The sequence below is a fragment of the Shinella fusca genome (genome assembly GCF_014203155.1).
GTDB lineage: Bacteria > Pseudomonadota > Alphaproteobacteria > Rhizobiales > Rhizobiaceae > Shinella > Shinella fusca.
Map to the genome: position 1 here is coordinate 111,974 of NZ_JACHIK010000009.1, position 85,319 is coordinate 197,292.

Below are 85,319 nucleotides of genomic sequence, written 5' to 3' on the forward strand. Positions count from 1 at the left end.
GTCAACGGCCTCAATGCCAGCCTCGACACGATCAGGCGCCGCTACGGCGAGGAAGCCGGCGCCTTCGTCGGCGGCCTCGTGCAGGAGGGCGGCCGGATCATCCGCCGCCTCGTCTCGCAATACGGCATTAACTGCGACCTGAAGGACGGCAACATCTACGCCGCCTACACGCCCGCCCACATGAAGGAGCTGGAGCACAAGAAGGCGCTGTGGAAGCGCTACGGCATGGACGACCACCAGTTGCTCGACAAGGACGCCATCGGCAAGCTCGTCAACACCGATGCCTATGTCGGCGGCATGCTGGATACGACCGGCGGCCACCTGCATCCGCTCAACCTCACCCTCGGGGAAGCCGCCGCGCTGGAATCCCTCGGCGGCGTGATCTACGAGCAGTCCCCCGTCATCCGCGTCGAGCACGAGGCCGAAAAGCCGGTGATCCACACGGCAAGGGGCAGCGTGACGGCGAACACCGCCGTCATCTGCGGCAATGCCTATCTCGGCCATGTCGTGCCCAAGCTCGTCTCGCGCGTCATGCCGGTCTCCACGCAGATGATCGCCACCGAGCCGCTCGGCGCCGAGCGGGCCGATGCCCTCATCCCAAGCGACATGTGCGTGGAGGACGTGCGCTACATCCTCGACTATTTCCGCCTGTCGGCCGACAAGCGCATGATCTTCGGCGGCGGCACCGTCTACGGCGGCACCGACCCCGCCGACGTGCGCGCGAAAATCCGCCCGAACCTCGAAAAGGTCTTCCCCTCGCTCAAGGGCGTGAAGATCGACTATGCCTGGAGCGGAAATTTCGCCCTCTCCTTCTCGCGCGTGCCGCAGATGGGCAAGATCGGGAAAAATACGTATTTCGCCCACGGCTATTCCGGCCACGGCGTCACCGGCTCGCATCTCTTCGGCAAGATCCTGAGCGAGGCGATCCACGGCGATCTCTCGCGCTACAGCCAGTTCGAGAAGCTGCCCTGGATTCCCTTCCCGGGCGGGCGCATGTTCCGCGCGCAATATTCCACCATCGGCTCCTGGTGGTATCAGTTCAAGGACGCCTTCGGCCTCTGAGGCTGCGCTAAAGCAAAAGACCGGCGTTTCCGCCTATAAGCACCTCTCTTCCGTCATGGTCGGGCTTGACCCGAGGATGACGGAGTGCGCGGGGCGATGCTCGTTCGTCGCCAGGATCGACCTTTTCGATCCCGGCCCGCGCCGTCATTCGCTGATGATCTTGAACTTCTGGCCGGGCTGGACCGAGCTGGTGATCGTCATGGCGTTGATCAGCCGGAAGAGGTCGAGCTTGCGGTCGGTCCCCAGCATCCGGCCCGCCAATGTGGCGACCGTGTCGCCCGGGCGCGCGGTGACGACGCGCACGCGCAGGGGCTTCAGCGAGGCGACTTCCGCCGGCGTCAGCTTGCGGAACGAGCTGCGCAGGATGTTCGCGGTCGGCTCCAGGGCGGCCGAGCCGGTCGGCACCGCCGTCAGGAAGCGGTAGATCTGGCCGTCGATGCGCACCACCGTGACGTCGAATTCCCAGCGGTCGGCCGCAGCCTTCGCCGTCGCCGCCGGCAGGCCATTGATGGTGATCGGGCGGATCGTCTCGGGCCTGAGGCCCGTCACCCAGCCGCTGGAAATGTAGTTGACGAGGTCCTGGCCGCGGCTGTCGGCAACGCCGTCGAAGCGGATCGCCACGTCGCCCGGGCCGGTCGCCAGCACCGCCTCGGCCTTGTTGTCGATCTGGAAGCCGGCCGGCACGTCGAAACGGATGCCGAGCTTGCCGTGCAGGAAGGTCTGGCCGCGCACATAGCCTTCTTCCGGCGCATCGCCGTAGAGCAGGCCGTCGATGCCGGCGAGATAGTAGTCGCGCCCGCGGTCGCCGATCGTGCCTTCCGGGCCGAAGGCGCGGGCATGCATGCGGGCAAGCTCCACGCGCTGCGGCGCGCTCGGATGGCTCGACAGGAAGTCGAGGCTCTGGTCGGAATCCGGATCGACGGCGGTGAAGCGGGCATAGGCCGCCATGGAATCGAGGAAGCGCGCGGCGGCATAGGGGTCGTAGCCCGCCTCGCCCAGCATGCGCACGCCGATCACGTCGGCCTGAAGCTCCTGGTTGCGCGAGAAGGCGGCAAGGCGCAGCTTGCCGCGCGCCAGCGCCTGCTTGCCGGCGATGTTGCTGGACAGCACCTCGGCCACCACGCGGCTGGCGATGACCTCGGCCTCCTCCTTCTTCTGCCGCTCGATGCCGTGGTTGGCGGTGACGTGCGCCATCTCGTGCGAGAGGACGGCCGCGACCTCGGAGGCGTCGTTGGCAAGCGCCAGCAGGCCCCGCGTGACGTAGAGATAGCCGCCCGGCAGCGCGAAGGCGTTGATCGCCGGCGAATTGAGGATGGTGATGCGGTACGACTGGTTCGGGTTTTCCGAAACGGCCGTCAGCGCGCCGGCGATGCGCGCGACGAGCCGCTCGGTCTTGGCGTCCTTGTATTCGCCGCCGTAGCTCGCCACGATGCGCGGATGCTCGCGGGCGCCCATCTGCGCACGCGGATCGTTCTTCTGCACTTCCTCGACGATCTGCGGATTGGAGGACGGCGAGATCGCCGGCTCATAGGCCTGCTCGAAGAGCGTGGTGCAGCCGGCCAGGAGGAAGGCGGCCAGCAGCAAGGCCGCGGCAGGTCTTACGACCCCGCGCCCGGATACCGTTGCAGCTTCCTGCGTCGCTTTCGCCATGTCTCTTGCCCAAGCCCCTTGATGGGTTCGCGCCCTTGCCACAGCCCTCGGGTGCAGCGCGGACGCGCATCTTCGCGCCTTCGAATGGATGAGATAGACGCGCCATACCCGGCCGGCAACTCCCGATTCGACAAACGGTTTTCATGTGGCTCCGGTGACACAGGGGGGCGTCCAAATTGTGGCGCGGCGGAGCGACAGGACGACCCGCCCGATGCTAGATCGCCGAATGGCCGAGGAATTTTGCAACGCCTGGTGGTTCCCGGCGCGAAAGGAAGTCGCGCACCGGCTCGTCGAGCACGATCGCGCCCTCCTCGATGAACATCGCCCGGTCGGCAAGCCGGCGGATATCCTCCGGCTGGTGGGTGATGAAAAGCATGGTGCTCTTCGTCTCGGCGCGCAGTTCGGCGAGAAGGTCCGCCATCTCGCCCCGCATGGCCGGATCGAGCGCGGCGAAGGGCTCGTCGAGCAGGAGGATCGGCCGGCGCCGCACCAGAGCGCGGGCAAGCGCCACGCGCTGGCGCTCGCCGCCGGAAAGCGAGCCCGGCAGGCGCCGCTCGTAGCCGCCGAGCCCGACGCGCGACAGCGCCGAGAAGACGCTCTGGCGCGCCGCCGAATCGAGCTTCAGCCCCGGATCGATGCCGAGGCCGACATTGTCGGCGATGGAGAGGTGGGCGAAGAGATTGTTGTCCTGGAAGACCACGGAGACCGGCCGCTCCGCCGGCTCGCGCCCCGCCATGTCCTTCCCGAGCAGTTCGACGCGGCCCGTGCGCGGCGTCTCGAAGCCGGCGATGACGTTGAACAGCGTCGATTTCCCCGCCCCCGAAGGGCCGGCGACGGCCACCGCCGCACCGGCCGGGACGGCGCAGTCGAAGGCAAGCCGCTTTTCCGCAAAGCGCACGGTCACGTCGGAAAGGAGGATCGCGGTTTCAGGCATCGGACGATGGGCTTTCGCTGGAACGGTCCGCCGCCGTCGAGGGCAGCGTCAGGAGAAGGCATAGCACGCCGAGGACGAGCGCGATGCCCGCCGCATCCGCCGTGCGGTAGCTCGCCATGCGGGAAAAGAGCAGCCAGGGCAGCGTGACGAAGCCTTCCGCGCCGAAGATGGCGACCGCGCCGAGATCGCCGAGCGACAGCGCCATGGCGAAGGCGAAGGCCGTGAGGAAGGGTTTCTTCAGCGCCGGCCAGTCGATCCGGGCAAAGCGGTCGAACCCGGTGACGCCGAGGCTGAGGGCCAGCCGGGCGGTGCGCGCCAGATGCGTGCGATAGGCCGGCTCCAGCACGCGGATCACGAAGGGCAGCGCCATCAGTGCGTTGATGACCGTGACGATGGCTGGCGCGAAGCGGCCGGTCTCGCCGAAGGTGCGCAGCATCAGGAACCAGCCCGTCGCCATGACGACCGGCGGCACGAGAAGGATGAGCGAGCCGACCGCCGGCAGCGCCCGCGCCATCAGCCGCGTCCCCATGCCCGTATCACCCGCGCCGAGAAGCTGCGGCACCAGCACGACGGGCAGGGCGACCGCGAGGCTGAGGCTCGCCGAGGCGAAGGCGATGGCAAGGCTCGTGAGAAGCGCGCGATGCAGCAGCGGATCGAGCGCAAGCCGCATGAAATCCGCCGCAAGCCCCGAGACGAGGGTGGCGGCGAGCGGGGCGGCGGTGAACAGCGTGAAGACAAGGATGACGAGCCTGTCGGCAAGGCGCCGCTGGCGCCCGTCGAAGCGGCGGATGGCGCGGCCCGCCGTCGCGCCCTCCTCGGGCGGGCGGCCGAAGAGCGAGAGGAGCGCGAGGAGCGCGCCCGTCACGACGATCTGCAGGAAGGCGAGCAGCACGGCGCGCGCCGGATCGAAGTCAAAGCGCAGCGCCTGGTAGATTGCCACCTCGATGGTGGTGGCCGCCGGCCCGCCGCCGAGCGTCAGCACGATGGTGAAGCTCGCCGCGCAGAGCATGAGGACGAGGCCGGCAATGCCGGGCAGCACCCTTCGGATGACCGGCCATTCGATCAGCCGGAAGACCGCTCCGCCCCGCATGCCGAGATTGGCCGAGGTCAGCCAGTATTCCGGCGGGATGCGCTCCAGCGCGGCGACAAGGAAGCGCACGGCGAGCGGCAGGTTGAAGAAGACATGGGCGATGAGGATGCCGGCAAGCCCGTAGACGCTGACGGGATTCTTGAGGCCGGCGAGCCGCAGGAGATCGTTGACGACGCCCTGCCGCCCCCAGATCTCGACGATACCGAGCGCGGCGACCAGCGCCGGAAGGCCGAGCGGCACGACCGAAAGCCGGAGGATCCACATGCGCCCCGGAAAGGTCCGCTGGCGCGCCAGCGCCCGGGCGACGGGGATGGCGAGCAGCACGGAAAGCGCGGTGGAGAGCACGGCCTGCATCAGCGTGAACGTCGCCACCCGCCGGATATAGGCATCGAAGAGCGGCGCGCCGCCGCCCTCGCCCGCGTGGCCGAGCAGCACGGCCGTCGCCGCGCCGACGAAGGCGACGACGCCGCAAAGGGCGAAAGCCCCTGCGGCGCGCAGCGTCCGGCGTTCGGCGCGGGCGAACAGCATCTTATTTCGCGCTCATGGCGGAAAGCCACTCGTCGATCCAGGCCTTGCGGTTGGCCGCGACCTCCTCCGAGGACATCAGGAAGGTCTTTTCCGGCTTCACCAGCGCGTCGAAGGCGGCCGGCAGCGGCTCCTTCGTCTTGCCGACGGGCATCATCCAGTTGGTTTCCGGGATGACCGACTGGAACTCCGGTCCGACCATGAAGGTCAGGAACTTCCGGGCGAGATCCTTGTCGTCGGAGGTGCGCGTCATCCCCGCCACCTCGATCTGCACGTAATGCCCCTCGGAGAAGGCAGCCGCCTTGTAGCGCTCGGTATTCTCCGCGATTACATGATAGGCGGGGGACGTCGTGTAGGAGAGCACCATCGGCGCCTCGCCCTTGGTGAAGAGGCCGTAGGCCTCCGACCAGCCGGGCGTGACGGTCAGGACGCGGTCCTTCAGCTTGCCCCAGGCCTCGCCCGCCTTGTCGCCGTAGACGGACTTCACCCAGAGCAGGAGGCCGAGGCCCGGCGTCGAGGTGCGCGGATCCTCGATGACGATCTTCTGCGAGGCGTCGCCCTCGACGAGGTCCTTCAGGCTCGACGGCGGGTTCTTCAGCGTCTCGCTATCATAGACGACGGCGAAATGGCCGTAGTCGTAGGGCAGGAACGTATCGTCGGAAAAGCCGCCCGGCACGGTGAGGCCTTCCGGCGTCAGCCCGTGCTTTTCGAAGAGGCCCGTCGCCTTGGCTTCGGAGATGAGGTTGGTGTCGAGGCCGAGCACCACGTCGGCTTTCGTGCCTTCGCCTTCCAGCTTCAGGCGCGTGAGGAGCTCAACGCCGTCGGCGGCGCTCACCCATTCGACCTTGCAGCCGCAGGTCTTCTCGAAGGCTTCCTTGACCTTCGGCCCCGGTCCCCAGTCGGCGACGAAGCTTTCGTAGGTGTAGACGGTCAGCGTCTTTTCCTGCGCGAACGCGGGAAAGGCGAGGGATGCGGCAAGCGCCGCGATCGAAATGAGAACAGTCTTGCGCATCGGCGCCTCCTTGTCTGGTCACAAACGGGAATAGGGCGCTGGATGTGCCGTCTAATCCCTCCGCCGGTACGAGCCGGATCAGGTTCTTCGGGTTGGCGAAACCGCCTCTCAGCCGGCAGGCAAACCTGCGGGCACCCCGTTAGAGCAGGAGAAGGCATAATGCCGCGCGCGGCCGCGCGCAATAGCAAAGGCCCGGATGCGGGGTGCATCCGGGCCTCTTTTCGTGCGTGCTTCCGGCAAGGTTCAGTGCTTTGCCGGCAGGCGCGGCAGGAAGACCGTCAGGATGCCGAGCAGCGGCATGTAGGAGCAGGCCTTGAAGACGAAGCCGATGCCGCGGCTGTCGGCGACGCCGCCGAGCAGGGCCGCCGCAAGGCCGCCCGCGCCGAAGGCGAAGCCGAAGAAGATGCCGGCGATCATGCCGACGCGGCCCGGCACCAGTTCCTGCGCGAAGACGACGATGTTGGAGAAGGCCGAGGAGAAGATGAGGCCGATCATCACCGTCAGCACGCCCGTCCAGAAGAGGTTGGCATAGGGCAGCAGCAGCGCGAAGGGAATGACGCCGAGGATCGAGAACCAGATGACGAAACGCGTGCCGAAGCGGTCGCCGATCGGCCCGCCGAGGAAGACGCCGAGCGCCGAGGAGCCGAGGAAGAGGAACAGCATGAGCTGGGCCTGCTGCACGTCGAGGCCGAAGCGGTTGATCGTGTAGAAGGTGAAATAGCTCGAGATGCTGGAGAGATAGGCGTTCTTCGTCGTCGTCAGCAGGACGAGGACGGCGAGCGCCCAGGCAACCTTGCCGCGCGGCAGCGGCAGCTCGCGGCTCGCGGCCGGGCGGCTCGCGGCAAGCCGGCGCTCGCCGGCATACCAGTTGCCGACCCAGGTGAGGATGCCCATGCCGAGAAGGGCGACGACCGAGAGCCAGGCGACGCTCGTCTGGCCGAAGGGCAGCACGATGAAGGCGGCGAGCAGCGGCCCGAGCGCCGTGCCGGCATTGCCGCCGACCTGGAACATCGACTGGGCGAGCCCGTGCCGCCCGCCGGAGGCGAGGCGCGCGACGCGCGAGGATTCCGGATGGAAGACTGCCGAGCCGAGACCGATCAGGCAGGCGCCGAAGACGAGCACCGGGAAGGAATGCGCATAGGCGAGCATGATCAGCCCGACGAAGGTGCTGCCCATGCCGACCGGCAGGGAGAAGGGCATCGGCCAGCGGTCGGTGACGAGGCCGACGGCCGGCTGCAGCAGCGAGGCCGTGACCTGGAAGGCCATGGTCAAAAGGCCGATCTGCACGAAATCGAGCGCATAATTCTCTTTGAGCAGCGGATAGAGCGACGTCAGCAGTGACTGCATGATGTCGTTCAGCATGTGGCAGGCGCTGACCGCCAGGATGATGGAATAGGTGGTGGTGACGGCGCCGCGCGGGGCCGCAGGAACGATAGTGGACATGGTGGCCTCGAAATGGTCCCAGGGGAGGAGATCCGTTGCGCCTCCATTACAAGGATTGCGTGCGGCCTGCTTTTGTGGTGAGGTCCACTTCTTACGCGAATGGGCCAAAGATGGAAAAATTGACCGCCGCGCGCCTGCAGGCGCTCAACGACGAGCATGTGCGCAATCTCGCCCGCATGGAGCAGTCGAATGCGGACGTCCTCGTCCACAGCACCGATATTCCGGGCGGTTACGTTGTGCCGCTGCACCGCCACCGCCGCGCGCAGTTCCTCTGCGTCTTTTCCGGCGTGGTGCTGGTGGCGACGGACCGCGGGCGCTGGATGATCCCGCCCGGCCATGCCCTCGTCATTCCGCAGGGCCTCGAGCATTCCGTCGAGATGTGCAGCGACGTCAGCATGCGCTCGGTCTATATCCATGCGCCGACGGGCCAGGCGGCCTCGCCCGAGCCGGCGGTGCTGGAGGTGACGGAGCTTGCCCGCCAGCTCATCGCCACGGCCGTGCAGCAGGGCCGGGTGCCCGACGACCGGGGCCGGGCGGACCTCGTGATGGCGCTGCTCCTCGACGAGATCGGCCGCCTGCCGGAACGCCGCCTCGGCCTGCCCTTCCCGGCGAGCGGGCGGCTCGCCGGCCTCTGCCGCGATTTCGTCGACCATCCCTCGCCCACCGCCAAGATCGACGACTGGGCAAGGCAGCTCCATATGAGCCGGCGCACCTTCACGCGCTTCTTCCGGCAGGAGATGGGCGTCAGCTTCGTCACCTGGCGCCAGCAGGCCTGCCTCTTCGCCTGCCTGCCGCGCCTTGCCGCCGGCGAGCCGGTGACACGCGTCGCGCTCGACGCCGGCTACGAGAGCGTTCCGGCCTTCACCACCATGTTCCGCCGCATGCTCGGCACCTCGCCGCGCGCCTATCTTTCGAGCCGCGCGGCGGCATAAGCGTCTCAAAAAGACCGGCAAAGGGCGCGATCCGGGGGCTGTTTTCCGCGGCCGTTTGGGATTAGGAAGGACAGGCGGGACCCATTCCGGGCCGCAACCGGGAGCGCAGGCCGCACGGGAGACAGGGTTTGAGGAAGATACTGGTCATCGGCATCGGCGCGGGAAACCCCGAGCACATGACCGTGCAGGCGATCAAGGCGCTGAACCGCGCCGACGTCCTGCTCATCCCGACCAAGGGCGACGAGAAGGCGTTCCTCGCCGAGGCCCGCCGCGATATCTGCGACCGTTTCCTCGAAAATCCCGCCTGCCGCATCCTCGACTATGCCGTGCCGGTGCGCCGGGCCGACGGCTCCTACGAGGACGGCGTCAACGACTGGCACCACGCCATCGCCGCGATCTACGAGCGCACCCTCGCCGTCATGGGTGAGGACGAGACGCTCGGCCTCCTCGTCTGGGGCGATCCCATGCTCTACGACAGCACGCTGCGCATCGTCGGGCATGTGCGCGCCGCCGGGCGGGTTTCCTTCGAGACGGAGGTGATCCCCGGCATCACCAGCGTGCAGGCGCTCTGCGCCGGCCACGGCATCGCGCTCAACCGCATTGGCCTTCCCGTCGAGATCACCACCGGCCGCCGCCTTGCCGAAGGCTGGCCGGAAAGCGCACGCGACGCGCTCGTCATGCTCGACGGCGTGCAGGCCTTCCGCACGGTGGAGGACCCGGAGGCGGAGATCTGGTGGGGCGCCTATCTCGGCACACCGCACGAAATCCTCCTGTCCGGCCGGCTGGCCGACATGGCGGAAACCATCGCCGAAACCCGCCGCAGGGCGCGCGAGGACCACGGCTGGATCATGGACACCTACCTGATTCGCCGCCCCGCCGCGGACACCGGAGAGGATGCGCCATGAGCACGGCGACCACCCTTCGTAACGCACCGGATGCGCTCCGCCGCGGCGCCTGCCCGTCCATCGCCGCGCCGATGCGCACCGGCGACGGCCTGCTGGTGCGCCTGCGCCCCGTCGCGCCCGCGCTTTCGGCACGGGATCTTATCGCCCTTGCCGACCTCGCCCGCCGACACGGAAACGGCCTGATCGAGATCACCGCCCGCGGCAATCTCCAACTCCGCGGCCTTACCGAAGCCGGCGTGCCGCAGCTTGCCGAAGGCCTGCGCAAGGCCGGCATCGTCCCGCAGACGGGCGTTGCCGTCGAAATCCCACCGCTTTCCGGCATCGACCCGTCCGAGATCGCCGACGCCGTGCCGCTCGCTGAAGCCCTGCGCGCAACGCTTGCCGCAGCCGCCCTCCCGCTTGCGCCCAAGCTCGCCATCGTCGTCGACGGCGGCGGCGTGCTGGCGCTCGCCGACATGGTGGCCGACATCCGCCTCGACGCCGTTTCCACGGCGGGCCGGGTGCGCTGGCGTCTTTCCATCGGCGGAGATCGCCTTACGGCGAAGCCCGTCGCGCTGCTCCTGCCGGAAGAGGTGGTAAGCGGTGTCATGACGCTCGCCGCTGCGCTCGCGGCGCAGGGACCGACGGCGCGCGGCCGCGATCTCGACGCAGCCGCCCTCGCCGCCACATTCGCAGCCACACCGGCCCCGACCCTTGCCGGCCTCACACGCCGCCACCCGCTCGGCGCGCACCGCATCGGCGATCGAACAGTGCTCGGCATCGCCCCCGCCTATGGCCAGATGCGGGCCGAGCGGCTCGCCGCGCTCGCCGAGGGCCTGTCGGCCTGCGGCGCTACCGCCTTCCGCCTCGCCCCTCATCGCACGCTCCTCGTCTGCGGGCTTTCCGACGACACGCTTATAAGCGCGCAAGCCTGCGCCGACCGCGAAGGCTTCTGGCACCGGGAGGACGCGCCCGGTCGCACCGTCTCGATCTGCGCCGGCGCGGCCGGCTGCGCCTCGGGCGCCTTCGATACCCGCGCCGCCGCCGATACGCTGGCAAGCGAAGCCGGCGCGCTCCTGGACGGCTCCGTCGCCGTCCATATTTCCGGCTGCCCGAAGGGTTGCGCCCATCCGGCCGCCGCTGCGCTCACCCTCAGCGGCACCGCGGCCGGCGTCGGCCTCGTCCTGAATGGACGGGCGGGCGACACACCCGCCGCCACGTTGCCGGCCGCCGGCCTCACGCCCGCCATCGGCCGCCTCGCCGCCCTGCTGCGCGCCCGCCGCACCGAGGGCGAGACGGCAAAGAATCTTTTCGACCGCATCCCGCCCGCAGAGCTCGTCTCTGCCTATCAAGGCCGCTCATGACACAGTACAACTACATCAAGGATGGCACCGCCATCTACGAACGCTCCTTCGCGATCATCCGCGCCGAGGCCGACCTTTCGCGCTTTTCCGAGGCGGAGGCGGATGTCGCCGTGCGCATGATCCATGCCGCCGGGCTGGTGGAGGCCGCGCCGCACTTCGTCTTCTCGCCCGGCTTCGTCGCGGCGGCCCGCGGGGCGCTTGAGGCCGGGGCGGCGATCTTCTGCGACGCGGAGATGGTGGCGCGCGGCGTCACCGCCGCCCGCCTGCCGGCGAACAACGACGTGCTCTGCCTGCTGCGCGATCCGCGCACGCCGGAGATCGCGAAAGAAATCGGCAATACCCGCTCGGCCGCAGCCATCCGCCTGTGGCTCGAGCGCATGGCGGGCTCGGTCGTCGCCATCGGCAATGCGCCGACGGCGCTCTTCTACCTGCTCGAGCTCCTGCGCGACGGTGCGCCGAAGCCGGCGGCGATCCTCGGCATGCCGGTCGGCTTCGTCGGCGCGGCCGAATCCAAGGATGCGCTGGCGGAAAACTCCTACGGCGTGCCCTTCGCCATCGTGCGCGGCCGGCTCGGCGGCAGCGCCATGACGGCGGCGGCCCTCAATTCGCTGGCAAGGCCCGGAGTATGACGATGGCGGGAAAGCTCTATGGCGTCGGCACCGGCCCCGGCGATCCGGAACTCCTGACCCTGAAGGCGGTGCGCGCGCTCAGTGAGGCCGACGTGCTTGCCTTTTTCGCCAAGGCGGGCCGGTCCGGCAACGGCCGGGCCATCGTCGAGGGCCTGTTGAAGCCCGGCATGGCGGAACTGCCGCTCTACTATCCGGTGACGACCGAGATCGACAAGGACCACGGCGACTACAAGGGCCAGATCACCGCGTTCTACGACGCCTCCGCCGCGGCCGTCGCGGACCATCTTGCCGCCGGCCGCACGGTCGCGATCCTCTCGGAGGGCGACCCGATGTTCTACGGCTCCTACATGCACCTGCATGTACGGCTCGCCGACCGTTTCCCGACCGAGGTCATCCCCGGCATCACGGCGATGTCCGGCTGCTGGTCGCTGTCGGGCCTGCCCATCGTGCAGGGCGACGACGTGCTCTCCGTCCTGCCGGGCACGATGGTCGAGACCGAACTGTCGCGCCGCCTCGCCGACACGCAGGCCGCCGTCATCATGAAGGTCGGCCGCAACCTGCCGAAGATCCGCCGGGCGCTGTCGGACGCCGGGCGGCTCGGCGAGGCGATCTATGTCGAGCGCGGCACCATGGCGACGAGCAAGTCCATGCGCCTTTCCGAGAAGCTCGACGACACGGCGCCCTATTTCTCGCTGGTGCTCGTGCCGGGCTGGAGCGGACGCGCATGACCGGCCGGCTCTTCGTCATCGGCACCGGCCCCGGCAACCCGGACCAGATGACGCCGGAAGCCCGGCACGCCGTCGCGGCGTCGACCGAGTTCTTCGGCTATTTCCCCTATATCGACCGGCTGGACCTTCGCCCCGACCAGGTCAAGGTCGCCTCCGACAACCGCGAGGAGCTGAACCGCGCCGAGGTCGCGCTGACGCGCGCGGCGGCGGGGGTGGATGTCTGCGTCGTCTCGGGCGGCGATCCCGGCGTCTTCGCCATGGCGGCCGCCGTCTGCGAGGCGATCGATGCCGGGCCTGCCGAATGGAAGACGGTCGACCTTATCGTCGTGCCGGGCGTCACGGCGATGCTGGCGGTCGCCGCGCGCATCGGCGCGCCGCTCGGCCACGATTTCTGCGCCATCTCGCTTTCCGACAACCTGAAGCCCTGGGAGATCATCGAAAAGCGCCTGCGCATGGTGGCAGAAGCCGGCCTCGTCATCGCGCTCTACAACCCGATCAGCAAGGCGCGGCCCTGGCAGCTCGGCCGGGCCTTCGAGATCCTGCGCACGGTGCTGCCGGCCGAAACGCCGGTGATCTTCGGCCGCGCCGCCGGCCGGCCCGACGAGCGCATGCTGGTCATGCCGCTGGGAGAAGCGGAGGCCGAACGCGCCGACATGGCGACCTGCGTCGTCATCGGCTCGCCGGAGACGCGCGTCATCGCCCGCCCCGGCCTGCCGGACCTCGTCTATACGCCGCGCTTCCTCAAGGAGCCGGCAAGGTGATCGACAAGCCGCACCGCCTCCTCGACCGTCCCGGCGCGGTGGCCGTCCGCCGCCCGCTCCCGCTCGACCAGCACGACGGGAAGGCCGAGGCGGCGCGCGGCGGCGATCTTGCCGTAGGTGGCCTCGCCGCCGGAATCCTTGCTGACGACCACGTCGATGCGATGCTCGCGCAAAAGCGCCTCCTCCGCCTCCACGGCGAAGGGGCCGCGGGCGAGCAGGTAGTCGACATGGGGAGCGGTAAGCGGCGGATCGACGGGATCGACGCTGCGCACGAGATAATGGTGCTGCGGCGCCACATCGAAGGCCTTCGCCTCCTGCCGGCCGATGGCGAGGAACACGCAACGCGGCGCATCGCCCAACGCCGCCACGGCCCCGGCCATCGAGACAACGCGCGTCCAGCGGTCGCCCTCGACCTCCTCCCAGCCGCGCCGTTCGAGGCGGAGGAGCGGAACGCCCGCCGCCGCGCTCGCCGTGCGGGCATTGGCGGAAATCCGCCTTGCGAAGGGATGGGTCGCATCGACCAGCAGGTCGACGGCCTCCGCCGCAAGATAGGCCTGGAGCCCCGCCGCGCCGCCGAAGCCGCCGGTGCGCACCGGCACGGGCTGCGGCGCGGGATCGAGCGTGCGGCCGGCGAGCGACAGCGTGACGGAAAGATCGGCCCTGCCGGCAAGCCGGCCCGCGAGGCCGCGCGCCTCGGCCGTGCCGCCCAGTATGAGGATGCGTTTCTTGTCCACGCCTGACCCGACCCCTTCCGCCGCCCCGTGGCTCACCATCGTCGGGATCGGCGAGGATGGTCTAGCCGGTCTCGGCGATGAGGCCAAGGCCGCCATCGGCGCCGCCGAACTCGTCTTCGGCGGCGCGCGGCACCTGGAGCTTGCCGGCGCGGCGATCCGCGGCGAGGCCTGCGCCTGGCTCAGCCCCTTCGAGCGGTCCGTCGCGGCGGTGCTGGCGGCGCGCGGCCGGCCCGTCGTCGTGCTCGCCTCGGGCGATCCCTTCTTCTACGGCGTCGGCGTCACGCTGTCGCGCCGCATCGCGCGGGCCGAGATGCACGTCATTCCCGCCCCTTCCGCCTTCAGCCTCGCGGCATCGCGCATGGGCTGGGCCTTGCAGGAGACCACCTGCGTCTCGCTGCATGGCCGCCCGCTCGACCTCATCCGCCCGCACCTTCACCCCGGCAGCCGCATCCTCGCGCTGACCTCGGACAGCGACGGCCCGGCTGCATTGGCGGCGCTCCTTGCCGCAAGCGGCTTCGGCGCCTCGGCGCTCACCGTGCTGGAAGCGCTCGGCGGGCCGCGCGAGCGCGTCAGCCGTCACCGGGCGGAAGGTTTCGCGCTTGCATATGCGGACATGCTGAATGTCTGCGCGGTGGAGGTCGTTGCCGGCGAGACGGCGCGGGTGCTCGCCTATACGCCGGGCCTTGCCGACGATCTTTTCGAGCACGACGGCCAGATCACCAAGCGCGAGGTCCGCGCCCTGACGCTCTCGGCGCTCGCCCCCCGGCATGGCGAACTGCTGTGGGATATCGGCGCCGGTTCCGGCTCCATAAGCATCGAATGGATGCTGGCCGATCCGTCGCTGAAGGCCATCGCCGTCGAGGGCCATCCCGAGCGCGCCGCCCGCATCGCCCGCAACGCGAGGAATTTCGGCGTGCCGGGTCTTGCCGTCGTCGAGGGCACCGCACCGGTGGCCCTTGCCGGCCTTGCGGCGCCCGATGCCGTGTTCATCGGCGGCGGCGGCAGCGAGGCGGGGGTGATGGAGGCGGCGATCGCCGGGCTCAAGCCCGGCGGCCGGCTCGTCGCCAATGCGGTGACGACGGAAATGGAAGCGGTGCTGCTCGCCCATCATGCCCGGCTCGGCGGATCGCTGATCCGCATCGACATCGCAAGGGCCGCGCCCGTCGGGCAGATGACGGGCTGGCGGCCGGCCATGCCGGTCACGCAATGGCGCTGGGTGAAGCCGGCTAACGAAATCGAGGATTGAGACATGACCGTTCACTTCATCGGCGCCGGCCCCGGCGCCGCCGACCTCATCACCGTGCGCGGCCGTGATCTCATCAGCAAATGCCCCGTCTGCCTCTATGCCGGCTCCATCGTCTCGCCGGAGCTGCTGCAGTATTGCCCGCCGGGTGCGCGCATCGTCGATACGGCGCCTATGTCGCTCGACGAGATCGAGGCCGAGTATGTCCGTGCCGCCGCCGCGGGAGAGGATGTGGCACGGCTTCATTCCGGCGACCTTTCCGTCTGGAGCGCCGTCGCCGAGCAGATTCGCCGGCTGGAGCGGCACGGCATCGCCTATACGATGACGCCGGGCGTACCCTCCTTCGCCGCCGCCGCCGCCGCCCTCGGCCGTGAGCTCACGATCCCCGCCGTCGCGCAGAGCCTCGTGCTCACCCGCGTTTCCGGCCGCGCCTCGCCCATGCCGAACCGCGAGACGCTGGAAGGTTTCGGCGCGACCGGCGCGACGCTCGCCATCCACCTCGCCATCCACGCGCTCGACAAAGTGGTCGAGGACCTGACGCCGCTCTACGGCGCGGATTGCCCGGTCGCCATCGTCGTCAAGGCTTCCTGGCCCGACGAGCGCATCGTGCACGGCACCCTCTCCGACATCGCCGCCAAGGTGGCCGAAGAGCCGATCGAGCGCACCGCGCTGATCTTCGTCGGCCGCACCCTCGGCGCGGAGGATTTTCGCGAGAGCTCCCTCTACGATCCCGCCTACCAGCGCCGGTTCCGCGGCCGGGGCGATTAAAGCATTGCCTCGAAGGCGAGCCCTGCCTTCGAGCGGTGGCGCTCCTTGTGCCGCAAGAGGCGGAAGGCGCGCTCCGGCAGGTCGAAGGCAACGGGGGCAAGCCGGCCGGCCGCAAGATCGTCCGCGACGACATATTCCGACACCGCCGTCAGAACGTTGCCGGAGAGCACGGCGCTGCGCACCGCCTCGTTGGAGGGCAGCGACAGGGCAATGTCCAGCGCCGCCTCGTCGAGCACGGAGGTGAGCGCGTTGCGCGTGCCCGAGCCCGGCTCGCGCAGCACCCAGCGGGCAGTGGAAAGATCGTCCGGCGTCACCGGCCGGCCGGCGAGCGGATGGCCCCTGGACGCGACGACGACGACCCGGTCGCGAGCGACGACGCGCTGGGCGAGGGCGGGATGGTCCACCGCCCCCTCCACGAAGCCGAGCTCGGCGCGGCCGTCGAGGACGGCGTCCGCCGCCTGCTCCGTATTGCCGCCGGCCATGCGGATGGCGAGCGCCGGATAGGCTTCGTGGAAGCGCATGAGGCGCGGCGGCAGCCAGTAGCCGGCGACCGTCTGGCTGGCCGCGAGCGCCAGCGTGCCGCGCCTGAGGCCGCCGAATTCCGTGAGGAAGAGATCGGCGCTCTCGGCCCTTGCAAGCGTCGCCTTCGCCTCCGGCAGGAAGGCGAGGCCCGCATCGGTCAGTTCGATCCGCCGGCCGGTGCGATGAAACAGCGCAAGACCGTAGCGATCCTCCAGTACGCGGATCGCCGAGCTGACGGCGGACGGCGTGAGATGGAGCGCCTCGGCCGCCTGCGTCAGGTGCTCGCGGTCCGCCACGGCGACGAAGATGCGCAATTGCTCCAGCGTCATCATCTATTCGATCCAATCGAATGAAACGTCCAGTATTTACCGATGGATCGAACGATCTTTCAAGCGCATTCCTCAGCGCATGGAAAAAACGCCTAAAAACGAATCGATCCTTGGAATTTCCGGCATCCTGCCCGGCGTGCTGCTGTCGGCCTTCGTCTCGGGCCTTGCGGTGCTCGCCGAACAGGCGGAAGTGCGGCTCACGGGCAGCGCATGGGTCGAGGCGCTGGTGCTCGCCATCTTCATCGGCGCGCTCTGCCGGCTCGTCGTCCGCCGGCCGGCGACCTACGATCCGGGCATCGCCTTTTCGGCGAAATATTTCCTGGAGGTCGCCATCGTGCTGCTCGGGGCCGGCGTCAGCGCGGCGGCGATTGCCGGCATGGGCCTGCCGCTCATCGGCGCCATCGCCGCCGTCGTGGCGCTGGCGCTTCTGGCGAGCTACGGCATCGGCCGGGGGCTCGGCCTTTCCCGCCGCGTCGCGCTGCTTGTCGCCTGCGGCAACTCGATCTGCGGCAATTCCGCCATCGCCGCGACGGCGCCGGTCATCCATGCGGATGCGGAGGACGTCGCCTCCTCCATCGCCTTCACGGCCGTGCTCGGCATGGTGACGGTGCTCCTGCTGCCGGCGCTGGTGCCGCTCCTCGGCCTTTCGGCAACGGGCTATGGCGTGATGGCGGGCATGACGGTCTATGCCGTGCCGCAGGTGCTGGCCGCCACCGCCCCGGTCTCGGCCCTCAGCATCCAGATCGGCACCTTCGTCAAGCTGGTCCGCGTGCTGATGCTCGGGCCCGTCGTCTTCGTGCTCTCGCTCGCCGCGGGCAAGACGGGCGGTAGCCGGCCGGCGCTCCACCGGCTCGTGCCATGGTTCATCCTCGGCTTCCTCGCCATGCTGGCCGCCCGCAGCGTCGGCCTCATCGATGCGGAGCTGGCGGCGACCATGGGCAAGGCCGCAACGGTCCTGACGATCCTGTCCATGGCCGCCCTCGGCCTCGGCATCGACCTCACCCGCGTGATGCGCGCGGGGCCGAAGGTCACGGCGACGGTCGTGCTGTCGCTCGCCGTCCTCGCCGTCGCCAGCTATGCGATGGTGCTGCTCCTGAACCTTGCGACGGCCTGAGCTTTCTCAGGCCGCATCCTCCTGCGGCGCCGGCATGTAGTTGAGCACCGGGCCGAGCCAGCGTTCCACCTCCGGAACGCTCATGCCCTTGCGGCGGGCATAATCCTCCACCTGGTCGCGCTCCACCTTGGCGACGCCGAAATAGTAGCTCTCGGGCGAGGCGATGTAGAGGCCGGAGACGGAAGAGCCGGGCCACATGGAAAAGCCCTCCGTCAGCCGCACGTCGATGGCGCGCTCGGCATCGAGCAGGCGGAAGAGCGTTTCCTTCTCCGTATGGTCGGGCTGGGCGGGATAGCCGGGGGCGGGGCGGATGCCGGCATAGGGTTCGCCGATCAGGTCGGTCGGCGAGAAGGCCTCGTTTGCCGCATAGCCCCACAGTTCCTTGCGCACATATTCGTGCATGCGCTCGGCGAAGGCCTCGGCGAAGCGGTCGGCCAGCGCCTTGACGAGGATCGAGGAATAGTCGTCGTTCGACCGCTCGAAGCGCTCGGCGATGGCGATCTCGCCGAAGCCGGCCGTGACGACGAAGCCGCCGAGATAATCCGCCTTGCCGCTCTCCACCGGCGCGACGAAATCGGCCATGGCGAGGTTCGGCCGGCCGTCGCGCCGCGTGAGCTGCTGGCGCAGCGTGAAGAAGGTCGCAAGCTCCTCGTCCCGAGCCTCGTCGGTGAACAGGCGGATATCGTCGCCGACGGCGCCCGCCGGCCAGAAGCCGACCACCGCCTTGGGCGTGAACCACTTCTCGGCGATGATCTTCTCCAGCATGGCCTGCGCATCGCCGAAAAGCTGGCGGGCGACCGCGCCCTGCTTCTCGTCGTCGAGGATCTTCGGATAGACGCCGCGCAGCTCCCAGGTCTGGAAGAAGGGCGTCCAGTCGATATAGCGGGCGAGCTCGGCAAGGTCCCAGTCCTGGAAGGTGCGGGTACCGAGGAAGGTCGGGGTCCTTGGCTGGTAGGCCGCCCAGTCCGGCCGGAAGGCGTTCTCACGCGCCTTGGCGAGCGGCAGGCGCTGCTTTTCCGCCTCGCTGCGCGCATGGGCCTCGGCCACCTTGCGGTATTCGGCCTTCAGCCGCTCGATATAGGAGGATTTCGCCTCCGGCGACAGGAGCGCGCCGACGACGCCGACGGCGCGGCTTGCATCGTTGACATGCACGGCCTGGCCCTGGCTGTAGCGCGGATGGATTTTCACGGCGGTATGCACCCGGCTCGTCGTCGCCCCGCCGATAAGAAGGGGAATGTCGAAGCCCTCGCGCTCCATCTCGGCCGCCACATGCGCCATTTCGTCGAGCGAGGGCGTGATGAGGCCGGAAAGGCCGATGATATCGACCTTCTCCGCCTTCGCCGTTTCAAGGATCTTCGTTGCCGGCACCATGACGCCGAGATCGATGATCTCGTAGTTGTTGCAGGCGAGCACGACGCCGACGATGTTCTTGCCGATGTCGTGGACGTCGCCCTTGACGGTCGCCATCAGGATCTTGCCCGCGCTCTGCCGCTCGCCGCCCCCGCCATTGGCGAGCTTTTCCGCCTCCATATAGGGCAGCAGCACGGCGACGGCCTGCTTCATCACGCGGGCGGACTTCACCACCTGCGGCAGGAACATCTTGCCTGCGCCGAAAAGGTCGCCGACGACGTTCATGCCGGCCATCAGCGGCCCCTCGATGACATGCAGCGGGCGCTCGGCCTTCTGCCGCGCCTCTTCCGTGTCCGCCTCGACGAATTCGGTGATGCCGTTGACGAGGGCGTGCTCCAGCCGTTTCTCCACCGGCCAGTCGCGCCAGGCAAGGTCCCGCTCCTTGGCCTCCCGGGCGCCGGCGCCCTTGAAGCGCTCGGCGATCTCCAGCATGCGCTCGGTGGCGGTGCCGCCGGCCTTGGGCATGCGGTTCAGCACCACGTCCTCGCAGGCCTCGCGCAGCTCAGGCTCGATCGTGTCGTAAACGGCGAGCTGGCCGGCATTGACGATGCCCATGTCCATGCCCGCCTGGATGGCGTGGTAGAGGAAGACCGCGTGCATGGCCTCGCGCACCGGCTCGTTGCCGCGGAAGGAGAAGGAGAGGTTGGAGACCCCGCCGGAAACGTGGACATGCGGCAGGGCGGCGGTGATCTCGGCGGTCGCCTCGATGAAGTCGACGCCGTAATTGTCGTGCTCCTCGATGCCGGTGGCGATCGCGAAGATGTTCGGGTCGAAGACGATATCCTCCGGCGCAAGCCCGGCGACCTCGGTAAGCAGTTTGTAGGCGCGCGCGCAGATCTCCACCTTGCGGGCCTTCGTGTCCGCCTGGCCCTCTTCGTCGAAGGCCATGACGACGACGGCGGCGCCGTAGGCGCGCACCAGCTTCGCGTGGTGCAGGAAGGCTTCCTCGCCCTCCTTGAGCGAGATGGAATTGACCAGCGGCTTGCCCTGCACGCATTTCAGGCCGGCCTCGATCACCTCCCATTTGGAGCTGTCGATCATGACGGGCACGCGGGCGATGTCCGGCTCGGCGGCGACGAGGTTCAGGAACTCCGTCATTGCCCTGGCGGAATCGATCAGGCCCTCGTCCATGTTGATGTCGATGATCTGCGCGCCGTTCGCTACCTGGTCGCGCGCGACATCGAGCGCGGCCGCATAGTCGCCGGCGGTGATCAGCTTGCGGAATTTCGCCGAGCCCGTGACATTGGTGCGCTCGCCCACGTTCACGAAGGGAATGGCTTCGGTCAGCGTGAAGGGTTCGAGGCCGGAAAGGCGCATGCGGCGCGGGATATCGGGGATTTCGCGCGGCTTGTGGCGGGCGGCAGCCTCGGCGATGGCGCGGATATGGTCCGGCGTCGAGCCGCAGCAGCCGCCGACCACGTTGACGAGGCCGTCGCGCATGAAGCCTTCGATCTGCGCGGCCATCTCCTCCGGGCTCTCGTCGTACTGGCCGAAGGCGTTCGGCAGGCCGGCATTCGGATAGGCACAGACGAAGGTCTGCGCGACAGAAGAGATCTCGGCCAGATGCGCGCGCATCGCATTGGCGCCGAGCGCACAGTTGAGGCCGATGGAGAAGGGTTCGGCATGGCGCACCGAGTTCCAGAAGGCTTCCGGCGTCTGGCCGGAGAGCGTGCGGCCGGAAAGGTCGGTGATCGTGCCGGAGATCATGACGGGCAGGTGGATGCCCTTTTCCTCGAAGACCTCGCGCGTGGCGAAGATCGCCGCCTTGGCATTCAGCGTGTCGAAGATCGTCTCGATCAGGATGATGTCGGCGCCGCCGTCGATGAGGCCGCGCAACTGGTCGGCATAGGCGAGGCGCAGATCGTCGAAGGTGACGGCCCGGTAGCCGGGATTGTTGACGTCCGGCGAGATGGAGGCGGTGCGGTTGGTCGGGCCGAGCGCGCCGGCGACGAAGCGGCGCCGGCCGTCCTTCTGCTCGGCACGCAGGCCCGCGCGGCGGGCAAGGCGCGCGCCGTCGCGGTTGAGTTCATAGACCATCGCCTCCATGCCGTAATCGGCCTGCGCGATGGCGGTGGAGGAGAAGGTGTTGGTTTCGAGGATGTCCGCGCCCGCAAGGGCGTAGCGGTAGTGGATATCCTCGATGGCTACCGGCCGGGTCAGCGTCAGGAGGTCGTTGTTGCCCTGCTGGTGGCAGGCGCAATCGCCGAAACGCGTTCCCCGGAAATCCTCCTCGACGAGCTTCAGCGTCTGGATCTCCGTGCCCATCGCCCCGTCGAGCACCAGGATGCGCTCGCGGGCGGCGGCTTCGAGCGCGGCGCGGATCTCGCGTCCGTCGCGGCGCGGCTGTTCGGGACCGAACAGGCTGTCCAGATGGGATTCGGCCATGGGAAATCCTCCGGTGCAGGCGATACTGCACCGGAGTTCACATAAAGATATCTTTATGTCAATATGTCTTTATGCGCTTGACCTAGTGCGCCGGCCCGTCCGCTCCCGCCAGCGAGGCGAAGAGCGCCTTGAGCCGGGCGATGTCCGGATCGGCGTTCCTGCAGCGCGCGAGCTTCTGGACCTCCTTCAGCGCTTCGACGGCAAGATCGGCGCCGCGCGGCTGCCAGAGCAGCCATGAGATGAAGACGGATTCCGGCCTGCCGGTGCCGGAAGGACTGGTTTCGGTGAATGCAAACATTTCTTCCCCAATCGAAAATTGGGGGATGACCGGACGCACGCTGCTGGAATTCCGCCGAAGGCGAAGCAAGCGCACCCTTGGGACACCCCGCCCATGGACGTTACGAATGCGTCAGGGCAGGTCTCCTGGCTTGCGGGTCATCGCGTCCGTCTCGCCTTCCCGGTGTTTCCACCAGTGGCATCAAGCGACAGAAGCTCGCCGTTCACAGTTGCGGGGGCAGCGCCGGCCTTGCCGCTCCTTGCGGAGCATCGCACCGGCTTCCCTCTTAGCCTCCGAGCCGTTTCGACTCGGAAGACCCTGACGCCGGCAGACTGGCCCGGCCGCGAACGGGAGTCAACTGCCGCCTTTTTCTTTCCACGGCCGGAACTTTTCTCCCCGCGCGGGCGTTAAAAAGGGCCGTCGCCTCGCCTTGCGTCCTGTCAGGAATGGACGGCGATTCACCAAAACCGCAGATGAGGGCCCATGCTGCGCCGCCAGACCCCGCTGACATGTTGCAAGTCTCTGTCCTTGTGGCTAAAAAATGCCGTTTTCATGCACCACGCGGCCAGGATGCCAATGAGCGTGTCGCGTGAGCCATGTCCGTTCCACCCGCCTCTTCCAGGTGCTGCGTGGCGTCATGGCTGACCGCGGCACCAAGATGAACCCTGCCCGCGAAAAACCCACCGGCGCAAAGGCCGCCGCCGGATGGCTCGACATGGCCGGATCCAGAATCAGAAACATGCCCCTTCACAACACGCCGCAAGCTCCGCGCGATGCCGATGCCAAGCAGATCGACTACAACGATTCGATCCGCGCCACCTATCTGACGCTGGAGGAGCTGGCCGATTGCGGCGAAGCGCTTGCGCGCGAGAAGACGGCGAGCCTGCCGGGCTTTTATCCCTTCGAGTTCCGCCCGCGGCACAAGGAGAACGAGAAGGAGATCTTCCGCGTCTACCAGGCGACCGCCAAGGACGTGGAGGCGGGCGCCCAGATCACGCCGGCCGCCGAATGGCTGCTCGACAACTATTACGTCATCGAAGAGGCGATCCAGGAGGTCCGGCGCGACTTTCCCCGCCGCTTCTACCGCCAGCTTCCGACCATCGCGGTCGAGGGGCAGACGATCCCGCGCACGCTGGCGCTCGCCTGGCTCTATGTCGCCCACACCCACAGCAGCGTCTCGCAGGAGAGCCTGACGGCCTTCGTGCAGGGCTTCCAGCGGGTCGACGCGCTGAAGATCGGCGAATTGTGGGCCCTGCCCTCCTTCGTGCGCTTCGTGCTTCTGGAGAACCTCAGGCGCATTTCGAGCCGCGTCGAGCGCTCGCGCAAGATGCGCTTCAAGGCCAACGAGGTGGCCGACGAGCTGGTGCGCCTCAACGATCCCGACAAGGGCATCGCCTATCTGCGCTCGATGGAAGGCTTCGTTGCCGACAACACCTTCGTCATCCAGCTTCTCTACCGCCTGCGCGACGGCCTGCAGGCCTCCGGCCCGGTCATCCAGTGGCTGGAGCGCAAGATCGAGAGCCGCGGCAGCGACCTCGAGGAACTGATCGTCGCGGAGAACAATCGCCTGTCCTCCGGCAACGTGACGATGAGCTCGCTCATCAAGAGCCTGCGCACGGTGGACGATGCGGAATGGCCCGTCTGGTTCGAGAGCGTCAGCCGCCTCGACGAGGAGCTGCGCCGGCGTTCCGACTACAGCGATCTCGATTTCGGCTCGCGCAACAAGTACCGCAATTCCATCGAGCGCTTCGCCCGCCGCTCGGGCAAGAGCGAGCTGGAGGTCACCGAGACCGCGCTCGCCATGGTCGAGGAAGACGCCGCGGCGAACGCGGACGATCCCGACTACGCGGCCAATGTCGCCGCCTTTATCGTCGGCAAGAAGCGCAAGCTCCTCGAAAAGAGCATCGGCTACCGCCCCTCCATCGTCCAGCGCGTCGTGCGCCTCACGCGCAAGCTCGACTGGCTCGCCGTCGCCGGCCCGAACGTCGTGCTGACGCTGCTGGCGATGATCGCGGTCTACTATTTCCTCGACCAGCTCGACATTCCGAACGGCGCCTGGCTGATCATGCTGATCCTTTTCGCGCTGCCGGCCTCCGAGGGCGCGACGGGGCTCTTCAACACGCTCGTGACCTTCTTCGTCACGCCTTCGCGCCTCGTCGGCTACGAGTTCAAGGATGGCATTCCCGAGGATGCGCGCACGCTGCTCGTCGTGCCCTGTCTCATCTCCAAGCGCGACCATGTCGACGAGCTGGTGCGCAACCTGGAAGTCCACTACCTCGCCAATCCGCGCGGCGAGATCTATTTCGCGCTCGTCAGCGACTGGGCCGACAGCCAGAGCGAAGAGACGCCCGCCGACATCGACGTGCTGGAATATGCCAAGCGCGAGATCGCAACCCTTTCGGCCCGTTATGCCTATGACGGGCGCACCCGCTTCTACCTCCTGCACCGCCGGCGGCTCTACAACCCCTCCGAAGGCGCGTGGATGGGCTGGGAGCGCAAGCGCGGCAAGCTGCATGAATTGAACCTTCTGCTGCGCGGCGACGGCGACACCACCTTCCTGCCCGGCGCCAACATCGTGCCGGCCGACGTCAAATACGTCATGACGCTCGATTCCGACACGCGCCTGATGCGCGATGCCGTGACCAAGCTCGTCGGCAAGATGCACCATCCGATCAACCGCCCGGTGATCGACGAGGCGACCGGCGAGATCACCGCCGGCTATTCCATCCTCCAGCCGCGCGTCACCCCGTCGCTGACGACCGGCAAGGAAGCCTCGACCTTCCAGCGCATCTTCTCGGCCGACCGCGGCGTCGACCCCTACGTCTTCACCGTTTCCGACGTCTACCAGGACCTTGCCGGCGAAGGCACGTTCACCGGCAAGGGCCTCTACCACGTCGATGCCTTCGAGGCCGCGGTCAAGGGCCGCATCGGCGAGAACGCCGTCCTCAGCCACGACCTTCTCGAAGGCTCGCTCTCGCATTGCGCGCTCGTCACGGATGTCGAGCTCGTCGAAGATTTTCCGACCCGCTACGGCGTCGAGACCTCGCGCCAGCATCGCTGGGCGCGCGGCGACTGGCAGCTTCTGCCCTATCTCTTCGGCCCGTCGAGCGGCATTCCCATGCTCGGCCGCTGGAAGATGTACGACAACCTGCGCCGCAGCCTCATCCCCATCGGCTGGCTCGTCGCCTCCGTCATGGGCTGGTACTACATGGAGCCGCGCCAGGCGCTCATCTGGCAGCTCGTGCTGATCTTCCTGCTCTTCGTCGCCCCGACGCTCTCGCTGATCTCCGGCATCATGCCGCGCCGCGGCGACATCGTCGCGCGCGCCCATGTGCACCGGGTGCTTTCCGATATCCGCGCGGCCAATGCGCAGGTCGCGCTGCGCATCGTCTTCATCGCCCATTCGGCGGCCTTGATGGCCGACGCCATCGTGCGCTCGCTCTACCGCACCTTCGTCAGCCGCAAGCTGATGCTCGAATGGCGCACGGCCGCGCAGGCCGACAGCGCCGCCCGCGGCGGCATCCTCGCCCATTACAAGTCCATGTGGCAGGCCCCGGCGCTCGCCGTCTTCTCCGTGGCGCTCGCAACGATCTCCAAGACGGGCCTGCCCTTCATCGGCGTTCCCTTCGCACTCGTCTGGGTGCTCTCTCCGATGATCGCCTGGTATGTCAGCCAGACGGCCGAGACGGAGGACCAGCTCGTCGTCTCCGATTATGTCGCGACGGAACTTCGTAAATACGCCCGCCGCACCTGGCGCTATTTCGAGACCTTCGTCACCGCCGAGCAGCACTTCCTGCCGCCGGACAATTTCCAGGAAACGCCGCAGCCGGTGCTCGCCGAACGCACCTCGCCGACCAATATCGGCGTCTACCTGCTCTCGGTCATCTCGGCGCGCGATTTCGGCTGGATCAGCTTCGAGGAGACGGTCCGCCGCCTCGAGCAGACCGTCGCCACCATCGACGGCATGCCGAAATACCGCGGCCACCTCTTCAACTGGTATCGCACCAACACGCTGGAAACGCTCGGCCCCCGCTATGTCTCGGCGGTCGACAGCGGCAACCTCGCCGGCCACCTCATCGCCGTCTCCTCCATGTGCCGCGAATGGGCGGAAGCCCCCTCGGCACACCTGCAGGGCAGCCTCGACGGCATCGGCGACGTCGCCGCGATCCTTTCCGAGACGCTGGAGCAGCTTCCGGACGACCGCAAGACCGTGCGCCCGCTCCGCCGCCTCGTCGAGGAGCGCATCGCCGGCTTCAAGAACGCGCTCGCTGCCGTCAAGCGCGAGCACGAATTCGCCTCCATCCGCGTCATCAACCTCTCCGTGCTCGCGCGCGACATCAACAAGCTGATCGTCAACCTCGACCACGAGATCAAGTCGGCCGAGAGCGGCGAGCTTGCCAAGTGGGCGGGCGCACTGGTCGCCACCTGCGAGGCGCATATCGCCGACAGCGTCTTCGACCTCGGCAGCATCGAGCACCTGCGCGACCGGCTCGTCGTGCTGCGCGACCGGGCGCGCGACATCGCCTTCTCGATGGATTTCGGCTTCCTGTTCCGCCAGGAGCGGCGCCTGCTCTCCATCGGCTATCGCGTCGAGACCAACGAGCTCGACGAGGCCTGCTACGATCTCCTCGCCTCCGAAGCCCGCCTCACCAGCCTCTTCGCCATCGCCAAGGGGGACTTGCCCACCGAGCACTGGTACAAGCTCGGCCGCCCGGTCGTTCCGGTCGGCTCGCGCGGGGCGCTCGTCTCCTGGTCGGGCTCGATGTTCGAATACCTGATGCCGCCGCTCGTCATGCAGGAGCGGCAGGGCGGGATCCTCAACCAGACCAACAACCTTGTGGTCAAGGAACAGATGAACCACGGCCGGCGCCTCGGCACGCCCTGGGGCATCTCGGAAGCCGCCTTCAACGCCCGCGACCACGAGCTGACCTACCAGTACACCAATTTCGGCGTGCCGACGCTCGGCCTCAAGCGCGGCCTCGGCCAGAATGCCGTGATCGCGCCCTATGCCTCGCTGCTTGCCGCGCAATATGCGCCGAAGGAGGCGCTCGACAACCTGGAACACCTGCGCAAGCTCGGCGCGCTCGGTGTCTACGGTTTCCACGACGCCGTCGACTTCACCCCGACCCGCGTGCCGGAGGGCAAGACCTGCGCCGTGGTGCGCAACTACATGGCGCACCATCACGGCATGTCGATCGCCGCCGTCGCCAACGTCGTCTTCAACGGGGCGCTGCGCGAGCGCTTCCATGCCGACCCCGTCATCGAGGCCGCCGAGCTCCTGCTTCAGGAAAAGGCGCCGCGCGACATCCCGATCATCAATGCCAAGCGCGAGCCGGAAACCGTCGGCAGCACGCAGGCCGACCTCCTTCGCCCGGAAATCCGCATCTTCAAGGACCCGATCTCCCGCGAGCGCGAGGCCGTGTTCCTCTCCAACGGCCACTATTCGGTGATGCTCACGGCGACCGGCGCCGGCTATTCCCGCTGGAACGGCCAGTCCGTCACGCGCTGGAAGCCCGACCCGACGGAAGACCGCTGGGGCTCCTTCCTCTTCCTGCGCGACACGGTGACGGGCGATTGGTGGTCCGCCACCGCCGAGCCGAAGCGCGCCGAGGGCGAGGAGACCAAGACCCAGTTCGGCGACGACAAGGCCGAATTCGTCAAGACCGTCGGCACGCTGACGAGCGAGGTCGAGGTGATCGTCGCCACCGAGCACGACGCCGAGGGCCGCCGCCTGACGCTGCTCAACACCGGCCCGGAGGACCGTTTCATCGAGGTGACCTCCTACATGGAGCCGGTCATCGCCACGGACGACGCCGACAACGCCCATCCGCTCTTTTCGAAGATGTTCGTGCGCACCGAGATCGGCAAGCGCGGCGACGTCGTGCGCGCCGAGCGCGAAAAGCGCAATCCGAACGAGCCGGACATGGCGGTCGCCCACCTCATCGTCGACAATGCCGGCCCTTCGCGCCGCACCGAGATCGAGACGGACCGCCGGCGCTTCATCGGCCGCGGCCGCTCGCTGACGACCGCCGCCGCGTTCGATCCCGGCGCGCAGCTTTCCGGCACGGACGGCTTCACGCTCGACCCGATCATGGCGCTGCGCCGCGTCGTGCGCGTTCCGGCCGGCAAGAAGGTCAAGGTCATCTTCTGGACCATCGCTGCCCCGAGCCGCGCCGAGGTGGACGCGGCCATCGACCATTACCGCCACCCCGACACCTTCAACCATGAAATGATCCATGCCTGGACGCGCTCGCAGGTGCATATGCGCCATGTCGGCGTCACCTCGCAGGAGGCGGCGAGCTTCCAGACGCTCGGCCGTTACCTCACCTACCCCGACATGCATCTTCGCGCCGATGCCGGCACGATCGAGACGGGGCTTGCCCCGCAATCGGCGCTCTGGCCGCTCGCCATCTCCGGCGATTTCCCGATCTTCGTCCTGCGCATCAACGACGAGATCGACCTGGACGTCGCCCGCGAGGCGCTACGCGCGCAGGAATACCTGCGCCACCGGGGCGTCACCGCCGACCTCGTCATCCTCAACGAGCGCGCCGCCTCCTATGCGCAGGACATGCAGCACACGCTCGACCAGATGTGCGAGAACCTGCGCATGCGCGGCCAGTCCGACGGCGTGCGCCAGCATGTCTTCACGGTCCGCCGCGACCTGATGGAGGTTTCCACCTGGCAGACGCTGCTGGCGACGGCCCGCGCCGTCTTCCATGCCCGCAACGGCTCGCTTGCCGACCAGATCGCCCGCACCGTCTCGCTCTTTGCAACGCCCCGCGGCGAGGAGGAGCCCGTTGCCGACCCGACCCGGCTTACCGCCCCGGCCGGCGAGCCCGCCACCGTCGACGGCGAGGGGCTTTCCTTCTGGAACGGCTTCGGCGGCTTCAATGCCGACCGGCGCGAATATGCCGTGCGCCTTCGCGGCGGCGAGGCGACGCCCCATCCGTGGATCAACGTCATCGCCAACCCGCATTTCGGCTTCCATGTCCCGGCCGAAGGCGGCGGTTTCACCTGGAGCCGCAATTCGCGCGACTTCCAGCTCACAGCCTGGACCAACGACCCGGTGATCAACCGCCCCGGCGAGGCCTTCTACGTGAAGGACCGCGGGCGCGGCACGGTGATGACGCCGTTCGCCGCCCTCTCGCGCAAGCCGTCGGTGAAGTTCGAGACATGGCACGGCCTCGGCTATACGGCCTTCCGGAGCTGGGAGGACGATATCGAGCTCGACCTCGTGCAGACGGTCGATCCCGAGGACCCGGTGAAATATTCCCGCCTCGTGGTGAAGAACACCGGCGACACGGAACGCAGCCTCTCCGTCTACGGCTATGTCGAATGGGTGCTCGGCAACAATCCCGCGAAAACGGCGCCCTTCGTGCTGACGCGCCATGACGAGGAGAGCGGCGCGCTGCTTGCGACCAACCCCTACAGCCTCGACTTTGCCGGTCGCACCAGCTTCTTCGCCGTCGATGCGCCGCTTGCCGGCTTCACCGCAAGGCGCCGCGAATTCATCGGCCGCACCGGCGATATCGTTCTGCCGGCCGCCCTCGCCACGGGACAGGCGCTTTCCGGCGCCGTCGACGGCATCGGCGATCCCTGCGCGGCGCTCGCCGTCGACATCACGCTGAAGCCGGGCGAAAAGCGCGCGATCGTCTTCGTGCTCGGCGATACGGCCGATGCCGACAGCGCCCGCGCGCTTGCCGAAAAGGCGCGTGCGGCCGATTTCGACGCCGTCATGGCCGCGGTCCGCGCCTTCTGGCAGGACTTCACCGGCACGCTCCAGGTCAGGACGCCGGATGCGGCGCTCGACCGCATGGTCAACGACTGGCTGCCCTATCAGGCGCTCGGCTGCCGCATCATGGCCCGCACGGCCTTCTACCAGGCAAGCGGCGCCTACGGCTTCCGCGACCAGCTGCAGGATACGCTGGCCTTCGTCGCCCACCGGCCCGAGCTTGCCCGCAGGCAGATCCTCAACGCGGCCGCGCGTCAGTTCGTGGAAGGCGACGTGCAGCACTGGTGGCTGCCGGATACGGGCGCGGGCGTTCGCACCATGATCTCCGACGACGTGGTGTGGCTTGCCCATGCGGTCGAGCGCTACTGCCGCGTCACCGGCGACCATGCCATGCTCGACGAGAAACTGGCCTTCATCGAGGGCCAGCCGCTTGCCGAAGGCCAGCACGATTCCTTCTTCAAGCCGGGCCGCTCGCCCGAGGACGCCTCGCTCTACGACCATTGCGCCCGCGCGCTCGATCTTGCGATCCTGCGGACAGGGGAGAACGGCCTGCCGCTCATCCTCGGCGGCGACTGGAATGACGGCATGAACCGCGTCGGCGAAGCCGGCCGCGGTACGAGCGTCTGGCTCGGCTGGTTCCTCGCCGGCACGCTGCGCGGCTTTGCGCCGATCGCCCGCGAGCGCGGCGACCATGCGCATGCCGAAGCGTGGGAAAATCATGCAGGCCGCCTGAAGGAGGCGCTGGAGACGGCCGGCTGGGACGGCAGCTACTATCGCCGAGGCTACTACGACGACGGCACGCCGCTCGGCTCGTCCGAAAGCGGCGAATGCCGCATCGATTCCATCGCCCAGAGCTGGAGCGTGCTTTCCGGCGAAGGCGACGGGGAACGCTCGCGCCAGGCGATGGACGCGGTGATGGCGAACCTCGTCGACCGGGAGAACGGCATCATCCGCCTGTTCACCCCGGCCTTCAGCGCGACCCAGCAGGACCCGGGCTACATAAAGGCCTATCCGCCCGGCGTGCGCGAAAACGGCGGGCAATATACCCACGCCGCGACCTGGGTGGTGCTGGCGCTTGCCCGCCTCGGCCGTGGCGACGACGCATGGGCATGCCTCGACCTCCTCAATCCGGTCCGGCACGCGCTCACGAAGGAAGACGCCGAGCATTACCGCACCGAGCCCTATGTGGTCGCCGCCGACGTTTACGGCGAAGGCGAGCGCACGGGGCAGGGCGGCTGGACCTGGTACACGGGCTCGGCCGGCTGGCTCTACCGCGCGGCCGTCGAGGGCATCCTCGGCATCCGCAAGGAAGGCGGCCGCCTCTTCGTCGATCCGGTCCTGCCGTCGGCGTGGAACGGCTATACCGCGACGCTCGTGCTCGACGGCAGGAAGCTTTCCATCCGGGTCGACCGCGCGGAGGAAGGCGGATGGCGGGCAAGCGTGAACGGCTCCGTCATCAAATCTTCAAACGAGGGCTATTTGCTCTGATCCACCCATGTGGATGAGAGTGCCATGACAGACAAGACTGGACCGACGGGCGGCGTGCCGCGGGAACGCGACACGCGCCTCGACGTCATCCGGGCCTTCGCCCTCCTGACGATCTTCGTCAACCACGTTCCGGGCCAGTACCTGGAACACCTGACGTCCAAGAATTTCGGCTTTTCCGATTCGGCCGAGGCCTTCGTGCTGATCTCCGGCATGTCGGTCGGCCTCGCCTACGGATCGCGCTTTCGGATGGGCGAACGCCTTGCCGTGACGCTGCGCATCCTGCGCCGGGCGCTGACGCTCTATGTCGCCCATATCATGACGAGCATCATCACCTTCGGCATCTTCGCGGGCGGGGCGCTGTGGTTCGGCCGGCAGGACCTCCTGTCGGAGATCAACCTGCGCGCCGTCGTCGACCGCACGGAGCAGGGCGTCGTCAGCATGGTGCTGCTCGGCCACCAGTTCGGCTATAACAACATTCTCTCCATGTATGCCGCGCTGTTCCTGATGCTGCCGGGCTTCCTCTGGCTCTACCGGCAGAGCGCCGTGCTGCTTCTTGCCGTCTCGGGCACGCTCTGGCTCTGCGCCGGCATCTGGCGCATCGCCCCGTCGAATTTCCTCGACGACGGCTACTGGTTCCTCAACCCGCTCTCCTGGCAGTTCCTCTTCGTCATCGGCTTTACCGGCATGCTGCGGGCAAGGGCGAAGGGCATTGCCCGCAATGCCCTCCTCCTTGCCCTTTCGGCCGCCTACCTGATGATTTCGATGCTTTGGGTCGTCTTCTCCTGGTGGAACATCGACCTTTCCTTCGGGCTGCCGGCGGTGCTGACCGGCTTCGACAAGACCTTCCTGTCGGCGCCGCGGCTCGTCCATGTGCTGGCGGGCGCCTATCTTCTCGCGACGATCCCGGCGCTCTCCCGCTGGGCCGCGCTGCCGCTTTCCCACCCGCTCGTCGCGGTAGGCCGCCATTCACTCGCCATCTTCATCTTCGGCACCATCCTGGCAATGATCGGGCAGGTCCTCCTGTTCGTGACAGGCAAGGACCCGCTGTTCGGCACGGTCTACGTCCTTCTCGGTATCGCGCTGCACTTCGCCTATGCGCGCTATCTCGACTGGCAGGCGGCCGTCATGAGCCGGAACGCAAACCGGCAGGGCCTTCAGGCCCTGCCGGTCAAGGAGCGCGATCGCACGCGGCGATAAGAAGGATCAGGCGGCCGTATGGCTCTTGCGCACGTCGTCGTCCGTCAGGATGCCGCTCGCCCGCAACAGAGCGGCGAAGCGGCCGTTGCTCTGGCTGAGATCGTTGAACGTGCCCATCTCGGCGACCTGGCCGTGATCCATGAAGATCACCAGGTCCGCCTCGCGGACCGTCGAGAGGCGGTGCGCGATGATGAAGGTGGTGCGGTTGCGGCGGAGCTGGTCGATCGCCGCCTTCACGCGCGCCTCCGTTTCCACGTCGAGCGCGCTGGTCGCCTCGTCGAGCACGAGGATCGGCGCATTCTTGAGGATGGCGCGGGCAATCGCGATGCGCTGGCGCTCGCCGCCCGAAAGCCGGTTGCCGCGCTCGCCGACATGGGTCTCGTAGCCGCTCTGGCGCGAGGTGATGAAGTCGTTCGCCGCCGCCGCTTCCGCGGCCGCCACGATCTCCTCTTCCGTCGCGCCCTCGCGGCCGAGGCGGATATTGTCGGAGATCGAGCGGTTGAGCAGCCCCGCATCCTGGAAGACGGTAGCGATGGAGCGGCGCAGCGACTTGCGCGTCACCGTGGAGATATCGACGCCGTCGATGAGGATCTGGCCGGACTGCGGCTCGTAGACGCGCTGCAGGAGGTTGACGAGCGTCGTCTTGCCGGCGCCCGTCGGGCCGACGATGGCGACGGTCTGGCCCGCCTCCACCGTAAAGGAGACGTCGCGCACGCCCTGCGTGGCATTGGCGAAGTCGAAGCTGACATTGCGGTATTCGACCCTGCCCTTCACCTCGCCCAGTTCGCCGGCATCCGTCGGCTCCTCGCGTTCCTTCACCGCGTCCTCCAGCGTGAAGAAGTCCTCCAGCTTGGCGCGCGCCTCGAAGATCTGCGTGGCGAAGGCCTTCATCTGGTCGAGGCGGCCGATGAGCAGGCCGGCAAAGCCGATGAAGGCGATGACGTCGCCGACGCGGATTTCGCCGCGCTGCACGAGTACGGTGCCGATGACGAGGATCGTCATCATGGAGATGGTGGAGGCGATGCGGTTGAGCGCGCTGGCGAGCGCCCACCAGTCGAGCACCGGGAACTGCGCGTTGATCAGCCGCTCGGCGAAGCGCTTCAGCTCGCGCGTCTCGGCCTCGATCCGGTTGTAGCTGTGCACGACAGAGACGTTGCTGATCGAGTCCGACACATGGGAGAAGACCGTGTGGTAGTGGCTCTCCACCGAAGCCTGTCCCTCGCGCGTGCGGTTCATCACCACCTTGCCGATGAGGACATAGAGCGCGCCGAGCACCACGAGCACCAGCGAGAGCCGGTAGTCCATCGAGAAGGCGGTGGGGATCAGAAGGGTAAGCGCGACGGCCGTGGCAAGGTGCGTGCGCATGAATTCGAGCCACAGGCTGAACAGCGTCTCGCAGGCCCGCAGCAGCGTATGCAGCGCGTTGGACGTGCCGCGCTGGCTGTGCCAGGCGAGCGGCATGGAGATGATGCGCCCGAAGGCCTCCGTCAGGAGGCTCGCGCGGCGCCCGTGCGCCAGCCGGTCGGCCTCGCGGGCGACGAGCACGTAGGCGATGGTGTTGAAGAGGCCGAAGCCCGCCCACATGAGCAGCATCGGCGTGACGTCGCCCTTGTTGGAGATGGCATCGATGATACGGCCGAACAGCACCGGCTCGGCGATGGTAATCACGGCCAGCACGACGTTGGCGGCGACGACCAGTCCGACACGAAGCTTGTAGATGGCGAGATAGCTGAGGGCTCTTGCATAAACCTGATACAAAGACACGAGAATGGAGCCTTTCCGGCAATACCTGTTATGCGGTGCAGCGAGCACCTTCGTCCCTTCGCTGCGGTAGTAATCAGCGGAAGCGGCAAAAGTTCTTCCGGGTCAAGCAAATTTCGTGACGCGGATGAAATCTTGCGTGATTTGCCGAATTCACCCCGCTCATTCGCGCAAACCGATTGATTTTCACCATGCGATCCTGCCAATTGTAAGGCGGGGAAATGAGTGGGGCGCTTGGGCCGGGATCCGGCCGGGTTCAGCTTTATCAGTTGGTTAAACAAAGCGATCAAGCGCGGGGCATATGAAGATCAACTTGCTGGTGCAATTCCTTGCACTGATCGACGAGTTGCGCGGCCGGGAAGAGACGACGGCCGAATTCGAGCGTCTGCTGACGCTTTGCGGCTTCGAGTATTACTGGCTCACCCAGGCGCCGAAGCCGGTGGAGAGCCTGTCGGGCCTGCTTCTCGCCGGGCGCTGGCCCGAGGGCTGGCCGGAAACCTATCTGCGCAAGCGCTACATGCAGATCGATCCGACCGTGCGCTATCTCGGCCATGCGCAGGCCGGCTTCCGCTGGCGCGATACGCTCAGCGTGTTCCGCTCGAGCCCGCACCGCAAGCGCATGGAGCGCATGATGGTCGATGCGCGGCAGAACGGGCTGGAGGACGGCTATATCTTCCCGGTCCACGGCCGGCGCGGCCTTGTCGGCAGCCTCAGCCTCGGCGGCAAGCCGGTCGATCTGGAAGGCGTCGAGCTCGGCCTTTTCGAGAGCATCGCGCGGCGGCTCTACTGGAAGCTCATCCATGTCGCCGATCCGGAGGCCGCCGCCCGGCTCTCGGCCGTGGTCGACGTGGAATTGACGCGCCGCGAAATGGAGGCCCTCAGCCTGCTCGCCGAGGGCATGACCTCGCCGGATATCGGCCGGGTGCTCGGCATCTCCAGCCATACCGTCGACTGGTACATGAACGGGCTGCAGGAAAAGCTCGGCGCGCGCAACCGCCACCATGCCGTGGCCATCGCCTTCCGCCTCGGCCTCGTTTCCTGACGGCGCAAATCTTCTCGCCGACGACGAAAGCAAAATTGAACTTTGGAAATTACCCGTTAATAATCTCTTCGCGGGTGCAGCATTTCCCGTTTCCAGGTCATTGAGGAGTTCGACTTGCCCATTTCCAAGATCCTTGTCGCCAACCGTTCCGAAATCGCCATCCGCGTGTTCCGCGCGGCCAATGAACTGGGGCTCAAAACGGTTGCGATATGGGCGGAGGAGGACAAACTGGCGCTGCACCGCTTCAAGGCGGACGAGAGCTACCAGATCGGCCGCGGCCCGCATCTGGCCCGCGACCTCGGCCCCATCGAAAGCTACCTTTCCATCGAGGAAGTGATCCGCGTCGCAAAGCTCTCCGGCGCCGACGCCATCCACCCCGGCTACGGCCTTCTGTCCGAAAGCCCGGAATTCGTCGATGCGTGCGATGCCGCCGGCATCACCTTCATCGGCCCGCGCCCGACCACCATGCGCCAGCTCGGCAACAAGGTGGCGGCGCGCAACCTCGCCATCTCCGTCGGCGTGCCGGTCGTGCCGGCCACCGAGCCGCTGCCGGATGACGAGCAGGAGATCCACCGCCTTGCCGCCGAGATCGGCTATCCCGTCATGCTCAAGGCCTCCTGGGGCGGCGGCGGGCGCGGCATGCGCGCCATCCGCGACCCGAAGGACCTCATCCGCGAGGTGACCGAGGCCAAGCGCGAGGCCAAGGCCGCCTTCGGCAAGGACGAGGTCTATCTGGAAAAGCTCGTCGAGCGCGCCCGCCACGTCGAAAGCCAGATCCTCGGCGACACGCACGGCAATGTCGTGCATCTCTTCGAGCGCGACTGCTCCATCCAGCGCCGCAACCAGAAGGTCGTCGAGCGCGCGCCCGCGCCCTATCTTTCGGATGCGCAGCGCCAGGAGCTCGCCGCCTATTCGCTGAAGATCGCCAAGGCGACCGACTATATCGGCGCCGGCACGGTCGAGTACCTGATGGATGCCGACACCGGCAAGTTCTACTTCATCGAGGTGAACCCGCGCATCCAGGTCGAGCACACCGTCACGGAGGTCGTGACCGGCATCGACATCGTCAAGGCGCAGATCCACATCCTCGACGGCTACGCCATCGGCACGCCGGAATCGGGCGTGCCGGCGCAGGAGAATATTCGCCTCAACGGCCATGCCCTCCAGTGCCGCATCACCACCGAGGACCCGGAGCAGAACTTCATCCCGGACTATGGCCGCATCACCGGCTATCGCTCGGCCGCCGGCTTCGGCATCCGCCTCGACGGCGGCACCGCCTATACCGGCGCCTACATCACCCGCTACTACGATCCGCTGCTGGTGAAGGTCACGGCCTCCGGCAGCACGCCGCTGGAAGCGATCAACCGCATGGACCGGGCGCTGCGCGAATTCCGCGTGCGCGGCGTCGCGACCAACCTCACCTTCCTCGAAGCGATCATCGGCCACGAGGCCTTCCGCAACAACAGCTACACCACCCGCTTCATCGACACGACGCCGGAGCTCTTCCAGCAGGTCAAGCGCCAGGACCGCGCGACGAAGCTGCTCACCTACCTCGCCGACGTCACCGTCAACGGCCATCCGGAGGCCAAGGGCCGTCCGAGGCCGCCGGCGGATGTGGCAAAGCCGGTCGTGCCCTATATCAACGGCGATATTCCCGCCGGCACCAAGCAGAAGCTCGACGAACTCGGCCCGAAGAAGTTCGGCGAATGGGTGCGCGGCGAAAGCCGGGTCTTCCTCACCGACACGACGATGCGCGACGGCCACCAGTCGCTGCTGGCGACCCGCATGCGCACGCATGACATCGCCCGCGTCGCCGGCACCTATGCAAGGGCCCTGCCGCAGCTCTTCTCGCTAGAATGCTGGGGCGGCGCGACCTTCGACGTCTCCATGCGCTTCCTCACGGAGGACCCGTGGGAGCGCCTTGCCCGCATCCGCGAGGATGCGCCGAACCTTCTCCTCCAGATGCTGCTGCGCGGGGCGAACGGCGTCGGCTACAAGAACTACCCAGACAATGTGGTGAAGTATTTCGTGCGGCAGGCGGCCAGGGGCGGCATCGACGTCTTCCGCGTCTTCGACTGCCTCAACTGGGTCGACAACATGCGCGTCTCGATGGACGCCGTCGCCGAGGAGAACCGCATCTGCGAGGCGGCGATCTGCTATACCGGCGATCTCCTCAACTCCGCCCGCCCGAAATACGATCTCAAATACTACACCGCCCTTGCCGGCGAGCTGGAAAAGGCCGGCGCGCACATGATCGCGGTGAAGGACATGGCGGGGCTCCTGAAGCCCGCCGCCGCGCGCGTGCTCTTCAAGGCGCTGCGCGAGGCGACGGACCTGCCGATCCATTTCCACACGCACGACACGTCGGGCATCGCTGCCGCGACCGTGCTCGCCGCCGTCGAATCCGGCGTCGATGTGGTGGATGCGGCGATGGACGCGCTTTCCGGCAACACGTCGCAGCCCTGTCTCGGCTCCATCGTCGAGGCGCTGAAGGGCACCGAGCGCGATCCGGGCCTCGATCCCGAATGGATCCGCCGCATCTCCTTCTACTGGGAGGCCGTGCGCTTCCAGTACGCCGCCTTCGAAAGCGACCTCAAGGGGCCGGCATCGGAAGTCTACCTGCACGAAATGCCGGGCGGCCAGTTCACCAACCTCAAGGAACAGGCCCGTTCGCTCGGCCTCGAAACCAAGTGGCATCGCGTCGCCCAGGCCTATGCCGACGCCAACCAGATGTTCGGCGATATCGTCAAGGTGACGCCCTCCTCCAAGGTGGTCGGCGACATGGCGCTGATGATGGTCTCCCAGGACCTTACGGTCGCCGACGTGGAGAACCCGGCCAAGGACATCGCCTTCCCGGATTCGGTGGTCTCCATGCTGCGCGGCGATCTCGGCCAGCCCCCGGGCGGCTGGCCGGCAGCTCTCCAGAAGAAGGCGCTGAAGGGCGAAGAACCCTATACGGCCGTGCCGGGCTCGCTGCTGCCGCCCGCCGATCTCGATGCCGAACGCAAGACCATCGAGGACAAGCTGGAACGCAAGGTCGACGATTTCGAGTTCGCCTCCTACCTGATGTATCCCAAGGTCTTCACCGACTATGCGATGGCCGTCGATACCTACGGCCCGGTCAGCGTGCTGCCGACGCCGGCCTATTTCTACGGGCTTGCGCCGGGCGAGGAGCTTCAGCCGGAGCTGGAAAAGGGCGTCTCCCTCGTCATCCTGCATCAGGCCAAGAGCGAGCCGGACGAGAAGGGCATGGTAAAGGTGTTCTTCGAGCTGAACGGCCAGCCGCGCCTCATCAAGGTACCGGACCGCAACCGCGCGGCCACCTCGGCCGCGCGCCGCAAGGCCGACAGCTGCAACGCCGCCCATCTCGGCGCGCCGATGCCGGGCGTCATCTCGACGGTCTCGGTCGCGGCCGGCCAGACGGTCAAGGCCGGCGACGTGCTGCTCTCCATCGAAGCGATGAAGATGGAGACGGCGCTCCACGCCGAGAAGGACGGCATGATCTCCGAGGTGCTGGTGCGCGCCGGCGACCAGATCGACGCCAAGGACCTCCTGATCGTCTACGGCGCCTGAGCCGGCCGGCGGCTTGAAAGCGGGAAACGGATATGGGATGGGACGAACCCCATCCCGTATTTCCATGAGAACGCAGGCTTTCCATGCGCTTCGTCATCCGCACCGCCGCTTCGGGCGATATCGCCGCCTTCACCGAAATCTACCGCGAATCCGTGCTGAACGGGGTCGCAAGCTATGAGATCGACCCGCCCTCGCTCGACGAGATGGCGGCGCGCTTTACGGCGATCACCGGCAAGGGCTATCCCTATATCGTCGCGGTGGAGCAGACGGGGCTCATCCTCGGCTATGCCTATGCCTCGGCCTTCCGCACGCGGCCGGCCTATCGCTGGCTCGTCGAGGATTCCGTCTATCTGGCGCCGGAAGCCCGCGGCAAGGGCATCGGCAGGGCGCTGCTTGCCGAGCTCATCCACCGCACCACGGACCTCGGCTTTCGCCAGATGGTGGCCGTGATCGGCGGGGCGCACCCCGCCTCCATCGCCGTCCACGCCGCCGCCGGCTTCGAGCACAGCGGCCGCCTGACGGCAACCGGCTTCAAGCACGGCCGCTGGCTGGACACGGTGTTCATGCAGCGCGCGCTCGGCGACGGGGCGGAGACGGAGCCGCCGATGGACATCTATCCGGAAACGATGGGATAAGGTCGGGCCGCCGAACGCACCGCGCCCCCTCGTCGGCGCCTGCCGTCTGCCTCTGCTCCCCGTCCCTGCTTCTGCCCTCTTCTCCGTCAAGCCAGAGCATGACGCTGGAGGGTGGGGCGAAGGTAGCGGGGAGGGTGTTGCGCCGGAAGCGTCTCACGTCTCGACGAGGCGCAGCACCTTGTCGAACACCTTCAGCACCTGGTTCAGCTCGTGGCCGCGCTTCAGGATGGTGCCGTGCTGGTTGATGACGCTGTAGGCGCCCTGCCTGGCGGCGAGCTTGGGATTCTTCTCGACACGATAGAGCGGCATTTCGCCGGAGCGCTTGAAGATGGAGAAGACCGCCCTGTCGCGCAGGTGGTCGATGGCGTAGTCGCGCCATTCGCCCTCGCCGACCATGCGGCCGTAGACCCACAGGATCGCATCGAGTTCCCGCCGATGGAAGGTCACCGGCAGCGGATCCTTGCTGCTGCGGTACTCCTTGAGGTCGACCACGACGTTGGACGCCTGCAAATCCGGCTGATCGGTCATCTAAACTCCGCACCTTCCTGTGACGGCTCGATGACAGTGTGCCTGAGCGGCGGCGAAATGCAAGGCGGGCGGACAGGCGGTGCACGGCGCCTTTCCCGCAAAAATCCGTTCCGCCGCATTTCAGACAAACCGACGCCCAAATTTAAAGGGAAAGTCCGCCCGTCGCCGCCGTGCCTGCCCCCGCCTCACGCGGAATCCGGTTCGGTACGGCAAGCGTCTGTCGAGGTTGCCTTGTATTCCGTTGCCGGCAGCTTCGTCCCGGTCCGGTCCGTGTTTCTTCGAACCCTCAAGCCCCAGCCCCTCGAGGAAGCCGGACCGGACCTCCCTTGAAAGCCCTTTCAGAGCGCGGACGGCCCCCCGGACAGGACCGTCGCGCCGAGGATCGCGCCGGGCGTATCGGCGCTCTTCATGCGCTGCAGCAGCACGGCGCAGCCGCCCGCCTTCTTTTTCTTCTTCAGCATGTCGGCCGGAAGCACCAGGTTGGTCTCCTTGCCTTCCCACATGCCGATCGTCTCCATGTCCGTCACGGCATGCCAGTAGTCGACCGTCTTGCCGCGGTTCTCGCCCTTGTCGATATCGATCCGGTGCTCGCGTTCGAAATAAGCGATGAGGATATTGGCCTTGCCCTCGCCGGGGCCGACGCGGATGCGCAATTCGTCGTTCTTCACCTCGGCCACGACCGGCACCTTCAGCCCCTTGCCTTCGCCGGACAGGGCGTCGATGCGGGTGCGGATGCCGGAAAGATCGGCGCCGTTGACGTGCTCGCGCCCGTTCAGCACGGCCTGCGGCGTGTAGACGCCGTTGCGGCCGAACATGCGGGCATAGGCATATTGCCGGTCGGTATTGTCCTTGGAGGCGAGCGTGTCCGCCCAGCCGAGATAGTTCCAGTAGTCGACGTGATAGGAGAGCGCCACGACGTCGCCCTCGCGCACCAGCGTCTCCAGCGCCTTGTCGGCGGGCGGGCAGGACGAGCAGCCCTGGCTGGTGAAGAGCTCGACCACGCCCTTGGGCTCGATGGATTCCTGCGCATGGGCGGTGCCGGCGCCCAGCGTCAGCAGGATCGCCAGACATTCCGGTATGTACGGTCTCGGCATGGTCATTTCCAATGAAGCGCGGCGCTGCGGCCAGCCTTTCCAGCCGTCATACGCCCTTGCCGCTTCAACGGGAAGTCACGATGGAGTGAGCCTTGCGGCCCGGAAACGAACGATGCCGGGGCTGGAGGGCCCCGGCATCGTGCATTTCAAACCCGAAAGGGATCAGGCGGCGAGATCGCGCAGAACCGTCTGCAGGATACCGCCGTTGTTGACGTAGGTGACCTCGTCCAGCGTATCGATGCGGCAGAGGATCGGAACGTCCTTCACCGTGCCGTCGGAATAGGTGATCTTGGCGATCTTCCGTTCGCGCGGCTTGATGTCGCCTTCCAGGCCCTCGATCGTCACCAGCTCGTCGCCCTTGAGGTCGAGCGTCGCCCAGGTCGTGCCCTCCTCGAAGACGAAGGGGATGACGCCCATGCCGACGAGGTTCGAGCGGTGGATGCGCTCGAAGGACTGCGCGATCACGGCCTTGACGCCGAGCAGGTTCGTGCCCTTGGCCGCCCAGTCGCGCGAGGAGCCGTTGCCGTATTCGACGCCGGCGAAGATGACGAGCGGAACGCCCTCCTCCTTGTACTTCATGGCCGCGTCGTAGATCGACATCTCTTCCTTGGAAGGATAGTGGATCGTGTAGCCGCCTTCCTTGCCGTTCGGGCCCAGCATGTGGTTGCGGATGCGGATATTGGCGAAGGTGCCGCGCATCATGACCTCATGGTTGCCGCGGCGCGTGCCGTACTGGTTGAAGTCCGCAACGCCGACGCCGTGGCCGATGAGGTAGGCACCGGCGGGCGAAGCCGCCTTGATCGAACCGGCCGGCGAGATGTGGTCGGTCGTGATCTTGTCGCCGAAGAGGCCGAGGACGCGCGCGCCCTTGATGTCGGAAACGCCCGCGCCGACCTTGCCCATGCCGACGAAGTAGGGCGGGTTCTGCACATAGGTCGACTGGTCGTCCCAGGCGTAGGTCTGGCCCGCCGGCACCTGCACGGCCTGCCAGTTGGCGTCGCCCTTGAAGACGTCGGCATACTTCGTGGCATAGAGCTCACGCGTGACGTACTTCATGATGAACTCCTGGATCTCCTTCGAGGAGGGCCAGATGTCCTTGAGGTAGACCGGGTTGCCGTCCCGGTCTTCGCCGAGCGGTTCCGTGGTGAGGTCCTTCTGGACCGAGCCGGCGAGCGCATAGGCGACGACGAGCGGCGGCGAGGCGAGGTAGTTCGCCTGCACGTCCGGCGAGATGCGGCCTTCGAAGTTACGGTTGCCGGAGAGCACGCCCGCGGCGATCAGGCCCTTGTCGTTGATCGTCTTGGAGATCGGCGCCGGCAGCGGGCCGGAATTGCCGATGCAGGTGGTGCAGCCGAAGCCGACGAGGTTGAAGCCGAGCTTGTCGAGGTCGGTCTGCAGACCCGACTTGGAAAGGTACTCGGCAACGACCTGCGATCCCGGTGCAAGCGAGGTCTTCACCCACGGCTTCGTCTTCAGGCCCCTGGCGACCGCGTTGCGGGCAAGCAGGCCGGCGGCGATCAGCACCGACGGGTTGGACGTGTTTGTGCAGGACGTGATGGCGGCAATGGCGACATCGCCGTGGCCGATATCATAGTCCGTGCCCTCGACGGCATAGCGGTTGGCGAGCTGACCCGGCTTCTTGTAGTCGTTTTCGAGCGACGCGGCGAAGCCGGAAGCGATGTTTTCCAGCGGGATGCGGCCTTCCGGGCGCTTCGGGCCGGCCATGGACGGCACGACGTCGCCGAGGTCGAGTTCCAGCGTATCGGTGAAGACGAGGTCGGAGCCGTCGCCGTCACGCCACATGCCCTGGGCCTTGGAGTAGGCTTCGACGAGGGCGATGCGCTGCTCGTCGCGGCCGGACATGGTGAGGTAGTTGACGGTTTCGGCATCGACCGGGAAGAAGCCGCAGGTCGCGCCGTATTCCGGGCCCATATTGCCGATCGTCGCGCGGTCGGCGAGCGTCATGTTGTCGAGGCCGGGGCCGAAGAATTCGACGAACTTGGAGACGACGCCCTTCTTGCGCAGCATCTGCACGACCATCAGCACGAGGTCGGTCGCCGTCACGCCTTCCTTGAGCTTGCCGGTCAGCTTGAAGCCGATGACTTCCGGCAGGAGCATGGAAACGGGCTGGCCGAGCATGGCCGCTTCCGCCTCGATGCCGCCGACGCCCCAGCCGAGAACGCCGAGGCCGTTGATCATGGTCGTGTGGCTGTCCGTGCCGACACAGGTATCCGGGTAGGCGACGATCTCGCCGTCTTCTTCCTTGGTCCAAACGGTCTGGCCCAGATATTCCAGATTGACCTGGTGACAGATGCCGGTGCCGGGCGGAACGACGCGGAAGTTCTTGAACGCCTGCTGGCCCCATTTCAGGAAGCGGTAGCGCTCGCCGTTGCGCTGGTATTCCAGCTCCACGTTGCGGGCGAAGGCGGTCGGCGTGCCGAACTCGTCGACGATGACGGAGTGGTCGATGACGAGGTCGACGGGAACGAGCGGGTTGATCTTCTCGGGGTCGCCGCCGAGCGAGACCATCGCGTCGCGCATGGCCGCAAGGTCGACGACGGCGGGAACGCCGGTGAAGTCCTGCATCAGAACGCGCGCCGGGCGATAGGCGATCTCGTTTTCGACCGTGCCCTTGTTCGTCAGCCATTCGGCGACGGCGAGGATGTGGTCCTTCGTGACGGAGCGGCCGTCCTCGAAGCGCAGCAGGTTCTCAAGAAGCACCTTCATCGAGTAGGGGAGCTTCGAGACGCCGGCAAGGCCGTTCGCTTCAGCCTTGGGCAGGCTGTAATACACATAGTCGGTGCCGTTGACCGTGAGGGTCGAACGACAATTGAAACTGTCTAGGGATTTGGACACTTTATACCCCGTTCCGTCTGGTCGCCAGAAAGCTGACGTACGAACGCCCGTGCGCGTTTAGCGCGAATGGGATGCGGGTGCGGCCATTTCCGCTGTCCGTACGCGGAAATCATTCCCGTGTTCGGCGCTTGGATGAAATTCACGCCGACCGCTGGCGTGTTGCGGGCGTTATAGATAATTTCTAAGGAACGATCCAGAGCGCGTTCGCGCAAATCGGGACAATTTTTTTGCATTGCGACCAAGGTCGTAAAGGGAAAGTGAAGCATCATGCGGCTCGTCGCCGAGGGGTTGAGCGCCACGCGCGGCGAGGACCTGATTTTCCGCGATATCGCCTTTGAAATCGCCGGCGGCGAAGCCCTGGTCGTCAAGGGCCCGAACGGTTCCGGCAAGTCGACGCTGCTGCGCGTGCTGGCAGGCCTCCTGCCGGCCCGCTCGGGCTCGGCGAAACTCCTTGCTGCACCGCACGCAGCCGAGCGGCTCAGTGAGGCCGCGCACTATCTCGGCCACCGCAACGCGATGAAGCGGGAGCTCACCGTCGAGGAGAACCTTTCCTTCTGGAAGACCTTCCTCGGCGACATGGCCGGCGGGGCGGGCGTCCCGGTCGAGGAAGCCGTAGAGGCGGTCGGCCTCGGCGGCATCGCCCATCTGCCCTTCGGCTACCTTTCCGCCGGCCAGCAGCGCCGCATGGCCATGGCCAAGCTGCTGGTCGCCTGGCGTCCCGTCTGGATCCTCGACGAGCCGACCGCCGCGCTCGATGCCGCTGCGGAAGACATGTTCGCCGGCCTCGTCACCGCCCACCTTGCCCGCGGCGGCATCGCCATCGCCGCCACGCACCAGCCGCTTGGGTTGGAAGGCGTGCAGGAGTTGAGGATGACGGGCTTTGCCGGGGTGGCGGAGGAGGTGTGGTGATGGGCGTGCAAGTAGCCACCCCCCTCTGCCCTGCCGGGCATCTCCCCCTCAAGGGGGGAGATTGGCAAGCGGCGAAGCCCCGCCAAACGCAAACCTTGAAAACCCGGAAATGCCGGCCCTCCCAGTCAATCTCCCCCCTTGAGGGGGAGATGCCCGGCAGGGCAGAGGGGGGTAAGCCAAATCCGCTTCGCCCGGAGGCGCAAGCATGATCGCCCTCCTTGCCCGCGACCTGAAACTCTCGGTCCGCGCCGGCGGCGGCGCGCTGATCGGCGTCCTCTTCTTCATGACGGTCGTCGCCGTCATCCCCTTCGGCGTCGGGCCGGACCTCAACCTTCTCTCGCGCATCGGCCCCGCCATCCTGTGGATCGGCGCGCTGCTGGCCTCCCTCCTCGGCCTCGACCGGCTGTTCCAGGCCGAGCGCGAGGACGGCTCGCTCGACCTCCTCCTGATGCAGGAGACGCCGCTGGTGCTGACGGTCTTCGTCAAGTGTGTCGCGCACTGGATCGCGACCGGCCTGCCGCTCGTCATCGCCTCGCCGCTCCTCGGCCTCTTCATGAACATGGACGAGGTGGCGATCGGCGCGACGGCGCTGACGCTGCTGGCCGGCACGCCCGCCATCACCTTCATCGGCGCGGCGGGGGCGGGGATTGCCGTGGCGCTGCCGCGCGGAGGCCTGCTCGTCTCCATCCTCGTGCTGCCGCTCGCCATTCCCGTGCTGATCTTCGGGGTGAGCGCGGTCTATGCGGCCATCGAGGACCCCGCCCCTTTCCTGCCGCCTTTCCTCATTCTGATCGCGCTCAACCTGTTCTTCGCCGTCATCGGCCCGCTGGCCGCGGCCGCGGCCCTTCGCCTTTCGAGCGACTGACGCACCGGCTGCGGCAATGTGATTGCCGCAGATCAATTGAAGAGGCGGGCCTGACACGTTAAAGAACCAGTCGTCACGTTGAAGGGCAGCCATGAGCGAACCGAGCCTTGCCATCCGCAACTTCAGCGACCTCGCCAACCCGACGCGGTTCCTGGCGCTGGTCGCCGTCCTCTGGCCGTGGCTTGCCGGGCTGACGCTCTGTCTCTTCGCGGCCGGGCTCTACCTCTCCTTCACGACGGAGGGCGACTACCAGCAGGGCGAGACGGTGCGCATCATGTATGTGCATGTGCCGGCCGCCTGGCTCTCGATGATGTGCTATACGGTGATGGCGCTTTCCGCGCTCGGCACGCTCGTCTGGCGCCATCCGCTCGCCGACGTCTCGGCCAAGGCCGCAGCCCCCATCGGCGCCGGCTTCACCTTCCTCGCCCTCGTCACCGGCTCGCTCTGGGGCAAGCCGATGTGGGGGACTTGGTGGGTGTGGGATGCGCGGCTCACCTCCGTCTTCGTGCTCTTCCTGATGTATCTCGGCCTCATCGCCCTCAACCGCGCCATGGACGATCCGGCGCGGGCGGCAAAGGTCAGCGCCGTCCTCATCCTCGTCGGCTTCGTCAACATCCCGATCATAAAATTCTCCGTCGAATGGTGGAACACGCTGCACCAGCCGGCGAGCGTCGTCAGGATGGGCGGGCCGACCATCGACCCGGAATTCCTGCACCCGCTCCTCATCATGGCGGTCGCCTTCACCCTGCTCTTCTTCACGCTGCACATCCTCGCCATGCGCAACGAGATCCTGCGCCGGCGCATCGCGGTGCTGCGCCGCCATGCCGCCCGCGCCGCCGGCCGCAAGAAAGGCGCCGCATGAGCCATACCTTCTACGTCGCGGTCTCCTATATCGCCGCCTTCGCCGTCAGCTTCGGCCTCGTCGCCTGGGTCTGGCTCGACCACCGCGCCCGCCAGCGCGAGCTGGCGCAACTCGAAGCCGCCGGCATCCGCCGCCGCTCCGACCGGAGCGAGGCCGCGCAATGAGCAAGAGCGAAGGCAATGCCGCAGGCGGCGGCACGCGCATGCGCATCGTCCTTGCCGCGCTGCCGCTCGCCGTCTTCATCGCCCTTGCGCTGATCTTCTGGACGCAGCTCAATTCCGGCCGCGACATTTCCGAAATTCCCTCGGCGCTGATCGGCACCAAGGCGCCGTGGCGCGACCTCGATCCGCTCGCCGGCGCGACGAAGGACGGCGCGCCCGTTCCGGCCCTGACGACGCAAACCGCCAGGGGCAAGCTGACGCTCGTCAATTTCTGGGCGTCCTGGTGCGTGCCGTGCCGGCAGGAGCACCCCGTCATCCTGCAGCTCTCGAAGGACCCGCGCATCACCGTCGTCGGCGTCAACTACAAGGACGGCGCGGAGAACGCGCTGCGTTTCCTCGGCGAGCTCGGCAACCCCTTCTCGGCCATCGGCCTCGATCCGGCCGGCCGGATGGCGATCGACTGGGGCGTCTACGGCATCCCGGAATCCTACCTCGTCGGCCCGGACGGCACGATCCTCTACAAGCGCGTCGGCCCCTTCGACGACAAGAGCCTCAAGGAAGGCCTCTATCCCGCCATCGAGAAGGCGCTGGGCAAGCCCGCCGCCTGATATGAAAAGGCCGGCGAAGACGCCGGCCTCAGCTTATTGAAATTTCCCTCACCGCCTTCGTCATCCTCGGGCTCGACCCGAGGATCCACAGACGTGCTCGGAGCATGGATGGTCGGGTCAAGCCCGACCATGACGACGGAGGGCTGGGCGGCGCCTGGCCGTCAGCGAGGGCTTCCGCCCCCGATCAGCCCATGCGCTCGGAGGCGTAAGAGCCCGGCGACGGCGGGAAGACGATGGTCTTGTTGCCGTTCATGAAGACGCGGTGGTGGATGTGGGCGTGCACGGCGCGGGCAAGCACCTGGCTTTCCACGTCCCGGCCGATGGAGACATAATCCTCCGCCGACTGCGCATGGGTGATGCGCGCGACGTCCTGCTCGATGATCGGGCCTTCGTCGAGGTCTTCCGTCACATAGTGCGCCGTCGCGCCGATCAGCTTCACGCCGCGCTCGAAGGCCTGCTTGTAGGGGTTGGCACCCTTGAAGGACGGCAGGAACGAGTGGTGGATGTTGATGATGCGGCCCGACATCTTCTTGCAGACGGCATCGGACAGGACCTGCATGTAGCGGGCGAGCACGATGAGCTCGGCGCCGGACTGTTCGACCACCTCCATGAGGCGGGCTTCGGCCTGCGGCTTGTTCTCCTTCGTCACCTTGATGTGGTAGAAGGGGATGTCGTGGTTGACGATGACCTTCTGGTAATCGAAGTGGTTGGAGACGACGCCGACGATGTCGATCGGCAGCGCGCCGATCTTCCAGCGGTAGAGCAGGTCGTTGAGGCAGTGGCCGAAGCGCGAGACCATGAGCAGCACCTTCATGCGCTCATCGCTGTCGTTGAAGCGCCAGGTCATGCCGAAGGGCTTGGCGACGGGGGCAAAGCCCGCCTTGATATCCTCTTCCGGCACGCCTTCCTGGGAAAGGAAGGTGAGGCGCATGAAGAAGAGACCCGTTTCCAGATCGTCGAACTGCGACGAGTCGGAGATGTAACACCCCTTCTCGGCGAGATATCCCGTGATCGCGGCGACGATGCCGCGGGTCGATTTGCACGTTACGGTCAGCACATGGCTCTTCATCGGTTCTCTTCTCGCGTTCGGCCGACGGCGGCTGGGCCGGCGATCCCCTGTGGCGCATATTTCAGGCCGCTTGCCCCTGCGCAAGCCCCTGCAATGGCGAAAAGCTACGCTGCCTCTTGTCGCGAATCCTTCCGGTTCGCGACATTCAGTGCATCGAAAATGCCAACGGGCCCTTCCGGTGAAAATCGTGCTGGACACTATTATGGACACATGTTCTATAAAATGGACAGATTCGACGGGAGCACGCCATGCATCTTTCCATGTGGACCTACCCCTGGGACGTTCAGGACCAGGGACTTGCGGCGCTTACCGCCGACCTTTCCGGCCGCGCCGGCCTCAATACGGTGAGCCTTGCGACCTCCTACCATGCCGGCCGCTTCCTCCAGCCGAGAAGCCCCGCGCAGAAAGCCTATTTCCCGGAAGACGGCACGGTCTATTTCCGCCCCGACGAAACGCTCTGGCAGGGAAAGGCGATCCGCCCGCTGATGGCGCGGAACGTCGCCGAGCGCGGCGACATGCTGGACGCGCTGACGAAGGCGCGGGCTGAGACCGGCCTCAAGGTCTCCTGCTGGACGGTCTGCCTGCACAACACGCGCCTCGGCATGCTCCATCCCGAACACGTCACCCGCAACGCCTTCGGCAATGCCAACCACTACAATCTCTGCCCCTCCAGCCCGGCGGCGCGCGACTATGTCGTCACGCTCGTCCGCGATATCACGACGAATTACAAGCCGGACATGCTGGAGCTGGAGAGCCCGAACTTCATGGGCTTTGCGCACGAGTACCACCACGAAAAGGACGGCGTCGGCCTCAATGCCGAGGACGACTTCCTGCTCTCGCTCTGCTTCTGCGACCATTGCACCGCGCGCGCGCAAAAGGCCGGCGTCCCGGTCGAGGGCGCACGCAGGACCGTCGCCCGCTTCATCGCGGAACTCTGCGAGCGCGCCGTGCCGGAAAGGCAGTTCCCCGATTTCCCGGATGCCGGCATCGACGCCTTCCGCGACCACCCGGACCTCCATGCCTTCCTTTCCTGGCGCAGCGAGCCGGTGACGAGCCTGATCGGCGAGATCAAGGCGGCGGCCGATCCGGCAACGCGCATCGTGCTGATCGACCTGAAAGACGGCTGGCTCGGCGGCGTCGACCTTGCGGCGGTCGGCAGGCTCTGCGACGGGGCGATCCTCTGCTGCTACGACATGACGCCGGAGGCCGTCGGCGATGTCATCCGCACCGGCCGCGCGCTGCTCGGTCCGGACAGGTTCCTCGGCCTCGGCCTTCGTGTCTTCTATCCGGAGGTGGACGGGCCGGACATCCTCGCCGCCCGCACGAAAAGCGCCGTCGACGCGGGCGCCGACGGCGTGAACTTCTACAATTACGGCCTCATCCCGGCAAAGCGCCTCGATTGGGTGCGCGAGGCGGTCGCGGCGATCAGCCGCTGATCGGCTCGGCGACCTGGATCAGGCAGTCGCCGGCCTGGCTGTCGGTGTGCAGCCGGTGGGAGATGACGATGCCGCCCTCGGCAAAGCGCAGCTCTTCCTCCGGCTGCTCCAGCCGTTCGAGGTCGTGATACCGGCCGGCAAGGTCGCCGGCCGCAACCCGCGCACCAAGAGGCACCGTCGGCTCGAACCAGCCGCGCCGGTCCGCATAGATGCCCTGGCTGTGCCGCGAGAGCGAAAGAAGCTGCAGGGCTGGCGGCGGCGGGAGAGCTTCCCGCGAGAGGACGGGCGCGTCCGCAATGCCGAGCGCCATCAGCAGCCGGTCGATCGCCGCCGCGGTGAAGGCCATGCTCTCCGGCGTCACCGTGCCGCCCCCGCCGAACTCGCCGGAAAGGCCGATGGTGCCGGCCCTACCCGCCGCGCCCATCGAGGTCGGCGCCGCCGGCCCGTTGTCGGCGATGAAGGCGTGGGCCGCGCCCATCGCCCGCATCAGCGCGACGGAACGCTCGAAGCGCGCGCTATCGGCCTGCCGTTCGATCAGCGTACAGGCAAGATGCACCATGGAGGTGCCGCCCGAATGAAGGTCCAGCACCGCATCGTGGGCCGGGAAAAGCGTGTGCTCGAGGAAATGGGCGAGCCGCGCCGTCGGCGTGCCTGCGGGATCGCCGGGAAAGGCGCGGTTGAGATTGCCGCCGTCGAAGGGCGAGCAGCGCTTCGCCGCCATCACCGCCGGCAGGTTCGCCATCGGCAGGATAGTGACGGCGCCGCGGATCTTCGAGACATCGAGCAGGCGCATCAGCCGGCCGAGCTGGAGCTCGCCCTCATATTCGTCCCCGTGGTTGCCGGCCATCAGGAGGAGGCTCGGCCCCGCGCCGTTCTTCAGGCGCAGGATAGGAATGCGGATCTGGTAGTAGGGCGAGCGGTCGACCGAATAGGGAATGGCGAGATGCCCGGCCTGCCGGCCGTCCGCCGCAAGATCGATCGGGTTGACGAGGCCGCTGTGCATGGTCAGAGCGCCGCGACGGCGGTCATCTCGACGCGCAGGTCCGGATCGGCAAGGCGCGCCTCGACGCAGGCCCGGGCCGGCGGATTGGCCGGATCGATCCAGGCATCGTAGACGCCGTTCATCGCGTCGAAATCGACGATGGCCGGCAGGAAGACATTGACGGCGAGGAGCTTCGAACGGTCCGTGCCGGCTTCCTTCAGAAGGGCGTCGATCTTACCGAGCACGTCGCGCGTCTGGCTCTCGATGCCGGCCTTACGATCTTCCGCGACCTGGCCGGCAATGTAGACGAGCCCGCCATGGCTGACGGCCTGGCTCATGCGCGAACCCTTCTGGTAACGCTGGATCATGGGTGGTTTCCTTTCTTCATGGGGAGGATCAGCCGAAGCTGGTGAGATAGGCCGTCGTGACCGCGTGGTCCGGGTCGAGGCCGTAGAGGATGGCGTGCCGGTCGAGGCAGGTGCAGGGATGGGAGATGCCGAACTCCACCACGTCACCGACGGCGACGTCGCTGCCGGCCGGCACCGTGACGAAGGCGTGCTGGTCGTTGAGGCGCTGCACCTCGGCCCCGGCGAGATCGGCAAGGCGCGCGCCGTCCCGGTAGAGCGCCAGCGGCCGCGGCAGGCCCTGGTCCATCGCGACGTCGCGAAGGCCCATGCCGCAGATCGCAAGCCCCGGCTCGGGCCGCGACAGCACCTCGGCCCAGACGCGCAGCGCCGGCCGGAAACCCTTCGCGGCGGAATGGATCGCACCGCCGAAGCTAAAACCCTGCCGCGCGTCTAGCCCGGCAAGGCCGCGCTCGTAGATGCCGTGATCGTGGAAGAAGATCGCCCCGCTGCGCAGCACCAGCCGGCAATCGGGATCGGCGGCGACCGCGCCGGAAAGCCCCTCGACCACCCGGTCGAAGAAGACCGACCCGCCCGCCGTCACGAGAAGCGGGCGTTCGTTGCCGATACGGGCGCGCACCTTTGGCAGGAAGGCCGCGGTCATTTGCATCAGCCCGTCGATCCGCCGCAGCGTCTCGTCCGCGTCCGCGGTAGCGGCCGCGCCCTCATAGGCGGCGATGCCGGTCAGCCGGAAGGTTGCCGTCTCGGCAGCAAGGATTGCGTCAAGGATGGCCTCCGCCGCTTCAATGCTGCGCGCGCCGGCGCGGCCGGCGCCGAATTCCACCAGCAGGCCGAGCGGCGGCAGGTCCGCCCGCTCCGCCCAGGCGGCGCGCAGGGCTTCCGCGAGCGCGACGGAATCGACGAAGACATGCACCTCCGCCTCGGGGTAACCGGACAGAAGGGCCGCGAGGCGGCGGGCGGCGGCAGGGCCGCCGATCTCGTTGGCAAGGATCAGCCGGCGCTGGCTCGCCTTGAGGAGAACGGCGGCCTGCCGGATATCGGCGACCGTCGTGCCCCAGGCGCCCGCCGCAAGCAACGCGCCGGAAAGCGCCGTCGACATCGGCGTCTTGGCGTGGGGCGCGATCTCGACGCGACGGTCCTTCACATAGGCCATCATCTGTTCGACATTGCCGGCGAAGGCCCTTTGGTCGAGCGAGATCAGCGGCAGCGCCATCCTGCCGTCATAGGGTTTCCAGCCCCTTCCGCCGATGGCATCGAGCGGCAAGGGCGCATGGCCGGGCGGAAAGCCGCGGATACGGTCGTCGATCAGCGGATTGCCGGTTTCGGTCGCATGAAGGTCAGACATGGCGTTCTCCCATCCCGAGGCGATAGGCCTCGTCGGCGGTGGTGAAGAAGATGGCGCGCTGCTCGTCGGGCGAGAGCGGCGCGGCGAGGTCGCGGAACACGGCATAGACCGCGTCGAAGGTGGCATGAAGGCCGGCGACCGGGAAATCGCTGGCGAACATGGCGCGCGCCGGGCCGAAGCAATCGAGGCAATGCGAAATCACGGGCCCGAGGCTTTCCGGCGTCCAGTCGTTGTCGTAGGCGACGAGGTCGGAGATCTTCAGCCGCACGTTCGGCTCGCGGCCAAGGGCGCGAAGGCCGCTGCGCCACAGCGCCATGCCCTCCGCCGTCCGGTCCGCCGGGCTGCCACCGTGGTTGAGCACGAAGAGGAGTTCCGGAAAGGCGCGGACAAGCTCCACGGCCTCGTCCATCTGCCAGGGATAGAGCATCAGGTCGAAGACGAGGCCATGGCGGGAAAGGCGGCCAAGGCCGGCCCTCCAGACGGGGTCGGCCATGCGGTGCGGGCGCGGGGCAAAACTCTTGCCCGGCTCCGGGTGCCAGCTCACGATATCGCGGATGCCGGCGACATTGGGGTTGGCCGCCTCCGCCTCGATCAGGCGCGCCGCATCGGGACTGTCGAGCGGCACGCGTGCGACGTAACGCTTCGCGATGCCGGAGGAACGGTCGAGGCCGCCGAGCCAGCGGCTTTCCTCCAGCGGATGGGCGTCGGACCAGCCGGCCTCGACATGCACGGTGGCGACGACGTTCTGGTTTGCGGCATCCCGCCGGTAATCCTCCACGCCGTAATCCCGCAGGATCGGCGCGAGGCCGCCGTAGACCATCTCGCCGCCCCCGCCTCGCGCCTTCTCCAGCCAGGGATGGCGGCGCAGCGAGAGGTCCCAGAGATGGTGGTGCGGGTCGATGACCGGCCCGTCATAGCGGCCTGTCATCGCCGCGCCTCACGGCCGGAAACGAGCAGCAGCGCGAGGATCAGCGTGCCGAACATGATCGAGCGCCAGCCGGGCGAGGCATTGACGACGGTGATCAGCGCCGTGGTCGTGACGAGCAGGATGGCGCCGGGAATGGTGCCGGCATAGGTCCCCCGCCCGCCGAGGATGGAGGTGCCGCCGAGGACCACGGCGGCGATCGACGTCAGCAGATAGGGATCGCCGATGCCGACATAGCCCTGCCGATTCATGCCGAGCACGAGGATGCCGGCGAGGCCGGCGAAGAAGCCGGAAAGCGCATAGAGGATCAGCGTGTTGCGCGTGACGCTGACGCCGGAAAGCCGGGCGGCAAGCGGATTGGCGCCGAGCGCGAGGAACCGCGCGCCGATCGGCATGCGGTGGATGAGGAGCAGCACCGCCGCCGAGACGACCACCCAGAGGATGACGCCGGCCGGGATGCCGAACGGCCGGGCCTGCCCGAGCAGGATGACGGCGGGATTGCTGACCGTGACGGCGCTGCCGCCGGCGACGATGACGAGAAGACCCTGAAGGAAGGTCGCCATGGCGAGCGTCATGATGATCGGCGGCACGCGCAGATAGGCCGCGCCCGCACCGTTGAGGACGCCGATGCCGGTTGCGATGGCGAGCGCCAGCACGATGCCGGCAAGGCCGGTCGGATCCCAGGCAGGCGAGAGGAGCGGCAGCAGGATCGCCGTCACGGTGATGACCGCGCCGACGGAAAGGTCGATGCCGCCCATCAGGATGACGAGCGTCTGCCCGGCCGCGACGATGCCGATGACGGCGGCAAGCTCCAGAAGGTAGCGCAGGTGCCCGTAGGCGCCGAAGCCGTGCAGCGTGAGGCTCGCGACGAGCCAGACGAGGGCCACCAGCACGAAAGTCAGCAGCGGCGGGTTGCGGAACAGGGATCTGACAGCGTTCATCGCCTTGCCCTCCAGGCACCGAGAAGTTCCGGCACCGCGACGGCGCCGACGATGATGAGCCCCTGCGCCACATATTGCGCGACCGGCGGAAAGCCGAGGAAGAACATCACGTTGATCATGACCGAGAGCAGCAGGCTGCCGCAGATCGCCCCGCGCATCGTGCCCTTGCCGCCGAGGAAGCCGACACCGCCGAGCACGGCCGCGGCGATGGAGTTGAGCGTAAAGGGCGTGCCGATGATCGGGTCGCCCGAGCCGGTCTGCGCGGCGACGAAGAGGCCGGCCAGCGCGGCAAGCAGGCCGGAGAGCGCGAAGGCGACGACCTTCGCCCGCTCGACCGGCACGCCGGAGCGGAAAGCGCCGACCGGGTTGTCGCCGGCCGCATAGATGCCGAGGCCGAGCGGCGTGGCGAGGAACGCCTTCCAGCCGAGGAGGATGACGACGAGCAGCAGGAAGGCGACGGGCGTGTGGCCGGCAAGCCCATTCGAAAGCCAGTCCGGGATGAAGCCGCCCGGGCGCGGCAGGAGGATCAGCGCGACGCCGGTGATGATGAAGGAGCCGGCGAGCGTGACGATGATCGCCGGCAGCCTGAGATGCGCGACGATGACGCCCGTGACCGCGCCGATGGCAAGGCCGGCGAGCGCGACGGCGACAAAGCCGCCCGGCACGCCGAAAACACCCTCCATGGTGGTCGCCGCAATCACCGCGCCGAGGCTGACGAGCGGTCCGATAGCGAGCGTGATGCCGCCGTTGAGCATCAGGAGCGCCTGCGCCATGGTGACGAGGGCGAGCGGGAACCAGTTCTGCGTGAACTTGGAAAAGCCGCCGACGGAGAGGATGCCGGGAAAGAGCACGGCATAGAGGACAAGGAAGGCGGCAACGACGAGATAGAGGCCGCCGAGGCCGCGGTTGCGGCGCTTCTGGATGGCGCCGTAGAGCCAGCCGGTGGACGAAACAGCGCTCATGCGGCCGCTCCTTTTCTGTCGATGCCCATGGCCGCGCCGACGATGGCCTCCTCGGTGATCGCATCCCCGGAAAGCCGCGCGGCGACCTCGCCCTCGCGCAGGATGACGACGCGGTCGCAGAGATGCACGAGCTCCGGCGTATCGGAGCTGGCGAGGATGACGAGCCGGCCCTCGGCGGCAAACGCGCGCAGCATGAGGTAGATTTCCCGCTTCGTCTCGATGTCGACGCCGCGGGTCGGGTCGTTGAGGAGCAGGACGGCCGGATCGAGCGGCAGCCACTTGGCGAGCGCCACCTTCTGCTGGTTGCCGCCCGAAAGCGCCTGCACCGGCCGGGCGACGTCGCCCTTGATGGTCAGCCGCCGGGCGAGATCGGCGATCAGTCCCGTTTCGGCTGCGCGGTCGCGCAGGCCCCCGCGCGCAAGCCGGCCGAGCGAGGGCAGGATGAGGTTCGAGGCGATGGAATGGGGCAGCACCAGCCCCTCGTGCTTGCGGTCCGCCGGCACATAGACGATGCCGGCGGCATTGGCCGCGCCGACATGGGCGGGAAGGCCGGGTTTCCCGCAGACCTCCGCCTTCCCGGCCCCGGCGGGAATGGCGCCGTAGAGGCCGAGCAGCAGGTCTTCCTGCCCCTGCCCCACCAGCCCGCCGATGCCGACGATCTCGCCGGCGCGGGCCGAAAAGCCGATATTGCGCACGAGGCCGGCGGAAAAGCCCTCGACGCTGATGCGCAGCGCGCCGGCGGAAGGCGCGGGGCGCGGCGGGAAGAGATCGCCCGTCTTACGGCCGACCATCAGGCGCACCAGCCCCTCGCCGTCGATGCCGTCGAGCGACTGGTCGGCGGTGACGCCGCCGTCCTTCAGCACCGTGACATGCGAACAGAGCGCCTGCACCTCGTTGAGGCGGTGGGAAATATAGAGAAGCGCCGTGCCGCGGTCGCGCAGCGTCCCGATGAGGCCCGCGAGGATGCCGGCCTCGTGGGCGGAAAGCGAGGAGGTCGGCTCGTCGAGGATGAGCACGCGCGGCTTGCGGTAGAGCGCCTTGGCGATCTCCACCATCTGCCGGCGGCCGAGGGCGAGATCGGCGACGGGCATGTCGAGCGGTTCGATGAGGCCCACCAGGTCGCAGACCTCCCGAACGCCGCGATGAAGCGCGGCATAGTCGATGAGGCCGAAGCGGCGCGGAAAGGCACCAAGGCCGATATTCTCGGCGATGGAAAGGTCCGCCGTCAGGCTCAGTTCCTGCTGCACCACGGCGATGCCGGCCGCACGGGCGGCGGCCGGGCTGAAGCGCCCGGCCGGCCGGCCGTCCACGAGGATGGCGCCGCTGTCCGGCTGGAGGGCGCCGGACAGGAGGTTGATCAATGTGGATTTCCCGGCCCCGTTCTCGCCGAGCAGGGCGTGAACCCTGCCCGGCCGAAGGGCGATGTCCACGCCCTTGAGAACGGGATTGCCGAAGAACCCCTTGAACACCTGCCGGGCTTCCAGCAGGGGCGTTGCATCCGTCATGGCGGCGTCCTTTGCGGGCTTTTACTGCGCGAGCAGCTTGTCGAACAGCGCCTGGTCGTAGTCCGAGTAGATGTAGCCGTCGGCCGGGAACTGGTCCGCACGGGCAAGGTAGCTGTCGATATTGCTGTCGTCGATGACCGGCAGCGGCACCTTGACGAAGGCCGGCACGTCCTTGCCTTCCAGCGCCTGCACTGCGGTATAGACCGAGAGGGCGCCGAGCCAGTTCGGCTGCATGGTGGCCCAGCCCTTGAGGCCCTTTTCCTTCCACAGTTCCAGGAACTGGCGGGCGTTCTCGCCGGTGATCGGCACCTGGTCGCGGCCCTGGCGGTCGAAGGCCATGACGGAGCCGGCCGAAAGCGCACCGCCGAGCGAGAGCACGCCGTCGATCTCCGGATTGGCGAAGAGCAGGCTCGTCATCGCTTCCTGCGCGGGGGCGACGTTGTATTCGGTGTTCGTCTCGGTGATGATTTCGAGGCCCGGATTGGCGTCGAGCACCGGCTGGGCGCCCTTGCGGCGGTCGTCGCTGACGGAGATGCCGGCCGGGCCGTTCATGACGATGATCTTGCCCTTGCCGCCGAGCTGGTCGGAGAGCCACTTGGCAGCGCCCGCACCCCATTCGCCCGAATCGGTGTTGATCTTCGCCGTCACCTTGTCGGTGTTGACGAGGCTGTCGAAGTTGACGACGGCGATGCCCTTGTCGCAGGCATCCGAGATGACGCGGTCGAGCGCGTTGGACGAGCCGGCGATGACGACGATGGCGTCGACATTGGCGTCGATCATCGACTGGATGTGCTGAATCTGCGTCTGGGCGTTGCCCTGCGCGTCCGTGATCATCAGATCCTTCACGAGGCCGGCCTTCTTCAGCTCCTCCACCTCGGCCGAGATCGTGCCCTCGGTCTGCTTCATCCAGGTCGGCACGGAATAGATGTTCGCCCAGCCGATCGTATAGGGCGCCTTGCGGTCGCCCTTGATGCAGTTCGCCGCGGCCGATGCCGTGCCGGCGCTGAAGGCGAGAAGGGTCGCGGCGGCAGCAGCACCGGCGAGGAGGCGGCTGCGCAGCGAGGCGGTATTTGCGGATTTCTTCATGTCGATCCCCTTTTCATTGCGGCAGCAGGAACGGGCTTGCCATCCGTCTTTGTCCAATATAATGTACATATGATCTTTATACCGGACGACGCGATCTTATGCCGATTTTTCCGCCCTGCAAGGGGGGCGCCGAAATTTCGTTCACGCCGCGTCGGATCCGGCGGATTGACAGACGCTTCCGGCGGCGGGAGAAGTTGGGCGAAGACAGGGAAGGAATGGAAATGGACGCGATTTCGGACGAAGCAGGGGCGAAGCGGGCCCGCGGGCTCGACCGGGCCTTCGAGATCCTCGACTTCCTGCGCCAGAAGCGGCAGGCGCTGAAGCCGAACGAAATCGCCGCGCAGATCGGCGCGCCGCGCTCATCGGTCTACGAGCTGGTCAACCTGCTGCTGCGCAACGGCATTTTGGAATTTTCCGGCGGCGAGGGCCGCGTCTATCTCGGCCGCAAGCTCTATTTCCTCGGCGCGGCCTACGAGAACCATTTCGACTTCACGCGCGAATGCGAAGCCGCGCTCGACTGGCTGGCCGACGAGACGCGCGAGACCGCGCAGTTCTGCATGCTGGACGGCAACAAATACACGGTGGTGCGCATGCGCGAGGGCGCGCGCCCCTTCCGCATCTCCACCGACATCGGCCAGTCCGTGCCGATCCCGTGGACGGCCTCCGGCCGCCTCCTCGTCGCGCATATGAGCGACGAGGAGATCCTTGCCTTCATTCCCCCGCAGGATTTCCGCCTGCCGGACGGCAAATGGCTCGATTCGGCGCAGTTCCTCGCCGAGGTGCGGCGGGCCGATGCGGACGGCTTCTTCACCTTCAACAGCATCGTCGACAGCTTCACCCATTGCTTCGCCGTGCCGGTGATGGGCGAGGAAGGCCACGCGGCCGCAACGCTCTGCCTCGTCGCCCCGCGCGCCGACGGGCTTGCCAACCGCGAGCGCTACCTCGACTGCCTGAAGGCCGCCGCCGCCCGCCTCGGTCAGGCGCCGACGGGTGCGAAGCGCGTCCTCGCCTAGCTGGATAGCCAGCGATCCATGCCCTCGGCGGCCGCCCGGCCGGTGGCAAAGCAGGCGGTCAGCAGATAGCCGCCGGTCGGAGCCTCCCAGTCGAGCATTTCGCCTGCCGCGAAGATGCCGGGCAGCGCCTTCAGCATGTAGTCCTCATCCAGCGCATCGAAACGGATGCCGCCGGCCGACGAGATCGCCTCGCCAATCGGCCGCGGCCGAAGGAGGGCAAGCGGCAATGCCTTGATCGAGGCACCCAATTCGTCCGGCGAAAGCCGCGCCGCATCGGGCCGGCATTCGCGCAGCAGCGCCGCCTTGACTCCGTCGAGCCCCGCTCCCTTGCGCAGGCGCGTCGAAAGGCTCGCCTTGCCGCCCTGCCGCGCGAGATCCGCCGCCAGCCGCTCGGCCACCCGCCCCGGTGCCAGATCGAGGATCAGGGTAGCCTTGCCTTCCCCCTCCAGCCGGTCGCGCAGCGCCGCGGCATGGGCATAGATGAGGCTGCCCTCCACGCCCGTGTGCGAAATGACGAACTCGCCGGGAATGGCCCCGGCCGGCGAAGACGCGACGACGCCCTTGACCGGTGCGCCTGCAAATTTCTCCGCGAAGAAGGCCGACCAGTCGATATCGAAACCGCAATTGGCCGGACGGAAGGGCGCGATATCGACGCCCCGGTCCGCGAGCCATCCGACCCAGGCAGCATCCGAGCCGAGCCGCGGCCAGCTCGCGCCGCCGAGCGCAAGCAACACCGCGTCGAAGCCTATCGTCACCTCGCCCGCCGGCGTCTCGACCCGCAATCCCTCCGGCGCAAAGCCTGTCCAGCGGTGGCGCACGCGGATATCGACGCCCTGCGCCTCCAGCCGCGCCCGCCAGGCCCGCAGCAGGGGCGAGGCCTTCATCACTTTCGGAAACACCCGGCCGGACGAGCCGACGAAGGTTTCGGTCCCGAGCCCCGCCGCCCAGGCGCGCACATCCTCGGGCGTGAAGGCATCGAGCGCCGCGGAAAGCCGCCCGTTCGCCGCGCCGAAGCGGGTGGCGAAGCGTTCATGGGCTTCCGAATGGGTGATGTTGAGGCCGGATTTTCCGGCGAGCAGGAACTTGCGGCCGATAGTCGGCATCGCCTCCAGCACCGTGACGGCATGGCCGCGCGCCGACAGCACCTCTGCCGCCATCAGCCCGGCCGGCCCGCCGCCGACGATCCCGATCCGCTTGCCCATGCCGCCTCTTACCTCGAAACTCTCCGCCGTCCTCATAGAGCGCCCGAAGGGCCGATGCCAGCGCCTCAGTCGCCCGGCGGCACGTATTTCCGCGTGAAGGGCACACCGTTGAACGTGTGCGTGCAGCAGGCGCAGGCCGGCTCCATGTCCTCGACACGAAGCATCGGATCGACCAGTCGCAGCCGGTTGTCTTCGTCGACATGGAGGCCCGAATAATAGGAGCTTTCGCCGATCCGCACGAAGGGCTGCCGCTCGGCCTCGGACCGCGCGACCAGCCAGAAGATCGGCTCGGCCCTGTCGAGCCGCGCCACCGCCTCGGCATGGACGGCATCCCAGTCCTCCCCGACCCGCGACAGCAGGAACCTGAAGAGCGGCGTATAATCCAGCCCGCGCCGAAAATTGCCGCCCATGGCCCCCGCATGCACGCGGTCCTCACGCCGGCGCGACCAGCGATAGTCGCCGCCCGATCCATGATGCACGCCATGGGTCCGCGTGTTGACGCTGCGGTAAAGCGGTTTCTTCCGGTCCATCCGTCCCCTCCGCCGTTCGGCCTTTCATAGCCCGAAACGGCGGCAGGCGCATCAGCCGTGAAGGCCCGGCGCCTCCTGGCCGGTCTGCGCGACATATTCGCTGTAGCCGCCCGGATACTGTTGGACGTCGTCGCCGTTCAGCTCAAGAACGCGGTTTGACAGCGCGCCGAGGAAGCGGCGGTCGTGCGAGACGAAGAGCATGGTGCCCTCGTAGTCGGCAAGCGCCTTGATCAGCATTTCCTTCGTGTCGAGGTCGAGATGGTTCGTCGGCTCGTCGAGGATCAGGAAATTCGGCGGATCGAACAGCATCGCCGCCATGACCAGCCGCGCCTTCTCGCCGCCGGACAGCACCCGGCACTTCTTCTCGACGTCGTCGCCGGAAAAGCCGAAGCAGCCGGCGAGTGTCCTCAGCGGTCCCTGCCCCGCGCGCGGGAACTCCCGCTCCAGCCATTCGAAGACGGTGAGGTCGCCGTCGAGCAGATCCATCGCATGCTGTGCAAAGTATCCGACCTTGACGCTCGCCCCGATCGTCACGCTGCCCGCATCCGGATCGGCGGCACCGGCGACGAGCTTCAGGAGCGTCGACTTGCCCGCGCCGTTGACGCCCATCACGCACCAGCGCTCCTTGCGGCGCACGAGGAAGCTGAAATCCCTGTAGATCGTGCGGCTGCCATAGGCCTTGCCGACATTCTTGAGGTTGACGACATCCTCGCCCGAGCGCGGCGCCGGCTGGAACTCGAACATCACGGTCTGGCGCCGGCGCGGCGGCTCGACGCGCTCGATCTTGTCGAGCTTCTTGACGCGGCTCTGAACCTGCGCGGCGTGGGAGGCGCGCGCCTTGAACCGCTCGATGAACTTGATCTCCTTGGCGAGCATGGCCTGCTGGCGCTCGAACTGCGCCTGCTGCTGCTTCTCGTTCTGCGCGCGCTGCTGCTCGTAGAAGCCATAGTCGCCGGAATAGGTGGTGAGCGAGCCGGCATCGATCTCAATGATCTTGGTGACGATGCGGTTCATGAACTCACGGTCGTGCGAGGTCATCAGCAGCGCGCCCTCGTAACCTTTCAGGAACTGCTCCAGCCAGATCAGGCTTTCGAGGTCGAGATGGTTGCTCGGTTCGTCGAGCAGCATGACGTCCGGCCGCATGAGGAGGATGCGGGCAAGCGCCACGCGCATCTTCCAGCCGCCCGACAGCTTGCCGACGTCGCCGTCCATCATCTCCTGGCTGAAGCCGAGGCCCGCCAGCACCTCGCGCGCCCGGCTCTCCAGCCCGTAACCGTCGAGCTCCTCGTAGCGCGCCTGCACCTCGCCGTAGCGCTCGATGATCGCATCCATCTCATCCAGCTTGTCCGGATCGACCATCGCCGCTTCCAGTTCGCGTAGCGCGGCGGCGACCGAGCTCACCGGCCCCGCCCCGTCCATCACCTCGGTAACGGCGCTCCGCCCCGCCATCTCGCCGACATCCTGGCTGAAATAGCCGATGGTGACGGCCTTCTCGACAGAGACCTGCCCCTCGTCCGGCTGTTCCTGCCCGGTGATCATGCGGAAAAGCGTCGTCTTGCCCGCCCCGTTCGGCCCGACAAGCCCGATCTTCTCCCCGCGGTTCAGCGCGGCGGACGCCTCGATATAGAGGATGCGGTGGCTGTTGGACTTGCTGATATTCTCGATGCGGATCATGAAAAGCCGGGCCTCGTGACGATCCGCGCCCTATGCCACGACGCAGCGCGCCAAGTCCATGCGCTCCCCGAAGGAAAGCCGCTAAATCGGACAGCAGGTCTCGGAAAGAAGGATATGGCGGAGAGGGTGGGACTCTCTACCATTCTCCGTATAACCTATTGATATTTATTCAACACATGTAGGCCAACTGTCCCGGCACCGCCACGGCCACGGCCCGGATTGTCGTCCTCAACTGAGGTTGCTGTCGTCATGGGATACCAGTTCGTGCATCTCGAAAGCTTCTCCCGGAAAGGCGACGACAAGGGGCGGTCTACGGCTTTCGTCCTCGCGGAGGCCCGCCGTGACGCTGCGGCCTCCGTCCACGTCGCGGCTCCGTTGCCTCCCGTCGTCGTCTACGGCGTCGGTGTGGCCGAGGTCGAAGCTGTGCATGACGCCGCTGCCGACGCCGCCCGGACGACGCCGAAGGCGGGAACGGCGCGCAAGCTCCGGCAGGATCATAAGACTCTGCACACCGTGATCGCATCGCATCCCTACACTATGGAGGAGGTCTGGACCGATGCCGCCAAAAGAGCGGAGGTCGAAGTGTGGGAAAAGCGGACGATCGACTGGCTTCGTTCGCAATACGGCGACGACTTGAAGTCGGTCGTCCGCCACGAAGACGAGTCGCACTTTCACGTCCATGCTTATGTTGTGCCGGATTCGGACCCGGAGATGCGCGTGCTGCGCCATCATCCCGGCGTCGCCGCGAAGCGGACCACGATGGCGGCCGGTCCCAGCGAGGGCGAGGATACGAAAGCGCTATCGAAGCGAGCAGACCGGGAGTACAAGGCGGCGATGCGGGCATGGCAGGACTCTTACCACGCGACTGTCGGCGTGCCCTGCGGTTTGGCTCGTCTCGGCCCTCGGCGACGGAACTTGCCGCGCGGGGAGTGGCAGCGGGAGAAGGCACAGGCCAGGGCACTGCAAGCTGCCCTCGATCGGGCTGCCGTCGTCAAGAGCAAGGTCGAATCCTTCGTCGCGACGAAGAAGTCCGAGGCGGAATCCTTGGTCTCGACTGCGACGACGGAGGCCGCCGCGTTGCGCGCCGATGCCGACGCCGCGAAGGCCGATGCCGCCCGCCGTCTCGCGGAAGCCAGGGCGGCGACGGACGCCGCGATGGCCGCACACGACGCCGCCGTGCGCGAGCAGGAGAAGGCCCGCTCGATGATGGGCCGCGTCAGAGAGGAAGCCGCGAAGGTCCGCGCGGCGTCAGCCAAGCTTCAGAGATTACCGTCGATGCTGCGGACGGCTTTCGACGGTCTTCGCCAGAGCCGTGTCGCCGACCGCATCCGCGCAACGGTCGCCGGAGAGATGGATCGTCTGCGCGACCAGGTCTCGTCCGCCGAACGTCGGGCCGACGCCGCAGACAGTCGGGCCAGTGTCGCCGAGGCCGCTCGTCGGCAGGCAGACGAGCGCGCCCGGAACTTCGATGCCGCACTTGCGGAGACGGCTGCGCAGCGCGACGCGGCCCGTCGTGAAGTACAACGTCTCCGTCCCCCGGAGCCGTCTCTGGAGACGGAATTCGGCATGAGGTCGACGCCGGGGCGGCGCTAGGGGGCCTCGTGTCCTTCCGCAACCGGCCCATTGCAGGCCTGTTAGATGCGTGGCTTGGAAGCCGGCTCGCGATCGGAATCGCCTGAGTTTGGTTCGCCCTTCGGTTCGATCAGGAGTACCTTGACTTCATTCTTGGCTCGAGGGCGATGCACAACACCTTTTGGGACGACAAACAGTTCGCCAGCTTTGACGGTGCGGGACGGCTCGCCTTCAATATCCATTTCTATTTCACCTTCAAGGACATAGAAGAAGTCATCAGTCGTGTCATGTTTGTGGAAAGGGTATTCGCCAACGAACCTGACCACCATCACGTCATTTTCATTGTAGTCTGCGATGACGTGCGGGTCCCAGTGACTGGAAAACTGGTTCAGTTTTTCGTCGAGATTGATTGTTTTCATCTGTGTTTCCTCATTGTTCGACCGCCAAGGAGAAGCGAAATTTCGTCTAGTGACAGTCGCAGAAGTGTAGTGACAAAGGAGATGACGCCGGGTCTTGAACGATCGTGCGAGGGGGACTGGGTCCGTCATGCCCCGTGGCAAGTCGGAATCCAACGCATCGAAGCATTCTTTTCAGGCGAAGCGTATGCCCCTCATCGACATGACACCTACTCGATCGGTTACACGATTGATGGCGTCCAGAGCTTTGACTACCGCGGGACACATTTGGACAGCACGCCGGGTCGCGTGATCGTTTTGCACCCTGACGAAGTTCACAATGGCGAGGCGGGGACCGAGCAGGGCTTCCACTATCGCATGCTTTACATTGAACCGTCGATGGTCAGGGAGGCGCTGGGCAGACCGGCCTGTGCGCTCCCGTTCGTCAGAGATGCTGTCCTGGGCGACCCCAGGCTGTTCAGCGTCATACATTCGGCCTTTGCAGACATGGACACGGTGATGGAGCCGATTGCACTTGATGGCATAACCGCTCGTCTGACAGATGGCTTGCTCGCAAATGATGCCTCCACCACCGGCTCCCCACGCCATATCATCGACATCAGGGCTGTGCGCCTCGCAAAAGATTATCTTGAGGCAAATATTTGCAGGACTGTGGCCTCACATGAACTCGAACAGGCCACAGGACAGGATCGTTACGAACTCGCCCGCCAATTCCGTAAAGCTTACGGCACAAGCCCCTATCGATATCTGACGATGCGCCGTCTCGACAAGGCGCGTTTCGATATAGCGGCAGGCGTGGGTTTAGCCGAAGCAGCGATAAGCGCCGGGTTCAGCGATCAGGCCCACATGACGCGCCAGTTCAAATCAAACTTCGGTTTGTCACCCGGTTATTGGCAACGCCTGGTCACAAGGTCATCTTGAACCAAGCACGATCGGCTTCAAGAAATCCGTCTAGTACGCCCTTGCCAGGGTCGGATACGGCGGACACTGCTATGGCTGCTGTTGGCGCGAAGTCGCCGTGAGTTCGCAGGCAAGGACCGGCTCCGAGCGCCTGCCTGGCTTCTCTGGCTCCGAGGTGCCCGGAGGCCGAAAATCTCCCGGAATCGCCGATTTCCAAAAATGAGGACGCGAGCGGAGGCCGTACAGCGCGTCCGGGCGATGCCGCCGTATCCTAACCTACCCGGAATCGGCGTTGCGACGCCCGCGCAGGTTTGCCCGGAATCCTGCCGGCGCGCATGCTGTTGGGAGGTTAGGAGGCGTCGGCATGAGCAAGGATTCGGCAGAGAAAAAGCGGCGGCGTCGAACGTGCGCCGACCACATGCGGCTCGAACTCGCTCGACGTCGGGAGCGCCGGAGCGATCCGGCGGGCAAGGTGATGCTCCAGCTTCTGGCCCTGCTCTCCGTCGTGCTCGCCCTCGCGCCGCCGGTCCCGGCTCCGGCGTTCGACCTTCCCCGGCTCCGCCCTCGTCGGTCGCCATGGGACCCGCCGCCGGGGTATCCCCACGGGCGCGAAGCATGGGCCAGAGAGCGCGGGCTCGATCCAGAGCCGGGGCGGGCGTCTCTCCCGACGTCGACGTCGACGCCGCGCCTGCGGCCCATGCCACGTCCGTGGAAGAGGCTCGTGCGTGATCTCGACAGCCGCTCGGAGCAACGCCGCGAACAAGCGCGGGAACAGATGTTGCAGCGGGTGCCGGAGGAAGCATGGCTCTGGCTCCGCGGTCTGATTGCGTCCGACGATCGAACGGCGCTGCGGATGCTCCGCATCGGTGCCGACCGGACGACGCTGCGCGACCGGGTGGAGTGGAACACCTGCACCTGCCTCTCATGAATACCGACGTCCTTGAGCATTCGGTTCATCCGCTTGCTGGCCGCGTCGGCAGGGTCGGAGACGCGCCGTTTTCCGTAGTAGAAAGCGGCAGGAAACAGCCGTTCATCGTCTTGACGGGACTGGGTATACCTGACGAAGCCCAGCGTCTAGAACGTCTCGTGGAGGGCGATTAGGCGCCGCGAGGGCTTGTTCTTCGTCTTGCGCTTCTGGGTCCCGCCGCCTTCGGCGATGAGGTCTGTTCTAAGGTCGAGCACCCAGCACTCCAGCCCGTCGTCGCCTCGTACGCGATAGATGTCCTTCCTCTGAAGAAAGATGAGCTCCGCTATGCGGGCGCCTGTGATGGTGCCGAGCAACGGTAGGCGCTCGGCGTGACCGGAGAGTAAACGGGCGATCCGTCTCGCGGAGGTGGCCGAGATCATCCCCAGCGGGATTCGGATCGGGGTTCGCCCGAGTCGGGAGTGGAGATCAGCAGGAACGGCGATCTGGAAGCGGACGCCGGATTTCCGATAGGTGAGATACATGATTCGCCGGGTATTTCCGTGGGTAAAAACATCCCGAAAACGGAGAATTTCACTCTAAAATCAAATAGTTACCAGTGGCGGAAAGGGTGGGATTCGAGCCCACGATACCCTTGCAGGTATGCCGCATTTCGAGTGCGGTGCATTCGACCTCTCTGCCACCTCTCCGGATGAGCATGATGACGCGTTGGTCAGCGCGACGCGGTTCATAGCGAGAGTTTGGAATGGCGTATAGCTCCGGACCATACACGGGGCGGCCAACTAAGTGAGCCTCTCGCGTGCCTATCAAACAAATGCCTTCTCTCTGAGAAGCTCAGAGAGGTTGCTGCGCGAAATGTCTCTACCCCTCCGCAAGTTTAACGTTAGATACTGCTCAATTATTGAGCCTTCGATGATTGGCATTTCTAACAATTCGCTTTCGAAACGTGCGAAGGGGTAAAGCGCATCGGTCATCGCATCCAAAGTGGCTAGCTCCTTAAAAAGCTCGACCAGGTGCTCCTTCTGACGATGCTCAGCGTAGATCGCACAGAGCGACGCGTAGCGCTGAGTGCAGGTCACGTAACGTGTGACGAACTCAAAGTTTGATTTGCCGGACATTATCCCAGCATCCAACACGTCTTCGAGGACTTCCTCGTCAAGTGAATGGTCGAAAAAAGCGAAGTTCTCTTGGAGTAGTTGAGCGTAGAAACGGTCGAGCCTCTGAGATATCAGAGACGCGTTCCTGGCCAGTCTTAGTCGCGCCTTGTGTGATTGTCGCTCGGACAGTTGAAGAAATTGAGCCCGCTGCTCGTCGATTTGTTTCCATACGAAAACAGCAGCAATCGACGCAGGTATGATTGCTGCGATACCAGCGAGCAGCGTTTGCCAGTCCTTCACCAAATCTACAAAAGCTTGCCATCTGGTTGTTGGCGGCTGGCATCCACGAAAATCTCTAAGCCATTCAAGCTGCGAACACGATTGACGGATTGACTCAGATACAACTTCTAATAACGTCATATCACTTTCACCAAGGAATTGACGCACGTGGCTGACCCTGAATACTCCATACCTTTTAAAATCCGTTTCGCAGGCAAGGACGCCGACGACCACCGCGTCGAAGCCTACGAAGGTGGCCGATCAATCCTCGGAATGACACGTGCAATTCAAATTGTGACACAATCTTATCTAAATCAAGTTGCGGTATCCAGAGCGACCGCATTGCATGATGGGGAGATATACCTTGCAGGCGTTAAGCCGGGCAGTCTCTTATTTGACTTCGATCTCAATATTCTGAAACGATCAATTGGGGTTCCAAAAGATCGAGACACCTTCTTTGATTTCCTGTCGACGATACTCTCGCGCGCATCCGGACAGAAATACGCCCCCAAATCGGCCTACGTCCAGCGACTCGATGCGGATAAGGAAGATGATCTATTAGATTTGACAGTGGAGGCAGTAGAAGACCCTCTTAAAGAAGGGCACCGAGCGATTGGAAATTCAATTGGCCAGATCTCAATCGATCGACCGCGAAATGGAACCATCATGGTTTTTGATCCGGAGACGAAGCTCTACCTGCAGAGCAGTATTGTTGATGAAGACTGGGGCCATCTTAGCGGACATGTCACAAGGTTTAACGCGATTACCGGTAACGGCCGTGCTTACATAACATCACTTCAGAAAATCATACCATTTCGTTTGGATGAGGGATTTCCTGCAGGAAAGCGCGGTCACATCACGTGGTCTCTGCATGGCAGCAACATAAATACTGCTAAAAAGCTAACATTTGACGCCAAGCGCATCTCATCTCAAAGTGGCGCTGTCAAGCGGCTCACGATATTGGATTGTGATCAATGATTAGAGGGTAGAAGCTCGACGCCCTGCCTGACGATCATTCAAATTACAGGCACAGGTGACCGCGAACGCATCGGTATAGGCGCCCTCCCCGGGCAGATTGATCTATTGGCTCCTCTGCTGTCGATTGCGAACTTCTTCCGCCAGATATTCAAGGTCTCGATCGACGCCTCTGTCGATTATCTGCTTGTATCGATCCTGAAGACCATCGGTGCAATCGAGCCCACCAAGGTCAGCATCTGTCTGGTAAGCCTTTTCAATATCCCAGCTTGCTGCTCGTATATCGATGTCCGGAACACCCCTCAGAATATCAAGCATCCTCTGCTTGTAGGCAACATGTTCCTCGATCGGTTTTCCGCATGCTACCGATGCTCGTTTCAAGACGGCATAGGGCTGCATGGCAAGGAAATAGGCCGTGTCCAGACCATCGGCAGAGGCTGCTATGCTGCTCAGCAGCGCAGAAGCAATTACTGTTGATTTCCACTGAGAATTGACCCGGCTGTTAGGTATGTTTCGGGTCTGCGGTCGTGGTCAAGTTCCTCACTTTCTCCTTTGTCGTTTTGGGCTCGTGCGCGGAGCTGTTCTTGAAGCGGAAGCTGTCGTTTCCGGTTTCCAAGATGTGGCAGTGGTGCGTGAGCCGGTCCAGCAGCGCTGTAGTCATCTTGGCATCACCGAAGACGCTGGCCCATTCGCTGAAGCTGAGGTTTGTCGTGATGACGACGCTGGTCCGCTCGTAGAGCTTGCTCAGCAGATGGAACAGCATCGCGCCGCCTGATGGGCTGAACGGCAAGTACCGTGAATCACACCTCAGGCCAAATTAATAGGTCCTGAGCCTAGGTGTGGATTATCCCAATCCACAGTCAGGGCAGTGTTGTATGGGTATGCGGAGAAACGCGGATTGCTGGACACGACTGTTGCGCGTGTCCAGCGCGCCGCTATTGAAGCTGACTGGCAGCTCCCACCCAAGGCGGAGGCAAAAACAGAAATGGTAAAGCCTCGCCCAAAGAAGCGCGATTTCCCTGACGTGAAGCCCGCTGAGTACAACTTTGATGCTGATTTGAGCGTAGCATTGCGCGAGGCGCTGGGCGAAGACGGGTTTTTGCGGTTGGTCGAGCGATATGGAGGCATCCGACTTTACGTGCCGGCCGATGTACGCGCGTCTGGTCTTGCCGATGAGATTACCATCCAGCACGCCACAACGCTCGTCGCGGCTTTTGCCGGCGTGGCAATCCGGGTTCCACTAGCCCGAAGGTTTCGTCATGGCATCTACAAGAGATGGGGATACAGCAACTCCAAAATCGCGCGAATGCTCGGAGTTACGGAAACGGCGATCACCAAAATGAACGCGGATCATGGGTGCATCGATGATGAAGAATGATAAGCAGTCTATCCGATTTGTTGGTTCCGGGGTCGAGATTTCCGGATTGGGAGGTATTGACATTCCCAGCGGTGAAATTTCGGGCGTGGAAGTCGTCACGATCCCCCTTGCAGACTATGCCGGGTTGCTGGATTGTAAGCGAAGGCTGCAAGAGACCGAGCTGACAATAGAGCAATTTGTTGCCGGGCGGAAATCCATCATTGATCGCAACCCCGAGGTTGCAGTTTACCTTGTGCAGAATTTCGGACTGGTGCCGATGAACGACATTCTGAGAGCGTGTAAGCGCAAGTTTAGCCGTAGCCGGACCCCGTCGAAATCGGCCGCCTATCGATACTGGGCAACGGTGCGCAAGAAGTCTTCGAAGTCGGCTTGATCCGCCTTCAAAGGCGGCTTTCCTAAAAGTGGTTTTTTGCTGCGTGTGCTGACAAAATTCCAATTTTTGCTGTCAAGCTACACCCAGGTCTAACGACAAACCCCTTACATCCCAACGGTCCGTGATGGCGGAGAGGGTGGGATTCGAACCCACGATACCCTTGCAGGTATGCCGCATTTCGAGTGCGGTGCATTCGACCTCTCTGCCACCTCTCCGCATCGGGTCGGCGCTTTTCAGCGCGGGCGGTACATAGCGGGTGTGGGACGGGCTTGCAAGGGGGCTGGCGCGCGGAAACGCCATCTATTTGTCATGGTGACGGAAATGTCCTTGACAGTTTTCATCGCCTCACCTATTGCGCAAGGTGCAGTGGCATGGGCCCGACCCGTGCCGCAACGCTGGTTCTTTGTGCCGCATCACCTTGTCTTCGGCAAGCGCTGCCCGCAGGGAACCGTTTGAGCCGACGGTGCGCCAATGCATCGTCATTTTCGCGACTGACAAAAAGACGGCCTTGTCCTTCGGGGCAAAGAGCCGGCACGAACATGAAAGGATATAAAATGTTCGCAGTCATCAAGACCGGCGGTAAGCAGTACCGCGTGGCCGCCAACGACGTCCTGACGGTTGAGAAGCTGTCCGGCGACGCTGGTGCAAAGATCGAATTCACCGAAGTGCTGATGGTCGGCGTCGGCGCCGACGCCACGATCGGCGCGCCCTTCGTCGAAGGCGCCATCGTGACCGCCGAAGTCGTCGAGCATGGCCGGGCCAAGAAGGTCATCGCCTTCAAGAAGCGCCGCCGCCAGAACTCCAAGCGCTCGCGCGGTCATCGTCAGCACAACACGACCGTCCGCATCATCGACATCGCAGCCGCCGGCGGCAAGGCAAAGAAGGCTTCCAAGAAGTCTGAAGCCGCTGCCGAAGCAGCAGCCGAATAATCCGGACAGGTAAAGGAGAACTCCCATGGCACACAAGAAAGCTGGCGGTTCCTCGCGCAACGGTCGCGATTCCGAGTCCAAGCGCCTTGGCGTGAAGAAGTTTGGCGGCGAAGCCGTCATCGCAGGCAACATCATCGTGCGCCAGCGCGGCACGCAGTGGCATCCCGGTGCCAATGTTGGCCTCGGCAAGGATCACACGATCTTCGCCCTTACGGCTGGCAATGTGAATTTCCGTACGAAGGCCAACGGTCGCGTCTACGTGTCCGTAATGCCGAAAGCGGAAGCAGCGGAATAAGCCGGTAGCGCTCTAAAACAGCCGGCGTCTCATCGACCCGGCTGACGCCACAGGTTTCGGACCTGCAAGACAAAAGGGGAGATGAGGCAAGACCTTATCTCCCCTTTTTGCTCTGGAGGAACGAGCCATGCAGACCGAACTCATGCGGGAAGACCAATCCCGGTCTCCCAAGGAAAGACTGAGGCCGGAACGGCCGAGGACCGATTGCCCGATCTTGCTGTCGCAGAGGCTCGTCATGAGAGCCCCGCACGAAGACGACATCGACGCCCTTGCCCATCTCGCCAACAACGCCAACATCGCCAACATGGTCGCCCGCATGCCGCACCCCTACACGGTCGCGGATGCCGCCGATTTCGTGCGACGCACACGCGCCGGCGCGATTGGCAAGTGCGTCTATGCCATTACGAAAGCCGACAACGGCGCCTTCCTCGGCTGCTGCGGGATCGAGCCGCACGAAGACGGACGCACGGTCGAGCTCGGCTACTGGCTGGGCGAACCCCACTGGAACGAGGGCTATGCGACCGAGGCGGCGCACACGCTGATCGACATGGTCTTCCGCACCCGCGACATCGAGCAGATCGATGCGCGCTGCCGGGTCATGAACATCCCCTCGCGCCGGGTCATCCAGAAGTGCGGCTTCCAGTTCCAGGCGACCGGCATGGTCCAGAGCATCGCCGTCGGCGGCATGGTCCCGGTCGAATGGTACAGGCTCGACCGCAAGACCTGGGTCTCGCTGAAGAGCTGGGGAGGCCTGCGATGAACGTCCTGCAGGCTCCGGCGGAACGCCGGCATGCTTCCGGCCCCGGCCCCGCGCCGACCATCGCGGCGGCGCGCCTCACCCTGCGCCCGCACCGGCTTGCCGATGCGGACGCCATCGCCCGGTCGCTGAACGACTTCGCCGTCTCGCGCATGCTGGCGCGGGTGCCCGCCCCCTATGACCGGCAGGACGCGAGCGAATGGCTTTCGCTCGTCGCCACCGATCTCAGCGAGGACTGGACGCTGGCGATCACCGCCGGCGACGACGTCCATATCGGCTGCGTGGCCTTCGAGTGGCGCGGCGGGGAGTGGCATCTCGGCTACTGGCTGAACCGCTTCTACTGGGGGCGGGGCTACATGAGCGAGGCGGTCCGGGCCGCAACGGGCCGCTTCCTGATGCGCATGCCGGGCACGGAAATCCGCTCCGGCGTCTTCGCCGACAACCTCGCCTCGCTGCGGGTGCAGGAAAAGGCGGGGTTTCGCATCACGGGATGCAGCGAGACCTTCTGCGTCGCCCGCGGCGCGATGGTCCCGCATATCGAGACGCGGCTGGAGCCGGGCGATTTCCGCCCGGCAATGCCGCGGCACTGAAAAACGGCCGGGGCGGAGCGATCCGCCCCGCCGCTCACGACAGCTCGAACCACACGGGCATGTGGTCGGAGCCGAAGGCGGTCTCGTCGACCCAGGCGTCCGTCAGCCGTTCCACGAGGCCGTGGCTGAGGAAGCAATAGTCGAGGAAGAGGCGGTCGGCATGGTCCTGCGGGTTGATCCAGCTGAAGCTTGCGGCGTGTCGCTTGCCGAGGCCGGCGATCGCATCGACCGGATGGGTCGCGCGGATCTGGCGGCCGTAGAGCCCGTCCACGCCGCCGACCATCTCGCAATATTCCGGCGATTCCGGCACCATGTTGAAATCGCCCATCAGGACGTAGTCCTCCGGCACCGGCGGCTCGGCAAGGCCGAATTCGTGGGCGCCGGAGATCGCCCCGCCCTCGAAGGCGTAGAGCTGCGCGCGGTCCTTGAGATAGCGGATCTGCGCGATGCGCTCGTCGCGGTGGACGTGGTCGAGATGCACGGAATAGACGCGGATCGGCCCGCCGGGCGTCTCGATCACCGCCTCGGTCGCGCCGCGCTGCAGGTTGAGCTTGTCGAGCGTGCGCGTGCGGGGCAGGGGGATGAGGCGCGACGACAGGATCGGCCAGCGGGAGAAGATCATGTTGCCGAACTGGAAGCGGCGGTTGACGACGCGCCCCTTCTCGATGGCCGAGCCCGCATCGAGATCGCAGGCCGGCCAGTAGACGGAATAGTGGTTGGCAAGGAGCGTGCGCAGTTCCGCCACCATGTCGACATGGCCGTTGCGGTGGAAATTGCGGGTGACTTCCTGCAGGGCGATGATATCGGCGCCGTGGATGGACGAGACGATGCGGGGCAGGTCGAGGCGGTCGTCGAGGCCGATGCCGTACTGGACGTTGTAGCTGACGAATTTCACGATAGTCTTTGACCTCTTACGGAAGCGTCTGTATCGAAGACGGCAAAACGAGCATGACCACACGAACAAAGCGAACGGCGAGCCGATGAAGTTCCTGGACGAAGCAAAAGTCTATATCCGGTCCGGCGACGGCGGGGCAGGGGCTGTCTCGTTCCGCCGCGAAAAATTCATCGAATTCGGCGGCCCGGACGGCGGCGACGGCGGGCGCGGCGGCGATGTGTGGGTGGAGGCCGTCAACGGCCTCAACACGCTGATCGACTTCCGCTACCAGCAGCATTTCAAGGCCGCGATCGGCACGCACGGCATGGGCCGCAACCGCACCGGCGCCAACGGCGCCAGCGTGACGCTGAAAGTGCCGGTCGGCACGCAGATCTTCGAGGAAGACAACGAGACGCTGATCGTCGACCTCGTGACGGAAGGCCAGCGCTTCAAGCTCGCCGCCGGCGGCAACGGCGGCTTCGGCAACGCGCATTTCAAATCCTCGACCAACCAGGCGCCGAACTGGGCCAATCCCGGCCTTGCCGGCGAGGAGAAGACCATCTGGCTGCGGCTGAAGCTGATCGCCGATGCCGGCCTCGTCGGCCTGCCGAATGCCGGCAAGTCGACCTTCCTTGCCACCTGCACCCGCGCCCGGCCGAAGATCGCCAACTATCCCTTCACGACGCTGCATCCGAACCTCGGCGTCGCCACCATCGACGGGCGCGAGTTCATCATCGCCGACATTCCGGGCCTCATCGAGGGCGCGCATGAAGGCGTCGGCCTCGGCGACCGTTTCCTCGGCCATGTCGAGCGCACCCGCGTGCTCCTCCATCTCGTCTCCGCGCAGGAAGAGGACGTCGCGAAGGCCTACAAGACCGTGCGCCACGAGCTGGAGGCCTATGGCGAGGGCATCACCGACAAGCCGGAGATCGTCGCCCTGTCGCAGATCGACGTGATCGACGCGGACGAGCTCAAGAAGAAGGCCAAGGCGCTGGCGAAGGCTTGCGGCAAGACCCCGCTGCAGCTTTCGGCCGTCGCCGGCATCGGCATGACCGAGACGCTCCGCGCGCTGCGCGCCGTCATCACCGATCCCGAAGGCACCGGCGAGTGACATGACGAAGCATCGCAGACCGCTGGCAAAACACCGCCGGATCGTCATCAAGATCGGCTCCGCCCTGCTCGTCGACCGGGCGACGGGGCTGAAGAAGGCGTGGCTCGAGGCGATCTGCCGGGATATCGCGGCGCTCAGGGCCGGCGGCACCGACGTGCTCGTCGTCTCCTCGGGCGCCATCGCGCTCGGGCGTTCCGTGCTGAAGGTGCCGGCCGGCACGCTGAAGCTGGAGGAAAGCCAGGCTGCCGCCGCCGTCGGCCAGATCGCGCTTGCCCGCGCCTGGTCGGAAAGCCTGTCGGCGGACGGCATCGTTGCCGGCCAGATCCTGCTGACGCTCGGCGATACGGAAGAGCGCCGCCGCTATCTCAACGCGCGCGCGACGATCAGCCAGCTCCTCAAGCTCGGCGCCGTGCCGATCATCAACGAGAACGACACGGTCGCAACCACCGAGATCCGCTACGGCGACAACGACCGCCTCGCCGCGCGCGTCGCCACCATGACGGGCGCGGACCTTCTCGTCCTGCTCTCCGATATCGACGGGCTCTATACGGCCCCGCCCCATCTCGACCCCGACGCCCGCTTCCTCGAGACGATCGAGGCGATCACGCCGGAGATCGAGGCGATGGCGGGCGGCGCGGCCTCGGAACTCTCGCGCGGCGGCATGCGCACCAAGATCGACGCCGGCAAGATCGCGACGGGCGCCGGCTGCGCCATGATCATCGCCTCCGGCAAGGTCGACCATCCGCTCAGCGCCATCGAGGAAGGCGCTCGCTCTTCCTGGTTCGCGCCGTCCGGTTCGCCCGTGACGGCACGCAAGACCTGGATTGCCGGGCAGCTCCAGCCGGCCGGCCGCATCGAGATCGACGCGGGCGCAGAGACGGCGCTTGCCGCCGGCAAGAGCCTGCTTCCCGCCGGCGTGCGCGGCGTCTGGGGCAGCTTTTCACGTGGCGACACCGTTTCGATCTACGGTGCGAACGGGCGCGAGATCGCCCGGGGGCTCGCCGGCTACGACGCCGACGAGGCGCGGCTGATCGCCGGGAAGAAATCCGCGGAGATCGCCGATATCCTCGGCCATGCCGGCCGCGCCGCGATGGTGCACAGGGACGATCTCGTCGTGACCGGGCTTGCCGCGCCGGCCGGCGAGCGCGCAAGGGATGCGAGCCATGCTTGACCAGGTGAAGACCACCGACATCGACGCGCTGATGGCCGAAATCGGCCGCAATGCCCGCGCCGCCGCCCGGCCGCTCGCCACCGCCACGACGGAGGCGAAGAACCGGGCGCTGCAGGCCATGGCCGCGGAAATCCTTGCGAACCGCGACAGGATCCTTGCCGCCAATGCCCTCGACCTTGCCCATGCGCGGGAAAGCGGGGTCGCGGCCTCCTTCCTCGACCGGCTGACGCTGACGGCCGAGCGCATCGAGGGTATCGCCGGCGCGATCCGCGACATCGCCGGCCTCAAGGACCCGGTCGGCGACGTCATCGCCGAATGGGACCGGCCGAACGGCCTGCACATCGAGCGCGTGCGCACACCGCTCGGCGTCATCGGCGTCATCTACGAGAGCCGGCCGAACGTGACGGCCGACGCCGGGGCGCTTTGCCTCAAGGCCGGCAATGCCGTGATCCTTCGCGGCGGATCGGACAGCGTGAATTCATCGCAGGCTATCCATTCCTGCCTCGTCGCCGGCCTCAAGGCCGCCGGCCTGCCGGAGCACGCGATCCAGTACGTGCCGGTGACGGACCGCGCCGCCGTCGGCGCCATGCTGTCCGGCCTCGGCGGCGCCATCGACGTCATCGTGCCGCGCGGCGGGAAAAGCCTCGTCGCCCGCGTGCAGAACGAGGCGCGCGTGCCGGTCTTCGCCCATCTCGAAGGCCTCTGCCACATCTATGTCGACAAATCCGCCGACCTCGCCATGGCGAAGGAGATCGTCGTCAACGCCAAGATGCGCCGCACGGGCGTCTGCGGCGCGATGGAGACGCTGCTCGTCGACCGCGCCGTGGCGGAGACGCACCTCGCCCCGCTCGTCGAAAGCCTCCGCGCCGCCGGCTGCGAGGTGCGCGCGACGGAGGAAATCCGCACCCGCATCGCGGGTCTCGTGCCCGCAACGGAAGCGGACTGGTCGACGGAATATCTCGACGCCATCGTCTCCGTCGCCCTGGTCGACGGCATTTCCGGCGCGATCGAGCACATCAACCGCTGGTCCTCGGCCCATACGGAAGCCGTGATCGCGGAGGATCCGGCGGTCGTCGAGCGCTTCTTCGGCGAGATCGATTCGGCCATCCTCGTGCACAACGCCTCCACCCAGTTCGCCGACGGCGGCGAATTCGGCATGGGCGGCGAGATCGGCATCGCGACGGGCAAGATGCACGCGCGCGGCCCCGTCGGCGTCGAGCAGCTCACCTCCTTCAAATACCGGGTGCGCGGCACCGGACAGGTGCGGCCCTGAGGTGACGCGGGACGCTGTCGCAGAGCGCTATCTGAGAATGCCCCATGTCGAGAAGGGCATGGCGGTCGGCCTGTTCGGCGGCTCGTTCAACCCGCCGCACCAGGGCCATGCGCTCGTTGCCGAAACAGCGCTGCGCCGGCTCGGCCTTGACCAGCTCTGGTGGATGGTGACGCCCGGCAACCCCTTGAAAGACCACAGGGAACTTGCCCCGCTTGCCGAGCGCATCCGTCTCAGCGAGGAAATCGCGCCCGATCCGCGCGTCCGGGTGACGGCCTTCGAGAAACGCCTCGGCCAGAGCTATACGGCAAAGACGCTGGAGCGCGTGCAGGCGCTGAACCGCGGCGTCCATTTCGTCTGGATCATGGGCGCCGACAATCTCGGCACCTTCCACCGCTGGCAGAACTGGCAGAAGATCGCCCGCACCTTCCCCATCGCCGTCATCGACCGGCCGGGCTCGACGCTTTCCTACCTCTCCTCGCGCATGGCCAAGACCTTCGACTATGCCCGCATCGACGAGGAGGACGCGATGTCCTTGCCGGGCCGCAGGGCGCCGGCCTGGACCTTCATCCACGGGCCGCGCTCGGCGCTGAGCTCCACGGCGCTGCGGCACCAGGCGCTAGAGAAAACCATCCCTCAGAAGTGACGTCTTGAAACTGATACCCATCGGTGCCTACATTTAGTAGGTGCCGGCAGCATTTGCCGGTACGGACGTGCTGTTCTGGTAAAGAAAGGAACGAACCTGACAACAGTGCACGCAAAGGGAAACGTCGTTGGCGTTTTCTCCAGGAGCGCGGGCCGCAGCGACGATGCCGCCGACCGTGCCCTTCAACTGGTCCTCGCAAGTCTCGAGGACTCCAAGGCAGAAGATATCGTCACCATCAACATTGCCGGCAAATCGGCGCTCGGCGACTATATGGTGGTCGTATCCGGACGCTCGAACCGTCATGTCATGGCGATCGCCGATCACCTCATCACCGACATCAAGGACGAAGGCCTGGGCAATGCCCGCGTCGAGGGCCTTGAAGCGGGCGACTGGGTGCTGATCGACACAGGTGACATCATCATCCATGTGTTCCGGCCGGAAATCCGGGAGTTCTACAACATCGAACGGATGTGGGCGGCTCCCGAGATCGAGGACGGCACCGTACACTGAACATGCGCCGGGCACCTGTCCGGCAGGAAACGGGCAGGATCGCGGGCAATGCGGGTTGGACTTTTTTCGGTTGGACGGCTGAAGGCCGGCCCTGAGAAGGAGCTTGCGGCCCGCTACATCGACCGCTTCGCCAAGGCCGGCCCCGCCGTCGGCCTCGATCTCGGCAGGATGGCCGAGGTCGGCGAGAGCCGCGCCGGCAACGCCGAGACGCGCAAGCGCGAGGAAGCGGCGATGCTGGAAAAGGCGCTGCCCGACGGCGCCGTGCTGATCCTGCTCGACGAGCGCGGCAAATCGCTCGATTCCCCCGCCTTTGCCGATCTTCTCGCCGGCTTCCGCGATGCGGGCAAGCGCGACCTGATGATCGCCATCGGCGGGGCCGACGGGCTCGACCCTTCCCTTTACGAGCGGGCCGACGCCACGCTCTGCCTCGGCAAGATGACCTGGCCGCACCAGCTCGCGCGCATCCTGCTTGCCGAACAGCTCTACCGCGCCGTCACCATCCTGTCCGGCCACCCCTATCACCGCGTTTGACGGGACGTCACCGCCGCGCAAGCCCGAAGCGGCAGGATGAGCCGTATTTTCGGCGCTGTTTCTTGGCGAAATCGCCAAATCAGCATAGAGCGGGTGACGAACGGTCGGGGAACGATGGAAAAAGCCGGCACAGCCAGTCGGGGTGAGGGGGCAGGCCGCCTGTTGCGGCCGGCGCTGCTCTCGGCCGTCCTGGCGCTGGCGCTCGTTTCCCATCCCCTTGCCGCCGGGCAGGACGAGGGCGATGTCGCGCTCGAAAAGACCGGCTCGCTGCCGCGGGCCGAACCCGACCCCGCCGCCGCGCTCGCCCTTCGCCGCGACAGCACGCGCCGCGAGCTTGAAGCCCTCTCCCAGTCCATCACCGTCTCCTCGGAAAAGACGAGACAGCTCGAAGCCGAGATCGCCGAACTGGAGAAGACGAAGCAGTCGCTGCGCGATGCGATCGTCAAGTCCGCCGCGCTCCGCAAGGAGATGGAGCAGAAGATCCTCGACGGCGAGAAGCGGCTGGAAGGCATGCGCGACCGCGAGGCGGCCGTGCGCGCCTCGCTGCACGAGCGCCGCGGCCTTCTTGCCGAAGTGCTCGCCGCCCTCCAGCGCATGGGCCGCAACCCGCCGCCGGCGCTGCTGGTGACGCCCGAGGACGCGCTGTCCTCCGTGCGCAGCGCCATCCTTCTCGGCGCCGTCGTGCCGGGCATCCGCAAGGAGACGGACGAGCTCGTCGCCGACCTCAAGGACCTGATGACGGTGAAGGCCGGGATCGACAGCGAGCGCGCCGAGCTTGCCTCGGCGATGCAGTCGCGCGTCGAGGAGGAGAAGCGCTCCGAACTGCTGATCGCCGGGAACGAGGCGCTGACGGAAAAGAACAGCCGCACGCTCGAAGCCGAACGGCGCCGGGCGGAGGAACTTGCCGGCCGCGCCACCAGCCTCGAAGGCCTGATCGGCAGCCTGGAGCAGGAGATCGGCTCGGTACGCGAGGCCGCCGCGATCGCCCGCGCGAAGGAAGCCGAACGGCAGAACCAGACGGACGCCGAACGCGAGAAGGCACGCGAGCTCGCGCGCCAGTCCGTGCCCGACAAAAACCGCATTGCTCCAGCATACGAATTCTCCGAACTGCAGGCAAAACTCGATTATCCCGCGGCAGGAGACGTCCTTCGCCAGTTCGGCGAGCCGGACGGCACCGGCCATGATTCGCAAGGCGTGACGCTCGCGACCAATCCCGGCGCGCTCGTCACGGCGCCTTCGGACGGATGGATCGTCTTTGCCGGCACATTCCGCAGTTACGGGCGCATGATCATCCTGAACGCGGGCGAGGGCTACCATCTCGTCCTTGCCGGCATGGACAGGGTGAACGTGCGGGAGGGTCAATTCGTCGTGGCCGGCGAGCCGCTTGCCGTGATGGGTGAAAAAAGGGTCGCGAGTGTCAACGCTTTGACGCTGGAAACGGACAAGCCGACACTTTACATTGAATTCCGAAAGAACGGAAAACCGGTTGATTCCCGGCCGTGGTGGTCCGCAAGAGATTCTGGAAAGGCACGCAATGATACGTAAGGCTTCACTTGTTATTGTCGGTGCACTCATGGGTGCCACGGCCATGACTGTCATCAATACCGTCACGCAGCCGGCCGAAGCCGCGGGCTCGTCGACCTATCGCGAGCTTTCCATCTTCGGCGACGTCTTCGAGCGCGTGCGCGCCCAGTACGTGACCCCACCGAACGAAGAGCAGCTCATCGAGAACGCCATCAACGGCATGCTCACCTCGCTCGACCCGCATTCCTCCTACATGAATGCCAAGGACGCCGAGGACATGCGCACCCAGACGCGCGGCGAATTCGGCGGCCTCGGCATCGAGGTGACGATGGAGGACGAGCTCGTCAAGGTCATCACCCCGATTGACGACACCCCGGCCGCCCGCGCCGGCGTTCTTGCCGGCGACTTCATCTCGAAGATCGACGGACAGGACGTGCGCGGCCTGAAGCTGGAAGACGCGGTCGAGAAGATGCGCGGCGCGGTCAACACGCCGATCAAGCTGACGCTGATCCGCAAGGGCGCCGACAAGCCGATCGAGCTGACCATCATGCGCGACATCATCGCCGTGAAGGCGGTCAAGTCCCGCGTCGAGGGCGATGTCGGGTATCTGCGCGTCATCTCCTTCACGGAGAAGACCTATGACGACCTGGAAGCCGCGATCGCCAAGATCAAGGAAGAGGTCCCGGCCGACAAGCTGAAGGGCTACGTGCTCGACCTCCGCCTCAACCCCGGCGGCCTGCTCGACCAGGCGATCAACGTCTCCGACGCCTTCCTCGAACGCGGCGAGGTCGTCTCGACCCGCGGCCGCAACGAGGACGAGACCCGCCGCTTCAACGCGACGCCGGGCGACGACGTCGACGGCAAGCCGGTGATCGTGCTGGTCAACGGCGGCTCGGCCTCGGCTTCGGAAATCGTCGCAGGCGCCCTGCAGGACCTTCGCCGTGCCACGGTCGTCGGCACGCGCTCCTTCGGCAAGGGCTCCGTCCAGACCATCATCCCGATGGGTGATGCGGGCGCGCTGCGCCTGACGACGGCGCTCTATTACACGCCGTCCGGCAAGTCGATCCAGGGCACCGGCATCACGCCGGACATCACCGTCGAGCAGCCGCTGCCGCCCGAGCTTCAGGGCAAGCTGGAAACCGCCGGCGAATCCAGCCTGCGCGGCCATATCCAGGGCCAGAGCGAGACGGATCAGGGCTCCGGCTCCTCCGCCTACGTTCCGCCGGAAGCCAAGGACGACGTGCAGCTCCAGTACGCGCTGGAACTGCTGCGCGGCCAGAAGACGGACCCGTCCTTCCCGGCCAATCCGGAAAAGGCCGAACTGAAGAAGTAAGCCGAAATCACGGGGCCTGCCCACAAGGCGGGCCCCGTTTTCCCATGCACCCTCCGGCCGGCGCGGACTGACCTTGGGCACAGACATTCACGCACCTCTCGGCCAGGACCGCAAGGCAAGGCCAGGACCGTCGGGACCCTCGCGGTTCTCCGCCGGCACCGTCGTGTTTTCCCTCGCTGCCGCCGGCCTTCTCGGCTTTTCCGCCTGGACCGCCCTGGCGCCGAGCGGCCTTGCCACGGCACCATTCGAGCTTCCGGCCGGCGAGACGGCCGCAAGTGACAAGGCCGACCTCAAGACCGCCGAGGCGAAGGACGGCGTGCGCCGCGCCAACGGCCTTTCCGGCGCGAATGTCCGCGAGACGCTGACCGACGACGGCAATGTGGTGCGCACCTATAGGCCGGGCGCCCGCGACGGCGACGGGCCTCTCGTCATCGAGGCGAGCCGTATCGGCCAGGACCCGCGCACCGCCGCCTTCCCGAACGAGGATCTGCTGGAAGAGACGCCCGAGGGCAAGATCCCGGTCATCGGCCTCGACGGCACGCGGCCGATTGACCAGTACGCCCGGCCGTGGTCCGGCGCGCGCGGCACGCGGGTCGCCATCGTCGTCGGCGGGCTCGGCCTCAGCCAGACGGGCACGCAGCGCGCCATCCGCGACCTGCCGGGCGAGGTGACGCTGGCCTTCGCCGCGAGCGGCAACAGCCTGCCGCGCTGGATGCAGGAGGCGCGCCGCAGCGGCCACGAGATCCTCTTGCAGATGCCGCTGGAGCCCTTCGACTACCCGCAGACCGATCCCGGCCCCTATACGCTGCGCACCGACGCCGGCACGGCGAAGAACCTTTCCGAGCTGCACCGGGCCATGGCGCAGATCACCAACTATACCGGCATCGTGAACTTCATGGGCGGCCGCTTCCTCTCCGACGCCGATGCGCTGGAGCCGGTGATGCGCGACGTTGCGAGCCGCGGCCTCCTCTTCCTCGACGACGGCAGCTCGGCACAGTCGCTTTCCGGCACCGTGGCCGGCGCCATCGAGGCGCCGCACGCCTTCGCCGATCTCCAGCTCGACGGCGAGCTTTCCCGTCCGGCCGTGCTGAAGAAGCTCGACGAGCTGGAGCGCATCGCACGGCGCAACGGCACGGCGATCGGCATCGCCTCCGCCTTCGACGAAAGTGTGGACGCGATCCGCGAATGGTGCGAGGAAGCAAGCGGCCGCGGCATCGAGATCGTCGGCGTCGCATCGCTCGCGGCCGTCCCCGTCAGGAAATAGGAACATTCGATGGGCAAGGAAAAGGACAAGGTGGTTCGGGCCGAGGACCTGCCCTACCGCCCCTGCGTCGGCATCATGGTGCTGAACGGGGACAACAAGGTCTGGGCCGGCCGGCGCATTCCTGTCGGCAATTCCGAATATGACGGCTCGCCGCAGCTCTGGCAGATGCCGCAGGGCGGCATCGACAAGGGCGAGGACCCGCTGGAAGCCGCCTATCGCGAGCTTTACGAGGAGACCGGCATGAAGAGCGTCACGCTCCTTGCCGATGCGGGACGCTGGATCGACTACGACCTGCCCGCCCACCTCATCGGCATCGGCCTCAAGGGAAAATATCGCGGCCAGACGCAGCGCTGGTTCGCCTTCCGCTTCGAAGGCCCGGAAAGCGAGATCGCCATCAACCCGCCCCCGGGCGGCCACGAGGCAGAATTCGACGCCTGGGAATGGAAGCCGATGCGCGACCTGCCCGAATTGATCGTCTCCTTCAAGCGCAAGGTCTACGAAGAGGTCGTCGCCGCCTTCGCCCACCTGGCACCGTGAAGGAACGGCCCGACCCCTCTGCCGTCATCCTCGGGCTTGACCCGAGGATCCAGACTCCACAACACCAGCGGTGTTCGCCGCCTCGGCTGAAACAAAAATCCCCGGCAAGGCCGGGGATTTCCGCATTGAAGGCTGCCGAAGCTTATTCGGCTTCGTTGGCCGGCGCGGCGTTGAGCTGGCCGTATTTTTCCTCGCCGAGCTTGCCGAGCAGGTCGAGCTGGGTTTCGAGGAAGTCGATATGGCCTTCCTCGTCCGCCAGCAGCTCCTCGAAGAGCTTCATGGTAACGTAGTCGCCGGCGTCGTGACAGATATCGCGCGACTTCTTGTAGGCCGTGCGCGCGTCGTATTCGCCGGCAAGGTCGGCTTCCAGCACTTCCTTGACGTTCTGGCCGATGCGCAGCGGCGCGACGGTCTGCAGGTTCGGATGGCCTTCGAGGAAGATGATGCGGGCGACGAGCTTGTCGGCGTGCTGCATCTCTTCGATGGACTCGGCGCGCTCCTTCTTGGCGAGAAGCGTGTAACCCCAGTCCTCGAGAAGGCGGTAGTGGAGCCAGTACTGGTTGACAGCACCCAGCTCGAGATAGAGCGCTTCGTTAAGCTGCTCGATGACCTTTTTGTCGCCTTTCAAGATCCGCTCTCCTGTTTTCTTCATGGAATTGTTTGAGGCGGGTCATGAAATCAAATATCTCGGCATCCGTCGAGTCACGGCGGGCGTGGTACTGCTCGGTGGTGCGGATGATGATGTCCACCACATTGGGGAAACAGCCGCAGCAGCGGCCCCGCTTCTGCATCGCGTGGTAGACCTTTGCGGGCACGATGAGCTGCCAACAGTCCTCGTCGAGGAGGCCGTTGATCGTGTCGACGATTTCCTTTTCGGTGATGAAGTTGCAACTGCAAACGAGCATTTCGACTTGCCTGTCATACGCAAAGCACTGAGTTTCCGAGATTAAGCAAAAGAAGACCTTCGGTGTCAAGAATGAACAGGTCAGCCCTGCTGACCGATCTTTTTAGAGCGGTTCTAATCTTGAATAAAAAGATCGTCTTTTCATGGTGTTACGGTCCTGCTTCCGCCGGATCATCCATGGGCAACTGCGTCAAACTGACCGATCACATTTTGTTGCATAACCCGCTTCCGCCACCCCGTCTTTTCGCAGAAGACATCACGGCCCGCCCGGCCTCCGTGCCGAATCGAGGCCCGCCATGCAAATTCATCCCTCGAAAAACCCTTGAAATCGTCTATATGACGGGCAAAGGAGAGCCCATGGCCCGCATTGACCAGAGCGAGGATTGGCGCAACCGCCATGCCCCGACCATCAGCACGTTCGAATCCCTGGCGCTGGAGGCCTATGGCCACCTGCCGGAGGAGTTCCGTGCGCTGACGGGCAACCTCATCATCGAGATCGCAGAATTCCCGAGCGACGACGTCTTCGAGGACATGGCGCTGGAAACGCCCTTCGACCTTCTGGGTCTCTTCGAGGGCCGCGGCATCAGCGAGCGCTTCACCGTGGAAACCGGCGAGATGCCCAACCGCATCACCCTCTACCGCCGCCCGATCCTCGACTACTGGGCGGAGAACGAGGAAACCCTCGGCGACATCGTCACCCACGTCCTCATCCACGAGATCGGCCACCACTTCGGCCTGTCCGACGACGACATGGAGCGCATCGAGGCGAGCGCGGAGATCGCGGCGGGCTGAGACTGGCGTAACCAAGCCAGGCCACCTATCCATCGTCATGGTCGGGCTTGACCCGACCATCCATCGCCATTGCGGCGACTGGATCCTCGGGTCAAGCAACCGTGGAGTCATTGAGAGAGGGCTGTTTGGGATCGGGCGATTGCATTGAGGATTGTCATGAGTTTTCGAATGGTTGCGACCATTGCGAGCTTGAATGGTTTTCCCCTGCCGCGCAGGCGCTGATA

Annotated in this window: 74 protein-coding genes, 2 tRNA genes, 3 pseudogenes and 2 riboswitches (1 of these 81 cut by a window edge); of the genes and pseudogenes, 44 read left to right on the top strand and 35 right to left on the bottom strand. The window is 66.2% G+C overall.

Annotated features, from left to right (window positions below):
* Positions 1 to 1,062, top strand: the 3' portion of a protein-coding gene (locus HNQ66_RS14400; protein WP_184144856.1) for an NAD(P)/FAD-dependent oxidoreductase. 246 nt of this gene lie to the left of the window's left edge; 1,062 of the gene's 1,308 nt are visible here — the last part of the coding sequence; the start codon falls outside the window, past its left edge; the stop codon is at positions 1,060 to 1,062.
* A gap of 144 nt (positions 1,063 to 1,206) precedes the next feature.
* On the opposite strand, the gene HNQ66_RS14405 is transcribed toward HNQ66_RS14400, so the two are convergent.
* From HNQ66_RS14405 to HNQ66_RS14425, 5 genes are all read right to left on the bottom strand, one after another.
* Positions 1,207 to 2,712 (bottom strand): M48 family metalloprotease, encoded by a 1,506-nt coding sequence (locus HNQ66_RS14405; RefSeq protein WP_184144857.1) that lies wholly within the window; start codon positions 2,710 to 2,712, stop codon positions 1,207 to 1,209.
* A 214-nt stretch (positions 2,713 to 2,926) separates the two neighbouring features.
* Complete coding sequence (gene thiQ, locus HNQ66_RS14410; protein ID WP_184144858.1) at positions 2,927 to 3,646, bottom strand: thiamine ABC transporter ATP-binding protein; 720 nt, start codon at positions 3,644 to 3,646, stop codon at positions 2,927 to 2,929.
* The gene (thiP, locus tag HNQ66_RS14415; protein ID WP_184144859.1) at positions 3,639 to 5,264 is read right to left on the bottom strand and encodes a thiamine/thiamine pyrophosphate ABC transporter permease; all 1,626 of its coding nucleotides are present in this window, start codon (positions 5,262 to 5,264) and stop codon (positions 3,639 to 3,641) included. The genes thiQ and thiP overlap by 8 nt, the downstream gene beginning before the upstream one ends.
* Before the next feature lies 1 nt (position 5,265).
* Entirely contained in the window at positions 5,266 to 6,273 is a 1,008-nt protein-coding gene (thiB, locus tag HNQ66_RS14420; RefSeq protein ID WP_184144860.1) for a thiamine ABC transporter substrate binding subunit, read from the bottom strand.
* Positions 6,274 to 6,311: 38 nt separating this feature from the next.
* Positions 6,312 to 6,422: riboswitch (TPP riboswitch) on the bottom strand.
* A 94-nt stretch (positions 6,423 to 6,516) separates the two neighbouring features.
* Positions 6,517 to 7,716 carry an MFS transporter gene (locus HNQ66_RS14425; protein ID WP_184144861.1) on the bottom strand — a complete coding sequence of 400 codons (1,200 nt, stop codon included), beginning with the start codon at positions 7,714 to 7,716 and terminating at the stop codon, positions 6,517 to 6,519.
* 110 nt (positions 7,717 to 7,826) lie between these two features.
* Between HNQ66_RS14425 and HNQ66_RS14430 the strand changes: the two genes are divergently transcribed.
* The 6 genes from HNQ66_RS14430 to HNQ66_RS14455 all read left to right on the top strand — a co-directional run bounded on the left by HNQ66_RS14430 (position 7,827) and on the right by HNQ66_RS14455 (position 13,014).
* Positions 7,827 to 8,648: an AraC family transcriptional regulator gene (locus HNQ66_RS14430; RefSeq protein ID WP_184144862.1), complete on the top strand. Its 822-nt coding sequence runs from the start codon at positions 7,827 to 7,829 to the stop codon at positions 8,646 to 8,648.
* A gap of 128 nt (positions 8,649 to 8,776) precedes the next feature.
* Positions 8,777 to 9,553, top strand: a complete 777-nt coding sequence (gene cobF / locus HNQ66_RS14435; protein WP_184144863.1) for a precorrin-6A synthase (deacetylating) — start codon at positions 8,777 to 8,779, stop codon at positions 9,551 to 9,553.
* Positions 9,550 to 10,896 (top strand): precorrin-3B synthase, encoded by a 1,347-nt coding sequence (cobG, locus tag HNQ66_RS14440; protein ID WP_184144864.1) that lies wholly within the window; start codon positions 9,550 to 9,552, stop codon positions 10,894 to 10,896. Before cobF ends, cobG begins: the two co-directional genes overlap by 4 nt.
* Positions 10,893 to 11,525, top strand: a complete 633-nt coding sequence (locus HNQ66_RS14445) for a precorrin-8X methylmutase (RefSeq protein WP_184144865.1) — start codon at positions 10,893 to 10,895, stop codon at positions 11,523 to 11,525. Before cobG ends, HNQ66_RS14445 begins: the two co-directional genes overlap by 4 nt.
* Entirely contained in the window at positions 11,522 to 12,253 is a 732-nt protein-coding gene (locus HNQ66_RS14450; protein WP_184144866.1) for a precorrin-2 C(20)-methyltransferase, read from the top strand. Before HNQ66_RS14445 ends, HNQ66_RS14450 begins: the two co-directional genes overlap by 4 nt.
* Positions 12,250 to 13,014 carry a precorrin-3B C(17)-methyltransferase gene (locus HNQ66_RS14455; RefSeq protein WP_184144867.1) on the top strand — a complete coding sequence of 255 codons (765 nt, stop codon included), beginning with the start codon at positions 12,250 to 12,252 and terminating at the stop codon, positions 13,012 to 13,014. Before HNQ66_RS14450 ends, HNQ66_RS14455 begins: the two co-directional genes overlap by 4 nt.
* Here HNQ66_RS14455 and HNQ66_RS14460 read toward each other — a convergent pair.
* The gene (locus HNQ66_RS14460) at positions 12,978 to 13,748 is read right to left on the bottom strand and encodes a cobalt-precorrin-6A reductase (protein WP_184144868.1); all 771 of its coding nucleotides are present in this window, start codon (positions 13,746 to 13,748) and stop codon (positions 12,978 to 12,980) included. The two genes, HNQ66_RS14455 and HNQ66_RS14460, sit on opposite strands and share 37 nt — an antisense overlap.
* On the opposite strand from HNQ66_RS14460, the gene cbiE reads away from it, so the two are divergent.
* Positions 13,741 to 14,994 (top strand): precorrin-6y C5,15-methyltransferase (decarboxylating) subunit CbiE, encoded by a 1,254-nt coding sequence (gene cbiE, locus HNQ66_RS14465; RefSeq protein WP_246434309.1) that lies wholly within the window; start codon positions 13,741 to 13,743, stop codon positions 14,992 to 14,994. The genes HNQ66_RS14460 and cbiE overlap by 8 nt on opposite strands.
* Before the next feature lie 3 nt (positions 14,995 to 14,997).
* On the top strand, positions 14,998 to 15,759 hold the full coding sequence (gene cobM / locus HNQ66_RS14470; protein ID WP_184144870.1) for a precorrin-4 C(11)-methyltransferase: 762 nt from the start codon (positions 14,998 to 15,000) through the stop codon (positions 15,757 to 15,759).
* Here the strand turns inward: cobM and HNQ66_RS14475 are convergent.
* A complete protein-coding gene (locus tag HNQ66_RS14475; protein WP_184144930.1) occupies positions 15,756 to 16,610 on the bottom strand; it encodes a LysR substrate-binding domain-containing protein in 855 nt (284 codons plus the stop codon). The two genes, cobM and HNQ66_RS14475, sit on opposite strands and share 4 nt — an antisense overlap.
* A 79-nt stretch (positions 16,611 to 16,689) precedes the next feature.
* Between HNQ66_RS14475 and HNQ66_RS14480 the strand changes: the two genes are divergently transcribed.
* Positions 16,690 to 17,724, top strand: coding sequence for a YeiH family protein (locus HNQ66_RS14480; RefSeq protein WP_246434310.1), 1,035 nt, complete (start codon positions 16,690 to 16,692; stop codon positions 17,722 to 17,724).
* A gap of 6 nt (positions 17,725 to 17,730) precedes the next feature.
* Here HNQ66_RS14480 and metH read toward each other — a convergent pair whose 3' ends face one another.
* Entirely contained in the window at positions 17,731 to 21,519 is a 3,789-nt protein-coding gene (gene metH, locus HNQ66_RS14485) for a methionine synthase (protein WP_184144872.1), read from the bottom strand.
* A gap of 82 nt (positions 21,520 to 21,601) precedes the next feature.
* Positions 21,602 to 21,817 (bottom strand): hypothetical protein, encoded by a 216-nt coding sequence (locus tag HNQ66_RS14490; RefSeq protein WP_184144873.1) that lies wholly within the window; start codon positions 21,815 to 21,817, stop codon positions 21,602 to 21,604.
* A gap of 98 nt (positions 21,818 to 21,915) precedes the next feature.
* Positions 21,916 to 22,132, bottom strand: a riboswitch (cobalamin riboswitch).
* 403 nt (positions 22,133 to 22,535) lie between these two features.
* Here HNQ66_RS14490 and HNQ66_RS14495 point away from each other — a divergent pair.
* Positions 22,536 to 31,016, top strand: coding sequence for a glycoside hydrolase family 94 protein (locus HNQ66_RS14495; protein ID WP_184144931.1), 8,481 nt, complete (start codon positions 22,536 to 22,538; stop codon positions 31,014 to 31,016).
* Positions 31,017 to 31,040: 24 nt separating this feature from the next.
* On the top strand, positions 31,041 to 32,213 hold the full coding sequence (locus tag HNQ66_RS14500) for an OpgC family protein (RefSeq protein ID WP_184144874.1): 1,173 nt from the start codon (positions 31,041 to 31,043) through the stop codon (positions 32,211 to 32,213).
* A gap of 6 nt (positions 32,214 to 32,219) precedes the next feature.
* Here HNQ66_RS14500 and HNQ66_RS14505 read toward each other — a convergent pair whose 3' ends face one another.
* Positions 32,220 to 33,977, bottom strand: coding sequence for a glucan ABC transporter ATP-binding protein/ permease (locus HNQ66_RS14505; RefSeq protein ID WP_184144875.1), 1,758 nt, complete (start codon positions 33,975 to 33,977; stop codon positions 32,220 to 32,222).
* A 298-nt stretch (positions 33,978 to 34,275) separates the two neighbouring features.
* Between HNQ66_RS14505 and HNQ66_RS14510 the strand changes: the two genes are divergently transcribed.
* The 3 genes from HNQ66_RS14510 to HNQ66_RS14520 all read left to right on the top strand — a co-directional run bounded on the left by HNQ66_RS14510 (position 34,276) and on the right by HNQ66_RS14520 (position 39,224).
* Entirely contained in the window at positions 34,276 to 35,016 is a 741-nt protein-coding gene (locus tag HNQ66_RS14510) for a helix-turn-helix transcriptional regulator (protein ID WP_184144876.1), read from the top strand.
* Positions 35,017 to 35,130: 114 nt separating this feature from the next.
* Positions 35,131 to 38,589, top strand: a complete 3,459-nt coding sequence (gene pyc, locus HNQ66_RS14515; protein WP_184144877.1) for a pyruvate carboxylase — start codon at positions 35,131 to 35,133, stop codon at positions 38,587 to 38,589.
* Between the two features lie 83 nt (positions 38,590 to 38,672).
* Positions 38,673 to 39,224, top strand: a complete 552-nt coding sequence (locus tag HNQ66_RS14520) for a GNAT family N-acetyltransferase (protein WP_184144878.1) — start codon at positions 38,673 to 38,675, stop codon at positions 39,222 to 39,224.
* A gap of 153 nt (positions 39,225 to 39,377) precedes the next feature.
* Here HNQ66_RS14520 and HNQ66_RS14525 read toward each other — a convergent pair whose 3' ends face one another.
* The 3 genes from HNQ66_RS14525 to acnA all read right to left on the bottom strand — a co-directional run bounded on the left by HNQ66_RS14525 (position 39,378) and on the right by acnA (position 43,702).
* A complete protein-coding gene (locus HNQ66_RS14525) occupies positions 39,378 to 39,752 on the bottom strand; it encodes a DUF2794 domain-containing protein (protein WP_184144879.1) in 375 nt (124 codons plus the stop codon).
* A gap of 338 nt (positions 39,753 to 40,090) precedes the next feature.
* Positions 40,091 to 40,846 carry a DUF1223 domain-containing protein gene (locus HNQ66_RS14530; protein ID WP_184144880.1) on the bottom strand — a complete coding sequence of 252 codons (756 nt, stop codon included), beginning with the start codon at positions 40,844 to 40,846 and terminating at the stop codon, positions 40,091 to 40,093.
* A 162-nt stretch (positions 40,847 to 41,008) separates the two neighbouring features.
* A complete protein-coding gene (gene acnA, locus HNQ66_RS14535) occupies positions 41,009 to 43,702 on the bottom strand; it encodes an aconitate hydratase AcnA (RefSeq protein ID WP_184144881.1) in 2,694 nt (897 codons plus the stop codon).
* 267 nt (positions 43,703 to 43,969) lie between these two features.
* Between acnA and ccmA the strand changes: the two genes are divergently transcribed.
* From ccmA to HNQ66_RS14560, 5 genes are all read left to right on the top strand, one after another.
* Positions 43,970 to 44,611, top strand: a complete 642-nt coding sequence (ccmA, locus tag HNQ66_RS14540; protein WP_184144882.1) for a heme ABC exporter ATP-binding protein CcmA — start codon at positions 43,970 to 43,972, stop codon at positions 44,609 to 44,611.
* 205 nt (positions 44,612 to 44,816) lie between these two features.
* On the top strand, positions 44,817 to 45,476 hold the full coding sequence (ccmB, locus tag HNQ66_RS14545) for a heme exporter protein CcmB (protein ID WP_184144883.1): 660 nt from the start codon (positions 44,817 to 44,819) through the stop codon (positions 45,474 to 45,476).
* A 91-nt stretch (positions 45,477 to 45,567) separates the two neighbouring features.
* On the top strand, positions 45,568 to 46,338 hold the full coding sequence (locus tag HNQ66_RS14550; protein ID WP_184144884.1) for a heme ABC transporter permease: 771 nt from the start codon (positions 45,568 to 45,570) through the stop codon (positions 46,336 to 46,338).
* Entirely contained in the window at positions 46,335 to 46,502 is a 168-nt protein-coding gene (gene ccmD, locus HNQ66_RS14555; protein ID WP_184144885.1) for a heme exporter protein CcmD, read from the top strand. The genes HNQ66_RS14550 and ccmD overlap by 4 nt, the downstream gene beginning before the upstream one ends.
* Positions 46,499 to 47,107, top strand: a complete 609-nt coding sequence (locus tag HNQ66_RS14560; protein ID WP_184144886.1) for a DsbE family thiol:disulfide interchange protein — start codon at positions 46,499 to 46,501, stop codon at positions 47,105 to 47,107. The genes ccmD and HNQ66_RS14560 overlap by 4 nt, the downstream gene beginning before the upstream one ends.
* A 184-nt stretch (positions 47,108 to 47,291) precedes the next feature.
* On the opposite strand, the gene purU is transcribed toward HNQ66_RS14560, so the two are convergent.
* Positions 47,292 to 48,176, bottom strand: coding sequence for a formyltetrahydrofolate deformylase (gene purU / locus HNQ66_RS14565; protein WP_184144887.1), 885 nt, complete (start codon positions 48,174 to 48,176; stop codon positions 47,292 to 47,294).
* A 248-nt stretch (positions 48,177 to 48,424) separates the two neighbouring features.
* Here purU and HNQ66_RS14570 point away from each other — a divergent pair, with 248 nt between their 5' ends.
* Complete coding sequence (locus HNQ66_RS14570; RefSeq protein WP_184144888.1) at positions 48,425 to 49,612, top strand: hypothetical protein; 1,188 nt, start codon at positions 48,425 to 48,427, stop codon at positions 49,610 to 49,612.
* Here HNQ66_RS14570 and HNQ66_RS14575 read toward each other — a convergent pair.
* The 8 genes from HNQ66_RS14575 to HNQ66_RS14610 are packed head-to-tail and all read right to left on the bottom strand — an operon-like array spanning position 49,602 to position 57,792.
* On the bottom strand, positions 49,602 to 50,615 hold the full coding sequence (locus HNQ66_RS14575; RefSeq protein ID WP_184144889.1) for a succinylglutamate desuccinylase/aspartoacylase family protein: 1,014 nt from the start codon (positions 50,613 to 50,615) through the stop codon (positions 49,602 to 49,604). The genes HNQ66_RS14570 and HNQ66_RS14575 overlap by 11 nt on opposite strands.
* Before the next feature lie 2 nt (positions 50,616 to 50,617).
* The gene (locus HNQ66_RS14580; RefSeq protein ID WP_184144890.1) at positions 50,618 to 50,962 is read right to left on the bottom strand and encodes a RidA family protein; all 345 of its coding nucleotides are present in this window, start codon (positions 50,960 to 50,962) and stop codon (positions 50,618 to 50,620) included.
* A 28-nt stretch (positions 50,963 to 50,990) separates the two neighbouring features.
* Positions 50,991 to 52,304, bottom strand: a complete 1,314-nt coding sequence (locus tag HNQ66_RS14585) for an alanine racemase (protein WP_184144891.1) — start codon at positions 52,302 to 52,304, stop codon at positions 50,991 to 50,993.
* Positions 52,297 to 53,232 carry an amidohydrolase family protein gene (locus HNQ66_RS14590; RefSeq protein WP_184144892.1) on the bottom strand — a complete coding sequence of 312 codons (936 nt, stop codon included), beginning with the start codon at positions 53,230 to 53,232 and terminating at the stop codon, positions 52,297 to 52,299. The genes HNQ66_RS14585 and HNQ66_RS14590 overlap by 8 nt, the downstream gene beginning before the upstream one ends.
* A complete protein-coding gene (locus HNQ66_RS14595) occupies positions 53,229 to 54,170 on the bottom strand; it encodes an ABC transporter permease (protein ID WP_184144893.1) in 942 nt (313 codons plus the stop codon). The genes HNQ66_RS14590 and HNQ66_RS14595 overlap by 4 nt, the downstream gene beginning before the upstream one ends.
* Complete coding sequence (locus HNQ66_RS14600) at positions 54,167 to 55,132, bottom strand: ABC transporter permease (protein ID WP_184144894.1); 966 nt, start codon at positions 55,130 to 55,132, stop codon at positions 54,167 to 54,169. Before HNQ66_RS14600 ends, HNQ66_RS14595 begins: the two co-directional genes overlap by 4 nt.
* Positions 55,129 to 56,637 carry a sugar ABC transporter ATP-binding protein gene (locus HNQ66_RS14605; RefSeq protein WP_184144895.1) on the bottom strand — a complete coding sequence of 503 codons (1,509 nt, stop codon included), beginning with the start codon at positions 56,635 to 56,637 and terminating at the stop codon, positions 55,129 to 55,131. Before HNQ66_RS14605 ends, HNQ66_RS14600 begins: the two co-directional genes overlap by 4 nt.
* 21 nt (positions 56,638 to 56,658) lie before the next feature.
* Positions 56,659 to 57,792 (bottom strand): ABC transporter substrate-binding protein, encoded by a 1,134-nt coding sequence (locus HNQ66_RS14610; RefSeq protein WP_184144896.1) that lies wholly within the window; start codon positions 57,790 to 57,792, stop codon positions 56,659 to 56,661.
* 152 nt (positions 57,793 to 57,944) lie between these two features.
* Here HNQ66_RS14610 and HNQ66_RS14615 point away from each other — a divergent pair, with 152 nt between their 5' ends.
* The gene (locus HNQ66_RS14615; protein ID WP_184144897.1) at positions 57,945 to 58,736 is read left to right on the top strand and encodes an IclR family transcriptional regulator; all 792 of its coding nucleotides are present in this window, start codon (positions 57,945 to 57,947) and stop codon (positions 58,734 to 58,736) included.
* Here the strand turns inward: HNQ66_RS14615 and HNQ66_RS14620 are convergent.
* From HNQ66_RS14620 to HNQ66_RS14630, 3 genes are all read right to left on the bottom strand, one after another.
* The gene (locus HNQ66_RS14620; RefSeq protein ID WP_184144898.1) at positions 58,733 to 59,938 is read right to left on the bottom strand and encodes a TIGR03862 family flavoprotein; all 1,206 of its coding nucleotides are present in this window, start codon (positions 59,936 to 59,938) and stop codon (positions 58,733 to 58,735) included. The two genes, HNQ66_RS14615 and HNQ66_RS14620, sit on opposite strands and share 4 nt — an antisense overlap.
* A 65-nt stretch (positions 59,939 to 60,003) precedes the next feature.
* Positions 60,004 to 60,468, bottom strand: coding sequence for a hypothetical protein (locus HNQ66_RS14625; protein ID WP_184144899.1), 465 nt, complete (start codon positions 60,466 to 60,468; stop codon positions 60,004 to 60,006).
* Positions 60,469 to 60,519: 51 nt separating this feature from the next.
* Positions 60,520 to 62,142, bottom strand: coding sequence for an ABC-F family ATP-binding cassette domain-containing protein (locus HNQ66_RS14630; protein WP_184144900.1), 1,623 nt, complete (start codon positions 62,140 to 62,142; stop codon positions 60,520 to 60,522).
* A 249-nt stretch (positions 62,143 to 62,391) separates the two neighbouring features.
* Between HNQ66_RS14630 and HNQ66_RS14635 the strand changes: the two genes are divergently transcribed.
* Complete coding sequence (locus HNQ66_RS14635; RefSeq protein ID WP_184144901.1) at positions 62,392 to 63,735, top strand: plasmid recombination protein; 1,344 nt, start codon at positions 62,392 to 62,394, stop codon at positions 63,733 to 63,735.
* A 41-nt stretch (positions 63,736 to 63,776) separates the two neighbouring features.
* Here the strand turns inward: HNQ66_RS14635 and HNQ66_RS14640 are convergent, their stop codons facing one another.
* Positions 63,777 to 64,133 (bottom strand): cupin domain-containing protein, encoded by a 357-nt coding sequence (locus tag HNQ66_RS14640; protein ID WP_184144902.1) that lies wholly within the window; start codon positions 64,131 to 64,133, stop codon positions 63,777 to 63,779.
* 69 nt (positions 64,134 to 64,202) lie between these two features.
* On the opposite strand from HNQ66_RS14640, the gene HNQ66_RS14645 reads away from it, so the two are divergent.
* On the top strand, positions 64,203 to 65,051 hold the full coding sequence (locus tag HNQ66_RS14645) for an AraC family transcriptional regulator (protein ID WP_343059513.1): 849 nt from the start codon (positions 64,203 to 64,205) through the stop codon (positions 65,049 to 65,051).
* Between the two features lie 343 nt (positions 65,052 to 65,394).
* Entirely contained in the window at positions 65,395 to 65,958 is a 564-nt protein-coding gene (locus HNQ66_RS14650) for a hypothetical protein (protein WP_184144903.1), read from the top strand.
* Between the two features lie 146 nt (positions 65,959 to 66,104).
* On the opposite strand, the gene HNQ66_RS14655 is transcribed toward HNQ66_RS14650, so the two are convergent.
* From HNQ66_RS14655 to HNQ66_RS14665, 3 genes are all read right to left on the bottom strand, one after another.
* Positions 66,105 to 66,479 carry a site-specific integrase gene (locus HNQ66_RS14655; RefSeq protein ID WP_184144904.1) on the bottom strand — a complete coding sequence of 125 codons (375 nt, stop codon included), beginning with the start codon at positions 66,477 to 66,479 and terminating at the stop codon, positions 66,105 to 66,107.
* 75 nt (positions 66,480 to 66,554) lie between these two features.
* Positions 66,555 to 66,644, bottom strand: a tRNA-Ser gene (locus tag HNQ66_RS14660).
* 117 nt (positions 66,645 to 66,761) lie between these two features.
* Complete coding sequence (locus tag HNQ66_RS14665) at positions 66,762 to 67,499, bottom strand: hypothetical protein (RefSeq protein ID WP_184144905.1); 738 nt, start codon at positions 67,497 to 67,499, stop codon at positions 66,762 to 66,764.
* On the opposite strand from HNQ66_RS14665, the gene HNQ66_RS14670 reads away from it, so the two are divergent.
* Positions 67,500 to 68,309, top strand: a complete 810-nt coding sequence (locus HNQ66_RS14670; RefSeq protein ID WP_184144906.1) for a DUF7946 domain-containing protein — start codon at positions 67,500 to 67,502, stop codon at positions 68,307 to 68,309.
* A 105-nt stretch (positions 68,310 to 68,414) separates the two neighbouring features.
* Positions 68,415 to 68,783: a hypothetical protein gene (locus HNQ66_RS14675; RefSeq protein ID WP_184144907.1), complete on the top strand. Its 369-nt coding sequence runs from the start codon at positions 68,415 to 68,417 to the stop codon at positions 68,781 to 68,783.
* Positions 68,784 to 68,808: 25 nt separating this feature from the next.
* Here the strand turns inward: HNQ66_RS14675 and HNQ66_RS14680 are convergent.
* Positions 68,809 to 69,099, bottom strand: a pseudogene (locus tag HNQ66_RS14680) (ATP-binding protein); the annotation flags it as partial.
* A gap of 105 nt (positions 69,100 to 69,204) precedes the next feature.
* On the opposite strand from HNQ66_RS14680, the gene HNQ66_RS14685 reads away from it, so the two are divergent.
* Both HNQ66_RS14685 and HNQ66_RS14690 read left to right on the top strand, forming a co-directional pair.
* Positions 69,205 to 69,684 (top strand): hypothetical protein, encoded by a 480-nt coding sequence (locus HNQ66_RS14685; protein WP_184144908.1) that lies wholly within the window; start codon positions 69,205 to 69,207, stop codon positions 69,682 to 69,684.
* Positions 69,659 to 70,057: a hypothetical protein gene (locus HNQ66_RS14690; RefSeq protein ID WP_184144909.1), complete on the top strand. Its 399-nt coding sequence runs from the start codon at positions 69,659 to 69,661 to the stop codon at positions 70,055 to 70,057. Before HNQ66_RS14685 ends, HNQ66_RS14690 begins: the two co-directional genes overlap by 26 nt.
* A 125-nt stretch (positions 70,058 to 70,182) precedes the next feature.
* Here HNQ66_RS14690 and HNQ66_RS14695 read toward each other — a convergent pair.
* Positions 70,183 to 70,272 (bottom strand) — tRNA-Ser (locus tag HNQ66_RS14695).
* 339 nt (positions 70,273 to 70,611) lie between these two features.
* Between HNQ66_RS14695 and rplU the strand changes: the two are divergent.
* From rplU to HNQ66_RS14715, 4 genes and pseudogenes are all read left to right on the top strand, one after another.
* A pseudogene (gene rplU, locus HNQ66_RS14700) lies at positions 70,612 to 70,923 on the top strand (50S ribosomal protein L21); the annotation flags it as partial.
* An 88-nt stretch (positions 70,924 to 71,011) separates the two neighbouring features.
* On the top strand, positions 71,012 to 71,281 hold the full coding sequence (rpmA, locus tag HNQ66_RS14705) for a 50S ribosomal protein L27 (RefSeq protein WP_184144911.1): 270 nt from the start codon (positions 71,012 to 71,014) through the stop codon (positions 71,279 to 71,281).
* Between the two features lie 127 nt (positions 71,282 to 71,408).
* A complete protein-coding gene (locus HNQ66_RS14710) occupies positions 71,409 to 72,041 on the top strand; it encodes a GNAT family N-acetyltransferase (protein WP_184144912.1) in 633 nt (210 codons plus the stop codon).
* Positions 72,038 to 72,628, top strand: coding sequence for a GNAT family N-acetyltransferase (locus HNQ66_RS14715; protein WP_246434311.1), 591 nt, complete (start codon positions 72,038 to 72,040; stop codon positions 72,626 to 72,628). Before HNQ66_RS14710 ends, HNQ66_RS14715 begins: the two co-directional genes overlap by 4 nt.
* Before the next feature lie 34 nt (positions 72,629 to 72,662).
* Here HNQ66_RS14715 and HNQ66_RS14720 read toward each other — a convergent pair whose 3' ends face one another.
* Entirely contained in the window at positions 72,663 to 73,523 is an 861-nt protein-coding gene (locus tag HNQ66_RS14720) for an endonuclease/exonuclease/phosphatase family protein (RefSeq protein ID WP_184144914.1), read from the bottom strand.
* An 85-nt stretch (positions 73,524 to 73,608) separates the two neighbouring features.
* Here HNQ66_RS14720 and obgE point away from each other — a divergent pair, with 85 nt between their 5' ends.
* From obgE to HNQ66_RS14770, 10 genes are all read left to right on the top strand, one after another.
* On the top strand, positions 73,609 to 74,613 hold the full coding sequence (gene obgE, locus HNQ66_RS14725; protein ID WP_184144915.1) for a GTPase ObgE: 1,005 nt from the start codon (positions 73,609 to 73,611) through the stop codon (positions 74,611 to 74,613).
* Position 74,614: 1 nt separating this feature from the next.
* Positions 74,615 to 75,784 carry a glutamate 5-kinase gene (gene proB / locus HNQ66_RS14730; RefSeq protein ID WP_184144916.1) on the top strand — a complete coding sequence of 390 codons (1,170 nt, stop codon included), beginning with the start codon at positions 74,615 to 74,617 and terminating at the stop codon, positions 75,782 to 75,784.
* On the top strand, positions 75,777 to 77,057 hold the full coding sequence (locus HNQ66_RS14735; protein WP_184144917.1) for a glutamate-5-semialdehyde dehydrogenase: 1,281 nt from the start codon (positions 75,777 to 75,779) through the stop codon (positions 77,055 to 77,057). Before proB ends, HNQ66_RS14735 begins: the two co-directional genes overlap by 8 nt.
* A 37-nt stretch (positions 77,058 to 77,094) precedes the next feature.
* Positions 77,095 to 77,700 (top strand): nicotinate-nucleotide adenylyltransferase, encoded by a 606-nt coding sequence (locus tag HNQ66_RS14740; RefSeq protein WP_184144933.1) that lies wholly within the window; start codon positions 77,095 to 77,097, stop codon positions 77,698 to 77,700.
* A 51-nt stretch (positions 77,701 to 77,751) separates the two neighbouring features.
* Positions 77,752 to 78,210 (top strand): ribosome silencing factor, encoded by a 459-nt coding sequence (gene rsfS, locus HNQ66_RS14745; RefSeq protein ID WP_184144934.1) that lies wholly within the window; start codon positions 77,752 to 77,754, stop codon positions 78,208 to 78,210.
* Positions 78,211 to 78,258: 48 nt separating this feature from the next.
* Entirely contained in the window at positions 78,259 to 78,741 is a 483-nt protein-coding gene (gene rlmH / locus HNQ66_RS14750; RefSeq protein WP_184144918.1) for a 23S rRNA (pseudouridine(1915)-N(3))-methyltransferase RlmH, read from the top strand.
* A 114-nt stretch (positions 78,742 to 78,855) separates the two neighbouring features.
* Positions 78,856 to 80,286: a murein hydrolase activator EnvC family protein gene (locus HNQ66_RS14755; protein ID WP_184144919.1), complete on the top strand. Its 1,431-nt coding sequence runs from the start codon at positions 78,856 to 78,858 to the stop codon at positions 80,284 to 80,286.
* Positions 80,276 to 81,598, top strand: coding sequence for a S41 family peptidase (locus tag HNQ66_RS14760; protein ID WP_184144920.1), 1,323 nt, complete (start codon positions 80,276 to 80,278; stop codon positions 81,596 to 81,598). The genes HNQ66_RS14755 and HNQ66_RS14760 overlap by 11 nt, the downstream gene beginning before the upstream one ends.
* Positions 81,599 to 81,671: 73 nt before the next feature.
* Positions 81,672 to 82,862: a divergent polysaccharide deacetylase family protein gene (locus HNQ66_RS14765; RefSeq protein WP_184144921.1), complete on the top strand. Its 1,191-nt coding sequence runs from the start codon at positions 81,672 to 81,674 to the stop codon at positions 82,860 to 82,862.
* Between the two features lie 9 nt (positions 82,863 to 82,871).
* On the top strand, positions 82,872 to 83,399 hold the full coding sequence (locus HNQ66_RS14770) for an RNA pyrophosphohydrolase (RefSeq protein WP_184144922.1): 528 nt from the start codon (positions 82,872 to 82,874) through the stop codon (positions 83,397 to 83,399).
* Between the two features lie 142 nt (positions 83,400 to 83,541).
* Here the strand turns inward: HNQ66_RS14770 and bfr are convergent, their stop codons facing one another.
* Entirely contained in the window at positions 83,542 to 84,027 is a 486-nt protein-coding gene (gene bfr / locus HNQ66_RS14775) for a bacterioferritin (protein ID WP_184144923.1), read from the bottom strand.
* Positions 83,993 to 84,304, bottom strand: coding sequence for a (2Fe-2S)-binding protein (locus HNQ66_RS14780; RefSeq protein WP_184144924.1), 312 nt, complete (start codon positions 84,302 to 84,304; stop codon positions 83,993 to 83,995). Before HNQ66_RS14780 ends, bfr begins: the two co-directional genes overlap by 35 nt.
* Positions 84,305 to 84,660: 356 nt before the next feature.
* Between HNQ66_RS14780 and HNQ66_RS14785 the strand changes: the two genes are divergently transcribed.
* Positions 84,661 to 85,095, top strand: a complete 435-nt coding sequence (locus HNQ66_RS14785; protein WP_184144925.1) for a metallopeptidase family protein — start codon at positions 84,661 to 84,663, stop codon at positions 85,093 to 85,095.
* A gap of 107 nt (positions 85,096 to 85,202) precedes the next feature.
* On the opposite strand, the pseudogene HNQ66_RS14790 reads toward HNQ66_RS14785, so the two are convergent.
* Positions 85,203 to 85,319: pseudogene (locus HNQ66_RS14790) on the bottom strand (IS110-like element ISAli16 family transposase); the annotation flags it as partial.

Excerpts from the sequence above, each read along its gene's own strand:
- HNQ66_RS14405 (WP_184144857.1), bottom strand. The coding sequence starts at position 2,712 with ATGGCGAAAGCGACGCAGGAAGCTGCAACGGTATCCGGGCGCGGGGTC.
- thiQ (WP_184144858.1), bottom strand. The coding sequence starts at position 3,646 with ATGCCTGAAACCGCGATCCTCCTTTCCGACGTGACCGTGCGCTTTGCG.
- thiP (WP_184144859.1), bottom strand. The coding sequence starts at position 5,264 with ATGCTGTTCGCCCGCGCCGAACGCCGGACGCTGCGCGCCGCAGGGGCT.
- thiB (WP_184144860.1), bottom strand. The coding sequence starts at position 6,273 with ATGCGCAAGACTGTTCTCATTTCGATCGCGGCGCTTGCCGCATCCCTC.
- HNQ66_RS14425 (WP_184144861.1), bottom strand. The coding sequence starts at position 7,716 with ATGTCCACTATCGTTCCTGCGGCCCCGCGCGGCGCCGTCACCACCACC.
- HNQ66_RS14430 (WP_184144862.1), top strand. The coding sequence starts at position 7,827 with ATGGAAAAATTGACCGCCGCGCGCCTGCAGGCGCTCAACGACGAGCAT.
- cobG (WP_184144864.1), top strand. The coding sequence starts at position 9,550 with ATGAGCACGGCGACCACCCTTCGTAACGCACCGGATGCGCTCCGCCGC.
- HNQ66_RS14445 (WP_184144865.1), top strand. The coding sequence starts at position 10,893 with ATGACACAGTACAACTACATCAAGGATGGCACCGCCATCTACGAACGC.
- HNQ66_RS14450 (WP_184144866.1), top strand. The coding sequence starts at position 11,522 with ATGACGATGGCGGGAAAGCTCTATGGCGTCGGCACCGGCCCCGGCGAT.
- HNQ66_RS14455 (WP_184144867.1), top strand. The coding sequence starts at position 12,250 with ATGACCGGCCGGCTCTTCGTCATCGGCACCGGCCCCGGCAACCCGGAC.
- cobM (WP_184144870.1), top strand. The coding sequence starts at position 14,998 with ATGACCGTTCACTTCATCGGCGCCGGCCCCGGCGCCGCCGACCTCATC.
- HNQ66_RS14475 (WP_184144930.1), bottom strand. The coding sequence starts at position 16,610 with ATGACGCTGGAGCAATTGCGCATCTTCGTCGCCGTGGCGGACCGCGAG.
- HNQ66_RS14480 (WP_246434310.1), top strand. The coding sequence starts at position 16,690 with ATGGAAAAAACGCCTAAAAACGAATCGATCCTTGGAATTTCCGGCATC.
- metH (WP_184144872.1), bottom strand. The coding sequence starts at position 21,519 with ATGGCCGAATCCCATCTGGACAGCCTGTTCGGTCCCGAACAGCCGCGC.
- HNQ66_RS14490 (WP_184144873.1), bottom strand. The coding sequence starts at position 21,817 with ATGTTTGCATTCACCGAAACCAGTCCTTCCGGCACCGGCAGGCCGGAA.
- HNQ66_RS14495 (WP_184144931.1), top strand. The coding sequence starts at position 22,536 with ATGCCCCTTCACAACACGCCGCAAGCTCCGCGCGATGCCGATGCCAAG.
- HNQ66_RS14500 (WP_184144874.1), top strand. The coding sequence starts at position 31,041 with ATGACAGACAAGACTGGACCGACGGGCGGCGTGCCGCGGGAACGCGAC.
- HNQ66_RS14510 (WP_184144876.1), top strand. The coding sequence starts at position 34,276 with ATGAAGATCAACTTGCTGGTGCAATTCCTTGCACTGATCGACGAGTTG.
- HNQ66_RS14520 (WP_184144878.1), top strand. The coding sequence starts at position 38,673 with ATGCGCTTCGTCATCCGCACCGCCGCTTCGGGCGATATCGCCGCCTTC.
- HNQ66_RS14525 (WP_184144879.1), bottom strand. The coding sequence starts at position 39,752 with ATGACCGATCAGCCGGATTTGCAGGCGTCCAACGTCGTGGTCGACCTC.
- HNQ66_RS14530 (WP_184144880.1), bottom strand. The coding sequence starts at position 40,846 with ATGCCGAGACCGTACATACCGGAATGTCTGGCGATCCTGCTGACGCTG.
- ccmA (WP_184144882.1), top strand. The coding sequence starts at position 43,970 with ATGCGGCTCGTCGCCGAGGGGTTGAGCGCCACGCGCGGCGAGGACCTG.
- ccmB (WP_184144883.1), top strand. The coding sequence starts at position 44,817 with ATGATCGCCCTCCTTGCCCGCGACCTGAAACTCTCGGTCCGCGCCGGC.
- HNQ66_RS14550 (WP_184144884.1), top strand. The coding sequence starts at position 45,568 with ATGAGCGAACCGAGCCTTGCCATCCGCAACTTCAGCGACCTCGCCAAC.
- ccmD (WP_184144885.1), top strand. The coding sequence starts at position 46,335 with ATGAGCCATACCTTCTACGTCGCGGTCTCCTATATCGCCGCCTTCGCC.
- HNQ66_RS14560 (WP_184144886.1), top strand. The coding sequence starts at position 46,499 with ATGAGCAAGAGCGAAGGCAATGCCGCAGGCGGCGGCACGCGCATGCGC.
- purU (WP_184144887.1), bottom strand. The coding sequence starts at position 48,176 with ATGAAGAGCCATGTGCTGACCGTAACGTGCAAATCGACCCGCGGCATC.
- HNQ66_RS14570 (WP_184144888.1), top strand. The coding sequence starts at position 48,425 with ATGCATCTTTCCATGTGGACCTACCCCTGGGACGTTCAGGACCAGGGA.
- HNQ66_RS14575 (WP_184144889.1), bottom strand. The coding sequence starts at position 50,615 with ATGCACAGCGGCCTCGTCAACCCGATCGATCTTGCGGCGGACGGCCGG.
- HNQ66_RS14580 (WP_184144890.1), bottom strand. The coding sequence starts at position 50,962 with ATGATCCAGCGTTACCAGAAGGGTTCGCGCATGAGCCAGGCCGTCAGC.
- HNQ66_RS14585 (WP_184144891.1), bottom strand. The coding sequence starts at position 52,304 with ATGTCTGACCTTCATGCGACCGAAACCGGCAATCCGCTGATCGACGAC.
- HNQ66_RS14590 (WP_184144892.1), bottom strand. The coding sequence starts at position 53,232 with ATGACAGGCCGCTATGACGGGCCGGTCATCGACCCGCACCACCATCTC.
- HNQ66_RS14595 (WP_184144893.1), bottom strand. The coding sequence starts at position 54,170 with ATGAACGCTGTCAGATCCCTGTTCCGCAACCCGCCGCTGCTGACTTTC.
- HNQ66_RS14600 (WP_184144894.1), bottom strand. The coding sequence starts at position 55,132 with ATGAGCGCTGTTTCGTCCACCGGCTGGCTCTACGGCGCCATCCAGAAG.
- HNQ66_RS14605 (WP_184144895.1), bottom strand. The coding sequence starts at position 56,637 with ATGACGGATGCAACGCCCCTGCTGGAAGCCCGGCAGGTGTTCAAGGGG.
- HNQ66_RS14610 (WP_184144896.1), bottom strand. The coding sequence starts at position 57,792 with ATGTACATTATATTGGACAAAGACGGATGGCAAGCCCGTTCCTGCTGC.
- HNQ66_RS14615 (WP_184144897.1), top strand. The coding sequence starts at position 57,945 with ATGGACGCGATTTCGGACGAAGCAGGGGCGAAGCGGGCCCGCGGGCTC.
- HNQ66_RS14620 (WP_184144898.1), bottom strand. The coding sequence starts at position 59,938 with ATGGGCAAGCGGATCGGGATCGTCGGCGGCGGGCCGGCCGGGCTGATG.
- HNQ66_RS14625 (WP_184144899.1), bottom strand. The coding sequence starts at position 60,468 with ATGGACCGGAAGAAACCGCTTTACCGCAGCGTCAACACGCGGACCCAT.
- HNQ66_RS14630 (WP_184144900.1), bottom strand. The coding sequence starts at position 62,142 with ATGATCCGCATCGAGAATATCAGCAAGTCCAACAGCCACCGCATCCTC.
- HNQ66_RS14635 (WP_184144901.1), top strand. The coding sequence starts at position 62,392 with ATGGGATACCAGTTCGTGCATCTCGAAAGCTTCTCCCGGAAAGGCGAC.
- HNQ66_RS14640 (WP_184144902.1), bottom strand. The coding sequence starts at position 64,133 with ATGAAAACAATCAATCTCGACGAAAAACTGAACCAGTTTTCCAGTCAC.
- HNQ66_RS14650 (WP_184144903.1), top strand. The coding sequence starts at position 65,395 with ATGAGCAAGGATTCGGCAGAGAAAAAGCGGCGGCGTCGAACGTGCGCC.
- HNQ66_RS14655 (WP_184144904.1), bottom strand. The coding sequence starts at position 66,479 with ATGTATCTCACCTATCGGAAATCCGGCGTCCGCTTCCAGATCGCCGTT.
- HNQ66_RS14690 (WP_184144909.1), top strand. The coding sequence starts at position 69,659 with ATGGGTGCATCGATGATGAAGAATGATAAGCAGTCTATCCGATTTGTT.
- rpmA (WP_184144911.1), top strand. The coding sequence starts at position 71,012 with ATGGCACACAAGAAAGCTGGCGGTTCCTCGCGCAACGGTCGCGATTCC.
- HNQ66_RS14710 (WP_184144912.1), top strand. The coding sequence starts at position 71,409 with ATGCAGACCGAACTCATGCGGGAAGACCAATCCCGGTCTCCCAAGGAA.
- HNQ66_RS14715 (WP_246434311.1), top strand. The coding sequence starts at position 72,038 with ATGAACGTCCTGCAGGCTCCGGCGGAACGCCGGCATGCTTCCGGCCCC.
- obgE (WP_184144915.1), top strand. The coding sequence starts at position 73,609 with ATGAAGTTCCTGGACGAAGCAAAAGTCTATATCCGGTCCGGCGACGGC.
- proB (WP_184144916.1), top strand. The coding sequence starts at position 74,615 with ATGACGAAGCATCGCAGACCGCTGGCAAAACACCGCCGGATCGTCATC.
- HNQ66_RS14735 (WP_184144917.1), top strand. The coding sequence starts at position 75,777 with ATGCTTGACCAGGTGAAGACCACCGACATCGACGCGCTGATGGCCGAA.
- HNQ66_RS14740 (WP_184144933.1), top strand. The coding sequence starts at position 77,095 with ATGCCCCATGTCGAGAAGGGCATGGCGGTCGGCCTGTTCGGCGGCTCG.
- rlmH (WP_184144918.1), top strand. The coding sequence starts at position 78,259 with ATGCGGGTTGGACTTTTTTCGGTTGGACGGCTGAAGGCCGGCCCTGAG.
- HNQ66_RS14755 (WP_184144919.1), top strand. The coding sequence starts at position 78,856 with ATGGAAAAAGCCGGCACAGCCAGTCGGGGTGAGGGGGCAGGCCGCCTG.
- HNQ66_RS14760 (WP_184144920.1), top strand. The coding sequence starts at position 80,276 with ATGATACGTAAGGCTTCACTTGTTATTGTCGGTGCACTCATGGGTGCC.
- HNQ66_RS14770 (WP_184144922.1), top strand. The coding sequence starts at position 82,872 with ATGGGCAAGGAAAAGGACAAGGTGGTTCGGGCCGAGGACCTGCCCTAC.
- HNQ66_RS14780 (WP_184144924.1), bottom strand. The coding sequence starts at position 84,304 with ATGCTCGTTTGCAGTTGCAACTTCATCACCGAAAAGGAAATCGTCGAC.
- HNQ66_RS14785 (WP_184144925.1), top strand. The coding sequence starts at position 84,661 with ATGGCCCGCATTGACCAGAGCGAGGATTGGCGCAACCGCCATGCCCCG.